This is a genomic window from Ramlibacter monticola, assembly GCF_016722785.1.
Lineage (GTDB): Bacteria > Pseudomonadota > Gammaproteobacteria > Burkholderiales > Burkholderiaceae_C > Ramlibacter > Ramlibacter monticola.
Map to the genome: position 1 here is coordinate 56493 of NZ_JAEQNE010000009.1, position 115343 is coordinate 171835.

Annotated in this window: 97 protein-coding genes (2 of these 97 cut by a window edge); 52 read left to right on the top strand and 45 right to left on the bottom strand. The window is 69.5% G+C overall.

Annotated elements, in window-relative coordinates; translation table 11 throughout:
* From JJ685_RS26175 to JJ685_RS26195, 5 genes are all read right to left on the bottom strand, one after another.
* Positions 1-358, bottom strand: partial view of an RtcB family protein gene (locus JJ685_RS26175; protein ID WP_201677323.1) — the start only. It extends 866 nt beyond the left edge of the window; the window shows 358 of its 1224 coding nt (coding positions 1-358); it begins with the start codon at positions 356-358; its stop codon lies off the left edge, out of view.
* A 132-nt stretch (positions 359-490) separates the two neighbouring features.
* Positions 491-739, bottom strand: coding sequence for a DUF2061 domain-containing protein (locus JJ685_RS26180; RefSeq protein ID WP_201677324.1), 249 nt, complete (start codon positions 737-739; stop codon positions 491-493).
* A gap of 88 nt (positions 740-827) precedes the next feature.
* Positions 828-2225, bottom strand: a complete 1398-nt coding sequence (locus tag JJ685_RS26185; protein ID WP_201677325.1) for an aminopeptidase P N-terminal domain-containing protein — start codon at positions 2223-2225, stop codon at positions 828-830.
* Entirely contained in the window at positions 2222-2917 is a 696-nt protein-coding gene (murU, locus tag JJ685_RS26190) for an N-acetylmuramate alpha-1-phosphate uridylyltransferase MurU (protein WP_201677461.1), read from the bottom strand. The genes JJ685_RS26185 and murU overlap by 4 nt, the downstream gene beginning before the upstream one ends.
* A 112-nt stretch (positions 2918-3029) precedes the next feature.
* Entirely contained in the window at positions 3030-3407 is a 378-nt protein-coding gene (locus JJ685_RS26195; RefSeq protein ID WP_201677326.1) for an S-adenosylmethionine decarboxylase family protein, read from the bottom strand.
* Positions 3408-3514: 107 nt separating this feature from the next.
* Here JJ685_RS26195 and tkt point away from each other — a divergent pair, with 107 nt between their 5' ends.
* The 6 genes from tkt to JJ685_RS26225 all read left to right on the top strand — a co-directional run bounded on the left by tkt (position 3515) and on the right by JJ685_RS26225 (position 15912).
* A complete protein-coding gene (gene tkt / locus JJ685_RS26200) occupies positions 3515-5554 on the top strand; it encodes a transketolase (protein WP_201677327.1) in 2040 nt (679 codons plus the stop codon).
* A gap of 64 nt (positions 5555-5618) precedes the next feature.
* The gene (gene gap, locus JJ685_RS26205) at positions 5619-6617 is read left to right on the top strand and encodes a type I glyceraldehyde-3-phosphate dehydrogenase (RefSeq protein WP_201677328.1); all 999 of its coding nucleotides are present in this window, start codon (positions 5619-5621) and stop codon (positions 6615-6617) included.
* A 226-nt stretch (positions 6618-6843) separates the two neighbouring features.
* Positions 6844-10458, top strand: coding sequence for an ATP-binding protein (locus JJ685_RS26210; RefSeq protein ID WP_201677329.1), 3615 nt, complete (start codon positions 6844-6846; stop codon positions 10456-10458).
* Positions 10459-10460: 2 nt separating this feature from the next.
* Positions 10461-12356 carry a cytochrome P450 family protein gene (locus tag JJ685_RS26215; RefSeq protein ID WP_201677330.1) on the top strand — a complete coding sequence of 632 codons (1896 nt, stop codon included), beginning with the start codon at positions 10461-10463 and terminating at the stop codon, positions 12354-12356.
* Between the two features lie 5 nt (positions 12357-12361).
* Positions 12362-13774 carry a hypothetical protein gene (locus JJ685_RS26220; RefSeq protein ID WP_201677331.1) on the top strand — a complete coding sequence of 471 codons (1413 nt, stop codon included), beginning with the start codon at positions 12362-12364 and terminating at the stop codon, positions 13772-13774.
* On the top strand, positions 13765-15912 hold the full coding sequence (locus JJ685_RS26225) for a patatin-like phospholipase domain-containing protein (protein WP_201677332.1): 2148 nt from the start codon (positions 13765-13767) through the stop codon (positions 15910-15912). Before JJ685_RS26220 ends, JJ685_RS26225 begins: the two co-directional genes overlap by 10 nt.
* 114 nt (positions 15913-16026) lie before the next feature.
* Here JJ685_RS26225 and JJ685_RS26230 read toward each other — a convergent pair whose 3' ends face one another.
* From JJ685_RS26230 to hydA, 12 genes are all read right to left on the bottom strand, one after another.
* A complete protein-coding gene (locus JJ685_RS26230; protein ID WP_201677333.1) occupies positions 16027-17439 on the bottom strand; it encodes a multicopper oxidase family protein in 1413 nt (470 codons plus the stop codon).
* A gap of 141 nt (positions 17440-17580) precedes the next feature.
* Positions 17581-18609, bottom strand: a complete 1029-nt coding sequence (locus JJ685_RS26235) for a Bug family tripartite tricarboxylate transporter substrate binding protein (RefSeq protein WP_201677334.1) — start codon at positions 18607-18609, stop codon at positions 17581-17583.
* 115 nt (positions 18610-18724) lie between these two features.
* A complete protein-coding gene (locus JJ685_RS26240; RefSeq protein ID WP_201677335.1) occupies positions 18725-19759 on the bottom strand; it encodes a pirin family protein in 1035 nt (344 codons plus the stop codon).
* Positions 19760-19806: 47 nt separating this feature from the next.
* Positions 19807-20283, bottom strand: a complete 477-nt coding sequence (locus tag JJ685_RS26245) for an FKBP-type peptidyl-prolyl cis-trans isomerase (RefSeq protein ID WP_201677336.1) — start codon at positions 20281-20283, stop codon at positions 19807-19809.
* Positions 20280-21518, bottom strand: a complete 1239-nt coding sequence (locus tag JJ685_RS26250; RefSeq protein WP_330901854.1) for an MFS transporter — start codon at positions 21516-21518, stop codon at positions 20280-20282. Before JJ685_RS26250 ends, JJ685_RS26245 begins: the two co-directional genes overlap by 4 nt.
* A gap of 108 nt (positions 21519-21626) precedes the next feature.
* A complete protein-coding gene (locus JJ685_RS26255) occupies positions 21627-22406 on the bottom strand; it encodes a fumarylacetoacetate hydrolase family protein (protein ID WP_201677337.1) in 780 nt (259 codons plus the stop codon).
* Between the two features lie 56 nt (positions 22407-22462).
* A complete protein-coding gene (locus JJ685_RS26260; protein ID WP_201677338.1) occupies positions 22463-23539 on the bottom strand; it encodes a Rossmann-fold NAD(P)-binding domain-containing protein in 1077 nt (358 codons plus the stop codon).
* A gap of 156 nt (positions 23540-23695) precedes the next feature.
* Complete coding sequence (locus JJ685_RS26265; protein ID WP_201677339.1) at positions 23696-25096, bottom strand: amidase; 1401 nt, start codon at positions 25094-25096, stop codon at positions 23696-23698.
* 10 nt (positions 25097-25106) lie between these two features.
* Positions 25107-26399, bottom strand: coding sequence for a TRAP transporter large permease (locus JJ685_RS26270; RefSeq protein ID WP_201677340.1), 1293 nt, complete (start codon positions 26397-26399; stop codon positions 25107-25109).
* Entirely contained in the window at positions 26396-27055 is a 660-nt protein-coding gene (locus tag JJ685_RS26275) for a TRAP transporter small permease subunit (protein ID WP_330901855.1), read from the bottom strand. The genes JJ685_RS26270 and JJ685_RS26275 overlap by 4 nt, the downstream gene beginning before the upstream one ends.
* Positions 27052-28104, bottom strand: coding sequence for a TRAP transporter substrate-binding protein (locus tag JJ685_RS26280; RefSeq protein WP_201677341.1), 1053 nt, complete (start codon positions 28102-28104; stop codon positions 27052-27054). Before JJ685_RS26280 ends, JJ685_RS26275 begins: the two co-directional genes overlap by 4 nt.
* A gap of 33 nt (positions 28105-28137) precedes the next feature.
* Positions 28138-29571 carry a dihydropyrimidinase gene (hydA, locus tag JJ685_RS26285; RefSeq protein ID WP_201677342.1) on the bottom strand — a complete coding sequence of 478 codons (1434 nt, stop codon included), beginning with the start codon at positions 29569-29571 and terminating at the stop codon, positions 28138-28140.
* 306 nt (positions 29572-29877) lie between these two features.
* Between hydA and JJ685_RS26290 the strand changes: the two genes are divergently transcribed.
* Entirely contained in the window at positions 29878-30666 is a 789-nt protein-coding gene (locus JJ685_RS26290; RefSeq protein ID WP_201677343.1) for a GntR family transcriptional regulator, read from the top strand.
* A 214-nt stretch (positions 30667-30880) separates the two neighbouring features.
* Positions 30881-32944 (top strand): DUF6600 domain-containing protein, encoded by a 2064-nt coding sequence (locus tag JJ685_RS26295; protein WP_201677344.1) that lies wholly within the window; start codon positions 30881-30883, stop codon positions 32942-32944.
* A gap of 99 nt (positions 32945-33043) precedes the next feature.
* On the opposite strand, the gene fusA is transcribed toward JJ685_RS26295, so the two are convergent.
* Positions 33044-35098, bottom strand: coding sequence for an elongation factor G (gene fusA / locus JJ685_RS26300; protein WP_201677345.1), 2055 nt, complete (start codon positions 35096-35098; stop codon positions 33044-33046).
* Positions 35099-35226: 128 nt separating this feature from the next.
* Positions 35227-36072, bottom strand: coding sequence for an EamA family transporter (locus JJ685_RS26305; protein ID WP_201677346.1), 846 nt, complete (start codon positions 36070-36072; stop codon positions 35227-35229).
* Between the two features lie 102 nt (positions 36073-36174).
* Between JJ685_RS26305 and JJ685_RS26310 the strand changes: the two genes are divergently transcribed.
* The 5 genes from JJ685_RS26310 to JJ685_RS26330 are packed head-to-tail and all read left to right on the top strand — an operon-like array spanning position 36175 to position 41314.
* Positions 36175-37533 carry a glutamine synthetase family protein gene (locus tag JJ685_RS26310; RefSeq protein ID WP_201677347.1) on the top strand — a complete coding sequence of 453 codons (1359 nt, stop codon included), beginning with the start codon at positions 36175-36177 and terminating at the stop codon, positions 37531-37533.
* A 2-nt stretch (positions 37534-37535) separates the two neighbouring features.
* Positions 37536-38033: a GNAT family N-acetyltransferase gene (locus tag JJ685_RS26315; protein ID WP_201677348.1), complete on the top strand. Its 498-nt coding sequence runs from the start codon at positions 37536-37538 to the stop codon at positions 38031-38033.
* On the top strand, positions 38030-39163 hold the full coding sequence (locus JJ685_RS26320) for an iron-containing alcohol dehydrogenase (RefSeq protein WP_201677349.1): 1134 nt from the start codon (positions 38030-38032) through the stop codon (positions 39161-39163). The genes JJ685_RS26315 and JJ685_RS26320 overlap by 4 nt, the downstream gene beginning before the upstream one ends.
* Before the next feature lie 7 nt (positions 39164-39170).
* Complete coding sequence (locus JJ685_RS26325) at positions 39171-39941, top strand: gamma-glutamyl-gamma-aminobutyrate hydrolase family protein (RefSeq protein ID WP_201677350.1); 771 nt, start codon at positions 39171-39173, stop codon at positions 39939-39941.
* A complete protein-coding gene (locus JJ685_RS26330; protein ID WP_201677351.1) occupies positions 39938-41314 on the top strand; it encodes an aldehyde dehydrogenase family protein in 1377 nt (458 codons plus the stop codon). The genes JJ685_RS26325 and JJ685_RS26330 overlap by 4 nt, the downstream gene beginning before the upstream one ends.
* Here JJ685_RS26330 and JJ685_RS26335 read toward each other — a convergent pair.
* The 3 genes from JJ685_RS26335 to JJ685_RS26345 all read right to left on the bottom strand — a co-directional run bounded on the left by JJ685_RS26335 (position 41311) and on the right by JJ685_RS26345 (position 46028).
* Positions 41311-42351 carry an AI-2E family transporter gene (locus JJ685_RS26335; RefSeq protein WP_201677352.1) on the bottom strand — a complete coding sequence of 347 codons (1041 nt, stop codon included), beginning with the start codon at positions 42349-42351 and terminating at the stop codon, positions 41311-41313. The two genes, JJ685_RS26330 and JJ685_RS26335, sit on opposite strands and share 4 nt — an antisense overlap.
* Positions 42352-42386: 35 nt before the next feature.
* A complete protein-coding gene (locus tag JJ685_RS26340) occupies positions 42387-42950 on the bottom strand; it encodes a YbhB/YbcL family Raf kinase inhibitor-like protein (RefSeq protein ID WP_201677353.1) in 564 nt (187 codons plus the stop codon).
* Between the two features lie 117 nt (positions 42951-43067).
* Positions 43068-46028 carry a DNA topoisomerase III gene (locus JJ685_RS26345; protein ID WP_201677354.1) on the bottom strand — a complete coding sequence of 987 codons (2961 nt, stop codon included), beginning with the start codon at positions 46026-46028 and terminating at the stop codon, positions 43068-43070.
* A 109-nt stretch (positions 46029-46137) separates the two neighbouring features.
* On the opposite strand from JJ685_RS26345, the gene JJ685_RS26350 reads away from it, so the two are divergent.
* The 4 genes from JJ685_RS26350 to JJ685_RS26365 are packed head-to-tail and all read left to right on the top strand — an operon-like array spanning position 46138 to position 48750.
* On the top strand, positions 46138-46623 hold the full coding sequence (locus JJ685_RS26350) for an SET domain-containing protein (protein ID WP_201677355.1): 486 nt from the start codon (positions 46138-46140) through the stop codon (positions 46621-46623).
* Between the two features lie 5 nt (positions 46624-46628).
* Entirely contained in the window at positions 46629-47393 is a 765-nt protein-coding gene (locus JJ685_RS26355; RefSeq protein ID WP_201677356.1) for a biotin--[acetyl-CoA-carboxylase] ligase, read from the top strand.
* A 9-nt stretch (positions 47394-47402) separates the two neighbouring features.
* A complete protein-coding gene (locus tag JJ685_RS26360; RefSeq protein ID WP_201677357.1) occupies positions 47403-48068 on the top strand; it encodes an SPOR domain-containing protein in 666 nt (221 codons plus the stop codon).
* Between the two features lie 22 nt (positions 48069-48090).
* Positions 48091-48750 carry a glutathione S-transferase family protein gene (locus tag JJ685_RS26365; protein WP_201677358.1) on the top strand — a complete coding sequence of 220 codons (660 nt, stop codon included), beginning with the start codon at positions 48091-48093 and terminating at the stop codon, positions 48748-48750.
* A 7-nt stretch (positions 48751-48757) separates the two neighbouring features.
* On the opposite strand, the gene JJ685_RS26370 is transcribed toward JJ685_RS26365, so the two are convergent.
* From JJ685_RS26370 to JJ685_RS26380, 3 genes are all read right to left on the bottom strand, one after another.
* Positions 48758-50233: a sensor histidine kinase gene (locus JJ685_RS26370; RefSeq protein WP_201677359.1), complete on the bottom strand. Its 1476-nt coding sequence runs from the start codon at positions 50231-50233 to the stop codon at positions 48758-48760.
* Positions 50234-50351: 118 nt separating this feature from the next.
* Positions 50352-51023 carry a response regulator gene (locus JJ685_RS26375; RefSeq protein ID WP_201677360.1) on the bottom strand — a complete coding sequence of 224 codons (672 nt, stop codon included), beginning with the start codon at positions 51021-51023 and terminating at the stop codon, positions 50352-50354.
* A gap of 96 nt (positions 51024-51119) precedes the next feature.
* Entirely contained in the window at positions 51120-51596 is a 477-nt protein-coding gene (locus JJ685_RS26380; protein ID WP_201677361.1) for a MarR family winged helix-turn-helix transcriptional regulator, read from the bottom strand.
* A 145-nt stretch (positions 51597-51741) separates the two neighbouring features.
* On the opposite strand from JJ685_RS26380, the gene recA reads away from it, so the two are divergent.
* Positions 51742-52797, top strand: coding sequence for a recombinase RecA (recA, locus tag JJ685_RS26385; RefSeq protein WP_201677362.1), 1056 nt, complete (start codon positions 51742-51744; stop codon positions 52795-52797).
* A gap of 92 nt (positions 52798-52889) precedes the next feature.
* Entirely contained in the window at positions 52890-53339 is a 450-nt protein-coding gene (recX, locus tag JJ685_RS26390; RefSeq protein WP_201677363.1) for a recombination regulator RecX, read from the top strand.
* A gap of 184 nt (positions 53340-53523) precedes the next feature.
* Here recX and argC read toward each other — a convergent pair whose 3' ends face one another.
* Positions 53524-54444 carry an N-acetyl-gamma-glutamyl-phosphate reductase gene (gene argC, locus JJ685_RS26395; RefSeq protein ID WP_201677364.1) on the bottom strand — a complete coding sequence of 307 codons (921 nt, stop codon included), beginning with the start codon at positions 54442-54444 and terminating at the stop codon, positions 53524-53526.
* A 163-nt stretch (positions 54445-54607) separates the two neighbouring features.
* Here argC and sucC point away from each other — a divergent pair, with 163 nt between their 5' ends.
* From sucC to JJ685_RS26475, 16 genes are all read left to right on the top strand, one after another.
* The gene (gene sucC / locus JJ685_RS26400; RefSeq protein WP_201677365.1) at positions 54608-55768 is read left to right on the top strand and encodes an ADP-forming succinate--CoA ligase subunit beta; all 1161 of its coding nucleotides are present in this window, start codon (positions 54608-54610) and stop codon (positions 55766-55768) included.
* Between the two features lie 18 nt (positions 55769-55786).
* Positions 55787-56680: a succinate--CoA ligase subunit alpha gene (sucD, locus tag JJ685_RS26405; RefSeq protein ID WP_201677366.1), complete on the top strand. Its 894-nt coding sequence runs from the start codon at positions 55787-55789 to the stop codon at positions 56678-56680.
* Between the two features lie 261 nt (positions 56681-56941).
* Positions 56942-57184, top strand: coding sequence for a hypothetical protein (locus tag JJ685_RS26410; RefSeq protein ID WP_201677367.1), 243 nt, complete (start codon positions 56942-56944; stop codon positions 57182-57184).
* A 10-nt stretch (positions 57185-57194) separates the two neighbouring features.
* Positions 57195-57980, top strand: coding sequence for a Stp1/IreP family PP2C-type Ser/Thr phosphatase (locus JJ685_RS26415; protein WP_201677368.1), 786 nt, complete (start codon positions 57195-57197; stop codon positions 57978-57980).
* Positions 57981-58020: 40 nt separating this feature from the next.
* The gene (locus tag JJ685_RS26420) at positions 58021-58752 is read left to right on the top strand and encodes an FHA domain-containing protein (RefSeq protein ID WP_201677369.1); all 732 of its coding nucleotides are present in this window, start codon (positions 58021-58023) and stop codon (positions 58750-58752) included.
* A 28-nt stretch (positions 58753-58780) separates the two neighbouring features.
* Positions 58781-61024 carry a CHASE2 domain-containing protein gene (locus JJ685_RS26425; RefSeq protein WP_201677370.1) on the top strand — a complete coding sequence of 748 codons (2244 nt, stop codon included), beginning with the start codon at positions 58781-58783 and terminating at the stop codon, positions 61022-61024.
* 14 nt (positions 61025-61038) lie between these two features.
* Positions 61039-61830, top strand: a complete 792-nt coding sequence (locus tag JJ685_RS26430; protein WP_201677371.1) for a 3',5'-cyclic-nucleotide phosphodiesterase — start codon at positions 61039-61041, stop codon at positions 61828-61830.
* A 438-nt stretch (positions 61831-62268) separates the two neighbouring features.
* Complete coding sequence (locus tag JJ685_RS26435; RefSeq protein ID WP_201677372.1) at positions 62269-62469, top strand: ATPase, T2SS/T4P/T4SS family; 201 nt, start codon at positions 62269-62271, stop codon at positions 62467-62469.
* A 565-nt stretch (positions 62470-63034) separates the two neighbouring features.
* Positions 63035-63517 (top strand): pilin, encoded by a 483-nt coding sequence (locus JJ685_RS26440; protein WP_201677373.1) that lies wholly within the window; start codon positions 63035-63037, stop codon positions 63515-63517.
* A 139-nt stretch (positions 63518-63656) separates the two neighbouring features.
* Positions 63657-64841: a glycosyltransferase family 2 protein gene (locus tag JJ685_RS26445; RefSeq protein ID WP_330901856.1), complete on the top strand. Its 1185-nt coding sequence runs from the start codon at positions 63657-63659 to the stop codon at positions 64839-64841.
* Positions 64842-64873: 32 nt separating this feature from the next.
* Complete coding sequence (locus tag JJ685_RS26450) at positions 64874-65668, top strand: hypothetical protein (RefSeq protein WP_201677375.1); 795 nt, start codon at positions 64874-64876, stop codon at positions 65666-65668.
* Between the two features lie 3 nt (positions 65669-65671).
* A complete protein-coding gene (locus tag JJ685_RS26455) occupies positions 65672-66880 on the top strand; it encodes a hypothetical protein (protein WP_201677376.1) in 1209 nt (402 codons plus the stop codon).
* Between the two features lie 4 nt (positions 66881-66884).
* Positions 66885-67856, top strand: a complete 972-nt coding sequence (locus tag JJ685_RS26460) for a glycosyltransferase family 2 protein (protein WP_201677377.1) — start codon at positions 66885-66887, stop codon at positions 67854-67856.
* Between the two features lie 13 nt (positions 67857-67869).
* Positions 67870-68691, top strand: a complete 822-nt coding sequence (locus tag JJ685_RS26465; protein ID WP_201677378.1) for an ABC transporter permease — start codon at positions 67870-67872, stop codon at positions 68689-68691.
* Positions 68681-70009: an ABC transporter ATP-binding protein gene (locus JJ685_RS26470; RefSeq protein ID WP_201677379.1), complete on the top strand. Its 1329-nt coding sequence runs from the start codon at positions 68681-68683 to the stop codon at positions 70007-70009. The genes JJ685_RS26465 and JJ685_RS26470 overlap by 11 nt, the downstream gene beginning before the upstream one ends.
* A 5-nt stretch (positions 70010-70014) precedes the next feature.
* A complete protein-coding gene (locus JJ685_RS26475; RefSeq protein WP_201677380.1) occupies positions 70015-71388 on the top strand; it encodes a GT99 family glycosyltransferase N-terminal domain-containing protein in 1374 nt (457 codons plus the stop codon).
* On the opposite strand, the gene JJ685_RS26480 is transcribed toward JJ685_RS26475, so the two are convergent.
* The 3 genes from JJ685_RS26480 to JJ685_RS26485 are packed head-to-tail and all read right to left on the bottom strand — an operon-like array spanning position 71366 to position 75383.
* The gene (locus JJ685_RS26480; protein WP_330901857.1) at positions 71366-73660 is read right to left on the bottom strand and encodes a glycosyltransferase; all 2295 of its coding nucleotides are present in this window, start codon (positions 73658-73660) and stop codon (positions 71366-71368) included. The genes JJ685_RS26475 and JJ685_RS26480 overlap by 23 nt on opposite strands.
* Complete coding sequence (locus JJ685_RS29960) at positions 73660-74382, bottom strand: class I SAM-dependent methyltransferase (protein ID WP_236599301.1); 723 nt, start codon at positions 74380-74382, stop codon at positions 73660-73662. The genes JJ685_RS26480 and JJ685_RS29960 overlap by 1 nt, the downstream gene beginning before the upstream one ends.
* A gap of 2 nt (positions 74383-74384) precedes the next feature.
* Positions 74385-75383, bottom strand: a complete 999-nt coding sequence (locus JJ685_RS26485) for a glycosyltransferase family 9 protein (RefSeq protein ID WP_201677382.1) — start codon at positions 75381-75383, stop codon at positions 74385-74387.
* Between the two features lie 109 nt (positions 75384-75492).
* On the opposite strand from JJ685_RS26485, the gene JJ685_RS26490 reads away from it, so the two are divergent.
* Positions 75493-76638, top strand: coding sequence for a glycosyltransferase family 9 protein (locus JJ685_RS26490; protein ID WP_201677383.1), 1146 nt, complete (start codon positions 75493-75495; stop codon positions 76636-76638).
* A gap of 7 nt (positions 76639-76645) precedes the next feature.
* The gene (locus JJ685_RS26495; RefSeq protein ID WP_201677384.1) at positions 76646-78259 is read left to right on the top strand and encodes a PglL family O-oligosaccharyltransferase; all 1614 of its coding nucleotides are present in this window, start codon (positions 76646-76648) and stop codon (positions 78257-78259) included.
* Here JJ685_RS26495 and JJ685_RS26500 read toward each other — a convergent pair.
* The 3 genes from JJ685_RS26500 to moaC form a co-directional block, all read right to left on the bottom strand.
* Positions 78256-78591: a hypothetical protein gene (locus JJ685_RS26500; RefSeq protein WP_201677385.1), complete on the bottom strand. Its 336-nt coding sequence runs from the start codon at positions 78589-78591 to the stop codon at positions 78256-78258. The genes JJ685_RS26495 and JJ685_RS26500 overlap by 4 nt on opposite strands.
* 392 nt (positions 78592-78983) lie before the next feature.
* The gene (locus JJ685_RS26505; RefSeq protein ID WP_201677386.1) at positions 78984-80120 is read right to left on the bottom strand and encodes an acyltransferase family protein; all 1137 of its coding nucleotides are present in this window, start codon (positions 80118-80120) and stop codon (positions 78984-78986) included.
* Positions 80121-80468: 348 nt separating this feature from the next.
* Positions 80469-80975, bottom strand: coding sequence for a cyclic pyranopterin monophosphate synthase MoaC (gene moaC / locus JJ685_RS26510; protein WP_201677387.1), 507 nt, complete (start codon positions 80973-80975; stop codon positions 80469-80471).
* Between moaC and tfpZ the strand changes: the two genes are divergently transcribed.
* Both tfpZ and JJ685_RS26520 read left to right on the top strand, forming a co-directional pair.
* On the top strand, positions 80974-81774 hold the full coding sequence (tfpZ, locus tag JJ685_RS26515; RefSeq protein ID WP_201677388.1) for a TfpX/TfpZ family type IV pilin accessory protein: 801 nt from the start codon (positions 80974-80976) through the stop codon (positions 81772-81774). The two genes, moaC and tfpZ, sit on opposite strands and share 2 nt — an antisense overlap.
* Complete coding sequence (locus JJ685_RS26520) at positions 81771-83276, top strand: M48 family metalloprotease (RefSeq protein WP_408015501.1); 1506 nt, start codon at positions 81771-81773, stop codon at positions 83274-83276. Before tfpZ ends, JJ685_RS26520 begins: the two co-directional genes overlap by 4 nt.
* On the opposite strand, the gene JJ685_RS26525 is transcribed toward JJ685_RS26520, so the two are convergent.
* Genes JJ685_RS26525 through JJ685_RS26535 form a run of 3 tightly spaced genes read right to left on the bottom strand, consistent with a single transcriptional unit; the run spans position 83244 to position 84796 of the window.
* A complete protein-coding gene (locus JJ685_RS26525) occupies positions 83244-83600 on the bottom strand; it encodes a phage holin family protein (protein WP_201677389.1) in 357 nt (118 codons plus the stop codon). The two genes, JJ685_RS26520 and JJ685_RS26525, sit on opposite strands and share 33 nt — an antisense overlap.
* A 54-nt stretch (positions 83601-83654) precedes the next feature.
* Positions 83655-84074, bottom strand: a complete 420-nt coding sequence (locus JJ685_RS26530) for a hypothetical protein (protein WP_201677390.1) — start codon at positions 84072-84074, stop codon at positions 83655-83657.
* A gap of 23 nt (positions 84075-84097) precedes the next feature.
* Entirely contained in the window at positions 84098-84796 is a 699-nt protein-coding gene (locus JJ685_RS26535) for a TerC family protein (RefSeq protein WP_201677391.1), read from the bottom strand.
* A gap of 317 nt (positions 84797-85113) precedes the next feature.
* Between JJ685_RS26535 and JJ685_RS26540 the strand changes: the two genes are divergently transcribed.
* Positions 85114-85551 carry a DUF3717 domain-containing protein gene (locus tag JJ685_RS26540; RefSeq protein WP_201677392.1) on the top strand — a complete coding sequence of 146 codons (438 nt, stop codon included), beginning with the start codon at positions 85114-85116 and terminating at the stop codon, positions 85549-85551.
* A 2-nt stretch (positions 85552-85553) separates the two neighbouring features.
* Positions 85554-85853: a putative signal transducing protein gene (locus tag JJ685_RS26545; protein ID WP_201677393.1), complete on the top strand. Its 300-nt coding sequence runs from the start codon at positions 85554-85556 to the stop codon at positions 85851-85853.
* A 6-nt stretch (positions 85854-85859) separates the two neighbouring features.
* On the opposite strand, the gene JJ685_RS26550 is transcribed toward JJ685_RS26545, so the two are convergent.
* The gene (locus tag JJ685_RS26550; protein ID WP_201677394.1) at positions 85860-86420 is read right to left on the bottom strand and encodes a YaeQ family protein; all 561 of its coding nucleotides are present in this window, start codon (positions 86418-86420) and stop codon (positions 85860-85862) included.
* 4 nt (positions 86421-86424) lie between these two features.
* The gene (purB, locus tag JJ685_RS26555; RefSeq protein ID WP_201677395.1) at positions 86425-87804 is read right to left on the bottom strand and encodes an adenylosuccinate lyase; all 1380 of its coding nucleotides are present in this window, start codon (positions 87802-87804) and stop codon (positions 86425-86427) included.
* 135 nt (positions 87805-87939) lie between these two features.
* Here purB and JJ685_RS26560 point away from each other — a divergent pair, with 135 nt between their 5' ends.
* The gene (locus tag JJ685_RS26560) at positions 87940-88554 is read left to right on the top strand and encodes a glutathione S-transferase N-terminal domain-containing protein (protein WP_201677396.1); all 615 of its coding nucleotides are present in this window, start codon (positions 87940-87942) and stop codon (positions 88552-88554) included.
* A gap of 274 nt (positions 88555-88828) precedes the next feature.
* Here JJ685_RS26560 and JJ685_RS26565 read toward each other — a convergent pair whose 3' ends face one another.
* Complete coding sequence (locus JJ685_RS26565; RefSeq protein ID WP_201677397.1) at positions 88829-89407, bottom strand: glutathione peroxidase; 579 nt, start codon at positions 89405-89407, stop codon at positions 88829-88831.
* A 147-nt stretch (positions 89408-89554) separates the two neighbouring features.
* On the opposite strand from JJ685_RS26565, the gene JJ685_RS26570 reads away from it, so the two are divergent.
* Positions 89555-90415: a ferritin family protein gene (locus JJ685_RS26570; RefSeq protein ID WP_201677398.1), complete on the top strand. Its 861-nt coding sequence runs from the start codon at positions 89555-89557 to the stop codon at positions 90413-90415.
* Positions 90416-90557: 142 nt separating this feature from the next.
* A complete protein-coding gene (rfaE2, locus tag JJ685_RS26575; RefSeq protein WP_201677399.1) occupies positions 90558-91043 on the top strand; it encodes a D-glycero-beta-D-manno-heptose 1-phosphate adenylyltransferase in 486 nt (161 codons plus the stop codon).
* 19 nt (positions 91044-91062) lie between these two features.
* Here rfaE2 and JJ685_RS26580 read toward each other — a convergent pair whose 3' ends face one another.
* From JJ685_RS26580 to glnE, 5 genes are all read right to left on the bottom strand, one after another.
* Positions 91063-92532 carry a sulfatase-like hydrolase/transferase gene (locus tag JJ685_RS26580; RefSeq protein WP_201677400.1) on the bottom strand — a complete coding sequence of 490 codons (1470 nt, stop codon included), beginning with the start codon at positions 92530-92532 and terminating at the stop codon, positions 91063-91065.
* 47 nt (positions 92533-92579) lie between these two features.
* A complete protein-coding gene (locus JJ685_RS26585; RefSeq protein ID WP_201677401.1) occupies positions 92580-95672 on the bottom strand; it encodes an efflux RND transporter permease subunit in 3093 nt (1030 codons plus the stop codon).
* A 17-nt stretch (positions 95673-95689) separates the two neighbouring features.
* The gene (locus JJ685_RS26590; protein ID WP_201677402.1) at positions 95690-96868 is read right to left on the bottom strand and encodes an efflux RND transporter periplasmic adaptor subunit; all 1179 of its coding nucleotides are present in this window, start codon (positions 96866-96868) and stop codon (positions 95690-95692) included.
* Positions 96865-98310, bottom strand: a complete 1446-nt coding sequence (locus JJ685_RS26595) for an efflux transporter outer membrane subunit (RefSeq protein ID WP_201677403.1) — start codon at positions 98308-98310, stop codon at positions 96865-96867. Before JJ685_RS26595 ends, JJ685_RS26590 begins: the two co-directional genes overlap by 4 nt.
* Before the next feature lie 72 nt (positions 98311-98382).
* Complete coding sequence (gene glnE / locus JJ685_RS26600) at positions 98383-101121, bottom strand: bifunctional [glutamate--ammonia ligase]-adenylyl-L-tyrosine phosphorylase/[glutamate--ammonia-ligase] adenylyltransferase (RefSeq protein WP_236599318.1); 2739 nt, start codon at positions 101119-101121, stop codon at positions 98383-98385.
* A gap of 123 nt (positions 101122-101244) precedes the next feature.
* Between glnE and JJ685_RS26605 the strand changes: the two genes are divergently transcribed.
* From JJ685_RS26605 to JJ685_RS26620, 4 genes are all read left to right on the top strand, one after another.
* Positions 101245-105354 carry a YhdP family protein gene (locus JJ685_RS26605; protein WP_236599302.1) on the top strand — a complete coding sequence of 1370 codons (4110 nt, stop codon included), beginning with the start codon at positions 101245-101247 and terminating at the stop codon, positions 105352-105354.
* Positions 105355-105368: 14 nt separating this feature from the next.
* On the top strand, positions 105369-106181 hold the full coding sequence (locus JJ685_RS26610) for a carbon-nitrogen hydrolase family protein (RefSeq protein WP_201677406.1): 813 nt from the start codon (positions 105369-105371) through the stop codon (positions 106179-106181).
* Positions 106182-106371: 190 nt separating this feature from the next.
* Positions 106372-108300, top strand: coding sequence for an ATP-binding protein (locus tag JJ685_RS26615; protein ID WP_201677465.1), 1929 nt, complete (start codon positions 106372-106374; stop codon positions 108298-108300).
* Positions 108301-108302: 2 nt separating this feature from the next.
* Entirely contained in the window at positions 108303-108929 is a 627-nt protein-coding gene (locus JJ685_RS26620; protein ID WP_201677407.1) for a response regulator transcription factor, read from the top strand.
* A 136-nt stretch (positions 108930-109065) separates the two neighbouring features.
* Here JJ685_RS26620 and JJ685_RS30160 read toward each other — a convergent pair whose 3' ends face one another.
* Positions 109066-109191, bottom strand: coding sequence for a hypothetical protein (locus JJ685_RS30160; RefSeq protein WP_269117447.1), 126 nt, complete (start codon positions 109189-109191; stop codon positions 109066-109068).
* On the opposite strand from JJ685_RS30160, the gene mltA reads away from it, so the two are divergent.
* Positions 109139-110335, top strand: a complete 1197-nt coding sequence (gene mltA / locus JJ685_RS26625; protein WP_236599303.1) for a murein transglycosylase A — start codon at positions 109139-109141, stop codon at positions 110333-110335. The genes JJ685_RS30160 and mltA overlap by 53 nt on opposite strands.
* Positions 110336-110455: 120 nt before the next feature.
* Here the strand turns inward: mltA and JJ685_RS26630 are convergent, their stop codons facing one another.
* Complete coding sequence (locus JJ685_RS26630; protein ID WP_201677408.1) at positions 110456-110947, bottom strand: Lrp/AsnC family transcriptional regulator; 492 nt, start codon at positions 110945-110947, stop codon at positions 110456-110458.
* A gap of 142 nt (positions 110948-111089) precedes the next feature.
* On the opposite strand from JJ685_RS26630, the gene JJ685_RS26635 reads away from it, so the two are divergent.
* The 3 genes from JJ685_RS26635 to secD all read left to right on the top strand — a co-directional run.
* Complete coding sequence (locus JJ685_RS26635) at positions 111090-114656, top strand: indolepyruvate ferredoxin oxidoreductase family protein (RefSeq protein WP_201677409.1); 3567 nt, start codon at positions 111090-111092, stop codon at positions 114654-114656.
* Between the two features lie 132 nt (positions 114657-114788).
* Positions 114789-115118 carry a preprotein translocase subunit YajC gene (yajC, locus tag JJ685_RS26640; RefSeq protein ID WP_201677410.1) on the top strand — a complete coding sequence of 110 codons (330 nt, stop codon included), beginning with the start codon at positions 114789-114791 and terminating at the stop codon, positions 115116-115118.
* Positions 115119-115193: 75 nt separating this feature from the next.
* A protein-coding gene (gene secD / locus JJ685_RS26645; protein WP_201677411.1) for a protein translocase subunit SecD crosses the window boundary here: on the top strand, positions 115194-115343 show its start. The gene runs 1734 nt beyond the window's last position; 150 of the gene's 1884 nt are visible here — the first part of the coding sequence; the start codon lies at positions 115194-115196; its stop codon lies beyond the right edge, outside the window.

The window sequence follows — 115343 nt, forward strand, 5'->3', positions numbered from 1 at the left end:
CGCCCGGCGTGCGGCCGTGCGGCACCGCGCGCTCGATCACGGCGCGCAGGGGGCCAAGGTTGTCCGGCAGGTCTTCCGCCGTCAGCGTGGTCTTGCAGGCGATCATCCCGCAGCCGATGTCCACGCCGACGGCGGCGGGGATGATGGCGCGGAAGGTCGGGATCACCGAGCCGACGGTGGCGCCGATGCCGAAGTGCACGTCGGGCATGGCGGCGATATGCCGGAACACGATCGGCAGCCGCGCCGCGTTCTGCAACTGGCGCTTCGCCTCGTCCTCCACCGGCACGCCGCGCGTCCACATCTTCACCGGCACGCCGCCGGGGGTGTCTTCCTGGAGATAGTTCGGTTCTTGTCGCATGCGGGCCGGGTACGACTCTCCCGAAACGCCTAAGTTCCGGGCATATGCCGTGCAGCACAGCCGTGATGAAGCGCACGCATGGGCCGGATGGACTTCATCAGGCAGCAGTTCATCGGTGTCACGAGGAGGCGTTCACGCCGGGACGCCGCTCGGGCCGGCCTGCGTGAGCAGGGTGCGCCGCTTCCCGACCCGCTCCCACGCCTTCTCGTGGAAGAAGAACGCCACCGCCTGCACCGTGGGCTCGACCAGGCTGAGCGTCAGCGCCATCCAGAGATTGCCGGTCACGACGTAGCCCACCACCGCGGCGACCGTGATGTGCATCACGTAGTAGCTCGCGGTCTTCTTCAGCGTTTCGAGGTTGGCTCTGGCGAAGTTGGCCATGGGGTGTTCTCCTTGCACTCCATGGTAGGGAGGCCGGGGCGAAGCGGCCAATTGATCGTCCCTAGCGCCGCGATAGGCGCCCGCCCCCTCAGTCCCGCATCAACGCCTCGATCTCGTCGGCCTTCACCGGCACACCGCGCGTGATCAGGTCGCAGCCCTGGTGCGTGACGATGGCGTCATCCTCGATGCGGATGCCGATGTGGTGGAACTGCTCCGGCACGCCTTCGCCCGGCCGCACGTACAGGCCCGGCTCGATGGTGAGCACCATGCCGGGCTGCAGGATGCGGCTGGGGCGGTTCTTGATGATCTCGCCGGACAGGGGATCCTTCCGCTCGCTCACCTGGCCCACCTCGCCCGGCTCCACGTAGCCGCCGGCGTCGTGCACGTCCATGCCCAGCCAGTGGCCCGTGCGGTGCATGTAGAAGGGGAAGTAGGCGCGCTTCTCGATCACGTCGTCGAGCGTGCCGACCTTGTCCTTCGCCAGCAGGCCGACGTCCAGCATGCCCTGCGCGAGCACCTTTACCGCGGCATCGTGCGGATCGGTGAAGCGCGCGCCCGGCTTCGTGACGGCCGCTGCGGCCTCCTGCGAAGCCAGCACGATGTCGTACAGCGCGCGCTGCGGGCCGGTGAACCTGCCGTCGGCGGGGAAGGTGCGCGTGATGTCGCTGGCATAGCCATCGAGCTCGCAGCCGGCGTCGATCAGCACCAGCTCGCCGGCGCGCACCGGGGCGACGTCGGCGCGGTAGTGCAGGACGCAGGCGTTGGCGCCGGCCGCGACGATGGAGCCGTAGGCGGGGTACTGCGAGCCGCCCATGCGGAACTCGTGCAGCAGTTCGGCGTCGAGGTGGTACTCGCGCAGGTCCCTGCCTTCCCGCAGCATGCGGGCGCTGGTCTTCATGGCACGCACGTGGGCCCGGGCGCTGATCGCGGCGGCGCGGCGCATGATGTCCTGCTCGTGGGCGTCCTTCACCAGGCGCATCTCGTCGAGGACGGCGCACAGGTCGCGCTGCTGCTCGGGGCACAGCGCGCCGTAGCGGACGCGGGCCCGCACCTGGTTCAGCCAGCCGGCCACCCGCTGCTCCAGGCCCTGGTGGGTGGCGAAGGGGAACCAGACGACCTCGCGGTTTTCCAGCAGCTTCGGCACCTGCTGGTCGAGGTCGCCGACGGGGAAGGCGGCGTCGACGCCCAGCGCGCCCACGGCGGCGTCGGGACCGAGGCGGTAACCGTCCCAGATCTCGCGTTCCAGGTCCTTGGGCTGGCAGAACAGCGTGCTGTGGCCGTCGCCGGTCACCACCAGCCAGGCATTGGGTTCGGTGAAGCCGGTGAGGTAGTAGAAGTAGCTGTCGTGCCGGAACAGGAAGTCGGAGTCGCGGTTGCGCTGGCGCTCCGGCGCGGTGGGGAGGATCGCGATGCCGTTGTCCCCCAGCTGCTGGGCCATGCGGGCGCGGCGCTGGGCGTAGACGGAGGTGGGAACGCTGGTGTTCATGGCGTCATTCTGTCGTCATTCAGCGCGGCGAGGCGTTCGGGGGTGCCGACGTCGGTCCAGGCGCCGTGGTAAAGCTCCGCGCTGACCTCGCCCCGGTCCATGGCGGCCCGCAGCAGCGGCGCCAGCGCGAGCTTCTGCCCCTGCGGATTGCCCGCCGGCAGCGACCGGAAGAACGCCTGGCGGAACAGCGCGGTCGTGGAGTACGTGTAGCGGACGTCCGCCTGGTTGAGCGCAAGGCCGTCCGCCGAGAGCCCGAAGTCGCCCTTCACGTTGTGCGGCGGGTTCGGCACCAGGAACAGGTGCGCCAGCTTGCCGCCGGCCACGAAGCGGTCGTACGCCGCCCGCGTGAACAGGAAGTCCGGCATGTAGACGTCGCCCGCCACGATCCAGAACGCGTCGGCCAGCAGCGGCAGCGCGCGCGCGATCCCGCCCGCGGTTTCCAGGGCGCCGCCGAAGTCCCTGCCCTCGTGCGAATACCGGATCCGCACGTCGTCGGCGGTCGCGTGCCCGAAGTGGTCCTCGATCTGCTCGCCCAGCCAGGCCGTGTTGACGACCACGTCGCGGAAGCCGCCGCGGCCGAAGGCTTCCAGGTGGTACTGCATCAGCGGCTTGCCCTTCAGGCGCAGCAGCGGCTTGGGGCAACTGTCGGTCAGCGGCCGCATGCGCTCGCCGCGCCCGGCCGCCAGGATCATGGCCTGCGAAATCAAGAAGCCTCCCCCAGGCTCGTCTGCTGCGCAGCCTTCGCCTCCCCCCTCCGCAAGCGGAGGGGGCGAGCGCCTTCGGGCGGCCGTGCGGCGCTCCGACTCACGCATCCTCCCCGCGATCCAACGAACGCTGCTCGGTCCACTCCGGCTGGAAGCGCTGGACCAGCGCGGCCATCAGCTCGCGCGCCCGGGCGGAGTGGTCGCCGCTGGAGTTGCACACGTAGACGTCGCAGGTCACCGACCTGTCCTGCGGCCAGGTGTGCAGGCACACGTGCGATTCGGCCAGCAGCACGGTGGCGGTCACGCCGCCGGGCCCCTCGGGCGGCGCCGGAAAGGTGTGGAACAGATGCTGCACGGCCTCGAGGCCGACGGATTCGACCGCCGCGAGGCACCAGGCGCCGAGCCGCACCGCATCGGTCAGCCACGCGGGGTCGCAACGGCAGCGGTACAGGTCGGCGGTGAGGTGCAGGCCCTTCATGCCGCCGACTGTACACAGTCGCCGCGGACGCCTGCGCGGGGGTGCCCGGACCCGGTCCATTAAAATGCCGGGTTTCCCCCAATCCCCCCTTCCCGGAGCTGCCCCCGATGGCCAACGATTCCCTGATGGCGAACGCGATCCGCGCGTTGGCCATGGACGCCGTGCAACAAGCGAACTCGGGCCACCCGGGCGCGCCCATGGGCATGGCGGACATCGCCGTCGCCCTCTGGCACCGCCACCTGCGGCATAACCCCAGGAACCCGCACTGGGCCGACCGCGACCGCTTCGTGTTGTCCAACGGCCATGCGTCGATGCTGATCTACGCGCTGCTGCACCTCACCGGCTACGAGCTGCCGGTCGGCGAGCTGAAGGGCTTCCGCCAGCTGCACAGCAAGACCCCCGGCCACCCCGAAGTGGACGTGACCCCGGGCGTCGAGACCACCACCGGCCCGCTGGGCCAGGGCCTGACCAACGCGGTCGGCATGGCGCTGGCGGAGAAGCTGCTGGCCACCGAATTCAACCGCCCCGGCCACGCCATCGTCGACCACCACACCTACGTGTTCCTGGGCGACGGCTGCCTGATGGAAGGCATCAGCCACGAGGCCTTCGCGCTGGCCGGCGCCTGGAAGCTGAACAAGCTGGTCGCGCTGTACGACGACAACGGCATCTCCATCGACGGCCAGGTCACGCCCTGGTACGTCGACGACGTGCCGGGCCGCTTCAAGTCCTACGGCTGGAACGTGGTCGGCCCGGTCGACGGCCACGACATCGAAGCGGTGGACCGCGCCATCGCCGACGCGAAGAACAGCGCCGACAAGCCGACGATCGTCGTCTGCAAGACGCACATCGGCAAGGGTTCGCCCAACCGCGCCAACACCGCCAAGGCCCACGGCGAGCCGCTCGGCGCCGACGAGATCGCGCTGACCCGCACGGCCCTCGGCTGGGAGCACGAGCCCTTCGTCCTGCCGCAGGCCGTGTACGAGGAGTGGGACGCGCGCGCCAAGGGCGACGAGCTCGAAAGCGGCTGGCAGCAGCGCTTCCAGGCCTACGCCGCGGAGCACCCGGAACTGGCGGCCGAATTCACCCGCCGCATGAAGGGCGAGCTGCCGGCGAATTTCGCCCAGGTGGCGGTCGACGCCGTCGTGGCTGCGCACACCAAGGCCGAGACGGTGGCCTCGCGCAAGGCCTCGCAGATCGCGCTGGAAGCCTTCACCGCCGCCCTGCCCGAACTGCTGGGTGGCTCGGCCGACCTGACCGGCTCCAACCTCACCAACACGAAGAGCACTCCGCCCCTGCGCTTCGACCAGGCCGGCGAGGTGGTGCTGGCGGACGGCAAGATCGGCCGCCACATCAACTACGGCGTGCGCGAGTTCGGCATGGCCGCGATCATGAACGGCGTGGCGCTGCATGGCGGCTACATCCCCTACGGCGGCACCTTCCTCACCTTCAGCGACTACAGCCGCAACGCCATCCGCATGGCCGCGCTGATGAAGCGCCGCGTGGTGCACGTGTTCACGCACGATTCCATCGGCCTCGGCGAGGACGGCCCGACCCACCAGTCGATCGAGCACGCCGCCAGCCTGCGCCTGATCCCCAACCTGGACGTCTGGCGTCCCGGCGATACCGCCGAGACGGCGGTGGCCTGGGCGGTCGCGCTGCAGAACAAGCGCCGGCCGACCGCGCTGCTGCTGTCCCGCCAGAACCTCCCCTACGCGCCCAAGGCCGGGCTGGACGAGATCAGCCGCGGCGCCTACGTGCTGGCCGAGCCGAGCGAAGTGGGTGGCGACGAGGCCGAGGCGGTGATCATCGCGACCGGCTCCGAAGTCCAGCTGGCGCTGCGGGCGCAGGAACTGCTGCAGCAGGGCGGCGTCGCCGTGCGCGTGGTTTCCATGCCCAGCACGACCACCTTCGACCGCCAGGACGCGCAGTACAAGCGCAGCGTGCTGCCGGAAGGCATCCCGCGCATCGCCGTCGAGGCCGGCGTGACCGACTTCTGGTGGAAGTACGGCTGCGCTGCCGTGGTCGGCATCGACACCTTCGGCGAGTCCGCGCCCGCCGGGGCGCTGTTCAAGCATTTCGGCTTTACGCCTGACAACGTCGCGGACACCGTCCGGGCGGTGCTCCAGCGCGCGCTGGTCGAGGCATAGTCACGGTCAAGCCCGGCCCGCGGGCCGGGGGCGAGCAGGTTTTGGTTCATCAGGAGTGAATGGAATGGCTATCAAGGTTGGCATCAATGGCTTCGGCCGCATCGGCCGCAACGTGCTGCGCTCGGCCGTGCAGAACTTCTCCGACATCGAGATCGTCGGCATCAACGACCTGCTCGAGCCGGACTACCTCGCGTACATGCTCCAGTACGACTCCGTGCACGGCCGCTTCAAGGGCACCGTCGCCGTCGACGGCAACACGCTGATCGTCAATGGCAAGAAGATCCGCCTGACCGCCGAGAAGGATCCCGCCAACCTGAAGTGGGGCGAGATCGGCGCCGAGGTGGTGATCGAGTCCACCGGCATCTTCCTGACCAAGGACGGCGCGCAGAAGCACATCCAGGCCGGCGCGAAGAAGGTCATCATGTCGGCCCCGTCCAAGGACGACACGCCCATGTTCGTCTTCGGCGTCAACCACCAGAAGTACAACGGCGAGGCGATCATCTCCAACGCCTCCTGCACGACGAACTGCCTGGCGCCCGTCGCCAAGGTGCTGAACGACAAGTGGGGCATCAAGCGCGGCCTGATGACCACCGTGCACGCCGCCACCGCCACGCAGAAGACCGTCGACGGCCCGTCCAACAAGGACTGGCGCGGCGGCCGCGGCATCCTCGAGAACATCATCCCCTCCTCGACCGGCGCGGCCAAGGCGGTGGGCGTGGTGATCCCCGAGCTGAACAAGAAGCTGACCGGCATGTCCTTCCGCGTGCCGACCTCCGACGTCTCGGTGGTCGACCTGACGGTGGAGCTGAACAAGCCCGCCACGTACGAGGAGATCTGCGCCGAGATGAAGGCGCAGAGCGAAGGCGCACTCAAGGGCATCCTGGGCTACACGGAAGACAAGGTGGTGGCGACCGATTTCCGCACCGACCCGCGCACCTCGATCTTCGACGCCGACGCCGGCATCGCGCTGGACTCGACCTTCGTCAAGGTCGTGGCCTGGTACGACAACGAGTGGGGCTATTCGAACAAGTGCCTGGACATGGTGCGCGTGGTGGCGAAGTAAGCCCGCCCCGCTCCGCGAAGGCGCCCTCGGGCGCCTTTTTTTATTTGCATCCGCGGCCATGACACCCTCCAATGGAGGGTTTCCGGTCGGCGGCTTTTGCGTATCCTCGCAAGCCGTCGTGATCGATCGGTTGCAAGGAGCAAGCGATGCGAATGGTCGTTCCAGCCCGGCGGGAGATCGCGGAGGCCGCGGTCTTCCGGAACGCGTGAGCACCATGGAAACGAGCTTGCAGGATCCCACCCCGGCCGCAGGCTGGATCCTGGCCCTGTCGCGCTCTCCCTCCGGCCTGACCTGCTTCCTCACGGACGGCCTCGGTCGCTTCGAACACGCGGACTGCCCCTGGCCGCCCCCGTCCAGCCACGCGGGGCTTCCCGCTTCGGTGCTCCAGGCCGTTGCCCAGAGCAGCGCCGGGGCGCTGCGGCTGCAGCTCGACGAAGCCGTCGACGACTGGCCCTGGGAAGCGGAACTGGAAGGCGCCCGTGCGGGGCTGCAGGTGGCGCGCTACGTGCGCTCGACGGACAACGCAGCGCCCGGTGCGGCGGAGAAGGGGCTCGGGAGCCTTGGCGCGAGCAGCCGGACCGATCCGCTCTGGTGCCACGGCGCGCCGCCCGGCCCGGCCGGGCGCGTCGCGATGGCGGGTGCCCAGGGCGTCGCCGTCATGGTGGTGTCGGATGCGGTGTCCGCGGAGCAGGCCGCGGGCTTCCGCGCCGCGCTGCTGCGCCGGTGGGGCCCGGAGCCCAGGTTCTCCGCGGCCGCGGTGCTCGCCGCGCAGGACTGCGGCCTGTCCCGCGACCAATGGCGCCTCTACGGTGACGCCTGGTTCGCGCCAGCGCAGCCCGAGGACGAGAAGCGCCCGGTCACCAGCATGAACATCGACCTGGTGGACTCGACCCGGCTGCTGCAGGCCTGGGGCGACGAGAACTACGCCCAGGCGCACGGCGCCTTCTACCAGCTGTGCCGACGCATCGTCGTGGAGGAGCACCACGGCCGGCTGGACCAGGACCAGGGCGACGACGGGCTGATGGCCTACTTCGGCCTGGAGCACGCGCGCGAGGATTCGGCGGCCACGGCGGTGCGCGCCGGCTGGGCGCTGGCGGCGGAGGTCACCCGCATCGGGCTCGAAGTCCGCATCGGCATCGCCACCGGCCAGGTAGCCGTGCAGCGGGGGCTGGCCTTCAGCGAGTACATCCACCTCGCCGCGCGCCTGCAGCACCTGGCGAGTCCCAACGGCATCATCGTGTCGGCGGCGACGCACGCCCTGCTCGGCCCCGGCGTGGTCTGCGAGCTCCTGCCCGGGAAGCTGGTGGTCAAGGGCTTCGCCGAACCGCAGGTGGCCTACCGCGTCGTCAGCCTGCCGTCGCCGCACGCCGCGCGCTGGCTCCCCGCCGGCCAGGCGCGCTTCGTCGGGCGCCAGCGTGAGCTGTCGGCCCTGCGTGAGGCCTGGTTCGTGGCGCGTGCCAACCGGCGCGGCCAGTACCACTGCCTGCTGGGCGAGCCCGGCATCGGCAAGACGCGCCTGCTGCACGAGTTCGAGCGCGAGCTGCGCCGCGGCGCCGAGCAGGTCACCGTCCTGCACATCGCCGGCTACGAGGAGATGCAGTCGAGTGCCTTCGCCACGCTGGCCCTGGCCGCGGAACACGCAGGGCTGCAGGAGATCGCCGCCCTGCTGCAGCCGCCGAGGGCGAGCGAGGGAGGTGCCGCGCCGGACGAACCCTTCGACCGCAACGAGCTGCTGGAGCGCCTGGCCGCCGCCTGCCTGCAGGTGGCGCGGCGCGCGCCGATCTGCGTCCTGGTCGATGACGCGCAGTGGCTGGACCCGTCCACCATCGAGTTCGTCGAGCGCCTGCGCTCCCGCGCCGCGACGACGCCGCTGCTGCTGGTCGTGAGCCTGCGCGAGGACGCGCGTGGCATGGTGCGCGGCTTCGACACCGAAGGAGCGCTGACGCTGCAGGCGCTGGACCTGCACGAGTCGCTGGACCTGATCGGCGCGCTGTCCGCCGCCGCGCCGCTGGCGCCCGGCGTCCGCAGCTTCATCGCGGAGCGGGCCGCCGGCATCCCCCTGTTCCTGGAGGAAACGGTCCGCATGGTGGCCCAGCTGGAGAGCGATTCCTCGGAGGCGGTGCATGGCATCCCCGCCACCTTGCAGGGCCTTCTCGCCGCGCGCCTCGACCGGCTCGGGCCGGCGCGCCGGATGGCCCAGCTTGCCGCGGTGCTGGGCGCGGAGTTCCCGGTCAGCCTGTGGGAGGAGGTGCTGGCGGACGCCGACAGCTGGATCCAGAGCGCCCGCACGCCGGGCGCCCGGCAGCGGCTGATGGATGCCGGCGTGCTGGTGGGCGTCGCGGGGGATGGGGGCCGCTGCCGCTTCCGTCACGCGCTGATCCGCGATGCCGCCTACCGCTCGCTGTGGGAGCGCGACCAGAAGCACCTGCACGGCGTGGTGGCGCGCATCCTGGAGCATCACCCGCTGAACGATGGCGGCGCCCTGCGCGCCCACCACCTTTCCGCGGCGGGCGAGTTCGAGTCCGCCGTCGCCGCCTGGGCCGAGGCCGCGCGCGGCGCCGCCGCGGCGGGGGCCGACCGCGAGGCGTTGGTGTTGTCGCAGCACGCACTTGCGCTGCTGCAGAAGCTGCCGGCGACGCCCGCCCTGCAGCAGCAGGCCCTGCAGCTGCACCTGCTGCAGGCCGCCCGCTGCATCGCGCTCGATGGCTATGGCGCGGCCAGCGTCGAATCGGCCTACCTGCGCGCCGCCGCCCTGTGCAATGAAGCCGAGGCCGGCACGATGCGCATCCGCGTGGACCTCGGCCTGGAAGCGTGCTACGCGATGCGGGGCGACCTCCCCCGCGCCCGGGCGCTGGCGGAGAGCGCCGTCAACAACACGCCCTGGGAGGGCAACCTGCGGCTGGCGCTGCAGGCGCGCTGGGCCTGGGCCAACGTGGTGTTCCACCAGGGCGACCTCGTCTCCTCGCTCGACATGGCGGAGCAGTGCCTGGCGCGCTACGAGACCACCCTGCACTATCCGAGCGCCGTGCAGGATCCGGCGATCCTGCTCCTGTGCTACAGCGCCTGGGGCCTGTTCCAGCAAGGCAGCGCGGACGAGGCGCGGCGCCGGATCCAGCGCGCGCTCGCCCTCGCCGACACGCTGGAGCATCCCTTCAGCCTCGCCATCGCGCACGGCTTCGCCGCCAGCGTCGCCATGTTCTGCGGCGAGCACGCGGAGGGGCTCAGGCACGCCGAGGAGGCGATCCGCCGCTGCCGTGCCAAGGCCTTCCAGGCGTGGCTGGCGCACGCGCAGGTGATGCGCGGGCGGCTGCGCGCGGCGCTCGGCGAAACCCGCGCCGGGCTGCAGGACATGGAGGAAGGCTTCCGCCTCTGGACCGAGACCGGCGCGCGGATCACCGCGGCCACCTACCTGGCGCTGCAGGCGGAAGTCCGGCTGGATCTCGGCCAGCCCGAACTCGCGCTCGACAAGCTGACGCTGGCGCAGGAAATCGCGACCCGCCACGGCGAACGCTACTACGAAGCGGAACTCCTGCGCCTGCGCGGTTGCGCCCAGTGGCGCCTGCGCAGGAACGCGGCGCGCGCGGCGGCAGCGCAGGACCTGCTGCAGCAGGCGCTGGCGCTCGCGCGCGAGCAGGGCAACCTGGGCTTCGCCCTGCGCAGCGCGGTGGCGCTCGGGCGCACCTGGGCGGAACGGGGGGAGGCGGCGCGCGCCGCCGCACTCGTCCGGGACGCGATGCAGGCCGTGCCGGGCCACCGCAGCACGCTCGACCTGCGCACCGCGCGGGCCCTGCACCAGGAATGGGTCGGCAGCGGTGCCGAGCAAGAACACGAAAGGGACTGACGATGCGCCGGTTCGACCGCCCGGAAGTCAAGCTCGCCCAGCTGGACGCGCTGCGCAACGAGCAGAGAACCCGCTTGCAGTTCGACTGGTGGTGCGACGACGAGGACCGGGCCCGGTACCTGGAGGCCCTGGGCGGCAAGCTGGAGTGGATCTACAGCCGCGCGCCGGTCGAGGACGATCCGGCGCCGCCGCGCTCGGTCCCCGCCAGGCAGGGGCTGGCGAAGGTGGCCCTGGTCTCCGACCCGCAGCAGGTCGTCGATGCGTTGTCCAATCCGCACGACTACCTCAATATCCCGTACGCGGAGCTGGGAGGGGCGAGCTTCATGCTCGCGCTCGATCCTCCCCGGGATGGCGGCACGGACTGGCACGCGGTGCAGCGCAAGGTCGTCGAGGACCTGTTCGCCCGGTTCGCACCGGGCCAGCTCCGGCGCGCGGCGACATGGGCGGTCGAACAGGCCGCCATCCTGAGCCTGCGCTCCGAGGTGTTCGACCTGGCCGAATTCGCGGAGCAGGCCGCGCTGCGCTACTTCGGTCTGGTGTTCGGTTACGCGAGCGCCGACCACGTGCCGCTGGAGAACGCCGCCCGCCACGGCTACCGTGCGCTGCAGTACGTCATCGTGGGCCGGCACTTCGTCAGCGAGCCGGGCACGCTGCCCGCCGCACAGCAGGCGCTGGGGCAGCTGGCCGCGCGCACCGCCTCCCTCATCGACGAATACGCCACGCTGAAGCGCGTGCCCCGGCAGCCCTCCCGGCTGGGGGTGCCCAGGCCGGACGCGGATTGGCCGACGGGGGTGCAGCCCTGGTCCGAGATCGGCCTGAGCTCCCTCGGCCAGCCCGCGCTGAGGCAGCTGCCTGAACTGGCGCAGGACCTGAGCGGGCAGGACCTCTGCAACGTCGTCGGCGGGCTGCTGGTGGGCATGGTCGGCAACGTGCAGACCAGCATCTGCCAGGTCGTGCAGGACCTGATGCGCGCCCCGACCGAGCTGCAACGGCTGAAGGACTACCTCGCCGTCCACCCGCTCAGGCAGGATGCCGCGGAGGTGCCCCTGGCAGCCTGTGGGGGGGAGGCGAAGAAGCCGGCCTCGGGGCCGGCCGCGCAAGGACAGCGCGACGAGGTCGCCGAGTACCTGGGGCGGAGGCTGAGGGCCAGGCCGCCCGTGCCCTTCCTGCCCCGGCGGACCCGCGAGGGGCTGAAGGGGATCGGCGAGGTCCCGATCGAAGCCCCCACGGACTGCATCCTCGTCCTGCCGGGAAGCGGCCACCCCGACTGCCCCTGGGGAGGCAGCAAGGAGAAGTTCCGTCATTCCTGCCTGGGCCGCGACTTCGTCCAGCCCTTGCTCGAGGTGCTGACCCGGCGCGTCGTGGCGCTGCCCGATCTCGAAGAGCTCCTGGACAGCGTCACCGGCGAGGTGCTCGATCCCGTGCGGCTCTGGGGCTTCGGCTGCCTGCGCTACGGGCTGCGCCACCGGCGCGAGAAGCTGCGCGTGCAGCAGCCCCTGATCGTCGTCATGCCCGTCAAGTCGCCGGTCGCCGTGCACGCGGAGTACCTGCGCGCGGTGATCCGTACCGGCGCGCCCCGCATCCAGTGGGCGCTGGACGACTCGAGGATGGTGCACGTGGCCTGGTTCGAGTTCATGCAGGAGGACTCGCTGCTGGCGCTGCGCACCGTGTACGACGGCGACTTCGACACCTACATCCAGCACTTCGCGCTGCGCGCGGGCGACCTGTTCGACCAGCTGTTCGCCCACATCGAGGGCGGCCCCCCGATGCCGGTGGCGGAGCATCCGCACGAGTTCGTGGAGACGATCCGCCGCTACAACCGTGGGCCGCTGGGAGGCTACTTCTATTCCGCCTACCCGGACCAGAAGGTGCCGCGGATCACGGGCGGGAGGGGGTAGGCCCGATGGAGCCGAAAGACGTCCAGGCCCTGCTGCTGCGGCCGGTGTACGAGAAGGCGGTCCTGCACCTCGTGTACCGGGTCACGCCGGGCGAAGGAGGCGCCGCGCGCGAGGACCTGAAGCGGCTGCTGCTGGCTTTGCCGGTCACGTACGGCAACGAGACCGGCGACCAGGGCCTGCACTGCACGATCGGCTTCACCTACCGGGGGCTGGAGGCGCTCGACATGCCGGACGCCTACCTGCGCGTCTACTCCCGCCTGGCCCCCGGGTTCAAGCAGGGCGCGCCCCTGCGGGCCGGGCGCCTGGGCGATACCGGGGCCAGCGCACCCGCGAACTGGGTCCAGGGCTTCGGCCTGGACGATGCGCATGTGCTGTTGACCGTACACGGAAGCGTCGACGCCGTGGAAGAAGTGAACGATGTCCTGGCGCCCTGCCGCGGAAACAGGGCTCCGCTCCAGCTCGTCGAGACGTTCACCGGCAAGCGCCTGGGCGCGCCCTCCGGCGGCGCGGGCCAATGGGTCCATTTCCGCTTCCGCGACGGTCTCGTCAACCACTGCATCCAGGGCATCGACCCGGCCCGGCGGCCTGCGGAGAAGAACTCCAGGATGGAGCACATTCCGCATGCCGCCGGCGAGTTCCTGCTCGGGCACCCCGACGACGACAACGGCAACCTGTTCGCCTTGGGCATGGCGCCCGCGAAGGTGCGCGAGTTCTTCCGCAGCAGCAGCTTCGGCGTGCTGCGCCCCATCCGCCAGGATGTGGCGGGCTTCCAGGAGGCGGTGACCCGATGGGCGGCCGAGGCCCGCGCGCAACTGGACGAGGAGGTCGGAGAGGACTGGATCCGGGCGAAGCTCGGTGGGCGGTGGCCGAGTGGCGAGAAGGTGCTGCCGGGCCGCCTGAAGCCCGAGCCGGACGACTTCGAATTGGACTTCGCTCGCGACAGGGAAGGCTTCGGCTGCCCCTGGTCTTCCCACGTGCGGCGCATGGACGCACGGGGCCATCCCGGCTCCGGAAGGCGGCAGCGGCCCGTGCTGCGGCGGGGCATGCCTTACGGCACTCCCAACTGGGAGGGCGCCCAGGACCAGCAGGAACGCGGCCTCCTGGGCCTGTTCTTCTGCGCCAGCCTCGAGGACCAGTTCGAGTTGCTGGTGGGCGAATGGGCGCAGGGGGCCCCGCCCGGGGAGGCCGGCGCCGAGGGCGCGGAGATGGCGAGCGATGTCTTTGCCGGCCGCAATGGCGACGCCGAGGCCGCAGCCCTCGTGCCCGTGCCGGGCCGACCCTCATTGCAGCTCAGGGGGTTCCGGGCGTGGACCCGGACCCTCGGAACCGCCTACATGTGGTGCCCGTCGGGCCCGGCGCTCGACTGCATCCTGCGGGACGACTATCCGGACAAGGACAAGGGCGGACCGTGGCTGTGAGGCCAAGCAGCCCGCAACCGGGGCCACCCACGCCCGACCCCGTGCGCGAGATTCCACCCGACGACCGCTTCTGCGACCTGATCCTCAACGGCGGGGTGGCGAGCGGCGTGGTCTATCCCTGGGCGGTGGTGGAGCTCGCGCGGCGCTACCGCTTCCGCCGCATCGGTGGCAATTCGGTGGGCGCCATGGCGGCGGCGCTCGCGGCGGCCGCGGAGTACGGCCGTTGCTGCTCGAACCCCGATGCCTTCGAGGTCCTGCGCCGCACGCCGGGCGACCTCGCCGAGGAGGACGCGCAAGGACGCACGCAGATGCTGCGGCTGTTCCAGCCACCGCCCGCGCTGCGCCGCCTGTTCGAGTGCTTCCTGATCGGCGTGCGCCACCTGAACTCCGAGAGGAACCCGCCGTCGGCCTGGTTGCTGACGCTGCGCGACATCGCCGGCGAGTACGGGCTGGGCGGCTGGTGGCTGGCCGGGGTGCTGGTGCTGCTGCTGCCGGCCCTGGCGCTCACGAGTTCCCCCTTCACCTGGGCCCTGGTGCTGCTGGTGCCCACGGTCTACCTGGTCGCCTCGGAACGGGTGGCGCACCGATGGGGCCATTCCGATCGCGGCGACCTCCTGCGCCACCTCTTCATCCTGCTGGCGGCGGCGCATGGGCTCGCTGCCGTGTTCCTGTGCGTGCATCTCTGGTTCCACGTCGGGCCTGCGTGGTCTCCCGCCGGCGTTCTTCCGCTGCTGGGCGCACTGGGCTGGGTGCTGGTGGTGGCGGTGCTGGGACTGTGCCGGCTCTGGCCGGAACTGCGGGCGTTGAAGGAGAACGGCTACGGCCTCTGCTCCGGCAAGGCGCAGCCCGAGTGGCCGGGTGCGCCCCTGCGCGAGCTCGCCATCGTCGAATGGCTGCACAAGGGCATCCAGCTGTCGGCCGGCCGCGAGCACGACGACCCGCCCCTGACCTTCCGCGATCTCTGGTCTGCGCCGCGTGCCGGCCTGCCGACCACCGGGTGCCCGGAATCCATCAGCCTGGAGATGTTCAGCACCAACATCACGCTCGGGCGGCCGGTGCTCTGGCCGTTGCGCGACCAGAATGCGAGGCTGTTCTTCCGCCGCGAGGAATGGGAGCCCTGCCTGCCGGCCCGCTTGCTCGATGCCGTCTGCGCGGTCGCCCGGCCCTACGCCCCGGCGAGCGACAGCGATCCTCCGGCCGGCGACCTCACCCGGGGCTTCCTCGAAGTGCCGTGCGCGGACCTGCCGATCGCCATCGCCGCGCGACTGAGCCTCTCCTTTCCCTTCCTTTTCAGCTTCATCCCGGTCTATGCCATCGATTACTCGAGAAAGCCCCGCGAGCTGCGCCAGTGCCAGCTGACCGATGGCGGCCTGTGCACCAACTTCCCCATCCACCTGTTCGATTCGGCCCATCCCCGCTGGCCGACCTTCGGGCTGATGCTGAGCCGCAGGATCTCGATCAAGGAGAAGTCCGTCTGGCTGCCGAAGTTCCACATGGACGGGCTTGCGGACAACTGGCTGCGCGCCGTCCCGGGCGCGGATGGACCGCGATCCCCGCTCTTCGGGCTGCTGGGCCTGCTGACCGGCCTGGTGAGCAGCGCGCTGGAGTGGAACGACAACCTGATCGCCCGCCTGCCCCATGTGCGCAACCGCGTGCTTCGCATGGGGCTGCGCAAGGGCGAGGGACAGCTGAACATCGCCATGCCGGGGACCAGCATCCTGCGGATGGCGCACGAATACGGCACCCAGGGCGGACGCCTGCTGGTGCGGCGCTTCGTCTCCGACACGGGCGTGCCGCGGCCCGCCTGGCGGGAGCACCTCTACATCCGCGCGATGAACGAACTGGGTGCCCTCACCGAACACCTGCGCGCCTACGCGGAGGCCGTGGAGGCGGCGGGCTTCACGGAGCCGCTCGCCAGCATCCTCGCGGATGCGAGCAAGGTCAGGCCCCTGCGGGCCAAGCCGCACCGACCGGAAGACCCCTGGGGCGGGGCGCTCGCCCCCGACCAGGTGGCCGCCCTGCAGGAGGTCGTGGAACGGCTCGCGGAGCTTTCGCAGCTGCTCGTGGCCGCCGCGCCCTCGTTCGGGCCCTACGATCCCATGCCTTCCACCCGCAGCCACCTGCGCTCGCGCATCTGAGCGCGGCGCGGGCGCCGGTTCACCGGGTAACCTCCCCCAGGCTCCGCACTGCGTGCTCCGCCTCCCCCCTCCGCCAGCGGAGGGGGCGAGCGCCTTCGGGCGGCCGTGCGGCGCTCACTCGACCAGCACCGTCCCCATCATGCCGCCGGCGGCGTGGTCCAGGATGTGGCAGTGGAACATCCACTCGCCCACGTTGTCGGCCACCAGCGCGATGTCCATGTCCTGCCGCGGCGCCATCACCACGGTGTCGCGCCACACGCGCTCCTTGACCGGCTTGTTGTTGATCGCCACCACCTGGAAGAAGTGGCCGTGCATGTGCATCGGATGCTCGAAGTCCGTGCGGTTGATCATGCGGATCACGACGTGCTCGCCCTTGCGGAAGCGGAACAGCGGCTCGTGCATCAGCGCGTGTTCGTGCTGCGCCGTGTAGTTCATGGTCCACGACAGCCCGTGCTGTTCCATGATGCTCTTCACGTCCTGCGGCTTGCCGTCCACCATGCCGATCGCCGGCATGCCCAGCACGCCGCCTTCGAAGGCGAGGTAGTGGCGCGAGGCGCGCTGCAGGTTGGGCGTGGTGAGGCGGTTCGGCGGGATCGCCGGCGGCGCGCCCAGGACCTTGGCGCGCACCGGACTGCCGGCATACGCGATGGTGGCGATGCGCGCGCCCTTGTCGCGCCGATCCCACACTTCGAACTGGCCACTGCCCGCGCTGCCATCCAGGATGAGGTCGGTGCGCTGGCCGCCGCCGAGGATCAACTGTCCCTTCAGGGGCCGCGGCGGCACGCCCTGGCCATCGAGCGAGAGGACCCAGGGCTGGTGGCCGGTGAAATCGAGCGCCAGGATGCGCGCCGAGGACGCGTTGATCAGGCGCAGCCGCACCCGCTCGTTCGGGCGCAGCTCCAGGCGCTGCTGGGCGCCGGCGGCCTTGCCGTTGATGGCGATGACGTTGCCCAGGCGGCCGCCGCTGCCGAAGTCCGTCACCCGGCCGAAGTCCTCGACCTGCTGGTTCTCCGGACCGAGCTTGAAGTCGCTCAGCACCCAGAGCACCTCGCGGTCCACCGGCACCGGCCGGGCCTCCTCCACGATCAGCGCGCCGTAGAGGCCGCGCGGCACCTGCTCGAAGCTGGACTGGTGGGGGTGGTACCAATAGGTGCCGCTGTCCGGCAGGCGGTACTTGTAGGTGAAGTCGGTGTCGGGCGCGATCGCGACCTGCGTCACGTTCGGCACGCCGTCCATTTCATTGGGGACCCGGATGCCGTGCCAGTGGATGGTGGTGGCCTGGGGCAGCCGGTTGCGCAGCAGGAAGGTGGCTTCCTCGCCCTGCTTGAAGCGCAGCACCGGACCCGGGACCTGCAGGTTGTAGCCCCACACGCCGCTGGCCGCCCCGGTCTCGCGCACCTGCTGCTTGAACACGCCGGCGATCAGCTCGAAGGGCGCGGTCGCGGCCAGCGCGTCGGGGGAAGGCAGCCCCGGAACGGCGGCGACCGCGGCGGCGGATTGCAGGAATCGGCGACGGTTCAGGCTCACGAGTCACTCCCGGGGGCACGGCCCCATGCTGGCAGGCAGTCTACGGAGCAACGTAGCATTCCGTTTGCGCCAGCTCAAGTCGCAATGACCCTCGGGGGCCGCCGGCGGAATCCGCCGGCCGGAAGGTTGCCCGCGCAGGCCCTAGAGATCGGCCCGGATGTTGCGCATCATGATGATGCCGCCGAAGGTCTTGGTGTCGTTCTTCATGCGCACACGCAGGCCCTCGCCCGTGGAAGGCGCGGCCTGCCAGCCCGCCGTCAGCAGGCGCTGGCGGGTTTCGTCCGCCTTCACCACCTCGATCACCGTGCTGGCCAGCTTGTCGCGGACGTGGGGCGGCAGCGAGGCCGGGCCGGCGAGCGCCGTCCACAGTTCCACGTCGGCGCCCATCACGCCGACTTCGCGCATGGTGGGCAGGTCCGGCGCCAGCACGCTGCGCCGCTCCGAGGTCACCGCGACCGCCTTGAGTTTGCCGGCCGCGACCTGCTGCATCGCGAGCCCCGGGGGCAGCAGCGCCGCCTGCAGGTGGCCGCCGAGCAGGGCCGTGATGATCTGCGGGTTGCCCTGGAAGGGCACGTGCATCGTGTCGAGGCCGCTGCGGCTCTTGATCAGTTCCATGCCCAGGTGGCCCGGCGTGCCGTTGCCCGGCGAGCCGTAGCTGGCCTTGTCACCCTGGCCGCGCAGCCACCCGAGCCAGTCGAGCGGGGTCTTGCCGGGCGCGGCGGCGCCGACGACCAGCACCATGGGGGTGGTGCCGATCAGGGCCACCGGCGTCAGGTCGCGGGCCGGGTCGTACTGGATCGCCGGATTGAGCAATTTGGCGATGGTCAGCTGGCTGTTGTTCATCACGCCGAAGGTGTGCAGGTCCGTGGCCTTGGCCACGAACGCGCCGGCGATGGTGCCGGAGGCGCCCGCCTTGTTCTCGACGATCACCGGCTGGCCGAGCGCCTTGGCCAGGGGCTCGGAGAGCGCGCGGGCCGAAAGGTCCTGCACCGACCCGGGCGGGAAGCCGATCACGAGCTTCACGGGTTTGGTCGGCCACGCGGCGACGGCCGGCGGCGCGGCCTCCTTGCGCACGGGGGCGGGGGTACCCTGCTGGGCGAAGGCGCTGGTGCCTGCCGCCACCAGCACGAGGGCGCGCGCCAGGCGCGCCAGACCGAACACTGCTTCCATTTTGCTGACTCCCTCTCGCTCCTGAAGAGCGAGACAAAAGCTAACAGTCGCGATGGAAGTAACCCAATAGGTCAAGGGCCTAGCGCCGCCTCGGGTCAACGGCTTAGGAGTGCTCCTAGTACCCCCCCGGACGCTCCTCGCGGCCGTCCGGATAACGTGCGAAGCGCTCCGGCTCGGCGCCGTGCACGGGCCCGCTGGCGCCGAACTTCCAGCCGCCGAACTGGGTGCGGCGGTAGTCCTGCATCGCCTGCATGATCTCCTGCTGCGTGTTCATCACGAAGGGGCCGTACTGGGCCACCGGCTCGCCGATCGGGCGGCCTTGCAGCAGCAGGAATTCGGCGCCGGTGTCGCCGGTCGTGATCGGCACTTCGGCATCGGCCTGTAGCGAGATCGCAACGGGGCCTTCCACCAGCTGGCCGGCGACCATCGCCTCGTCGCCCTTGAAGAAGTAGAGCGTGCGGCGGGTGCCGCCGTCCTCGGCGGCCGGCAGCGTCCAGGCCGCGCCCGGTTCCATGGCGATGGTCCAGATCGCCACGTTCGAACGCGGGTCGGCCGCCCACGAATCCGGCGGCGGGGCCAGCGGCGCCATGTCGCCGAAGCGGCCCGCGATCACCGCGACCTCCGTGCGGCGACCCTCGCCATCGCGCAGCACGCGGCGCGGCACCTGCTCGTTCCACAGCATGGTGAAGTGCGGCTCCGCCATCTTGCTTCGCTGGGGCAGGTTCAGCCAGACCTGGAACAGCTCCAGCGGGTTGTCCTCCCCGGTCTTGAGCAGCGGGAACATCTCCGAGTGCACGATGCCGCGGCCGGCGGTCACCCACTGCACGTCGCCGCCGCCGAAGCGCGCGACGGCGCCCAGCGAGTCGCTGTGGTCGATCAGGCCGCGGCGCACGATGGTCACCGCCTCGAAGCCGCGGTGCGGGTGCGCCGGGAAGCCCGGCACGGTGTCGCCGTGGTACATGCTCCAGCCGTCCTTGCGGCTGAAGTCCTGGCCGATGTCGCGACCCGCCAGCGAGCCGGCGGGCCCCATCTTCCCGTTGCCGCGCGGATAGGCGTCGTCGTGATAGGCGCAGAACAGGAAGGGATCGGCGGTTTCCCAGGGGAAGCCGAGGGGGCGGACAGCGAGGATGGGGGAGGCAGGTGTGCTCATGTCTCGAGATGGGGTTGACTGCCCGGACATCAATGCAACGGCGGTTTTCAGTGATGGTGCCCGTGCTCTCCATGCACGTGCCCGTGCGCGATCTCTTCGGCGTTGGCGGCGCGCACGCCGGTGACCTTCAGCACGAAGCGCAGCGCCCTGCCCGCCAGCGGATGGTTGCCGTCGAGATGGACTTCCGGGCCCTTGATCTTCATGACGTGGAAGACGTGCGGCTGGCCGTCGTCGGTGCGGCCTTCGAGCTGCCCGCCCACCTTCACGCCGGGGGGGAATTCGCTCTTGGGGATCACGCGCACCAGCGATTCGTCGCGCTGGCCGAAGGCGTCCGAGGGCTGCAGGTCGAGAGTGCACTCGTATCCGGCTTCGCGACCTTCGAGCGCCGCCTCGATCCTGGGCAGCGTGTTGTCGTAGCCCCCGTGCAGGTAGACCATGGGCTCCCTGCTTTCCTCGATGAGCTTTCCGCTGGGTTCGGAGACCTTGTACTTGAGCGTGACGACCGTGTCTTTGGCGATTTTCATGGCGCCGATTGTGACGGCTCGCCCGTTTCCGCGCTGGCGCCGCCAGGGGCGGGCAGCCAGCGGAACAGCAGCGCCCCCCCGACCAGGAAGGCGCCGATGGCGGCCATGACGGCGGCGTAGCGCTCCAAGTGCAGGGCCGCCGCGGCGGAGGCGACGCCGCCCGTGAGCCACTGCATGATCGCCACGCCGAGGAACATCGCCATGGTGAACACGGCCATCGCGCGGCCCGTCATGCGCGAGGGATACGCGGAGCGCACGTCGGCGTACTGGAGGGTGCCGAAGCCCGACAGCATGCTGATCACGAGCGCCAGCGCCACTTCGGCCGGCGCGCCGGGGCGCAGCGCAATGCCGAAGAACAGCAGCGCGGTCAGCAGGGCGCAGGCCAGGATCCAGCGCCGGCGGCGCCGCTCGCCCGGGTCGAGCCGGCCGAACAGGGGCGCCCCGATCATGCCCAGCACGGAGATGCCGATCGCCACGTTGCCGGTCTCGACCAGCGTGAAGCCGTGGCGCTCGATCAGCAGGGGCGTGAGCCAGAGCCCGCGCAGCGACATGAAGGCGGCATAGCTGAAAAGCGCCAGCCCGATGATGCCGAGCGTGTGCGGCAGCCGGAACAGTTCGCCGTAGCCGCGCAGCGCCGGCAGCACCTGCAGCGGCTGGTGGTGCGCGGGCCGGTCCTCGCGCACCAGCAGCACGATGGCGAGCCAGGCGCAGGCGGACAGGACCGCCATCGCGACGTAGCCGGCGCGCCAGGAGACGTGCTCGATCACCCAGGCGAGCGGCGTGCCCGTCATGAGGAGGCCGACCGAGCCGATGCCGAGCGCCGCGCCGTTCACGGCCGCGAAGCGCCGAACTTCGAAGTTGCGGGCGATGAACACGGTGCAGACCAGGAAGGCGGGCGCGCAGCCGACGCCGGTGAGGACCTGGCCCAGGATCAGCGCCGGGTAGCTGTGGGCGGAGGCCGTGATCAGCGCGCCGGCCACGGTGAGCGGCAGCACGCTGGCGACCGTGCGCTTGGGGCCGTAGACGTCGATGCCCATGCCCATGAACAGCTGCAGGGAGGCGAAGGAGAAGTGAAAGGCGGCGGCGAACAACCCGAGCTGCTGCGGCGTGATGCTGAACTCGTGCTGCAGGGGCGGCGCCATGATGCCCGCGGCGGTGCGGAAGGCCTGGCTCATGGCGAAGCCGGAGATCAGCACCAGGAGCATGAGCCAGGGGGAGCGGGAGGAGGAAGTCACCCGTGGACTCTATCCGTCATTCCCGGGGCTCGCCGCCATCCCCGCCTGCGCGGGGATGCCCTCAGGCAGGCGCGGGGATGACGGCGGGAGAGAGCGGAGCGACGCCGTTCAGAGCTGCACTTCCGCGGCGCCGATGCCCTCGAACTCGGCGCGGACCTTGTCGCCGCGCTGCGCCTCCAGCATGCCGCACCACGTGCCCGTGGTCACGACCGTGCCCTTGGGAACCGTCGCGCCCTGGCGTGTCACGTGCCGCAACCACGTCGGCAGCAGCCAGGCCGGATCCCCGAGCGAATGCGTGCCCTGGAAGCTGCGCGGCTCCGCGCCGCCGATGCGCACCACGCAGCCCTGCCGGCTCCAGTCGCGCGCCGCATACGGCTTCCACTCGCCCAGCACCAGCGCGCCGTGCGACTGCAGGTCCGCGAGCTTCAGCAGCGCCGGCGCGGTGCGCGCCTCCCGCCAGCGCGAGTCCACGATCTCGATCGACACGCACATGGCATCGACCAGCGAGCCGGCCTCCTCGTGCGAGAGCGCCGCGGCCTGCGCCGGCGCCACGTCGCGCGCCAGGCGCAACGCGACTTCGGCTTCGATCAGCCGCATGTTGAAGTGGCTGCCGCTGCCATCGGCGGGGCTCGTCCAGACGCGCCGGGGCGGCAGCGCCGCATGCGTGAGCACGGCCTCGCGCGTGGGCCCGCCGGACTTCCAGTGCTGCGGCACCGCGCGGTCGAACCAGTTGCTCGCGCGCGCCACGCTCTCCTGCACGGCGTAGCCGTCCTCGGCGTTCTTCAGCTGGTCTGCGAGCCGCGCGGCATCGACCGGGCGCTCCTCGCGCCAGGCCTCCAGCAGGGCACGGGCGACGGTCTCCACGCCGCCGGCAGCGGGTTCGGTCATTCGGGCATCTCCACGGAAAAAGGACCGCGCGAGTGTCGCACGCGCGGCCCTGCCGCTCACTTCTTCGCCAGGGCTTCGCGGTTGGCGTGCAGGCGCGTGTCGACCAGGTCGACGATGCGGTCGATCACGGGATGGCGCAGGCCGAGCTGGCGCGCGACCAGCTGCACCAGCTTGTCGGCGCGCTCGATGTTGGGCGCGCCGTTCTGCAGCGCGCGGGCGGCCGAGGCCGGGCGCGCCAGGCTCTGCGCGGCGGCCGCGTATTTCTCGAAGGGCACCAGGTCATCGTCCCGGGCGCCCAGGCGCAGGCAGAGGTCGTACACGAAGTTGTAGACCGAGCGCGACTCCTCGATGTCGGTGTGCACCGCCTCCTGCGCCGTGCGCATGCCGTCGCGGGTGATGCAGCGGTAGTTGCCGGCCAGCAGCATGGACCACTTGGCCAGCGGCACGAAGATCGATTCGGACACGCGCAGCTTCACCGGCAGCTCGATCGGACCTTCCGGCGCCGGGAAACGCACCGCGTCGATGTCGCGTTCCAGGTCGCGCAGGATCTGCGTGTGCGCCGGCTCGTCGAAGCGCGCCGCCTTGAAGTTGGTGGGCAGCGTGACCTGCAGCACGTTGACCTTCTCTTCCGGCGGGCGGATCGCCTGCGGGTCGGGGCTGCACAGGGTGAGCGTGCGGGGATCGAATTCGTCCCAGACGCTTGCGTCCGTGTAGGCCGATTTCAGCGCATTCGCATCCAGGCCGGGGATGCGCTTCAGGTAGGGCAGCGGCGGCATGTTCATGATCGACATGCAGGGCACGCGCGAGCGTGCCACGGCGGCCAGCAACTCCCGCACGCCGGGCGAGCGGTACTGCGGTTCCTGCATCGCGAGGCCCACCAGGTCGTAGTCGGAGGGGTTCACCTCGGACGTGCCGGCGGCCGACACCTTGCCGGGCAGCTGGCGCGAATCGATCACGACCGGCTCGCTGCGCCCGCGCACCGGCATGCGCACGCGGAAGCCCTCGGTGTTGATCAGGTCGGCTTCGGCCGGCAGGCACACCAGCTTGACCTCGTGCCCGGCGAACAGCAGTTTCGAGGCCAGCAGCGAGCCATAGGACGCGCCCAGGACCAGGATCTTGCGGGGAGTGGTCATCGTTTGTCTCCTTCTCTTTCGTTTCACGATGCGGGACGTGAGCCCGACATATGGAAGCGTACGCCCCTGATCAGTGCATGCCAAGTCGAAAGGCTTTTGCCTGAAAGGGATGGACTCGCTGCGGCGCAGCAATCGATGCCGGCCGCAGCGGTGCGATCACAGGGAGGGCCAGCGCTCCGCCCAGGGCCACGTCGCTTCGTACGCCTCGCCCAGATCGAGCAGCAGGTCATCGGCGCCGTAGGGGCCGATCAGCTGCAGGCCGATCGGCAGGCCCTCGCTCGAGGGCTCGCAGGGCAGCGCCAGCCCCGGAAGGCCTGCGGCATTGACCCATCCCGTGTAGACGGCGTGGCCGCGTGGACCGACCTCCTGGCCGTCGATCCGGGTCGGGAAGGCCTCCTCCGCCTGCCACGGCAGGGCCGCGGCGGCGGGCAGCACGATCACGTCGGTGGCCTCGAACAGAGCCACGCTGTCGCGGCGCAGGCGCTTCACTTCCTCCAGGATCTGCCACAGGCGCGCGGCCGGAATGCCGCGCCCCTGGTCCGCCATCGCGAGATATTTGGGCGAGGCGTAGCGCGCCCAGTCCGGGTGGCGGTCGAACAGCTGGGCGAGGCCCGCCTGGCCGATCTGCGGCCAGGCCTGCGCGTAGAAGTCCAGGTCCAGCGGCAGCGGCCCTTCGCGGACTTCATGGCCGAGGGCGGCCAGGCGCTGCACCGCCTGCCGCACGCTCGTCGCGATCTGCGGGTCGAGCGGAGCGGCACCGAAGCGCTCCACGTAGAGGATGCGCAGCGCCCGCCCGGGCCGCTGGCGCGCCGCGGCGTGCGCAGCCGCCAGCGAGGACCGGTCCACCGCGGCCGGCCCGCGCATCACCTCGAACAGCAGGCGCGCATCGGCGACCGTGCGCGCGAGCGGACCGATCACCTCGAAATCGAGCAGCAGGCTGGGCAGCACGTGCTCGCGGGGCACCGCCGACAGCGTCGGCTTGAGTCCCACCAGTCCGGTGTGCGAGGCCGGCCGGCGGATCGAGCCGCCGCCGTCCTGCCCGATGGCCAGCGGCGTGATGCCGGCGGCGACCGAGGCCACCGCGCCGCCGCTCGAACCGCCGGGCGTGAGCGCGGGATTCCAGGGGTTGCGCGTGACGCCGAAGATGGGGTTGCCGGTATAGCCCTCCAGCGCGAACTCGGGGACGTTGGTCTTGCCGATGACCAGCGCGCCGGCCGCCCGCGCCCGCGCCACCGCGAATTCGTCCTGGCCCGTCGCGTGGTCGCGCAGCGCGGGGCAGCCCCAGGTAGTGGGCAGGTCGCGGGTGTAGAGGCTGTCCTTCACGGACAGCGGAATGCCATCCAGCGGCGACAGCGGCGTGCCGCGCGCGAAGCGCTCGGTCGCCGCCTCGGCCTCCTCCATGAAGGGGCCGTCGCGGCGCGCCACCACCGCGTTGATCTTCGGGTTGACCACCTCGAGCCGCGCGAGGCAGGCCCGCGCCGCCTCCAGCGGCGTCAGGCTGCCCTCGCGGTAGCCGCGCTGCAGTTCGGTGGCGGACAGCCGCCACGGTTCCTTCACGCTCGCCATGTCACATGTGGGCCGGCAGCCAGGTCACCAGCTGCGGCACGACCATCAGCAGCAGGGTGAACAGGATCATGATCACGGCGTAGGGCAGCGCGCCCCAGATCGCGTCCTCGATGCCGCCCTTGTCCGGCCGGATGCCGTGCACCACGAACAGGTTCATGCCCACCGGCGGCGTGATCAGGCCCAGTTCGCACATCAGCACGATGAAGATGCCGAACCAGATCGGGTCCACGCCGAGGGCGGTCGCGATCGGGTAGGTGATCGGGATGGTCGCGACCTGCATCGACAGCACGTCCATGAACATGCCGAGGATCAGGTAGAAGACGATCAGCGCCAGGATCAGGCCGGTCGCCGACAGGCCGAGGCCCGCCACCCACTTGGTCATCGCCTCGGCCACCCCGGTGAGGCTGATCGCCAGGTTCAGGATGAAGGCCGCCGTGATGATCAGCAGGATCATGCCGCTGATGCGCGCCGTGGAGATGAAGCAGTTGCGCAGCAGTTCCAGCGACAGCTTGCCCGACTGCCAGGCGAAGAACAGCGCCGCCATCACGCCCAGCGCGGCGCTCTCGGCGGCGGTGGCGATGCCGAAGTAGAGGCTGCCCATCACGATCCCGAACACCACCGTCGGCGGGATCAGGTGCTGCAGGGTGCGGATGCGCTCGGCCAGCGGCACCTTCTCCTCGCGCTTCACTTCGCCGCTCATGATGCTCTGCAGGTAGATCCACAGCATGAAGCAGCCGGTGAGCAGCAGCCCGGGGATGATGCCGGCGATGAACAGCTTGCCGATCGAGTTGTTGGTGAGCGAGCCGTACACGATCATGTTGACCGAGGGCGGGATCAGGATGCCCAGCGTCCCGCCGGCGGCCAGCGAGCCGAGCGACTGCCGCATCGAGTAGCCGCGCTTCTGCAGCGAAGGCAGGGCCACCGTGCCCACGGTGGCCGCGGTGGCCACCGAGGAGCCCGAAGTGGCGGCGAACAGCGCGCAGCTGCCGATGTTGGTGTGCAGCAGGCCGCCCGGCATTCGCCCGAGCCACGCCGACAGCGCGACGTACATGCGGTCGGCGATGCCGGAGCGCAGCAGGAGCTCGCCGAGCAGCACGAACAGCGGGATGGAGGTGAGCAGGTTTTCGTTCTGCACGCCCCAGATCACCGGCGCGATCGAATCCATGAAGGGCGTGCCGTAGGCGGCGATGCCGCCCACGATGCCCACCACCGCCATGGACACGGCGATCGGCATGCCGACCAGCATCATGCCCAGCATCGCGAAGAATGCGAGCGAGATGAGCCCGACGTTCATGGCTTGTCTCCTTCCGCCGCCTGGCGCTGCGCCAGGTCGTCGAGTTCTTCCTTCAGTTCTTCCTTCGCGCTCTTGGGATGGAAGTCCGTGTTGAGCCTGTCGATGCGGCCGGTGAACAGCAGGGTGGTGGCCCGCAGCGCATAGCCGCCCGCCACCAGCGCGAAGATCACCAGCCCCGCGTACCAGACGCCTTGCGGGATGATCAGCGGCGTGGCCCAGGGCGTCTGCGCGGTGCTGCGGTACTGCAGCGTGTCGCCGATCACCTTGAACGCGACCCAGGCGATGAAGAGGCCGAAGGCGGCCAGCGACACCACCGAGAACCAGTTCATGAAGGCCTGCAGGCGCGGCGGCATCCGCTCGTGGAACACGTCCACGCGGATGTGGGCCCGGCCCATGAGCGCCAGGCTGAAGGCCAGCGTGGAGCCGACCGCCAGCGCATAGCCGCCCAGTTCGTCGGCGCCCTGCAGCGAGATGTTGAAGACCTTGCGGGAGATCGTCTCGATGGTCACGACCACCGCGAGGCCCAGGAAGATCACGCCGAAGAGGGTGGCGAGCACCGTCTCGACGTGGTTCTTCGAGGACGCCGCCTGTGCGGTGCCCGCCTTGCCCGCGCCCGGGGGCGCGAGCATTTCTTCGCGTTCGAGCGCGGTGTTCACTTCAGCCCCAGCACGGGAGCGACCGTCGCCTTCCACTTCTGCGAGCAGCCGGGGTTGGACTTGTCGCAGACCTCGGCCCAAGCCGGCAGCGACACCTTGGTCACGGCGCCGCGCACGAGCTCGAGGTCGGCGGGCGTCACGGCCACGCTGGTCAGCTTGAATTTCTTGCCGGTGGTGCAGGGGTCCTTGCCCTGGTTGCAGTTCAGCGCATCCTGGAACAGTTCCTCGGAGTACTTCCAGATCTCCTCGGTCAGGCCTTCGAAGGCGGTCTTCAGCCTGGCCTGCTGGTCGGGCTTGAGGCTGTTCCAGGACTTCATGGAGATCGCGTAGCCGTTCAGGGCCATCTGGAAGCCCAGGGGCAGCTGGTGCGTCGTCACTTCCGGCCAGCCGGCCGAGTTGGCGGAGCTGGGGCCGGTGATCGCGCAGTCGACCACGCCGAGCGACAGCGACTGGTGCGTGTCGGCGAAGGACACGGGCACCGGCGTGCCGCCCACCAGCTCGATGAACTTGGCCAGGTTCTGGTCGTAGACGCGGACCTTCATGCCCTTCACGTCGGCGAGCTTGGTGATCGGCTTCTTGCAGAACAGGATCTGCGGGCCGAAGGGCCACACGCCCAGCAGCTTCACGTTGAACTGCTGCTGCAGGCGCGCGTCGATGGTGTCGAAGTAGGCCTTGGACACCTTGCGGCCCGTGGCGAAGTCGGGTGCGGCGCCGACCAGGTCCAGGCCCAGGATGGTGGGCTCGTCGCGGGAGTTCTGCGAGACGCGCAGCGACACGATGTCGAACAGGCCGGCTTTCATCACGCGCAGCTGCTCGGTGTCCTTCAGGCCCAGCGTGTCGATCGGCTTGTAGTCGACGTCGATCGGCAGGCCCGTCCTGGCGGCGAAGTTCTCGAAGAAGGGCTGCTCCTTGTTCTTCTGGATCAGGCCGGTGGCCAGCGGCTGGCCGATGGCCTTGAACTTGATGCGTTCCTGCGCCGCGGCGGGCAGTGCCAGCGCCGCGGCCAGGGCGGCCACGGCGAGGGAGGTGAAGGGAAGGCGGAAGGACATGGCGAGCTCCTGAGGGAAGGGTTGCGTGATGGATCAGCGGGGAGAGTCGGGGCAGGCGCGCGGCAGCAGAGAGGGGGTGCCGCAAGGCAGGAAGCGGCCGCGGCCGGCCGCGCCGGTGAAATGCTGGCCGTCCCAGACCACCTCGCCGCGCAGGAGGGTCAGGCCCGGCCAGGCCTTCAATGGGGTGCCTTCGTAGGGCGTGTAGTCCACCGCGTGGTGCAGCCGCTCGTTGCGCACGGTCAGCTCGCGCTCGTCCCACACCACCAGGTCGGCGTCGCTGCCCACGGCGATCGTGCCCTTGCGCGGATGCAGCCCGTAGGCCTTGGCCGGATTGGTGGCGGTCAGCTCCACGAACTTCTGCAGCGTGATGCGCCCGCCCAGCACGCCCTCGGAGTACAGCAGCGCCAGGCGCGTCTCCAGCCCGGGGATGCCGTTGGGGATGTGGCGAAAGGGCACCTCCTCGCCGCCGGGCTTCTTGCCCTGCGGGTCTTCGAATCGGAACGGGGCGTGGTCGGAGGAGAACACGGTGAACAACCCGTCGGCCAGGCCTTCCCAGATGCGCTGCTGGTTGGCCTTGTCGCGCGGCGGCGGGCTGCACACGCAGCGCGCGCCCTGGTAGCTGTCGTCGATGCCCAGGTCCTCGGCGGTGAGGAACAGGTACTGCGGGCAGGTCTCGGCGAACACCGGCAGGCCCTGGCCGCGCGCCCAGCGGATCTGCTCGATGGCTTCGCGGCCGGACACGTGCACGATCAGGATCGGCACGTCCACCAGTTCCGACAGCGCGATGGCGCGGTGGGTGGCCTCGCGCTCCACCAGCATCGGGCGCGCATGCGCGTGCCAGCGCGGCGCGGTGCGCCCGGCCGCTTCCAGCCGCTTGGTCAGCCACTCGATGCAGTCGGCGTTCTCCGCGTGGATCATGGCCAGCGCGCCGTGGGTGCGCGCGACGTCCAGCACGTCCAGCACCTGGCCGTCGTCCAGCTTCAGGTCGTCGTAGGTCATGTAGACCTTGAAGGAGGTGTAGCCCCGGGCGATCAGCGCGGGCAGTTCCTTGGCCAGCACCGTGGGCGTGGGATCGCTCACGATCAGGTGGAAGGCGTAGTCGACGCTGGCCTTGCCTTCGGCGCGGCCGTGGTAGTCGAGCACCGCCGCCTCCAGCGACTGGCCCTTCATCTGCGCGGCGAAGGGAATCACGGTGGTGGTGCCGCCGCAGGCCGCCGAGCGGGTGCCGGTGAGGAAGCCGTCGGCCATCTTGGCCGGACCTTCCATGGGCTGGTCGAGGTGGCAGTGGGCGTCGACGCCGCCCGGCGTGACGGTGCGCCCGGCGACGTCGATCTCGCGGGTGCCGGCAGGCAGCGATTCGCCCAGGAGGGCGATGCGGCCGCCGCGGACTCCGATATCGCAGACAAAGGTGTCGGCGGCGGTCGCCACGCGGGCGTTGCGCAGCACCAGGTCGAGGGCGTCAGCCATGGAGGGAACCTCGCGGCACCACCGCGGTGCAGCATCTGATCCAGACAAGTGCAGACAAACATGTTGACAAGCTGCTGGAGGCGCTCATCGGGTCATGCGACAGGTTCTTCATGGCTTTTGTCGAGGAGATCAGCAACATCCGGACCACCGGACGGCGGCGAAGTCGGATTCCGAAGTGAAGGGACTATCCACGACTGCTTTGGTGCGCCGTCTTGGTGTTTACACCAGTGTCGACAAAATAGACCAAAACATGTGGAATCGAAGCTCCGCAGGTGTCCTGCAGGCCAACCAACCCAGACCTGTCCGATGAGCAACACCTTCCGAACGGGCCGGCAGCAGGCCGCCGCGAGGGTCGCCGAAAGAGTCGCCGGCCCCTCCCGTCCGCATCGCGCTCCCGGGCCTGCCCCCGCTTCCAAGCCGCCCGCCGAGCGCGAAAAGAGCGTCGAGGAAATCCACGAGAAGATCTACGTCGCGATCCTGGAACACCGCCTGCACCCCGGCACCAAGCTGGGCGAGGAGAAGATGGCCGACATCTTCGGCGTCAGCCGCGCGCGCATCCGCGAGGTGCTGGGGCGGCTCGCGCACGAACGGATCGTGGAACTGTTCCCGCAGCGCGGCGCCTTCGTGGCCAGGCCCACCATCGAGCAGGCGCGCGACGTGTTCGAAGCGCGCCGCCTGATCGAGCCGGCGGTGCTGCGCCGGCTGGCGGACACCCTCACGCCGGAAAAGACCCAGCGCCTGCGCCGGCACGTGGGGCGCGAGCACGACGCGCACCGCCGCGGCGACAGGCGCATGGTGATCCGTCTTTCGGGCGAGTTCCATACGCTGCTGGCGGAACTCGCAGGCAATTCCGCGCTGGCACGCACCACGCGCGAGTTGTGCATGCTCACCTGCCTGACCATCTTCCTGTACGACGCGCCCACGGCGCATAGCTGCCGCGAGGACGAGCACCAGGCCATCGTCGACGCGGTGGCGCGGCGCGATCGGGGCCGGGCCGAGGCGCTCATGCTGGACCACCTCGATCACATCGAGGGGAGCCTGCAGCTCGACAACGCGCCGGGGGAAGCAGACCTGGAAGCGATCTTCCGGGTCTAAGGTCCTAGGCACTTCTCCCACTCACCTGCGAAGTCCGAACCGGCGTACGCTGGCGGGGCGCGAAAAGCGAATTCCGGTCGATGCGCCAGTTTCCGTCTGCCGCCAGGCCGTGCCGTGAAGAAGTCACGTGCGGCCCTTTCGCTCGTGCGGCAGGTTGCGAAATTTACAGGCGCTTCACGGCAGGGGCTCACGCTCGCGCGTTGAAGAGGTGAACATGAAGTCACGCCTGCAGCCCGCCATGAGCACCCTGTACCAGCGCCGCCTCTGGCGCCTCTTCTGGTTCGCCGCCATCGTCCTGGTCGGGATGGCCGGCGCCGCCTTCGCGCAGGACGCGGAGGACCCCCCGGGCCGCGTCGGCTACGTGAGCTACCAGAAGGGCGGGGTGGTGTTCGCGCCCGAGGGCGAGGAAGACTGGGTGGACCTGCCCACCAACCGCCCCATCACCGCCGGCGACCGCCTCTGGACGGACCAGGGCGCGCGCGCCGAGTTCCAGGTCGGCACCACCACCCTGCACCTCGATGGCGAGAGCCACATGGGCGTGAGCGAGCTCGAGGAGCGCGCGCTCAAGGTGATCCTGCTGCAAGGCAGCCTCAACCTGCGCGTGCGCGAGGTGGCGCAGGGCGAGAACGTCGAAGTCGACACGCCCAACCTGGCGTTCCGCGCGCTGCAGCCCGGGGACTACCGCATCGACGTCGACGTGCGCAACGGCGAGACGCGCGTGGTCGTGCAGAGCGGGCTGGGCTCCGTGTTCGGCGAGGCGGGCGAGTCCATCCACCTGGGCGGCGGCCAGGTCGCCGCCTTTACCGGGCGCGTCCTGGCGCAGGTGCAGGGGCCGGAGTTCCGGCCGGACGACTTCGGGCTCTGGGCGGCCGAACGCAATCGCGCCGAGGACCAGTCGGTCGCCGCGCGCTACGTGCCGCGCGGCGTGGTCGGCTACTCGCAGCTCGATCAGTACGGCACCTGGAACCAGGACCCCACCTACGGCGCCGTCTGGTACCCCGCCGTGCAGGTCGCGAACTGGGCGCCCTACCGCTACGGCCACTGGAGCTGGATCGGGCCCTGGGGCTGGACCTGGGTCGACGATGCGCCCTGGGGTTTCGCACCCTTCCACTACGGGCGCTGGACGATGATCTCCAATCGCTGGGCCTGGGTGCCGGGGCGCCTGGCGCATCGCCCGGTGTACTCGCCGGCGCTGGTCGTGTTCCTCGGTGGCGGCGGCACGCGCCTGGCCGCCGGCTCGGGGCCGGCCGTCGGCTGGTATCCGCTCGCGCCCGGCGAAGCCTGGTGGCCCACCTTCCGCCATTCGCCGCGCTACGTCGGGTTCGCCAACTTCAACATCAACCTGAACGCGTATCCGCGCACGTTCACCAACCACGTGTGGCGGCAGCGGCCCTTCGCCGTGACGGCGGTGGGCGAGGACGATTTCCGCCGCGGCCGCCCGGTCTATCGCCACTGGCAGCCGCTGGCGCCGCAGACGATCGGCAACGCGCAGATCAACGTGGTGCCGGTGCGGCCGGAACTGCGGCCGCGGGGCGAGTTCCAGCGCTCGTGGCGCGGGCAGCCCGCGGCGCCGCAGGCGGGCGTGCAGCCCGGGTCGCAGCCGGTGGCGCCCCAGCGCTTCTTCGGCGGCCGCGAGCCGCCGGCCGCGGTGCGCGAGCAGTTCCGCGCCGCCCGCGAGCAGGAGCGCCTGCAGCGCGAGGCCGATCGCACCGCGCGCGACCAGCAGCGGCAGGCCGAGGCGGCGCGCCCGCAGCAGGCGGACACCCGCTTCCAGCGCGAACAGGCGATCCGCCAGCAGCAGGAGCAGGGCGCCCGCTTCCAGGCGCAGCGCATGCAGCAGGAGCAGGCCCAGCGGATGCAGCAGGACCAGGCACAGCGGATGCAGCAGGCGCAGCGGCCGCAGCCGGAGCAGGTTCAGCGGACGCCGCAGGAGCAGGCGCAGCGCGAGGCGCAGCGGGAAGCCTGGCGCCACCAGCGGGAGCAGAACGCCAGCCAGCCGCAACGCCCGACCGCGCATCCCCAGCGTCCCCCCGTGCAGCCGACGCAGCAACAGCAGCAGGCGGTGGTGCCGGTGCCGCAGCAGCAGGTGCAGGCGGTCCAGCAGATGCAGCCGCCGCAGCAGCATCAGCAGCCTCCGCAGCATCAGCAGCCTCCGCATGCCGCCCCCATGAACCGCGGCGAACGCGGGGGGCAAGGCCAGCAGGGCAACGGGGGTGGACCCGAGCAGGGGCAGGGCCAGCAAGGCGGCGGTCGCGGCGGCCGCGGCGGGTGGCGCTGACGCCCGCTTCGCAATCTGGAAGACCAAGACAAAGCGGCCCGCGGGCCGCTTTGTCTTGAAAGCCCCGGATTCCCGCCTGCGCGGGAATGACGGGGAGGGTCAGCCCTCGTCCTTCAGTTTGTACGACGAAGCCAGCTGCGCCTGCACGTTCGGCGGCACCTGCTCGTAGTGGCTGAAGGCGATGGTGTAGCGGCCCTGCCCGCCGGTGAGCGAGTTCAGCCGCGACTGGTAGCTCGCCAGCTCGGACAGGGGCGCCATCGCCAGCACCGTGAGCGAGCCCGTGCTATCGCTTCGCGTGCCGCTGACCTGGCCGCGGCGCGACGCGAGGTCGCCCGTGATGTCGCCCATGTTGGCTTCGGGCGCGGTGATCTCCACGTTGACGATCGGCTCCAGCACGCAGGGCCGCGCCGCCTGCACCGCGGCCTGCAGCGCCTTCTTGCCGGCGGTGACGAAGGCGATTTCCTTGCTGTCCACCGTGTGGTGCTTGCCGTCGTAGACGACGCACTTCAGGTCCACCACGGGATAGCCGGCCACGACGCCTTCCTCCATCGCCGCCCGCACGCCCTTCTCGACGGCCGGCATGAAGTTGGTCGGGATCGTCCCGCCCTTGACCTCGTCGACGAACTGGAAGCCGCTGCCGCGCGGCAGGGGCTCGATGCGCAGGAACACCTCGCCGAACTGGCCGGCGCCGCCGGTCTGCTTCTTGTGGCGGTGGTGGCCCTCGGCGGGCGCGGTCACCGTCTCGCGGTAGGCAATGCGCGGCGGCCGCGTGTCGACCTGGCAGTTGTGCACCTCCTGCAGCCGATCGAGCAGGGTGCGCAGGTGCAACTCGCCCAGGCCGTAGATCACCGTCTCGTTGGTGGTGGACACGTGCTCCAGCTTGAGGCAGGGATCCTCGCTGATCAGCTTCTGCAGGATGTCGTGCAGGCGCTGCTCGTCCCCGCGCCGCTTGGGCGCGATCGCCAGCCCGTGCACGGGCACCGGAAACTCCAGCGGCTTCAGGTGGATGTGCGAATCCTCGGCCGCGTCGTGCAGCACCGCGTCGAAATGCAGTTCCTCCACCTTCGCGATGGCGCAGAGGTCGCCGGGCACCGCCTTGGCCACCTCCTTCAGCTCCTTGCCCTGCAGCATGAACAGGTGGCCGACCTTGAAGGGACGGCGACCGTCGCCGACATACAGCTGGCTGTCCTTGGTGAGCGTGCCCTGGTGAACGCGCACCAGGCCGACCTTGCCCACGTAGGGATCCTGCGTGATCTTGAAGACGTGGGCCAGCACGTGCTTGTCCGGGTCCACCGCGGCCTGGACCGGCCTGGCCTTCTCGCCCTCGCCTTCCAGGAAGGCCGGCGGATTGCTCTCGGTGGGGTCGGGCAGCAGGCGCTCGATCACGTCCAGCAGTTCGGGCACGCCGGCGCCGGTGCGCGAGGAGACGAAGCAGATCGGCACCAGGTGCCCTTCGCGCAGCGCCTGCTCCAGCGGCGCGTGCAGCTCGGACGGATCGACGTCGCCTTCGTTGAGGTAGCGCTCGACGAAGGCGGCATCCACCTCCACCACCTGCTCCACCAGCGCGCGGTGGGCCTGTTCCACCGAGGAGAAGTCGGCCGGCGGCCCCTCGTCCTTGAGCTTCCAGAAGCAGTCCAGCACGGACTCGCCCTTCTGCGAGGGCAGGTTCACCGGCAGGCACTCGCGGCCGAACGCGGCCTGGATCTCCTGCACCAGCGCCTGCAGGTTCACGCCCTGCGCGTCGATCTTGTTGACGACGATGATGCGGTCGCGTTCGCGCTGCCGGGCCCACTCCATCATGCGCAGGGCCATGGGCTCGACGCCGGTCGACGCGTTGATGACGATGGCGGCGGTCTCGACCGCCTCCAGCGCCGGCAGCGACTGGCCGAGGAAGTCCGGCGCTCCGGGGGTGTCGATCAGGTGGGTGGTGATTTCGCGGTGTTCGAAGTGCAGCAGCGTCGTGTTGAGCGAACGCAGGGCCCGCCTCTCCAGCGGGTCGTGGTCCGAGACGGTGCTGCCCCGTTCGACGCTGCCGGGCGCGCCCACCGCCCCGGCCTTCCACAGCAAGGCTTCGGCCAGGCTGGTCTTGCCTGCGGCGCTCGGGCCCACGAGGGCCACAGTGCGGCGCGAGGCGATGTCGCGATTGGTTGACACGAAGGAAGCTCCCTTGGATGAGAGTGAGGATGAGGAATCCTACGCACGCCGTGCGGGCGCCGCAACGTCCTTAACTCAACATTCGTGCAGGTCGTTTGCAGCGCGAATGCGAGTGAGCGCCGGCACTCCTAACCCAGCCGCAGAGCCATCACGCCTGCGACGATCACCGCCGTGCCGAGGGCCCGCCGCGGCGTGAATGCCTCCTTCAGCAGCCAGGTCCCCAGCAGCGCGGCGAACAGCACCGAAGTCTCGCGCAGGGCCGCGATCGTGGCCACCGGCGCGCGCGTCATCGCCCACAAGGCGATCCCGTACGACACGAGCGAGGCACCGGCGCCCAGCAGCGCCACCGGCGCACGCTGCCGGGCATAGGGGAGGGCGTGCCGCCAGCCGCGCCGCGCGATCACCAGTAAGCCGAAGGGCCACCCCTCGAGCGCGAACAGCGCCGCCACGTATTGCAGGGCATTGCCGGATGTCCGCGTGCCCAGCGCGTCGACCACCGTGTAAAGGGCGATCACGACCGCGTTGGCGAGCGCGAAGCCGACCGCCCGCGGCGAATCCAGCGCGTGCCGCGACAGGCCCAGCGCCAGCACGCCGCAGCTCACCCCGAGCACCCCGACCCAGGCGATCGGGGACGGCGCCTCGCCCACGGTGGCCGCCGCCGACAGGGCGACCAGCAGCGGTGCCGTGCCGCGCATCAGGGGATAGGTCAGCCCCAGGTCGCCGTGCTTGTAGGCGCCGACGAGGGCGACGTAGTAGCCGATGTGGATCGCGACCGAAGCCAGGATGTAGGGCCAGGCGGCGGGAGGGGGCAAGCCGGCCACGGCCACCAGCGGCAGGGCCAGCAGGGAGGCGGTCAGGTGGATCACGGCGGTGTCCAGCGCCTTGTCGCTGCTGGCCTTGACCACGGCGTTCCACCCCGCGTGAAGCAGGGCGCCGAACAGCACCGCGGCGACCACGGGCCAGGTCAGGCCCATCGTGCGCTGCAAATCAAAACAGGTCCTCCCGGGAGGGCGCCACACAGCCGCGGCGAAGGCTGTCAAGATAGCAGACGCGACGTGAACGAAGGGAGAGCACCCTTGGCCAGCCTGCATCACCCCGCCCTGGAGAAGCTGCGCAAGAGCAACGCCAGCAAGGTGAAGGTTGCCGTCAGCGACATCGACGGCATCCTGCGCGGCAAGTTCCTGCACATCGACAAGTTCGAGGGCGCGGCCGAGGGCGGCTTCGGCTTCTGCGACGTGGTGCTGGGATGGGACATGCACGACGTCACCTACGACAACACGCAGGTCACGGGCTGGCAGCACGGCTTCCCCGACGCGCTGGCGCGCATCGACCTGGGCACGGCGCGCAACGTGCCATGGGACGGCGGCGTGCCCTTCTTCCTCGGCGAGTTCGTCAATGCGGACGGTTCGCCCCATCCGCTGTGCCCGCGCCAGACGCTCAAGCGCGTGCTGGCCCGCGCCGCGAAGCTCGGCTACCAGGCCATGTGCGGCATGGAGTTCGAGTGGTTCAACTTCCGGGAGACGCCGCACAGCTGGGCCGGCAAGAACGGCCAGCCGCCGGAGCCGATCACGCCCGGCATGTTCGGCTATTCGATCCTGCGCATGGCCGACAACCCCGGCTTCTTCAACGCGCTGATGGACGACATGCTGGCCTTCGGCGTGCCGATCGAGGGCCTGCACACCGAGACCGGTCCCGGCGTCTACGAGGCGGCGATCGCCTTCTCCGGCGCGCTGGAGCAGGCGGACCGCGCCATCCTGTTCAAGACCGGCGCGCGGGAGATCGGCAAGCGCTTCGGCGTCATGCCCAGCTTCATCGCCAAGTGGAGCCCGAAGTACCCCGGCTGCAGCGGCCACATCCACCAGAGCCTGTCGGACGGCAAGTCCAACCTCTTTTACGACGGCGACGCGCCGCGCAGGATGAGCGCGCTGTTCGAGAGCTACCTGGCCGGCCAGGTCGCCTGCATGATGGAGTTCGGGCCGATGCTGTGGCCCACCATCAACAGCTACAAGCGGCTGGTGGACGGCTTCTGGGCGCCGGTGAAGCCGACCTGGGGCATGGACAACCGCACCGCGAGTTTCCGCGTGCTGGCCGGTTCGCCCAAGGCCACCCGCCTGGAAACCCGCTGCCCCGGCTCGGACGTGAATCCCTACCTCGCCATGGCCGCCGTGATCGCCGCCGGCATGCACGGGGTGGAGAAGGGCCTGAAGCTCACGACGCCGCCGATCACGGGCACCAACGTCGGCGGCGAGAACGTGCCGCGCGCGCCGCGCTCGCTGATCGAGACCACCCGCGTGTTCCAGCAGTCGCAGATCGCGCGCGACTGGCTGGGCGACGCCTTCGTGGACCACTTCGCGGCCACCCGCGACTGGGAATGGCGTCAGTGGCAGGACGCGGTGACCGACTGGGAACTCCGCCGCTACTTCGAGATCGTCTGAAGATGCAGATCCGCCGCCTCGAGGCCGCCGACGTGTCCGCCTATCGCGCCCTGCGGCTGCGCGCCTTGCGCGCGCATCCGGAGGCCTTCACCTCCAGCTACGAGGAGGATGCGGTGCAGCCGGCTGCCTTCACGGCGCAGCGCCTGGCTTCGCCGGACTTCGCGGCCTGGGGCGCCTTCGAGGGCGAGGAGCTCTACGGCATGCTCGGACTGGAGCGCGAGCGCCGCGCCAAGAACCGGCACAAGGCGACCGTCGTGGGCATGTACGTCGCGCCGGAGGTGGCGCGGCAGGGCGTGGGCCGCGCGCTGCTGGACGCGCTGGTGGCGCATGCCCGCGCCGTCGGCATCGAGTCGCTCGTGCTCACGGTCACCGACGGCAACGCCGAAGCGCAGCAGCTGTACGCCGGCGCGGGCTTCCGCTCGATCGGCGTCGAGCCGGACGCGATCCGCGTGGCGGGTCGCTCGTACGGGAAGATCCACATGCACCTGGACCTGAGATGAGCCTCTCCAGCTTCTCCTTTCCCACCGACATCCGCTTCGGCCCGGGCGCGCGCAAGGAGGTCGCGGCGCACCTGCAGGCCCTGGGGCTGAAACGGCCGCTGATCGTCACGGACCGCGGACTCGGCGCGCTGCCCGCGATGGCGGAGTTCCAGTCGCACCTGGGCGGGCTGGACGTGCTGGTCTTCGCCGGCGTGGCCGGCAACCCCACCGCCAGCCAGGTCCTGGCCGGCGCGGCGGCCTTGAAGACGCACCAGGCCGACTGCGTGGTCGGCATCGGCGGAGGTGCGGCGCTCGACGTGGCCAAGGTGGTCGGCCTGGCCGCCACCCACGACGGCGACATCCTCGAATACGCGTGGGACCATCCGCGGGTGCGGCCCATCACCAACCCGCTGCCCTATTTCGTCGCGCTGCCCACCACGGCCGGCACCGGCTCCGAGGTGGGCCGCTCCTCCGTGATCAGCGAGGACGAGACGCACCTCAAGCGCGTGATCTTCAGCCCGAAGCTGCTGGCGAGGAAGGTGTTCGCCGACCCCGAGCTCACGCTGGGGCTGCCGGCCCACGTCACCGCCGCCACGGGCATGGACGCGCTCACGCACAACATCGAGAGCTATCTTTCGCCGGCCTACCACCCCCTGTGCGACGGCATCGCGCTGGAAGGCACGCGCATCGCCGCGCGTTCGCTGGTGCGGGCCGTGCGCGAGCCCGCCAACCTCGCCGCGCGCAGCGACATGATGATGGCGTCCATGATGGGGGCCATCGCCTTCCAGAAGGACCTGGGCGCGGTGCATTCCTGCGCCCACGCGCTGGGCGCCGTCTGCGACCTGCACCACGGACTCGCCAACGCGCTGATGATCGAGGCCGTGCTGGCCTGGAACGTGGAAGCCGCGCCCGACAAGTTCGAGGAGCTGGCGCACGTGTGCCGCGTGGCCGGCGGCGGCCCCGGGCTGGTGCGCTGGCTGGGGCACCTGAAGCAGCAGGTCGGGATCACGGGCACGCTGTCCTCGCACGGGGTGAAGCAGCAGCAGGTCCCGCGGCTCGTGGAAGTGGCGGTGAAGGACGTCTGCCACCAGACCAACCCGCGGCCGGTGGCGGCGGCGGATTTCCAGCGCCTGTTCGAGGCAGCGATGTAGGGACACGATGGACAGACTGAAGATCGGCATCAGCGCCTGCTTCTTCCACCCCGACGGCGAGCGCCAGGCGGCGCCGTCCAAGACCCTCCTGTGGATCGAGCAGTCCACCGCGCACTGGGTGATGTCCGAGGGCGCCTTGCCGGTGATGGTGCCTTCGCTCAACGGCGCCACCTTCCGCGGCGACATCACGGTGCGGGAGTACGCGCAGTGGCTCGACGGCCTGGTGATGCACGGCGGCGCCGACGTCTGGCCCGGCACCTACGGTGAGCAGCCGCTGCGCCCCGAGTGGCGCGGCGACCGCATCCGCGACGAGAACGACATCGCGCTGGTGCAGGCCTTCCGCGCCGCGGGCAAGCCGGTGTTCGGCATCTGCCGCGGGCTGCAGCTGATCAACGTGGCGCACGGCGGCACGCTGTACCAGGACATCAGCACGCAGAAGCCGGGCGCGCGCAGGCACCGCGACGCCGAGGCCTACGACCTGAACTTCCACGAAGTCGACCTCCTGCCGCGGACCCGGCTGGCGCAACTGCTGCCCCCCGGCCGCCACAAGGTCAACAGCGTGCACCACCAGGGCGTGAAGGACCTCGCCCCCGCCTTCGTGGTGGAGGCCGTGTCGCCCGACGACGGGGTGATCGAAGCGATCCGCCACACCGGCGACGCGTGGGTCGCGGCGGTCCAGTGGCATCCCGAATTCCACCGTCCCGAACTGGGGGTGATCGACGATACCCCGCTGCTGCGGGACTTCCTGGAGGCCGCCCGCGCGGCGCGCTGCGCATGAACACCCTGAAGATCCGCAACCCGGCCAGCGGCGAACTGGTCATCGCCCTGCCGGCCGACGACGCCCGCAGCGTCGCCGTGAAGGCGATGGCCGCCCGGGCGGCGCAGCCCGCCTGGGCCGCGTGGCCCCTGGCCGACCGGCTGGCCTGCCTGCGGGCGTTCCGTGCCGGCGTGGTCGCGGAGCTCGACACGCTGGCCACGATCATGACGCGCGAGACCGGCAAGCCGATCCGCATGGCGCGCAACGAGCTGAACGGCCTGCTGCCGCGCATCGACTTCTTCCTCGCCGAATGCGAGCGCGCGATCGCGCCGGAGACGGTGTACGAGGAGAGCGGGCTGCGCGAGCAGATCGAGCACGTGCCGCTGGGCGTGATCGCCAACATCTCGGCGTGGAACTATCCGTGGTTCGTCGGCTGCAACGTGATCCTGCCCGCGCTCGCGACCGGCAACGCGGTGCTGTACAAGCCTTCGGAGTACGCCACGCTCTCCGGACTGGAGATCGCGCGGCTGCTGCACGAGGCCGGCGTGCCGCGCCAGGCGATGTGCTGCCTCGTCGGCACAGGCGAGGTCGGCACGGCGCTGCTGGCGCAGGACGTGGACGGCGTGTTCTTCACCGGCTCGCACGCCACCGGGCAGCGCATCGCCGAGTCCGTGGGCAAGCGCTTCCTCAAGCTGCAGCTGGAGCTGGGCGGCAAGGACCCCACCTACGTGTGCGAGGACGCCGACCCGCAGACCGCGGCGGAATCGCTCGCCGACGGCGCCATGTACAACACCGGCCAGAGCTGCTGCTCGGTGGAACGCATCTACGTGCACGAGGCGATCCACGACGCCTTCGTCGAGGCCTTCGTGCGCGCGGTCGGGGCCTTCCGCATGGGCGACCCGATGAGCGAGGACACCTACATCGGCCCGCTCACGCGCACGCCGCAGCTGGACGTGCTGGCGGCGCAGGTGGCGGACGCGCGCCAGCGCGGCGCGAAGGTGTTGACCGGCGGCCGCGTCGGTGACGGGCCGGGCAACTGGTTCGAACCCACCGTGCTGGTGGGCGTCGACCACACGATGGAGATCATGCGGGAGGAGAGCTTCGGCCCCGTGATCGGCATCCAGAAGGTCCGCGACGACGCCGAGGCGGTCCGCCTGATGAACGACACCCGCTACGGGCTCACGGCCGGCGTCTACACGCGCGACGAGACGCGGGCTCGCCGCATCCTGTCGCAGGTGCACGCGGGCAGCGTGTACTGGAACTGCTGCGACCGCGTGAGCCCGCGGCTGCCCTGGAGCGGCGTGGGGGATTCCGGCGTGGGGCTGACGCTGTCGAAGTACGGCATCCAGACCTTCACGCGGCCCAAGGCGTGGCACTTGCGCAGCGCCGGCTAGACCCACTCCCCCTCGCGCAGCTCCCGCGTGAGCCAGGCGCAATAGAACGGCGCTGCCACCAGCCCCGGGACCCCGAACGCCGACTCCAGCAGCAGCATCGACGCGAGCATCGCGTAGGTCGGCACGTTGGTGCGTCCGCCCACGATCTTCGCGTTGAGGAAGTACTCGAGCTTGTGGATGACCACCAGGAACACCAGCGAGGCGACGCCCACCCAGACGGACACCGTCAGCGCCGCGATCGTGATCGCCGTGTTCGACAGCAGGTTGCCCACGATCGGGAGCAGGCCGCCGAAGAAGGTGAAGCCGACCAGCGTCGGCGCGAGGGGGACGCGGTAGCCCAGCGCGGGCAGCACGACCAGCAGGTAGATCCCGGTCAGGGCCGAGTTGATCAGCGAGATGCGCAGCTGCGCCGAGAACACGTCGCCGAAGGCATTGGCCAGCTGCAGCATACGCGCCTGGGCCAGCACGATCAGGGGCCGGCGCGGCTGCGCGGGTTCGACGGTGCGCGCCGCCGTGGCGGCCATCAGGCCGATCGCGAGGCCGAGCAGGATGTGCACCAGGATCTTCAGCGCCTCCGCGCCCCAGCGCTGCATCTCGCCGGAGTGCTCGCGCAGCCAGCGGCTCATCGCGTGCTGCACGGTGTCGGCCGACTCGGGCAGGCGCGAGACGATCCAGCCCGGCGCGGTGGCGCGCAGCTGGTCCAGGGTGTCGGCGATCAGCTGCATCAGCCGGGAGAGCCCGCCCGACTTGAACAGCAGCTCGGCCCCTGCCGCGAACACCAGCCCCAGGCCGGCCACGGCGACCGTCACCAGCAGCCAGCGCAGCGCGCGGTTCCACAGGGAGCCCTTCGCCGGGCCGGTGAAGTCACGCACGCGCCGGTACAGCACGAAGCCGGCAAGGCCGGCGAACAGTGCCGACAGCAGGTGCAGGTAGAGCACGCCGAGCAGGACCAGGGACGCCAGCAGGATGCTGCGCAGCCGCAGCTTCTCCGTGGCCAGCTCGGGCGTGGTCTCGGACGGGCTGAGGGGCCGTTTCACCAGCCCATTGTGCCCCCCTCCCCGGGCACGCTGGGTTACTTGGCCTTCGGCCGCCCGTACCTGGCGGTGAAGCTGGCCTTGCCGAGGGAGTTGGCGTTGATCATGAAGCCGGCCAGCGCCGCCGTGGCATCCGCCGGGATGTCCAGCTTGTCGGTCTTCAGCGCGTGCACGGTGAAGACGTAGCGGTGCGGCTTGTCGCCGGGCGGCGGGCAGGCGCCGCCCCAGGCCGCGACGCCGTAGTCGATGCGCACCTGGCGCGCGCCCTGCGGCAGGTTGGCGTTGCTGGCGTTGCCGGCGTCGGGCTTCAGCTCGGTGACGCTGGCGGGGATGTTGATGACGGACCAGTGCCACCAGCCCGACCCGGTCGGCGCGTCGGGGTCGTACACCGTGACGGCGTAGCTCTTCGTGTCCTTCGGGGCGCCGCTCCACTTGAGCGCCGGCGACTTGTTCTCCCCGCCGCAGCCGAACACGTTGGCCTCGAACTTCTTGTCCATCGTCGCGCCCGGCTTGATGTCGGGGCTTTCCAGCTTGAAGGCCGCGGCGGAGGTCGCGGCGGTGGCAAGGGCGAGCGCGGCGGCGGCCGCGAGGGTGCGCGTCATGGATCCTCTCCTTGTTCGTTGGAGCTTGGGGATCGGGATGATGCTACGAAAGCGGCGGATTTGTCTTGCGGGGCGCCCCACCCCATCCCTCCCCCGGAGGGGAGGGATGAAGACGCGTCACTCGGAGGAAAGGTGCTTGCCGACGATGCCGGCCAGCTCGAACATCGAGACCTGCGGCTTGCCGAACAGGGGCTTGAGCTTCGCGTCCGCGTTGATCGCGCGCTTGTCCTTCTGGTCCTGCAGGCCGTGGGCCTTGATGTAGTCCCAGATCTTCTTGATCACCTCGGTGCGCGCGATCGGCGCGTCGCCGACCACGGCGGCCAGCTCGGGGCTCGGCTTGAGTCCGGGACCGGTCTTCTTCGCCGGGGACTTCTTGGCGGCGACCTTCTTCGCCGCCTTCGCGGTGGCCTTTTCCTCGCTCGGCGGCTTCTTGGCGGCGGCCTTGGCGGTGGCCGTCTTCGCGCTCGCGGCGCCCGCCGTCTTGCGCGGCGGGAACTTGGAGGCGCGCGGTTCGAATTCGAAGTTCACCTTGCCGGCTTCCGCGTCCCAGGCCAGGTAGGCCTTGAACGGGCGCCGCGTGCGCATCGAGATGAACTTGTCCAGCAGGTCGGTCTTGCCGGTGGCGAGCAGCTTGGCCATCTGCTCGCGCTCGACCGGCTGCTGCAGGATCACCTTGCCGCTGCGGAAGTCGCAGGTGGGCGCGGGATGCTTCTCGGTGGGCACGGAACGCTCGCAGACGTAGTTGCTGCCCCATTCGAAGACCTGGTGGCCGCACCTGGGGCAGGGGCCCAGGGGCTCCTGCGCCGACAGGTCGACGATCTCGCCCGTCTCGGCCGGGTTCTTGTCCTCGCCGAAGTCGAACTCCAGCTTCCAGTTCTTCTCGTCCTCGTCGTAGGCCAGCGCCAGTTCGGCGGTGAAGGGCCAGCCCGCCTTGGAGCGGAAGCCCTGCAGCGGGCCGATGCGCTTGTCGCGCAGGAAGGTCTCGACCTCCTCCAGCTCGAACGGCCGGCCGGCCGGGATCTTGGTGAAGGAGAAGCCGCAGGGCTCCTTGCCCCTGCCGCCCACGCAGTTGTAGCGGCGGTAGGTTTCCTGCACCACGCCGCCGCAGTTGGGGCAGGGCGTCTTCAGCGTGGCGTAGTCGCCCGGGACGGTGTCGCGGTCGTACTCCTTGGCCTTCATGACGATGCGCTTCGTCATGTCGGCGATCTCGCGCATGAACTGGTCGCGCGAGAGGCGGCCGTGCTCCATCTGCGCCAGCTTGTACTCCCATTCGCCGGTGAGCTCCGGCTTGGAGAGCTCCTCCACGCCCAGCCCGCGCAGCAGCGTCATGAGCTGGAAGGCCTTGGCCGTGGGGATCATCTCGCGGCCTTCGCGCAGGATGTACTTCTCGTTGATGAGGCCTTCGATGATGGCCGCGCGGGTGGCCGGCGTGCCCAGGCCCTTTTCGGCCATGGCCTCGCGCAATTCGTCGTCCTCCACGAACTTGCCGGCGCCTTCCATCGCGCCCAGCAGCGTCGCCTCGCTGTAGCGCGCCGGCGGCCGGGTCTTCAGGCCCTTGGCCTCGACCGAGGCGGTGTCCACCTTCTCGCCCGGCTTCACCGACACCAGGTTCTGGCCCTTGTCGCCTTCCTTGGCGTCCGGGTCCTGGTCGGCGGCTTCCTTGCCGTAGATCGCCAGCCAGCCCGGCTTCACCAGCACCTTGCCCTCGGTGCGGAACTGGTGGCCCGCCGCCTCGCTGATGCGGGTGGTGACCAGGTATTCGGCGCTGGGGAAGAACACCGCCAGGAAGCGCCGCACCACCAGGTCGTACAGCTTCTGCTCCGCCTCCGACAGGCCGCTGGGCGCCTGCAGGGTCGGGATGATGGCGAAGTGGTCCGACACCTTGCTGTCGTCGAACACGCGCTTGACCGGCTTGACGTAGCCCTCCGTGACCGCCTGCCGCGCGAACGGCGCCAGGTGCGGCATGCCGCTGTCGGCCAGCACGCCCATGGTCTCCTGGACCACCTTCACGTAGTCGGCGGGCAGGTGGCGCGAGTCCGTCCGGGGATAGGTCAGCGCCTTGTGGCGCTCGTACAGCGACTGCGCCAGCGACAGCGTGGTCTTGGCGGAATAGCCGAAGCGGCCGTTGGCCTCGCGCTGTAGGGAGGTCAGGTCGAACAGGCCGGGCGAGGCTTGGGTGCTGGGCTTGGATTCCTCGGTGACGCTCGCCTTCTTGCCGCGCACCGCCTGGGCGATGGCCTGCGCGTCCTGCTCGTTCCAGAGGCGGTCGGCGCGTTTCTCGGGATCGTCGGGGTCCTTCTTCCAGTTCGGGTCGAACCACTTGCCGGGGTACTCGCCGGCCTCGGCGGCGAAACTGGCGTGGATCTCCCAGTAGTCGCGGCTGACGAACTTGCGGATCTGCTCCTCCCGCTCCACCACGATCGCCAGCGTCGGGGTCTGCACGCGGCCCACGGTGGTCAGGAAGAAGCCGCCGTCGCGGGAATTGAAGGCGGTCATGGCGCGGGTGCCATTGATGCCCACCAGCCAGTCGGCCTCCGAACGCGAGCGGGCGGCGTGCGCCAGGCCTTCCATCTGCTTGTCGGTACGCAGCTTGTCGAAGCCGTCGCGGATGGCCTGCGGCGTCATCGACTGCAGCCAGAGGCGCCGCACCGGCTTGTGCGCGGCGCCCTTCTTGCCCGCGCCCTGGCCGTCGGTGCCGAAGGCGAACTGCTCGATCAGCCGGAAGATCAACTCGCCCTCGCGCCCGGCGTCGCAGGCGTTCACCAGGTCGGTGACGTCCTTGCGCTTGGCCAGCTTCACCACCGCGTTGAGGCGCGACTTGGTCTTGTCCACCGGCTTGAGGTCGAAGTACGGCGGAATCACGGGCAGGTGGGCGAAGCTCCACTTGCCGCGCTTGACGTCGAACTCCTCCGGCGCCTGGATCTCCACCAGGTGACCCACGGCGCTGGTGACGATGTACTTGCCGTTCTCGAAGTACTCGTCGTGCTTGTCGAACTTGCCGGCCACGGGGGTCAGGGCCCGGACAATGTCCTGGGCCACCGACGGCTTCTCGGCGATCACCAATGTTTTCACGACCATCCCGGATGCCTTTCGGCACCTCGTCCCTTGACGTTCTTACAATCGCGCTTTCCTCGCGCGCGCACGCACGCGCGTACGCGTACGAATCCAAGTTAACAGAATTTTCTACATGCCCGCCAAAGCCGCCGCCGCCCCCAAGACGAATCGCCGCATCCAGGTCCGCAAGTCGGGCGTGCACGGCAAGGGCGTGTTCGCCCTGCAGGACATCCCCGAGGGCGAGACCCTGATCGAATACCTGGGCGAGATCATCTCGTGGAAGGAGGCCCAGCGCCGCCACCCGTGGAACCCGGAAGAGCCCAACCATACCTTCTACTTCCATGTCGACGACAAGCGCGTGATCGACGCCGCCGTGGGGGGCAACGCGGCCCGCTGGATCAACCACTCCTGCGAGCCGAACTGCGAGGCCGACGAAGTCGAAGGCCGCATCTTCATCAAGAGCCTGCGCGACATCAAGGCCGGCGAAGAGCTGAGCTACGACTACGGCCTGATCATCGACGAGCCGTACACGAAGAAGCTGAAGGCGGAATACCCCTGCTGGTGCGGCAGCCGGAACTGCCGCGGCACGCTGCTGGCGCCCAAGCGCGGCAAGCGCTGACCGCCATGAGGTGGCCGGCGGAGGCGATCTGGGAGGCGGTGGCGCCGCTGCTGCCCGGGTTCACCGTGGAGATCCTGCCGGAGCTGGATTCGACCAACAGCGAGCTGATGCGGCGCTCCCGCGACGGCCGGTCCGAGCCCGTGCTGCTGGTCGCCGAGCGGCAGACCGCAGGGCGCGGCCGGCTCGGCCGGGGCTGGCAGAGCGCCGCCGGTGACTCGCTGACCTTTTCGCTGGGCGTGCCCCTGGCGCCGGCGGACTGGTCCGGCCTGTCGCTGGCGGTCGGGGCCAGCGTGGCCGAGGCCCTGCATCCCGCCATCCGGCTGAAGTGGCCCAACGACCTGTGGCTGGACGACCGCAAGCTGGGCGGGATCCTGATCGAGACCGCCAGCTTCGGCACGGGCAGCGCCGGCGGGCGCTACGCGGTGGTCGGCATCGGCCTGAACCTCGCGCCGCGGCCTGCGGAGGGGCTGTCCACCCCGCCGGCGGCCTTGCGCGAGCTGCTGCCCTACGCCCAGGCGCCCGACGTGCTGCAGCTCGTCGCCGCGCCGCTGGTGGCCGACGTGCTGCGCTTCGCGCAGGCCGGCTTCGAGGCCTTCCACTCCCACTTCGATGCGCGCGACGCGCTGCGCGGGCGCGCCGTGACGCTCAGCGACGGCAGCGCCGGCGTGGCCCAGGGGGTGAGCGAATCCGGCAGCCTGCTGGTGCATACTGCGGCCGGCCTGCAGGCGGTGAGCAGCTCGGAGGTGAGCGTGCGGCCCGCCGCCCCCTGAACACCGTCCATGCTGCGCCTGATCGTCCTGTTCCTGCTGCTCGCCAACGGGGCCTACTACGCCTGGTCCCAGGGGCTGCTGATGCCCTGGGGCGTCGGGCCGGTGCAGCAATCGGAACCGCAGCGGATGCAGCAGCAGCTCCAGCCCGAGGGCGTGCGCCTGCTGCCCGCCGAAGAACTGCGCGCCCTCGAGGCCCAGGTGGCGCAGGTGGCCCCGGCCGCGCGCGCATCCGAATGCCTGGCTTCGGCCACCCTGGCGGAGCCGCAGGCGGCCACGGTGCGCACGGCGCTGCAGTCCTGGCCGGCCGGCTCCTGGACGCTCGAACCGGTGGTCGAACCGCCGCGGTGGATCCTCTACATGGGCAAGTACGCGGACCCGGAGCAGCTGGCCCGCAAGCGGGCGGAACTGCGCCAGCTGGGCATCGCCTTCGATGCGCCGCTCGATCCCCAGCTGGAGCCAGGGCTCGCGCTCGGCAGCTTCAGCAGCGAGCCCTCCGCGCAGCAGCAGCTGCAGGCGCTCGTTACGCGCGGGGTGCGCAGCGCGCGGGTGGTGCAGGACCGCCCCGAGCAGCGTGGCTTCCGCCTGCAGCTGGCGGCGATGACCGACGCCTTGCGGCCGCGGCTGAACGAGCTCCGCCCCGCGCTGGACACGACAACCCTGCGGCCCTGCCGCTGAACAACACCAGGAGATTCCCGCCATGTCGCTCAAGCTCTATTTCGCCCCCGGGGCCTGTTCCTTCGTCCCGCACAGCCTGCTGGAGACCACCGGCGCGCCGTTCGAGCCCGTGATGGTCAAGCTGCACAAGGGCGAGCAGAACGAGGCGGCATTCAAGGCGATCAACCCGCGCGGCCAGGTGCCGGTGCTGGTCGACGGCGACGAGGTGATCACGCAGATCCCGGCGATCCTCCAGTACCTGGACGCGAAGTTCCCGGAGCAGCAGTTCCTGCCGCGCGAGACGCTGGCGCGCACCCGCGTGCTGGAGACGCTGGCGTGGATGAACAACACCGTGCATCCGACCTTCACGCACGTGTTCATGCCGCAGAAATACGCGGGCAGCCCGGAAGCGCAGGCGGAACTCAAGTCCTTCAACGCGAGGGTGTACGCCGGCTACCTGGGGGAGATCGAGGCGCTGGCGCAGCGGGCGGCCGCCCGCGGCCAGTCCTGGCTGGGTGGCGAGCGCCTCGGCCCGCTGGACGTCTATGCGCTGACCCTGCTGCGCTGGGGCGGCTTCGCCGGGATCGACCCCACGGGCTTCCAGGCGCTGTGGGCGCACGTGCAGAAGGTGGCGCAGCAGCCCGGAGTGGCGCGGGCGATCGAGCGGGAGCGGCTGCAGCTGAACCTGTACAAGGCGGCCTGAGCCGCCTTCAGGCGCGCACCGCGGCCTCCTCGGCCGGCTGGGCCTGCGACTCGGTCGCCACGAAGCGCACCGTGACCCGCGTCCCCGGCGGCACCTGCCCGGGGCGTGCGTCTTCCAGCTCGATCGTCGCGTCGTGCTGGCGCGCGATCTCCTGCACGATCGGCAGGCCCAGGCCGGAGCCGTCCACGTTGGTGCCCAGCGTCCGGTAGAAGGGCTGGAACACCAGCTCGCGCTCGGCCTCCGGAATGCCCGGGCCGGTGTCCTCCACCTGCAGCACCAGCGCCTGCCCGAACGGGTCGGCCAGCACCCGCGCGGTCACGATCCCGGGCTGCTGCTCCGTCGAAGGCGTGTAGTTCACCGCGTTGTCCAGGAGGTTGCGCACCAGCTCCTTCAGCAGCGTGGGGTTGCCTCGCAGGAGCACGCCGTGCGCGCCCGGCTCGGGGCCGTCGTAGCCGATGTCCAGGTGCTTTTCCATCGCCCGCGGCACCGTGTCGCGCACCGCCTCGATCGCGATCTCCGCCAGGTCGCAGGCCTGGCGCACCAGCACCTTGGCGCTGTTCTCCGCGCGCGCCAGCGCCAGCAGCTGGTTCACCGTGTGGGTGGCGCGCATGCTGGAGCGGCCGATCTGCTTGAGCGACTGCTTCAGTTCCTCGGGATGGAACTGCTCGCGCTGGGCGAGGTCGGCCTGCATGCGCAGGCCGGCCAGCGGCGTCTTGAGCTGGTGCGCCGCGTCGGCGAGGAAGCGCTTCTGCGTCGCGATGGAGCTTGTCAGCCGCGTGAGCAGGTCGTTCACCGAGGACACCAGCGGAGCGACCTCCAGCGGAACCACCTTCTCGTCGAGCGGGCTCAGGTCGTCGGGCTTGCGCGCGCGGATGCGCTCCTCCAGCTCGGACAGCGGCTTGATGCCCCGCACCAGCGCCATCCACACCAGCAGCACGGCCAGCGGCAGGATCGCCAGCTGCGGCAGCATCACGCCCTTGATGATCTCGGTGGCGAGCACGGAACGCTTCTCGCGCGTCTCGGCCACCTGCACCAGCGCCGGCGGCGAGCCGGGGGCGTCGATGCGCACCCAGGTGTAAGCCACGCGCACGCCCAGTCCGCGCATCTCGTCGTCGCGCAGGCGCGTTTCGCCAGGGGCGGGGCGCTCGTCGTCGGGCGGCGGCGGGAAGTCGCGTTCGCCGGACAGCAGCTCGCCGCGCGAGCCCAGCACCTGGTAGTAGACCTGGTCGGCATCGTCGGCGCGCAGGATCTCGCGCGCCGGCTGCGGCAGGTTGAAGGAGGCGCGCTGGTTCTGCACCGTCACCAGCTGCGCCAGCGCCTGCACGTTGTATTCGAGCGCGCGGTCGAAGGGCTTGCCGGCGATGCTCTGCGCCACCAGCCAGGTGAGCGCCAGGCTCACCGGCCACAGCAGCAGCAGCGGCGTGAGCATCCAGTCGAGGATCTCGCCGAAGAGCGAGCGCTGCTCGCGCTGGAAGATTTTCATGGACGTACTGCGTGGCTCCGCGAGGCGTCATTCCCGGGACCGGACCGGCCCCGGCCGCGCAGCCGCCCTCTGCGCTCCAGGCGGATGCTGGGCTTGCCGCCTGACGCGGGGATGACGTTCAGGGGATCTTCTCGAGACAGTAGCCCAGCCCCCGCACCGTCGCAATGCGGATCGGCCCCTTCTCGATCTTCTTGCGCAGGCGGTGGATGTACACCTCGATGGCGTTGTTGCTCACCTCCTCGCCCCATTCGCACAGGCGTTCCACGAGCTGGTCCTTGCTGACCAGCCGGCCGGCGCGCTGCAGCAGCACTTCGAGCAGGCCCAGTTCGCGCGCGGACAGTTCGACCATCTTGCCGTCGATGGTCGCCACGCGGCCGGCCTGGTCGTACACCAGCGGGCCGTGCTTGATCGTGCTGCTGGTGGCGCCCATGCCGCGGCGGGTGAGCGCCCGCACGCGCGCCTCCAGCTCCGACAGCGCGAAGGGCTTGGCCATGTAGTCGTCGGCGCCCAGGTCGAGGCCCTTCACCCGCTCCTCGATGGCATCGGCGGCGGTCAGGATCAGCACCGGCATGGTGGAGCCCCGCGCGCGCAGCTTGCGCAGCACTTCCAGTCCGTGCATCCGGGGCAGGCCCAGGTCGAGGATCAGGAGGTCGAACTCGTTGTTCGTCATCAGCGCCGCGTCCGCTTCGGAGCCGCTCGCGACGTGGTCGACGGCGGCGCCGGAGGCGCGCAGGCTGCGCAGCAGGCCGTCGGCGAGCACCTGGTCGTCTTCCGCGATGAGGATCCGCATGCATGTCTCCTGTGCCGCCAGCGGGGGCGTAATGTCGGGCGAATTCTAGGTTCGCGACCCGCCCCCCATATGACGTGGATCAGTTCGGCCCCACCGTCATGCGGGGCTGCCGGCATAGGCCTCGAGCCCGATCGAGACCACGGTGGCGACTTCCGCGCCCACTTCGGCGCGGAACTCACGCTCCGCCTGCGCCACCGCGTCCTTGAAGGCCTGCAGCCAGGCCAGCCCGGTGGGCGTGAACTTGACCAGCCGCGCCCGGGCGTCGCGCGCGTCCGCCTCGCGCGTGACCAGGCCCCAGGCTTCGCACTGGTCCACCAGGTCGCCCATGGCCTGCTTGCTCATCCCGGCGCGCTGCGCCAGCTCGGTCAGGCGCGTCCCCTGCAGTTCCAGGTGGCGCGTGACGTGGATGTGCGCCGCGCTCACCTGCGCCCGCGCGGCGAGGTTGGACAGCGCCAGCGGCACGTCCACGTTGTGCGCCATCAGGTGCAGCACGCGCTCGTCGAAGCGGCGCATCGCCTCCCCGAGCAGGCGGCCCAGGTGGGTGAGTCGCCAGCCGTCGTCCAGTGCATTCATGCCCAAATCGTAAGGCAAACTGACCAAAAAACCCGTTGTCCGCCCGAGACCTGGGCCGTTACATTACTGGCCATGCATCCAGCCTGTGCTTGAATCCAGCTGGAAAACCCGTACCAACCCATTGATTCCCAAGGAGAAAACGAAGATGGACGCCCAAGTCAAAGGCTCGAAGGTCGCCGCCGCCGACAACGAAAAGGCCAAGGCCCTGGCCGCCGCGCTGGCCCAGATCGAGAAGCAGTTCGGCAAGGGCACGATCATGCGCCTGGGCGAGGGCGAGGCCATCGAGGACATCCAGGTCGTCTCCACCGGCTCGCTCGGCCTGGACATCGCGCTGGGCGTCGGCGGCCTGCCGCGCGGCCGCGTGATCGAGATCTACGGCCCGGAATCGTCCGGCAAGACCACGCTGACGCTGCAGGTCGTGGCCGAGATGCAGGCCCAGGGCGGCCAGTGCGCGTTCGTCGACGCCGAACACGCGCTCGACATCCAGTACGCGCAGAAGCTGGGCGTCAACGTGTCCGACCTGCTGATCTCCCAGCCCGATACCGGCGAGCAGGCCCTCGAGATCGTCGACAGCCTGGTGCGCTCCGGCGCCGTCGACCTGATCATCATCGACTCGGTGGCGGCCCTGGTGCCCAAGGCGGAAATCGAAGGCGAGATGGGCGATGCCCTGCCCGGCCTGCAGGCCCGCCTCATGAGCCAGGCGCTGCGCAAGCTCACCGCCACGATCAAGAAGACCAACTGCATGGTCATCTTCATCAACCAGATCCGCATGAAGATCGGCGTGATGTTCGGCAGCCCCGAAACCACCACCGGCGGCAACGCGCTGAAGTTCTACGCCTCCGTGCGCCTGGACATCCGCCGCACCGGCACGATCAAGAAGGGCGAGGAGGCGATCGGCAACGAGACCAAGGTGAAGGTCGTGAAGAACAAGGTCGCGCCCCCGTTCAAGACGGCGGAATTCGACATCCTGTTCGGCGAGGGCATCAGCCGCGAGGGCGAGATCATCGACATGGGCGTCGCCAACCAGGTGCTGGACAAGTCGGGCGCCTGGTACGCCTACAACGGCGAGAAGATCGGCCAGGGGCGCGACAACGCCCGCGAGTTCCTGCGCGAGAACCCGGAGCTGGCCCGCGAGATCGAGAACAAGGTCCGCGAGCACCTGGGCATCCCGCTGCTGCCGGCCGACGTCGCGGAGGAATAAGCAAATGGTGCCCCCACGCTCCCCCACTGCGTGTGGGTCGCTGCCCCCCGAGGGGGCTTCAGCCTCCTTGAGGCGGCTCGGCGGAGGCTGACATGGCCTTCGGCCAGCTTTCGGTGAAGGGCCGGGCCCTCAAGCTGCTGGCCGCCCGCGAGCACTCGCGCCAGGAGCTGGAACGCAAGCTCGCGGCGAAGGAGCCCGACCCCGCCGAGGTCAAGCAGGCGCTCGACGAACTGCAGGCGCGGGGATTCCTCGACGAGCAGCGCGTGGTGGATTCGATCGTCCACCGCCGCGCCGGGCGCGTGGGGGTGGGGCGGATCCGGCAGGAGCTGCAGGCGAAAGGGATCGATGCGGAGCGGGTGGCCATCGCCGTGGCGAGCCTCAACGCGAGCGAGTTCGAACGAGCCCGCGAAGTCTGGCGAAAGAAGTTCGGCGCGCAGCCGGAGGATGCGTCCCAGCGGGCGAAGCAGGCGCGGTTCCTGGCTGCGCGCGGGTTCAGCGGAGAAGTCGTGCGACGCGTCCTGAATACGCCGGACGACGAGTAGCGGGGGGATTCACAGGCGCCATGCGGGCGCGGGCAAGTAGAACGCAAAAGCCGCAAAGGCTACGCAAAAGCCGCGAAAGAGACATCCTCATGAGGATGTTCTTTGGCGGCTTTTGCGTTTCTTTAGCGGCCTTTGCGTTAAAAAAATCCTGGACCTTCCCCTGCGCTGCGAAGGCCCGCGAACTTCAGATCCCGAGCATCAACTTCAGGTTCTGCACCGCCGCCCCGCTGGCGCCCTTGCCCAGGTTGTCCAGCCGTGCGATCAGCACCGCGTGCGCGTAGTCCATGTTGTGGAACACGCGCAGTTCCATCTTGTTGGTGTCGTTCAGCGCTTCCGGCTCCAGCTTGCCGTCCTCGGTGGGCGCCTGCACGGTCACCCATTCGCTGCCCTGGTAGTGGCGCTTCAGCACGCTCTCCAGGTCCCCCGGCGTGGGCTTGCCGGGCAGCGTGTTCAGATGCAGCGGCAGCTGCACCAGCATGCCCTGGCGGAAGTTGCCAACCGCGGGCAGGAAGATCGGCCGGCGCAGCAGCCCGGTGTACTTCATGATCTCCGGCAGGTGCTTGTGCTTCAGCCCCAGCGCATACAGCTCGTACGCGGGCGCCTGGCCCGATTCGTAGGCCTCGATCATCGTGCGGCCGCCGCCCGAATAGCCGCTCACCGAGGGCAGCACCACGGGGTAGTCGTTCGGCAGCACGCCGGCCTCCACCAACGGACGCAGCAGCGCGATCGCGCCGGTGGCGTAGCAGCCGGGGTTGCTCACGCGCTCTGCCTTCGCCACCGCCTCGCGCTGGCCGGCGGAAAGCTCGGGGAAGCCGAACACCCAGCCATCGGCCGTGCGGTGCGCGGTGGACGCGTCGATGATGCGCGGCTTCCGGCCGCCGGAGCGGCCGATCTCTTCGATCATCGCCGCCGACTCGCGCGCCGCGTCGTCGTGCAGGCAGAAGATCACGAGGTCCACTCCCGCCATCAGTTCGCGCTTGGCAGCCGGGTCCTTGCGCTTGTCGGGGGAGATGCTCACCAACTGGATCTGCGGCATCGTCTCGAGCCGCTCGCGGATCTGCAGGCCGGTCGTTCCGGCCTCGCCGTCAATGAAGACCTTGGGCATCGGGCGTCCTATAGGAAAGCGTTATGGTGACTGTAAGTCCCAAGTCGGAATTGGTGCATTGCAGCATGATACAGTTCGCGCGATCTTGCCACGCTGACCGTCCACGCCTCGAAATTCCGCGCCCGCCGGTCGTCCGATTTCCCACTTCCCCGAGAGACAGCTCATGAAGATCCACGAGTACCAAGGCAAGGAAATCTTGCGCAACTTCGGCGTGCCGGTCCCGCGCGGCATTCCGGCCTTCACGGTCCAAGAGGCGGTCGAAGCCGCCCAGAAGCTGGGCGGCCCGGTCTGGGTGGTCAAGGCCCAGATCCACGCCGGCGGCCGGGGCAAGGGCGGCGGCGTCAAGGTTGCCAAGAGCGTCGACGACGTGAAGCGCCTGGCCGGGGAGATCCTCGGCATGCAGCTCAAGACGCACCAGACCGGTCCCGAGGGCCAGAAGGTCCGTCGCCTGTACATCGAGGACGGCGCGGACATCCAGAAGGAGTACTACCTCTCCGTCGTGACCGACCGCGCCACCCAGAACGTGGCGTTCATCGCCTCCAGCGAAGGCGGCATGGACATCGAGGAAGTGGCGCACTCCACCCCCGAGAAGATCGTGAAGGTTTTCGTGAACCCGCTGATCGGCCTGACGCAGGCCCAGGGCGAGGAACTGGCCCGCGGCATCGGCATGCCGGCCGACTCGCAGGCGCAGTTCATCGACATCTGCCAGAAGCTCTACAAGTGCTACATGGACACCGATGCGTCGCTGGTGGAAATCAACCCGCTGAACCGCGACAGCAAGGGCAAGGTGATCGCGCTCGACGCCAAGTTCAACTTCGACAGCAACGCGCTGTTCCGCCACCCCGAGATCGTGGCGCTGCGTGACCTGGACGAGGAAGACGCCGCCGAAATCGAGGCCTCCAAATTCGACCTGGCGTACATCTCCCTGGACGGCAACATCGGCTGCCTGGTGAACGGCGCCGGCCTGGCCATGGCCACCATGGACACCATCAAGCTGTTCGGCGCCTCGCCGGCCAACTTCCTCGACGTGGGCGGCGGTGCCACCCCCGAGAAGGTCACCGAGGCCTTCAAGATCATGCTGAAGAACCCGAAGGTCAAGGCGATCCTGGTGAACATCTTCGGCGGCATCATGCGCTGCGACACCATCGCCACCGGCGTGATCACCGCCTGCAAGGCCGTGAACCTGAACGTTCCGCTGGTCGTGCGCATGAAGGGCACCAACGAGGAACTGGGCAAGCGCCTGCTGGCCGAGAGCGGCCTGCCCATCATCAGCGCGGACACCATGGCGGAAGCGGCCCAGAAGGTCGTGGCGGCGGTCAAGTAAAGGTAAGGAACTCAAGTCATGTCGATCTTCATCAACAAGGACACCAAGGTCATCACCCAGGGCATCACGGGCAAGACCGGCCAGTTCCACACCGAGAAGTGCCAGGAATACGCGAACGGCAAGAACTGCTTCGTGGCCGGCGTGAACCCCAAGAAGGCGGGCGAGAAGGTCTTCGACATCCCGATCTTTGCTTCCGTCAAGGAAGCGAAGCAGCAGACCGGCGCGACCGTTTCCGTGATCTACGTGCCGCCGGCGGGCGCCGCTGCGGCGATCTGGGAAGCGGCGGAAGCCGACCTGGACCTGGCAATCTGCATCACCGAGGGCATCCCGGTGCGCGACATGCTGGAAGTGCGCAACAAGATGAAGCAGAAGGAAGCCAAGGGCGGCAAGAAGACGCTGCTGCTGGGCCCCAACTGCCCCGGCCTGATCACGCCCGACGAGATCAAGATCGGCATCATGCCCGGCCACATCCACAAGAAGGGCCGCATCGGCGTGGTGTCGCGCTCCGGTACCCTGACCTATGAAGCCGTGGCGCAGCTCTCCGAGCTGGGCATCGGCCAGTCCAGCGCCGTGGGCATCGGCGGCGACCCGATCAACGGCCTGAAGCACATCGACGTGATGCAGGCCTTCAACGACGATCCGGACACCGACGCCGTGATCATGATCGGCGAGATCGGCGGCCCCGACGAGGCCGACGCCGCCCGCTGGTGCAAGGTCAACATGAAGAAGCCGGTCGTCGGCTTCATCGCCGGCGTCACGGCGCCCCCCGGCAAGCGCATGGGCCACGCCGGCGCGCTGATCTCCGGCGGCGCCGACACGGCGGAAGCCAAGCTGGCCATCATGGAAGAGTGCGGGTTCAAGATCACCCGCAACCCGTCCGAGATGGGCAAGCTGCTGAAGTCGCTGCTCTGACACATCCGCGCGCGGCGCGAGGCCGGCTGCCCCAGGCGCCGGCCTTTCTTGCATCCGGCGCGGCATTTCCGGTTCGACCACGGAAGTTGCAACAATTTGTATGATGGTCGTGAGAAAGTCGCTTGTCCGTCAGGGGGCCCTCTGCTAACTTCATCGGCAGAGTCCTGCCCCGGTGGGGAGGTCGGGAAACACAGCCCTGCGGAGAGCCCGCAGGTTCGCCGGTGACGTTGCCGGCAAGGGGCAGGAGTGAGCAAGCCTTCGATGGACAAGCGCGTGGCGGCCGTGGCGGCCAGCGGTCGCCCCGGGAAGCCAGGCGGCGCGCCGGTGCGGGCAGGCAACGCTTTTGAGAACCCGCTGTCGGGCGCAGGCCTGCCCAGCTATGATGCGGTTGAGAACGACCGGCACACGCGCAAGGCGCGGTCCGGCCCCAAGTCCGCGATGAACCTGTCCGGGGCCGCTGAAAAGCCCCTGGCCGGCGGCGGCAAGGCCGGCCGGACGCCTTGACCCGCCTACTATGAACTACGAGTTTTGCTTCCGCACGGACCCAGGTCTTGCGCGCGAAAACAACGAGGATTCGGTCACTGTCGACGAAGCGACGCGTCTCGGAATCCTGGCCGACGGCATGGGCGGCTACAACGCGGGCGAAGTCGCCAGCGGCATGGCCACCACCTTCATCAAGTCCGAACTCGGTCGCTGGCTGGCCCAGGCGGGCCGCCACGCCAACGCACGCGAAGTGCGCCGGGCGATGGAAATCTGCGTCGACAACGCCAATCGCTCGATCTTCAACGCCGCCAATTCCAATCCGCAGTACAGCGGCATGGGCACCACGCTGGTGGTGGGCGTGTTCCAGGACGGCCGGCTGATGCTCGGCCACATCGGCGATTCGCGCTGCTACCGGCTGCGCAATGGCACGCTGGAACAGATCACGAAGGACCACTCCCTGCTGCAGGAGCAGATGGATGCCGGCCTGATCACCCCCGAACAGGCGGCCACCTCCACCAACAAGAACCTCGTCACGCGCGCCCTCGGCGTGGAGGACGCGGTGTTGCTGGAAGTCAACGAACACAAGGTCGAACCCGGTGATCTTTACCTGATGTGCTCGGACGGTTTGTCGGACATGCTCGACGACGACTCGATCGCCCGCATCATGGTGACGGAGGCCACCCTCGAGCAGAAGTCGATCCAGCTGGTGGACGCGGCGAATGCCAACGGCGGGCGCGACAACATTTCGGTGCTGCTGGCGCAGGCCAACAGCGGCTCCAGAAAAAAGGGCTTGATCTCGCGCTGGCTGGGACAATGACGCGGGACAACGGACAGCAGGACATGAACAGGAGTCGACCATGCCGAAAATGATCGTTTCGATCGACGGTGTCGTCATCAAGGAAGTGCAGTTGACCAAGGACCGGACGACCCTGGGTCGCCGGCCTTACAACGACATCGTGATCGACAACCTCGCCGTTTCCGGCGAGCACGCGGTCCTGCAGCTGACGGGCAACGAGGTCTTCCTGGAAGACCTGAACAGCACCAACGGCACCTACGTCAACGGCAAGGCCGTCAAGAAGCAGCAGCTGCAGAACAACGACACGGTCGAAATCGGCAAGTACAAGATCAAGTTCATCAACGAGGTGCCCGGGGCGACCTTCGAGAAGACGATGATCATCAAGCCGGGCATGGTGCCGCCGGTGCCGAAGCCGGCCAGCGCGCCCGCGGTGACCCCGGTCGCCGCCGCGCCGACCCAGTCCGCCGCGCAAACCGCAGCGCAGGCCGCGGCCGCCGCCGTGATCAACAAGCCCTTCGACCCGAGCTCGATGAACGCCAGCATCAAGGTGCTGTCGGGCGCCGCCGCCGGTCGCGAGGTGCCGCTGGTGAAGGTGGTCACCACCATCGGCAAGCCGGGCGTGGCCGTCGCGGCCATCACCAAGCGCTCCAACGGTTTCGTCGTCGCCCACGTGGAAGGCTCCAGCAAGCCGCTGCTCAATGGCGCGCAGATCGGCGGCGAGCCGGTCGTGCTGAAGAACGGCGACATGCTGGAGTTGGCCGGCACCCAGATGCAATTCGTGCTCGCAAGCTGAGCGGCCGGGGCCGGATCCTGGCAGATCCATGGGACTGCTCGCCCGGCACTGGTCCCGCATCGCGATCACCCTGCTGCCGCTGGTGTTCGCGCTGCTGCACGCGGTGGGCGTGCTGCCCATTCCCTTCGTCGAGCGGCTCGACGCGAACCTGTACGACGCCCGGCTGCGCGCCAGCATGCCGGGAACGCTCGACCCGCGGGTGGTCATCATCGACATCGATGAAAAGAGCCTGGCCGAGGCCGGACGCTGGCCCTGGAGCCGCAACCGCCTGGCCGAGATGGTCGACGAGCTGTTCGAGCGCCAGAAGATCGCGCTCCTCGGCTTCGACGTGGTCTTCGCGGAGCCGGACGACAGCTCCGGCCTGAAGCGCCTGCGCCAGATGGCGGAGGACGAACTGCGCGATGCCGCGGGTTTCCGCCAGCGCCTGCAGCAGCTGCAGGCCGACCTTGACTACGATGCGGTGTTCGCGCGGGCGCTGGAGAAGCGCCCCGTGGTCCTGGGTTACTACTTCACCGGCGAGGGGCGCAAGAGCGGCGTGCTGCCCGCGCCCGTAATGACGCGCGAGAGCCTGCGGGGACGACCCATCCGCTTCACTCGCTTCAGCGGCTACGGGGCCAACATCGAGGCCCTCGCGCGGGCTGCACCGATGGCCGGCCACTTCACCCCGCTCACCGACGGCGACGGCGTGGTCCGCTCGATTCCGCTCGTGGCGGAGCACGACGGCGCCTACTACGAAGCGCTCTCGCTCGCGATGTTCCGCCTGCTGGTCGGCAAGCCGGCGGTCGAGCCGGGGTTTCCGACCGAGCACCTGGCGGGGCACGACTATCCCGGCCTGGCCAGCCTCGTCCTGCGCCAGGGCCGACGCGCGCTGCCCATCCCGGTGGACGACCGGGTCGCGACTCTGGTGCCCTTTCGCGGGCCCGGCGGTCCGGCCGGCGGCTCCTTCCGCTACGTGTCCGCCTCCGACGTGCTGCTGCACCGGCTGCCGCCCGACGACCTGAAGGACAAGATCGTGCTGGTGGGCACCACGGCGCCCGGCCTGCTGGACCTGCGGGTCACGCCGGTCGGCGAGACCTACCCCGGGGTGGAGACGCACGCCAACGTGATCGCCGGCCTGCTCGATGGCCGGCTGCACGTGATGCCCGACTACGCCGTCGGCTACGAGGTGGTGATGCTGCTGGTGGCGGGCCTCTTGCTCGCCCTGCTGCTGCCGCTCCTGTCGGCAAGCGTCGCCGTGCTGGCCAGCTTCGGCGTGGTGGCGGCGCTGGTGGGCCTGAACTACTGGCTGTTCGCGGCCCACGGACTGGTGCTGCCGCTCGCGTCCGGCCTGCTGATGGCGGGCACCGCCTTCGCGCTCAACATGAGTTACGGCTACTTCGTGGAAAGCCGCAGCAAGCGCGAGCTCGCCAACCTGTTCGGCACCTACGTCCCCCCGGAGCTGGTCGACGAGATGGTGAAGGATCCCGACAGCTACAGCATGAAGGCCACCAGCAAGGAACTGACGGTGATGTTCTGCGACATGCGCGGCTTCACCAAGATGTCCGAGAAGATGGAGCCGACGCAGTTGCAGGAGCTCCTGAACGAGGTCTTCAGCCGCCTCACCGACATCATCCGCGCGAACCGCGGCACCATCGACAAGTACATGGGCGACTGCGTCATGGCCTTCTGGGGCGCGCCGGTCGACACGCCCAGGCACGCGCAGCTCGCGGTCCGCTCGGCGCTGGCCATGGAGCAGTCGGTGGTGCAGATCAACGAGGACCACCGCGCCAGGGGCATCCCCGAGATCGGTGTCGGCATCGGCATCAACACGGGCACCATGTGCGTGGGCGACATGGGTTCCGACATCCGCCGCAGCTACACCGTGATCGGCGACGCCGTGAACCTCGGCTCGCGGCTGGAGGGCCTGTCCAAGGTCTATGGCGTGGCGATCGTGGTGAGCGACGCCGCGCGCAGGCAGGCGCCCGAGTTCGCCTGGCAGGAGCTCGACCGGGTGCGCGTGAAGGGAAAGGAACAGGCGGTGGGCATCTTCACCCCCGTCGGGGTGCTCGCCACGCTGGACGCGGGGACTGCGGAGGAGCTGGAAGCCTGGGGTACTTTCCTGGCGGCGTACCGGGCCCAGGAGTGGGAGCGAAGCGAGCTGGAACTGCGCAATCTGCGCCGAATCCACGCCAAAAAATACCTTTACGAGCTCTATAGCGAACGTGTAGCCTCCATGAAGCTGCTGCCCTTCGACCCGTCGTGGGACGGCGCGACCACTTTCGAGACGAAATGACCGAGGGGCGCTGAATGCGGGTGCGGGTCCTGGGCTGTTCCGGCGCCATCGCCAGGGACTGCAGAACCACCTCTTTCCTCGTCGACAGCGACGTGCTGGTCGATGCGGGCACGGGGGTGGGCGACCTGACCCTCGAGGAAATGCGCGGCATCCGCCACGTGCTGCTGACGCACTCGCACCTGGACCACATCGCCGCCCTGCCGCTCATGGTCGATGCGGTGGCCTCGCAGATGCGGCAGCCGATCCGCATCTGCGCGCTGCCGGGCACCATCTCGGCGCTGAAGACCCATGTGTTCAACAACGTGATCTGGCCGGACTTCGGCCGCATTCCCTCGCCGCAGTCGCCCTTCGTCGTCTTCCACGAAGTGCAGGTCGGGCAATTGCTGGAACTGGGCGGCAAGTCCGTCGAAGTTCTGCCTGCCGTGCACACGGTGCCGGCCTGCGGCTACGCGCTCGGCACGGGCCGCGGCTGCTGGGTGTTCACGGGCGACACCGAGCGCAACCCGGCCTTCTGGAATCGCCTGAACCAGCTGGACGTGGCGGCGCTGGTGATCGAGACGGCCTTCAGCAACCGCGAGCGCGAGCTCGCGCGCCGCAGCCTCCACCTGTCGCCCAGCGCGCTGGCCGAGGAACTGGACTGCATCGACAAGAGCAAGCGCTTCCCCATCTACATCACGCACACCAAGCCCGCGGAGACCGAACTGATCATGACCGAGATCCAGAAGTTCGACCAGACGCAGCCTTTCGGGCCCGATGTGAGCCACGACATCCGCTGGTTGCGGGCGGGGCAGGAATTCGAGCTGTGAGCGCCGGGCCGTTCCCAAGGCGAAAGCCGCAGCACCCGGTACGGAGGCTCCCAAATGGGCGCGCTCCTGAGAGACCGGGGCGGCGAGTTCTCCCGTTTCCAACAGTGGCCCACTGAGAAGGGGGGGACCTCTTCGAGGCGCTGTTCCTCGGGCAGCTGCAGGCCGTCGACGCGCATCCACGCGACAGAGCACGTCGACGAGATCATGCTGGAACCGAGCGCGGACACCGGTTCTTTGGCGTGGCCTACGGAGCCGCCCGTTCCGCAGTGCATCCGGGTGGAAGCGCTGCAGGGCATACTGAAGCCCGAGTTTGTTTACCGAGCAGGGCTGGATCCCGCTGCTAAAAAGTCCTGAGGGCTTGGTCGCCAAGCCTGCCGCAGATCTTCCCGCGCCTCGGCCGCTTCGCGTGGCGAGTAACCACGCAGGCCGAAAATAGTGATGCAGGCCTTCCTGCGCGCCGAGCCGGACGTCATCGTGGTGGGCGTCGCGCGACAAGGAAACGGTGGCCATGAGGCCTCGCTGGCGGGCCACCTGCTGTTCTCGACGCAGCACACCAACTCCGCGCGGAGTCCATCATCCGCCTGCTGGACATGGGCATGGACCCGCTCAACTTCGCGGATGCCCTGCTTGGAATCCTGATGCAGCGCCCGTTCGATTGCAAGGAAGGGTAGCGCTCCTCGCTCCAGGAACTGCTCACCTTCATCAGCGAGCACGCGCACTCGACTTGAAGAAAACACCGAAGCGTGGCAGCCGAATCCGGGGAGCGAGGCGCAGAAGCTGCTCGAAAGCTTCGTCGAAAGCTCCGGCACGAACGGCGAAATGCGCCTGTATCAGGCGGTGGGCTGCCCCAAAGTGCAACGACACCGGCTACAAATGCCGCATGGGTCTGCAAGAACTCCTGATCGCCCACGACGGGATCAAGCGCCTGGTCCAGGAGCGCGCCCGCGTGGCCGAATCTTCACCGCCGTCGCCGCCGGCACGCGCACGGTGAAGACGGACGGCAGGGGAAAGATACTGAGGGGCTGACGAACCTGAAGCAGGTTCGGTCGGTTTGCATCCGCTAACCGACAGAATTTGTCACGCCGAGTGACGGGGCTCGTCAGTCGCATCCCTGAAATACCGGCGAAAGGCCCAATTCCTCACGTTCCGGCTCTGGCACACCGATTGCACATGTCTCGGTGCTTCTCAAACAACCGGAGGATTCATGAAGCGTCAACTCCAAAAGGGCTTTACCCTGATCGAACTGATGATCGTGGTCGCGATCATCGGTATCCTGGCTGCCGTCGCGCTGCCCGCCTACCAGGACTACACCAAGCGTGCGAAGATGTCCGAGGTGATCCTGGCCGCCTCCAGCTGCCGCACGTCGATTACGGAAGTGATCCAGTCGGCCACCACGCTGCCAACTGTCGGCAACTGGGGCTGCGAGCAGACGGCTGCGACCGGGTCCTCCCAGTACGTGCTGAAAGTCGAGACCGTCGCCGCGCCGCACAACGGCACGATCAAGGTCACGAGCCGGAACATCCCGAACAAGGTCGACGGCAGCGCGGGCGGTGTCGTGACGCTGATTCCCTACCAGGCCGATGGCACGTCGGCTCCGTTGGCCGGCACGACGGTGGGCAAGTGGGTCTGCGGTGGCTCCGGCACCGACGTGAATCCGAAGTACCTGCCGGGTTCCTGCCGCGGCTGATGACATGAAATGGTTCGCCCGCCCGCCCTCGCCCGAGGTCCGGCGCGCGACCTGAATCGAGCGGCCCTGGGGCCGCTCTTTTGCTTTCCCCTTCATCGTCCCCCGCGCCATGGACGTTCTTGCTGCCGATGCCTCCTTCGTGGACGCCCTGCTGGCCCACCAAACCCCGGTCGAACTAACGATCCTCATGCCATGCCTGAACGAGGCGCGGACGGTGGCGACTTGCATCCACGCCGCCCGCCGCTTCCTCGAGGAATCCGGGCTGGCCGGTGAAGTCCTGGTCGCCGACAACGGGTCGACCGACGGGTCGCAGGAACAGGCGCGCCGAGCCGGGGCCCGCGTCATCCACGTCCCGCGCCGCGGCTACGGCGCGGCCCTGCTGGCCGGCATTGCGTCGGCCAGCGGCCGCTACGTAATCATGGGAGACGCGGACGAAAGCTACGACTTTTCCGCCTTGCAGGCGTTCGTCGACGCGCTGCGCGGTGGGGCGGAGCTCGTCATGGGCAACCGTTTCCGCGGCGGCATCGCGCCAGGAGCCATGCCGGCGCTGCATCGTTACCTGGGCAACCCGGTGCTCAGCTTCGTGGGGCGCCTGTTCTTCCGCTCCGCGATCCGCGATTTCCATTGCGGCCTGCGCGGCTTCTCGCGTGCGGCGATCAATCGCCTCGGCCTCGTCTCTCCCGGGATGGAGTTCGCCAGCGAGATGGTCGCCAAGGCCGCGCTGGCGGGTATGCGGATCGAGGAAGTGCCCACCACGCTGCGGCCCGACGGCCGCGACCGGCCGCCGCACCTGCGCACCTGGCGCGACGGCTGGCGGCACCTGCGCTTCCTGCTGCTGTTCTGCCCCCGTTGGCTGTTCCTCTATCCGGGGCTGACCCTTTTCGCACTCGGACTGGGCGGATTCGCGCTGAGCGCGTTGCCGGGAATTTCGGCTTCCGTCGGCATCCACTCGCTCCTTTACATGGCGGCGGCCACGGTGCTCGGTGCCCAACTGGTCCAACTGGCGCTGCTCACCAAGTGGGTCGGCATCATATCGAGGGTCGTGCCGCCGCAGCCGTGGGTGACACGCTGGACACCCTACATGAAGCTGGAACACGGGCTCGTCGCCGGCTTCCTGCTCATGGCGGTCGGTTTGGGCTGGTCGGCCTGGCTGACATGGGGCTGGGGAGCGACGGGCTTCGGCGCCCTGGACCCGACCGAGACGATGCGCGTCGCCATCCCCGCCGTGACGCTGATGATCCTGGGCGCCCAGGCCGCGGCGGGCTCGCTGTTCGCCGGAGCCCTGAATTTCAGCTGGGCGTCCACCCGGGAAGGGAGTACGTGAAGGCAATGGATTCGCGCTGGCTGGAGCGACCGGTGCCTGACCGATGGCTGCGACGGGAATGCGTGCTCGTGTGCCTCGCGGCGTGGGCCGGCCTGCTCGCGATTCCTCTCTCGCTCGGTCAACTGGGTCTCGGTTGGGACGCCCTCAACCACCACATCTACCTGGGCTGGACGGCGGAGCAGCACCGCTTCGACCGCGACTTCTTGGGCGCCGGCTACCAGTCCTTCCAGTCGCCCTACCTTTACTGGCCGGTCTACAAGATGGCCACCGGCGGCTGGGGTGGCGTGATGGCCGCGGCGGTTCTCGCCTCTCTCCACCTGGTTGCCGTCGCTCCGGTGTGGATGCTCGCGCGCACTTGCCTGCCAGGCCCCACGGTCTTCGATGTGACGATGCGTTCGATGGCGGTCGCATTGGCGCTGATGTCGGGCGTGGCACTGTCCGTGTTCGGCTCCACCTCGACCGACCTGCTGGGATCCGCCCCCCTGCTGTGGTCGATCGCGCTGGCCCTCCACCCTGCCGCCACGAAGCCCGATGGCGCACGCGCCCTGGTCCTCCTCTCGGGCTTGTGCGCTGGCCTCTCCGTGGCGCTGAAACTGAGCAACGGTCCGCTGGCCGTGTGCATGCCCGGCCTGTGGTTGCTGGGCAGGCGCAAGCTGCGCGGGCGGGTGGAAGCCTTGTTCGTGGGATGCCTGGGCGCGATCACCGGATTTCTGCTCGGATACGGCCAGTGGGGCTGGCTCCTGTGGCGCCACTTCGGCAACCCGGTGTTCCCCTTCCTCGACAACTGGTTCGTGCCGTTGCGTGCCTGGATGGGCTGGGCGGGCTGAGACGTGCGCTTCCAGCCCGACACCTGGCTCGAGGCCATGCTGCGCCCGGTCGCCATGGCTGCGCCCGACGCGAACGTCTACGTAGAGATCATGGCGCCCGACCTGCGCTTCGTGTTCGTACTCGCCTTGCTGGCAGTACTGGCGGCGTTCGCCGTCCTGCGCCGCCGCCGCGACGCGCACGCCGCTGATACGGGCCCGGCGCGCAACGTCTATCTGATGCTTGGCGTGCTGGCGATCGCCTTCGTGCCGTGGCTTGCCACGACGGGCAACGGTCGCTATTTCCTCGCCGGCCTCTTGCTGGTCGGCCCGGTATGCGTCGGCCTGGCGCGCTTGCTGCCGGCGACCCGCGCGATGCGAATCACCGCAGTGGCGGGAATGCTGGCGCTGCAGGCGTTCGTCGTGCAGCAAAGCGCTCCGTGGCGTGCCTGGACGATGATCGGCTGGAGCGCGCCCCCCTACGTCCGCGTGGACCTTCCGGCGGATGCGCGCTCGCAACCGGCGACGTACGTGACGATGTCCGCGATCACGTATTCGCTCCTCGCGCCCCTGTTCCACCCGGGCTCGCGATGGATGAGCCTGCATAGCTCGCCGGCGCCGGAGGTTGGCGGTGATGATGCCCGCCGGGCCGAGACGTTTCTGGCCAAGGGCGGCGCGCAGCCCTTGAGGCTGCTTGTGCCAGTCGTTCCCGGGATGCTCACGCCCGAGCGGTTGCCCGACGCGCAGGTCTCCAGGGTCATCGGCGAGCAGCTTGCAGTCTGGCGGCTCGGCTTCCGCCAGCCGCAATCGTGCCGATTCCTGGCGGCGCCGGCGCTGGGTGAAATGTGGCTCGGAGAGCAGTCGCCGCAGCAGCTCGCGCAGGCTGGCTTCTGGCTGTGCGAGCTGCAGCGCATCCCGGCGAGCGCCGCGCCGCCAAAGGGGGGAGGCCATCGCCACGACGCCGTGTTCAAGGTCCTGGAGACGCAGTGCCCGCGGTTTTTCCCGCCCGGCGGCGACGGGCCCAGCCTGCCTTTGTCCGACGGCGAAGTCCGCAGCTACGTGCAGGCGGAGATGAAGGCCTACGTGTACGACAGCGGCGCGGTCTACTACAAGTACTATCGCGCTCTCAACCGGGTGCTGGTCGGCAGCGTGCCGGATCTGCTCGCGGGCAAGGCACGCGTCGACTGCGATCACATCCGCGGCCGCTCGGGGACGCCGTGGAAGCGCGAGATCTAGCGACATGCACTGCGTGAACGCAACTTCGACCTGCGTCGTGATCGTCAACTGGAATGGCTGGCGCGACACGGTCGTCTGCTTGGAGAGCCTTCTTGCGCTGGAGGGCGGGCCCATGCACGTCATCGTGTGCGACAACGCGTCCACCGATGGTTCCGTGGCCGAACTCCATGGGTGGCTTCGCGAGCGCCTGCCGTCGCGGCCGATGTCGGGACAAGGAACGGACATCAGGTCGGCCGCCGGCGAGGGCGCTGTCCTGTCGGTGCACGTGCTGCCCCTGCCGTCCAACCTCGGCTACGCGGGCGGCCTCAATGCGGGGATCCGGTGGGCGCGGGAGAGATGGTCCCCGGGGGGGTTCTGGCTGTTGAACAACGACGTGCAGGCGCAGCCGAGGGCGCTGGATGCCTTGCTCGCCGCCCATGCCGCAACCCCGGACGCCGGCATCTGCGGCTCCATCTTGCTGGACTGGGAAGAGCCGCGGCGCATCCAGGCCGTGGCCGGCATCTACAGCCGCTGGCTCGGCGTGGGCTGGCATGAAAGGAAGGTTCCTGCGGGCAGCGACGCGGTGAGCATGGCTCTGGACTACCCCGTGGGCGCATCCCTGTACGTCAGTTCGGAGTACCTGGACCGGGTCGGCCTGATGGACGCCAGCTACTTCCTGTATTACGAGGAGATGGACTGGGTCGAGCGCGGGCGCCGCCACGGCTATCGTCCCCTCGTGGCCCTCGGCAGCCGCCTGCGCCACAAGGAGGGCGCCAGCACCGGATCGCACGGAGGCGTCCGGAACAAGTCCCTGCTGTCCGAGCACTATGGGGTGATTAACCGGCTGCGGATCACACGCAAGTTCTGGCCCCACTACTTGCCGATCGTATGGCTCAGCCTGTTCGCGGTTGCTTTGGACCGCTTCGTGAACCGCGAGTGGGATCGGGCCGGCCTGGTCTTGCGACTGATGGCGTCGCCCTTGCGTTGGTTGCGTTGATCCCGGATTCGAGATGAGAAAGTTCCCTGCCACGCCTTTCGAAATGTTGGCCAGCCTCGGACGCCACTGGCACCTGGTCGTGCAGCTCACGCAGCGCGAAGTCCTGGGCCGTTACCGCGGGTCCATGCTGGGTTGGGCCTGGTCCCTGTTCAACCCTTTGTTCATGCTGGCGATCTACACGCTGGTGTTTTCGGGCGTGTTCAACACCCGCTGGCCAGGCGGCGGGGACAGCGGCAAGGCGGACTTCGCGCTGATCCTGTTCGTCGGCCTGATCGTGCACGGCGTGTTCGCGGAATGCATCAATCGTGCGCCGGCCCTGATCGTCAATAACACCAACTACGTCAAGAAGGTGGTTTTCCCGCTGGAGATTATTCCGTGGGTGGCACTGGGATCGGCCCTCTTTCACGCGGTGATCAGCCTGGTCGTGCTGATGGGGGCGCAAGTGGTGCTCGCGCGTCCCATCCCGGCCACCGCGTTGCTGTTGCCCCTCGTGCTGCTGCCGCTGGTCTTCGGCGTGATGGGACTCGCTTGGCTGCTCGCGAGCCTGGGCGTGTACTTGCGTGACATCAGCCAGCTCACGGCCATGTTCGCGACGGTGATGCAATTCATCTCCGCCGTGTTCTTCCCGCTGAGTGCACTGCCGGAACCGTACCGATCCTGGCTGCGCCTCAATCCGCTCGCCGTCGTCATCGAGCAGAGCCGCGACGTGCTGCTGTTCGGCCGGGCGCCCGACCTGCAGGTGTGGTCCTTGACCCTGGCGGTGGGAATGGGCCTGGCCTGGGCGGGATTCGCGGGCTTCCAGAAGGCGCGCAGGGGGTTCGCGAATGTCCTCTGACGTCGTGATCAAGGTGGAGGGGCTGTCCAAGTCCTATTCCATTTACAACAGGCCGACCGACCGGGTGAAGCAACTCGTGCTCCCCACCTTGCATCGCCTCGCCGGCCGGGTCCCCTGCCAGTACTTCCGCGACTTCTGGGCCTTGCGCAAAATCTCGTTTGAAATTCGCAAGGGCGAGACCGTCGGCATCATGGGTGCAAATGGCAGCGGCAAGTCCACGCTCCTCCAGTTGATCTGCGAGACGCTCGATCCCACCGAAGGCGAGATCAAAACGCGCGGGCGGATCGCTGCCTTGCTGGAACTGGGCTCGGGATTCAACCCGGAATTCACCGGGCGCGAGAATGTCTACCTCAATGGCCAGGTCCTCGGGCTGAAGAAGAAGGAGATCGATGCGCGCTTCGACGAGATCGCTGCGTTCGCCGACATCGGAGAGCACCTGGACCAACCGGTCAAGACCTATTCCAGCGGCATGTTCGTACGGCTCGCGTTCGCCGTCCAGGCGTGCATCGAACCCGACATCCTGATCGTCGACGAGGCGCTGGCCGTGGGGGACATCGGCTTCCAGTACAAATGCTTCAGGCGCATGGAGGCGCTGCGCGCCAGGGGCACGACGATTCTCATGGTGACTCACTCCTCCAGCAGCATCCTGGAGTATGCCGACCGCTGCCTGGTTCTGCAGGCCGGTCGCCTGATCGGCGATACCAGCGACGTCCTGGCCGCAGTCATGGCCTACGAGAAGGGCATGATCCTCACGCGGGAGCGCAAGGAGCCGGCGAGCGCGGACGCAGTGGATGGTGCGCCGGAGGGTGGCGCGGTGCCGACGCACGCAATGCTGGTGGCGCGCCAGCGTGCCGAGGCGAGCGCGGCCGTGCAGGAGAAGCGCTTCGGTTCGGCGCGCGCGATCATCGCGAAGGTGGAGATCAGCAAGGCCAACGGCACCCCGTTGCACGACGAACCCGTCGTGAAGACGGGCGAGACCTTGAATCTGCGCTTCACGCTGGTGGCGTGCGAGTGCATTGAGGCCGTCATCCTGGGCCTCTCGCTCAGCCGCTCGCAGGGAGGTGATGTCTGGGGTGACAACAACCTCGCCGCCGGGCACCCCCTCACGCTGGAGCCGGGCTGGACCGAAGTGGTGTACCAGGTGAGCTTGCCGCTCAACAGTGGCGAGTACCTGCTGCACTGCGGGCTGGCGACGCTCAGCGGCGGTCGGCGCGAGGAGCTGGACCAGCGCCGGCCGGTCTGCGCGTTGCAGTTCTGGTCGTCCCGCGAACTGGGCGGCATCGTGCATGCGCCCATCAGCGTCCTGGCTCCGACCTAGCGGCCATGCTCGCGGCCTTCCTTCCTCCCTATCCCTTCAGGGGGACGGCCGCGCCGTACCTCTGGTGGTATTACCGTCTGCTCACACTCTGGTCCGACGAGTCAGCCTATTTCATCACCGGTCGGGAGTACACCCAGCCCGTGGCCCACTGGCAGGACCGCTGGGAGTGCCTCCCTGGGTGGGCAACCCGCCTGGACTATCGCCTGCCGGACGAGCCGCATCCCGCACAACACCGGTTCGGCTGGCTGGACGATCGCTTCGGGCACTGGCTGGCGTCGGCAGGGGGCAACCCGCTTGCCGTGTTCCGGCGCTTCCTGACGGAGCGGGATGCTGTCTACGAAGACGAACTGCGTTCGCTGCTGAAGGCGGCCCCGGCTGCGCTCGAGGCGGTTATTACGCCCTGCAATGTGCCCTCCCTAGAGGCGGTCTGCGCCGAATTGGCGATCCCTGTCATCCACGTGGAACTCGGGCCGATGCGCGCCCCGGTGTACCGGGACACAGGCTACGTGGACTTCCGGGGCGTGAACGGCAATACCGAGTGCGCGTCGAGATATGCGGCCTGGCACGGCCGCCGTCCACCGTTCGAATGGAACGACCTGCTGCATTTCTTCGGAAATGGAATGGCGGCCCGGCTGCGGAAGGCGAAGGACCCGGAATGGGATATCGGCATCGTGCTGCAGGTGGAGGATGACTCCAACCTGGTGGCCTTCGGCAACGGGATGGACAACCTCGGGCTCCTGCTCGCCGCCAGGCTTCAGGCCCAGGGAGGCCGGCTCGACGTCTGCGTCCGGCCCCACCCCGGCAGTGTTTTCGCGCTGCGCGACCCGACGTTCAGGCTGGATGACTCGCCGGATAGCTTCACCTTCGTCCAGCGCTCCGCGCGCGTGCTGACGACCAATTCGAGTGTCGGGCTGGAAGCGGTGCTTGTCGGGCGACCGGCCGAGGCATTCGGTGACTGCTCATTCGACTTCCTGCTGTCCAGGATGGAGAGGAGCGAGCAGTTGGATCGCCTGGCGTTCTACCTGCTCGGGTACCTCGTGCCGTTCGCGCTGCAGCTCGAGCCGCAGTACCTGCGTTTCCGGTTGGGTGCTCCCAGCGAGGAATCAATCATCATCCGGCACCTGGAGGAATACATGCGACAGCAGGACCTAGACCACAAGATCTTTTCCGAGCTGTCCCCGGAAACCAGGGCCGCAGTGCTGGTATTCGTCGCCAACCACGCCAAGCTCGCCGACGAGCGCGTTGCCTCGCTGGAAAAGACGCTGAAGGAGCGCGACGAGCGGATCGACGGTTTCATCAATTCGATGTCCTGGAAGGTCACCGCGCCGCTACGCTGGGTCCACCGGCGCATTCTCCTCAGGCACTCAGCCAGTCGCTGACGCGTTGGCGCCAAGCGGCCGGAATACTGGCGGCGAGTCCTTGCAAGAGCCGATGCGTCCGCAGATAGTCGAGAACGGCGAAGACCCTCAGGCGCGCCGTCATGAAGTGGGTCGAAAGGTACGGCACCAGTTCTGTCGCCGTGAAGGGTGCGGTCACCTGCGGATTCGCCTGCAGACCAGCGAGATACTCATGGCCGTATTGCCAGTCAGCATAGGGCGTCGGGAATCCGGCGGAACCGAGGACCCGGCTCTCGGAAAGCGGCGGCGGCTTGCCGGGGCGGAAGTACTTTTCCCGGAGCGCGACGAACTCATCAGTCCACTGCGCCGGGCGCGTGTCCCAGGGACGTATCCAGCTCCAGGCGCGCCCTTGCACCCGTTCGGGAAAGGCGCCGAGATCCGGCACGACCACGGGCAGCCCCGCCTCCAGTGCGGAACTCAGGGTGTAGCTGTAGGTCTCGGGACATTGCGCCGGAAACCACGCGAGATGCGGCCGTAGCGAGGCAAGCAGGCCGGGAAGGTCCCGTTCCTCGTATTTCCCGTGGACGACGAGGCTGGCGGCGCAGCCATGGAACGCACGGTAACCGTAGCCCAGAAGATGGAATTCGAGCGGGGCGCCGCGCCGCGCCGCTTCGCGCGCCGTCGCCTCCAGGACATCCGCACCCTTCATGCGGCTGAGTGCGCCCAGCACGACGATCTTCAGGGGGGCATCGCCGCGTAGCGGCGCAGGGCCTGCTGGCGGCAGGGTGCCGGCGCCAGCGAGGTCCGGGTGCGGAACGACCACCATGCGGGCGTCGGGCGCGAAGCCAGCGATGCGAAGGGCGGCGTCGTGGCTGGGAGCAAGTACGTAGCGCGCGCCCGCGAGCAGCCGGGCGTTTGCGGCACGCCACTGCCCCACCGTGCCGAATCCCTTGGGGCCGGAGATCTCCGGCGCGCAGCAACCGCATTGCCCGGGCCCTCTCTCGCCCGCGTAGCGCTCGTCCCTCCCGGTCAGCGAGATGTGCGTGCAATAGCTGTAGAAGTCGTGCACCGTGAAGTCGTAATCGACGCCCAGCAGGTCCGGCAGGTCGCGCAGCGCCTGGGGGTGCCCGAGCAGATGGTGGAAGTGCACGTGACGCACGCCGACGCGCCGCAGGACGTCGAGCAGTCCTTCCCATTGCTCCGGAAGCCGGAACGCGAGCTCCAGCCCCTCGGCGTCCTCGGCCAGGCGCAGCAGAACTCGGCGACTGCTCGCGGGCGTCAGCGTGAGCATGACGGCGCGCCCGGCAAGCAGCCTGGCGACGTCTTTGACATGGCGCATGGTGCCGCCGGAGCGGTTGTGGAGGAGCGCCAGGATTACCGGCAGGCCAGACTCCGCGATGCGGGCGAGGTCCAGTGCCAGCCGGGCACCGAGGGCGGGATCGTCACGGATGAAGCTCATGACGTCCGCTTCGTACTGCGGGTGCATCCGGCGCATGACCTGCATCGCGGCATGTTCGCGCGATGCCTTGCCCGCCCCGAAGCTCACGCCGCCCGTGTGCAGCACGAAGGTGTCTAGCAAGTGCAGGTTGCGCCAGCCCGCCGCGTCGGCGCGCAGGCAGAAGTCGTTCTCCTCGCCATAGCCCTTCCCGAAGTGTTCGACATCGAACAGTCCGACCTCGAGCAGGGCATCGCGGCGGATGTACATGCAGAAGCCCACGCCGGTGGGCACGTCCACGGCCACGCCACGATTGACGCGCGCGCAGAGCGCGTCCAGGCGAGCGGTGGTGTAGCCCTGCGGCAGTGGGTTGTCCTGGCAGAAGCGCGGGTAGCTGCAGATGGTGGCGTTGGTGGACAGCGGCGTCACCGAGGCCACCCGTGCATCGCTGTAGGCAGCGTCGCGCAAGCGGTCCAGCCAGTCGTTCGCGACCTCGGTGTCGCTGTTGAGGAGCACGACGTCGTTCTGCGCATCGAGCCCCATTCCCCGGTTCACGGTGGCCACGAAGCCGAGGTTCTCCGCGTTCTCGAGCAGCAGGATGCGGCCGTCCTGCTCCGCACGCCGGCGTAGCCAGGAGGTGACTTCGGGATCCGGACTGGCGTCGTTGATGACGACCAGGCGGTAAGGCGTGCGAACCGGGCTGGCAAGCACCGAGTCCACGCACAGGCGGGTGTCCGCCAGCCCCCGGTACACGGGCACGATGACGTCCACTGGCGCAGACGGCGGCGCGATGGGACGAGGCTCACGCTGGCGCGAGCGCGCGCGCGATCGCAGGAAAGAGGCCCAGCCTCGGCGGCCGCGCCGCGACACGGGGATCATCACTGCATCGCTGGATCTGTCTGGGTGGAATCCGGGGCGAACGATTGCTGCCTTCCGGCCCAGATGATTGTCTCGAAACCGTACAGTGCCCAAGTCGACCCTGCTGGCATGTTGCGTCGGAGCATCGCCCCCAGGGGTTCCAGCACGAGTCCTATGCTGGCGAGCAGCCATGGGCGGTAGCGCCTGCAGGCGTAGAGGACCGACATCCCTTGCCCGCGCAGCGTCGCGACCACGCCATCCCACGACGGGACCGTCTTGTGGGTCGGATCATCGAAGAAGTTGAGGCATCCCCGCCGGTGGGGGAAGCGCACGCTCTGCTCGCACGGGAAGGCGAGGAACATCCGCCCGCCAGGGCGGAGCGCGGCCGCCATCGCGCCCAGGACTGCAGCCGGATCATCGCAGTGCTCCAGGTTGTGCGAGCACACGACAGCGTCCATCTGCCCGGCCTGCGCCCTGACCGTCTCCGCGAATCGGTCCGCTGGCACGACGACGTAAGCGTCGGCGAAGCGGATCGAGTCCTGCTGGTTGTAGTCGGCGACGTCCAGGCCGGTGTAGTGCAGATCGGGGCGCAGCATCTTGGCGTCGCGCGGCGAATTGTTGCCGCAGCCGACGTCCAGCAGCCGCGCCCCCGGCGGCAGCGAGCGCAGGAAAGCCTGCTTTCCACGGGGACGCAGCCACGTCACGAGGGCGTGCCGCAGGCGCGTCGCCAGTGTCCGCTGCATGGTCATAGCGGTGCCGGCTCGCGCCGGCCGTCGAGGGGCGAGGTATGCATGTCCGCAAGGATATCGGCGGTCGTCAGCGACATGAAGAAATCACCCTTCGGAACCGTTCCGAACAACTCGTACCGGGAATCGTACCGCTGCGCGTCGTGCCAGACCCACCGCGCGCCCGGCGGGCATTTCCGCAGCGGATGCGTGGGTCCGAAGACGGCGGTCACCTCGCGGTTCACGGCGCCTGCAAGGTGCATCAGGCCGGTGTCCGTGGTGATCACGCGGCTGGCGTCGCGCAACACCGCGGTGACTTCGGCGAGGTTCGTGCGGCCGCACATGTTCGTGCGGCCGGCGCCTGCGAAGCGCTTGTAGTAGGCCGCCTCGCCTGCCGAGCCGACGAAGGCCACGGCCGCCCGCGCTGCGCACGTCTCGACCAGTGCACCGAACAGCGAGTCGGGCATGCGTCGCACTTGCGACTGCTCGTTGGGGTTGTCGCCGCCGCTGTTCACCAGCACCACCGCGCCGGGCTGCCAGGGGACCTGCACTGCGGCCGGCGCCTCCAGCGCCACATCGTCGCGCCTCACCGGCCAGCCGGCCGCCTGCGCGAGGTCGAGGTAGTAGTCGACCTCGTGCCGCAGCGCGCCATATCGCACCGTGCGCGTGAGCAAGGCACCTTCATGCGCGCGCCGGCGGAATCCGATGCGCATCGGGGCGCCGGCCATGCGCGCGAGCAGCGGGAAGATCCAGTGCTTGTCCAGGGTGAAGATGCAGTCGTAGCCGCGCAGCTGAGGCAGCAACTCCCGCAACCGGCCCACTTGGCCCCTATACAGGATGGAGGCGTCGAAGCCCAGAACCCGGTCGATGTGAGGGCTGCCCTGGAGGATGGACGCGCAGCCGCGGCCCGTGAGAAAGTCGATGGTGGCTCCCGGCAGTGCGCGCCGCAGTTGCCGCACCAGGGGAGTCGTCATGATGATGTCGCCCAGCGCACCGATCTTCCACAACAGGATCTTCATCGCCTTTGCCGTCGCACTATACGGCACCGGCCGGCCCGGGTCTCGTTCCGGCACTTGCCGTGCGCGGCCGGGGTTGGGGGCCGGCCGCTGGCACAATTCCCGCCACCGAATGGCTTTCAACCTGTCCACGATCCGGAGAAGTGCGTTGCCGCGGCTGGTGGATCAGGCCGCGGGCGCGCCGCTGCTGTGGCTCTGGGGCGCGTTGCGGCGCCGGCGCTCTCCGCCTGCGGCGCCGCGTCGCTTCGGGATCATGGCCTTCGAGACGATCGGCGACACTCTGCTGGCCGGGACGCTCGTTGCGAGTCTGCGGGCGAGCGTGCCAGGCGCGAAGATCACGGTGTTTGCATCGGCAGGCAACTGCGGCATCCTGACGCTGCTCGATGGCATCGACACCGTGGTGGAGGTGCCTCTCACTAAACCGCGCGCCGCGCTGGCCGGGATCCGACGCGTCGCGGTGGACGTCATGATCGACATCGGCCAGTGGCCGCGCTGGTACGCCGTGCTGTGCGCCGCCTCGCGTAGCCAATTCACGATCGGCTTCGCGACCCCGGGGCAGGCGCGCCACTATGCCTACGACGCGGCGGTGCCCCACGGCGCAGACGTGCACGAAGTGGAAAACTTCCAGCGGCTGCTTCGGCCCCTGGCAGGCGTCCGGCCGCTGCCGCCGGAGCGTGCCCTGAAGCCCGTGTGCGAGCCGCCGCCCCATATCTCGGCCCGTGCGCCGTATCTCGTCGTGCATCCCTGGGCGAGCGGCTTCCGTTATTCCTCGCGCGAGTGGCCGCTGGCGCGCTGGACCGAGCTGATCGAGCGGGCGTGCGGACTGGGCCTGTCGGTGCTCGTCTCCGGCAGCCCCGGTGACCGGGACAAGGCCGCTGCGCTCGTCCGCGCCTGCCCTGCCGGCATGCCAGTCACGTCGATGGCGGGCGAAGTATCGCTGTCCGAACTCGCCGCAGTGTTGCGGGCGGCCTCTGCGGTGGTTGCGGTCAACACGGGTGTGATGCATCTTGCGGCGCTGCTGGACGTACCGATGGTGGCACTGCACGGGCCGACCAGCCGCCTTCGCTGGGGGCCTGTGGGTGCGCGCAGCATCGCGCTCGCGCCGTCAAACAGAGCGGCCGCAGAGTTCCTGAGCCTGGGCTTCGAATATCCGAGGGGCCCGGTCGACTGCATGAACACCATTTCCGTGGACGAAGTGTTCGCCGCGGTTCGCGCCCTGCTGCCGCGTCCCTCCCAGATGCCGGAAAGGGTCGGCTGACCGGGCCATGGCTTTCGCTTGTTCCTGGCGTGTGGCAGGCGCCGCCCTGCTCGCCGCGCTTCCCTGGCTCGACCCCTTCGCCGGCGGCCCCTCGCCCAGCGTGCAGCCCTGGCTTGTGAGCGCCGCCTGCGGCATCCTGCTGTGGGTCTTGGCCGCGGGCGGCGGGGCGCGCGCGGATCTGCGCGTGGCCTGGCCGGTGCTTGCCGCCGTGGCGTGGGCCGTGCTGACTGGCGGTGGCCTGCGGCCGGAGGTGCTGTTCCTTGCCGGTGGACTGGCATTGATCGCCATCTCCGCGCAGGTGGCGACGGATGATGTGGTCACGTACGGCTTTCAGGCCGGCCTGCTGCTCGCCGCCGTCGCGAGCGCGGTGCTGGGACTGCTCCAGTACTTCGGGCTGTCCGATGCGCTCGCACCGTGGGTGGCCCGCACCGCGCCCGGCGAGGCCTTCGCCAACCTGCGCCAGCCGAACCAGTTCGCCACGCTCACGTGGATCGGCGCGGCGGTGCTGCTGTGGGGCACGCTGGGCTTGCGCAGCGGGATCTCCGCCGCGTTGATCGTGTTGCTGGCGGTGGGCAGCGCCGCCTCGGTCTCCCGGACCGGCGTGCTCGAAGGCCTGGCGCTGACGCTGCTGGCGGCCCTCTGGAACGGACCGCAGCGGCGCCAGCGGATGCTGCAGTGCGCGCTGGCCGGCGTCGCCTACTTCGCCGCGGCCTGGCTGCTGCCGGCCCTGCTGGAAGCGTTCGCGGGCGCCTTGCCCGGTCGCACGCTGCTGGGGCGCGTGGGCGCGGCCGAAGGTTGCGGCAGCCGCATCGTGCTGTGGTCCAACGTGCTGCACCTGATCGCGCAGAAGCCGCTGGCGGGCTGGGGCTGGGGCAACCTGGACTACGCCCACTTCGCCACCGTGTACGACGGCCCGCGCTTCTGCGACATCCTCGACAACGCCCACAGCCTGCCGCTGCACCTGGCGGTGGAACTGGGGGTGCCGGCGGCCCTGGCCGTCTGCGGCGGCGCGGCCTGGTGGATCTGGCGCCAGCGGCCCTGGCAGGAGGCAGCGCCGCTGCGCCGGCTCGCCTGGGCGGTGGTGGCGGTGATCCTCCTGCACAGCCTGCTCGAGTACCCGCTGTGGTACGGGCCATTCCAGCTGGCGTTCGGCGCGGCGCTCGGCTGGCTGCTGACCCGGCGTGGCGAGGCGTCCTCGCAGGCTCCCCGCGAAGTTCCTCTCCTGCTGGGCGCGTCACTGCTGGCGCTGACCGGCTACGCGGCCTGGGATTACCTGCGGGTGAGCCAGATCTACCTGCCGCCCGAGGAGCGGCGCGTCGCCTGGCGCGAAGACACCCTGGGAAAGGCGCGGCGCTCGTGGCTGTTCGCCGGCCAGGCCCGCTTCGCCGAGCTCACGCTGTCCAGCGTCTCGGCGGCCAATGCGGCGCGCATGCATCCGCTGGCGCTGGAGATGCTCCACTATTCCCCCGAGCCGCGCGTCATCGAGCGGGCGATCGAAAGCGCGACCCTGCTGGGCCGCGAGGACGAGGCGGTGCAGCTGCTGGCGCGCTACCGTGCGGCCTTTCCGGCCGAAGCGAGGGTATGGGGCGAGCGCGGACGGACGTCGCGCCCGGGGGGCTAGACGTCGCGCTTGCCGCGCACGCTGGCGAAGGCGTCGACCGGGTCGAGCTGGCTGTGACCGGTGTCCCGCACGTACACGCGGTTGCTCGGCACCATGTCCTGCATCTGGCTGTCCAGGGCCATCACCGAGTCTTCCCAGACGCTCCAGTCGGCCTGGGTATTGCCCTCCGCGACCACTTCGGGCAGCGGGGCCGTATCGACGAAGCGGGGCGCATGGCGCGACGCGTCCGCGCGTGTCGGAACCGCCTTGGCGGTCGTGCGGACCGGCTTGGCGACGGACTTGCGGACCGGCTGAGCCGGACCGGTGACGTGTCGCTTGAGCCAAGTGAACATGATGCTGACCCCTTGAGTGTTACAGGACCGGCCTACTTTGATACCAGTCAGTTACCTCTGATGAATTTCCTAACATTCATTCTGCGGATTTAGGGGATCGGCGCAAGGGGGGGTTAGCACTTGGCCTAGTAACGAGCGCTGTTGTCGTGGTTTTTCGCACGGTCAGCCGATGGACGGCAGCATCCCTGCGTATTTCCGTACGCCGAAGCGCGCCCCGGCCGAACATCGGGCGAGGGGGTCTATGTATCCGTGCCTAAGTGCAAGCGGAGACGTTAGCTGAGCAGTACAGCAATCCCGGCGACAAACCGGATCAGAGATTGTTGTCGCGCCCATGCGCGGTAGTCGGTAAGCATGGGTTTGGTTCACTCGAGATGACGATGCCTGGGTGCTCTTTATTCTGCGGAGCGGAGATCGTCAGCCCGGGTTGGAGCGCTCCTGGACCGGTGAACCGGACCCGAGCTGAATGGGGTATCCCTGAACCTTCTGTCGCGGTACGCCATGAACTTGGATTCCCAGAACCGATGTGCAACATAGGAAACGCCGATCACGGTGGGGAAGAATAAGGTCCATTTGATGATCGGCGCGAGATCAATAAACCTGTCGAGAACGACGACCAGCGACAGGTTGCACAGGTAAGCGCTGTATGAGATCTTGGCGAAAAACCTGGGAATCTGCATTGATACTTTGCCGATCTCAAGTGAGTACCCGAGCAAGATGAATCCCAGGCAGCCCAAGGATGAAACGTTGAAAAGTATCGTCTTGGCAAAAAGCGAGCTGTTAAGATCAGCCGTTGGCGTGTTGGCCGAATAAACAATCGAAAACAGGAACAGCAAGGAGAGCGTCGCCGCGACGACGCGTGATCTGATGATGCGATTCCCGCTGGCAAGCAGGAATGCCGAGAGCACGCCAATCATGATCGCATCCAGCCGTAGCATCACGACCTTCCGAACGTCAGAATCCCAGGCGATCGTCGGCGTTAGGGCTGTGCGAAAGCGGTAGGCAGTGCAAACGAGGATCGTCAGGATTCCGAGGACGATCATTGATCTTTTCGCTGTCATCCTGAACAAGATCATGAAAACCGTCGCAGCTAGCGGAAAGGAAAGATAGAACACCTCTTCGACACTCAGGCTCCACGCCTCACCAAAGAAACCAGGATGCGCATCCGTGAGGCTCTGGACAAAGAACAAGTACTTCCAAGCAGTCGACAAATCGTCGGGTCTGACGTCGGTTAGTGACAATGCAGTTGCGATTAAAAGGAAGAGGTAGTAGTTTGGCAGGGTCCGTAGCCATCGGCGAATGAAGAAAGTTCTGACTCTGTCGCAAGTGAAATTCGTTGACAGAGAATGCAGTATTCCGCCGATTAGCAGGCCACTGAGCACAAAAAACAATTCAACGCCTATGAATCCGCCAAATCTCATAAACTCGGCGCTTGGGTAGGCCCTAACCAAGAAGATCCTGCTGTGACTCAGCAGAACGAACCAAATCGCTGTCGATCGGACGACGTCTAGCCAAGCGTTGGTTTGCTTCATATTGGAGTCGTGCGATTGCGTCCTGCGGGGTTGGCGCTCACTAACATATCGGTTGCTTCCTGCGCCGTTGAGTTGTGTGAAGCTCAAGTGTTGCGCTTGAGCATCGCCGCGGCAAGCAGGGGACCTATTCTTGCGAGACATTCGCGCCACAGGGAGGTAACTAGTCGCCTCCAACAATTCGCCAGCGAGAGACGGTCGCTGGTGGGCACAGATTGTCCGGAAGGGCTATCCCGGAAGTTGGCTTCACACGCTTTTCCGTTGGACAAGCGTTGGACAGAACCTCAAGCCGGGGCCGTGCGATACGACGGTCGGTCCCGATCGGCGGTCAGGCGGAAGCCCTGATGGCCGTCAACATGGCCCTGCTCCCTCTGGCACTACATAGCTGCCCGACTTCCCTCCGTGCTTTTCAACCAGGTGCACGCCTGTGATCGTCATCCCCCGATCCACCGCCTTGCACATGTCGTAGATCGTCAGAAGGGCGACATTCACCGCCGTCAGCGCTTCCATTTCGACGCCGGTGGGGCCCGTTGTCTCGACCGTCGCGGTGCACGCGACGGCGTCCGCGCGGCCGGCCTGGGCCGGGGCGAGCTCGAAGTCGACGGCGACGCGTGTCAGCGCCAGCGGATGGCACAGCGGGATCAGCTCGCTGGTCTTCTTGGCGGCCATGATGCCCGCGACCCGGGCGATGCCGAGGACGTCGCCTTTCTTTACGGTCCCGCTCTGGATGATGGCCAGCGTAGCGGGTAGCATCTCGATCCGGCCGGCCGCCACGGCGACCCGATGCGTCGCCGCCTTGGACCCGACGTCCACCATGTGGGCCTGCCCCTGCGCATCGAAATGGGTGAGTCCGCTCATGCAACAACCTTCCTTTTCCCTGAACCATCATACGGCCAGCTTCGACTGGCGCAGCCGGCTGCGCGCCGCCACCATCCACCTGGGGCTGAGCGCGCTCGTCGCGGTGCTGGCCGGCCTGCTGGTCTTCGCGCTCTGGTACCCGTGGCCCTACCGCGAAATCTCCGGCGGCCGCGAGCTGTTCGCCCTGGTGGTCTCGGTCGACGTGGTGCTGGGCCCGCTGATCACCTTCGCGATCTTCAATCGGGCCAAGCCGCGCAAGGAACTGCGGCGCGACCTGGCCGTGGTCGGCCTGCTTCAGCTCGCCGGCCTGGCCTACGGCCTCTGGACCGTCCATCTCGCGCGCCCGGTGCACATGGTCTTCGAGCTGGACCGGTTCCGAGTTGTGCACCAAGTGGAGATTCCCGTCCAACTCGCCGACCGCGCTCCCGCCGGGATCCCGCTCGCTCCGCTCGGAGGTCCGACTGTGATCGCACTGCGACCCTTCCGGAACGACGCGGAGCAGCTCGAGTACACCATGGCGGCCTTGCAGGGCCTGCCGCTGTCGGCGCGGCCGGAGCTGTGGCAGCCCTACGAGGCGGCGCGCGAGCGCGTGCTGGCAGCCGCGAAGCCGGTGCCCGAGCTGAAGCGCCGATTCCCGCAGAGGGCGGCCGCGATCGACGCGGCGGTGCGGCAGGCGGGCCGGGAGCCCTCGCAAGCGGCATACTTGCCCCTGATCGCCCGCAAGGCGGAGGGCTGGACCGTCCTGCTCGACGCCCGCACGGCGGAAACGATCGGATTCCTGCCGCTGGATTCGTTTTGAGCCTGTCCCGCCCGCCCATCGCCCGCCGCGGAGTGGCCGCCACTCTGGCGGCCCTGCTGCTCGCGACCGCTCCCGCGGGCGCGCAGCTGCCCACGCTCGGCGATGCGGGCGCCATCAGCAGCAGCGCGGAGCGCAAGCTGGGCGAGCGCATCGCCCGCGAGCTGTACCGCGACCCCGACTACATCGACGATCCCGAACTCGTGGAGTACGTGCAGAGTCTGTGGCAGCCCCTGCTGGCGGCGGCCCGCGCGCGCGGCGAGCTCACGGCCGAACTCGACGAACGCTTCGCCTGGCAGGTGCTGCTGGGCAAGGACCGCACCATCAACGCCTTCGCGCTGCCGGGCGGCTGGCTCGGGTTGCACCTCGGGCTGGTCAGCGTCACCAGCTCGCGCGACGAAGTCGCCTCGGTGCTGGCGCACGAACTGAGCCACGTGACGCAGCGGCACATCTCGCGCATGGTGGCCAAGGAGAGCCAGCAGACGCCCTGGGTGCTGGCGGCGATGATCCTCGGCGCGATGGCGGCCTCGCGCAATCCGCAGGCCGGTGGCGCCGTGATGGCGGGCAGCCAGGCGCTGGCCGCGCAGCAGTCGCTCAATTTCTCGCGCGACATGGAGCGCGAGGCCGATCGCATCGGCTTCGGCGTGGCCACGCAGGCCGGCTTCGAGCCGCAGGGCTTCGTCACCATGTTCGAGAAGCTGCAGCAGGCCGCGCGCCTGAACGACACCGGCAACTATCCCTACCTGCGCACGCACCCGATGACCAGCGAGCGCATCGCCGACATGCAGTCGCGCCAGCAGCTGTCGGACCACGGGCCGGTGCAGCCCACGCTGGAACACGCCCTGATGGCCGCCCGCGCGCGGGTGATCTCCAACCCCGGCGTCGACGCGCTGCGCGCCACGGTCGTCGAAGCGGATGCGAGCGGCTTCGCCGCGCTGCCGCGGGTGCGGCAGGCCAACGTGCTGTACGCGGCGACGCTCGCCGCTTGGCGCCTGCGCGACCCGGCGGCCGTCAGCCGCCTGATGGGGCGGCTCGATGCCGTCGTGGCGGGCGACCCCACCGGCCAGCGGCTCGCGCGCCTGCTGGCGGCGGAGATCGCGCTCGCGCTCGGGGACAACACGCGCGTGCTGCGCACCCTGGACGCGGACAGCAAGCGCCGCCCCGAGCTGCTGCTCACGGCGCAGGCGCAGGTGCAGTCCGGCAAGGCGGCGGAAGCGGCGCAGCGGCTGCAGACCTGGGTGGCGACGCAGCCGCGCGATGCGGCCGCGTGGCAGCTGCTGTCTTCCGCCTATGCGGCCCAGGGGCAGTCACTGCGGGCCGTGCGGGCGGAGGCCGAAGCGCGCGTGGCGCAGCTCGATTACACCGCGGCACTGGACCGCTTCAAGGCGGCGCAGGACCTCGTGCGCAGGGGCGCGGGCGGCGGCGACCACATCGAGGCGTCGATCATCGACACCCGGGCGCGCCAGGTCGAATCAGCGCTTCGCGAACAGGCTCTCGAGCGCTGACTCGATCACCACGCCCACCGCGGTGTAGATCAGGGAACCCACGAGGGCGGCGACGAAGTCGCGCACCAGGAAGCCCTGCAGCACCGCTGCCGCGGCCCAGAACACCAGCGCGTTGATGACGAACAGGAACAGGCCCAGCGTGAGCACGGTCACCGGCAGCGTGAGCACCACCAGCACCGGCCGCACCACCGTGTTGAGCAGCCCGATGACGAGGGCGGCGGCCATGGCCGAAGCGAAGGACTTCACTTCGACCCCGCTGTACACGTAGGCGACGAACAGGAGCGCCGAGGCGCTGAGCAGCCACTTCGTGATGAGCTTGAGCATGGGCGGCAAGGATAGCACCCGGGTCACGGGGCGCCCGGGGCCGCCGCCCTGGCTTCAGTAGTCGAAGGACGCGAAGGTGCAGACCATCCAGGCGCCGAACCCCAGCAGGGCGCCGGGCGAAAAGCGCATGCTGTCACCGCCGTTGTCGGCCGACTTGGGACGGCGCGCGTCGATGACGCGGGCGTTGCCGTGTTCCGTCATGAGGCTGCGGGTGAGCTCGGGCAGCGGGCCCCTGGCGAGGATCGGGGTGACCGTGTCGCCGCGCTCGCGCAGGGTCGGCACCACTTGGTCGAACAGCTTGTCGGCCCACTTCGCCCGCCAGTTCTCGCGCGCGGAGTGGCTGACCCACTTGCTGATGCGGTGGGTCATGCGCGGGGCGCAGGCCACCAGCAGCCAGTGGGTGGGCTCCGCGGCCGCGAGCAGTTGCTGCCGCGCATAGGCCGCGTCGTCCAGATACACGATCACCTTCTCCATGGAGCCTCCTGGTGCGCCCCGGCTCAGGGGGCATCGGCGGAACGACGCGCCGCGCGGGTGGCCAGCCACCCAGCGCCGAGCACGCCGGCGATGCACAGAGCATACGTGCTCCAGCGCGCAATTGCATGCAGGGTTCCTGCCGGGTCGAACACCGCGTCGAGCAGCGGCTCGTCGATGATCATCTTGGCCGCCGTGAACGCCAGCACCGCCGCGCCCAGCTGGATGATGACGGGGAAGCGCTCCACCAGCTTGAGCACCATGCTGCTGCCGAACACGACGATCGGCACGCTGACGAGCAGGCCGATCACCACCAGGTCGAAGGAGCCGTGGGCCGCGCCCGCCACGCCGAGCACGTTGTCCACCCCCATCAGCGCGTCGGCGATCACGATGGTGCGCATGGCGCCCCAGAAGGTGGTGGCGGCCGGGCCGTGACCCTCGCCGCCTCCGTCGTCGGCGATCAGGCGATAGGCGATCCACGTCAGGCCCAGGCCGCCGACCAGCATGAGGCCGGGGATCTGCAGCAGCCAGACCACGCCGACGGTCATCAGCGAGCGCACCACGATGGCGCCCACCGTCCCCCAGATGATGGCCTTCTTCTGCAAGCGCGCGGGCAGGCTGCGGGCGGCCAGCGCGATGACGATCGCGTTGTCGCCCGCGAGGACCAGGTCGATCAGGATGATGGCCAACAGGGCCGAGAACCAGGCGGGAGAGAAAAATTCCATGCGACGCTCCGAAACAAGACCCTTGATCGCCGGGGCGGAACGGATCGAAGCCTTCGCAGGGCGAACGGGCTTCGATCCAGGCCGCACGGGCCCGATCGAAGGTCTTGCTCGGCATGCAGTTGCTGACTGCAGCCCGGCCAGCCGGAAGCATGCGCTTCGTATTGACGGCGTGCCGATGGCGCCGCACCCCGGGTGGGAGGCGGGCCGGGAGCTACTCCCCTTCGCGGCCGCAATTAGACCATAGCTGCGCGCCGCGTGCAGCAGGTATTTCAATGCCCCGCTATCATGGCCGTCCAGCAGTACCCGATGGCCCAGCCATGGCCGGCATCCACATTACAGACATAGAAGCCGCCATCAACTTCTGGCGCGAGCGCAAGCCGTCGCCCGACGGGGTGACGCTGGCGCCCGAGCTGCGCGCGCTCGCCGAGGTCTACGCGCTGATGGTCTTCCATCACGAGGACGAGGCCGAGGAGCGCGGCTTCCCCGCCGGCGCCTATGCGGCGTGGAAGGCCTGGTACGACACCCAGCCGGATACCCCCTGCATCGCGATCTGCTCCACCAGCCAGGGCGACGCGCTTTGCAAGGGCTGCGGCCGCAGCTTCGACGAGGTGCAGCACTGGCCCGCGATGACGCCGGCGCAGAAGCGGCAGGTCTGGCGCCGCATCACGCGGCAGCAGAGCGCGTGGCGCTTCAACCGGTATGCGGAGCGGGCGCCCACCGAGGGCCCGGCATCGGCACCGACCCCGCGGCCCTGATCGTGCGGCGGCTCACCCAGGCCCCCAACATCGCCATCGCGTCGCTGTGGGCCGACACGCTGCGGCAGGCGGGCATCGAGGCCTCGGTGCAGCGGCAGTTCCTTTCCAGCGTGGCCGGGGAGGTGCCGCCGGACCAGTGCCTGCCGGAGATCTGGATCATGCACGACGAGCAGCTGGAGCCCGCGCGGGCCTTCCTGCGCCAGCTGCAGGCGTTGCCGCAGCACCGGTGGCGCTGCGCCTGCGGGGAACTGGTGGAGGGGGGCTTCGAGTCGTGCTGGAACTGCGGGCGGCCGATGCCCTGACGCCGGCTACTTCCAGCGGACCGGATCGATGTCCACGTGGCGCGCCGCGTCGCCGAGCATCAGCACGCCTTCCTGGATGGTTGCCTGCAGCTGCATCGAGCGCTGCGCGAGCCGCTCCAGCTCCTGCGAGGCTTCCGCGGGGATGCGCCACACGGCCAGGTTCGACAGCCGCGTGAGCTTGTTCTCGATCCCGCGCCACCACACTTCCGCGGCGTGGTGGAAGGCATAGACCGCGACCTGATCCGACTGCCGGCAGGCCTTGGCGAGCGCCACCTCGTCGGGCTGGCCCACCTCGACCCACAGGCGGGTCTGGCCGGTGAAGTCACGCAGCCAGGCGTCCGGCTCGTCCGGGTCCGACAGGCCCTTGCCGAAGGCGAGCGTGCCGTCGCCGCCGCACACGGACTGCAACTCGTGCGCATGCAGGGCCAGCGCGGCCAGCCGGACCATCATCCGTTCGTCGGTTTCGCTGGGGTGACGCGCCAGGGTCAGCGCATGGTCGGCGTAGTAGCCGTGGTCGATGTCGGCCACGGCGATCTGCGCCTTGAAGACGGTGGACTTGAGCGCCAAGGATCTACACCCTGCGCGCGAGTTCGGCGGCCTTGCCGATGTACGAGGCCGGGGTCATGGCCAGCAGCCGCTCCTTCTCCGCCGCCGGGATGTCCAGCGAGCGGATCAGCCCGTGGAGGTCCTCGGCCGAGACGGTCTTGCCGCGCGTGACTTCCTTGAGCTTCTCGTAGGCGCCGTGCACGCCGTAGCGGCGCATCACGGTCTGGATCGGCTCGGCCAGCACTTCCCACGAACCCTCGAGGTCGGCGCGCAGCGCTTCCTCGTTCAGTTCCAGCTTGGCGAGCCCCACTCCCAGCGCGTTGTAGGCGAGCGCCGCGTAGCCGAGCGCCACGCCCATGTTGCGCAGCACCGTGGAGTCGGTCAGGTCGCGCTGCCAGCGCGACACCGGCAGCTTCTCCGAAAGGTGCTTCAGCAGCGCATTGGCCAGCCCCAGGTTGCCCTCGGCGTTCTCGAAGTCGATCGGGTTGACCTTGTGCGGCATCGTGGAGGAGCCGATCTCGCCCTCGCGCAGCCTCTGCTTGAAATAAGCGAGGCTGATGTAGCCCCAGGCGTCGCGGCACCAGTCGATCAGGATCGTGTTGGCGCGCGCGATCGCGTCGAACAGCTCCGCCATGTAGTCGTGCGGCTCGATCTGGATGCTGTACGGCTGGAAGCTCAGGCCCAACCCCAGGGGCTCGGGCGCCTCCACCACCTTGCGGGCGAAGGCTTCCCAGTCGAAGTCGGGCCAGGCGGCCAGGTGGGCGTTGTAGTTGCCCACGGCACCGTTCATCTTGGCGAGCATCTTCACCGAGGCGATCTTTTCGCGCGCGGCGGCGAGACGCACGACCACGTTGGCGATTTCCTTGCCCACGGTGGTCGGGCTGGCGGTCTGGCCGTGGGTGCGGCTCAACATCGGGACGGCGGCGTACTGGTGCGCCATCTCGCGCATCCGGCCGATCACGGTGTCCAGCGCCGGCAGCAGCACCAGTTCGCGCGCGCCCTTCAGCTGCAGGGCGTGGCTGGTGTTGTTGATGTCCTCGCTGGTGCAGGCGAAGTGGACGAACTCGCTGGCCGCGCGCAGCTCCGGCCGGGCGTCGAACTTCGACTTGATCCAGTACTCCACGGCCTTCACGTCGTGGTTGGTGGTCTTCTCGATCTCCTTGATGGCGAGGGCGTCGGCCTCGGAGAAGTTCTTCACCAGCCCCAGGAGGTAAGTGCGCGCTCCCGGCGTGAGAGGCTTGAATTCGGCAAATCCGGCATCGGACAGGGCGATGAACCAGCAGATCTCCACTTGCACGCGCTTGTGCATGTAGCCCTGCTCGCTCATCAGCGGGCGCAGCGGCGCGAGCCGCGCGGCGTAGCGGCCGTCCAGCGGGGACAGCGCGGAAATCGTGGAGAGAGGCATTCCCGAATTTTAGGTGCCTGCGCCATCGGACTTTGGACCTAGATCCTGTCGCGGGTCGGCGACAGCGGTCAAAATCCATTCCCCTAGAATGAATCCGAACCTCCCTCCACAACGAGAACACGCCAGGCAGCGCCCATGAAGTTGATCGGATCCACCACCAGCCCGTACGTGCGCAAGGTTCGCGTCGTGATGGCCGAGAAAAAGCTGGACTACCAGTTCGTGGAAGAGGACGTATGGGCCGCGGACACGACCATCATGCATTCCAACCCGCTGGGCAAGGTGCCCTGCCTGGTGATGGAAGGCGGCGAGGCGCTGTTCGACTCGCGCGTGATCGTGGAGTACCTGGACACCCTGTCGCCGGTGGGCAAGCTGATCCCGGCGGTGGGCCGCGAACGCGCCGAAGTCAAGACCTGGGAAGCGCTGGCCGACGGGGTGCTGGATGCCCTGATCCTGGCGCGGCTGGAGTCGCACTGGTCCGGGCGGCCCAAGGCGCAGCGCTGCCAGGCCTGGATCGACCGCCAGGTGGCCAAGACGCAGGCCAGCCTGAAGGCCATGAGCCAGGGCCTGGGAGACAAGCCCTTTTGCGCGGGGATCTATCTGAGCCTGGCCGACATCGCGGTCGGCTGCGCCCTGGGCTACCTGGATTTCCGCTTCCCCGAGATCGACTGGCGCACGGCCTATCCGAACCTCGCCAAGCTGAAGGAGAAGCTGTCCCAGCGGGCCAGCTTCTCCGACACCCTGCCGGCCTGAGCTGCCGCAGCCGGACGTGAAAAGGCCGCCCATCGGGCGGCCTTTTCACTTCAAGAAAATTGCTGCGAAGCGCCCCGAAACGAAGAGGGAGGGAGGGAGGAGGAGAAGAGTCGCCTCGGGATTGCATCCGCGACCAGCGGTCCGGACGACTTCGCAGCAGCAAACGGCGGTATCCCTGCCTCTCGCCGATGGAGTCCGGGACGTACCCGACGGTTCCGGTGCGAATGCAATTCGTTCGTAAATATTTGTTAGTCGAGCTGCATCCGCGCCACACTCACCGCGCCGCGAGCTGCTGCTCCAAGGCGCGCAGGAGCGTCGGATCGTCGGGCGTGGTGGAGCTGCCGTAGTGGGCGATGACCTTGCCGTCGCGGCCGATCAGGTACTTGTGGAAGTTCCAGGTCGGCGCCTTGCCGGTCTGGGCGGCCAGCTGGCGGAACAGCGGATTGGCTTCCGGCCCCTTCACCGAGCTCTTGCCGAACATCGGGAACTTGACCCCGAAGGTGTTCTCGCAGAAGTCGGCGATCTCCTTGTTGCTGGCCTTTTCCTGGTTGAAGTCGTTGGACGGAAAGCCGAGCACGACCAGCCCCTTGTCGCGGTAGCGGCCGTACAGCGCCTCCAGGCCCTCGTACTGCGGGGTGTAGCCGCAGAAGCTCGCCGTGTTCACCACCAGCACCACCCGGCCGGCGTACTGGCACAGCGGCTGGGGTTTTTCGTCCTGCAGGCGGGGGAAGGTGTACTGCAGCACCGCAGGGCAGGCGGCGGCCGGCGCCGGGGCTTCGGGCGTCGCGGCCGCGGCGGGCAGCGGGGCAGCCAGGGAGGCGGCGAGGGCGATCAGGGCGGCCAGGCTTTTCATTGGGGACTCCGGGGGAAAGGTCGCGAAAAGCCATTGTGGCGAGGCCGGCCGGCCCTTTGTCGCGACATGGACTTCCGGGAGTCCCGGTCCCTTCAGGGGAAAACCCCCATCCTCCTAGAATGTCCGGTTACTCTCGAAGTCCAGGCCATGCTCTATCCCGAACTGTTCAAGCAACTCGAGTCCGTCCGCTGGGACATGGACAAGGACATCCCCTGGGACAAGTTCGACGCCGCCCTGCTGACCGAGGAGCAGGCCCAGACCGTCAAGATGAACGCCATCACTGAGTGGGCCGCCCTGCCCGCCACCGAGATGTTCCTGCGGGACAACCGCAACGACAGCGACTTCTCCGCCTTCATGTCGATCTGGTTCTTCGAGGAGCAGAAGCACTCCCTGGTGCTGATGGAGTACCTGCGGCGCTTCCGCCCGGACCTCGTGCCCACCGAGGAGGAACTGCACCAGATCCGCTTCGAGTTCGACCCGGCCCCGGCGCTGGAAACGCTGATGCTGCACTTCTGCGGCGAGATCCGCCTGAACCACTGGTACCGCCGTGCCGCCGAATGGCACACCGAGCCGGTGATCCGCGAGATCTACCAGACCCTGAGCCAGGACGAAGCGCGCCACGGCGGCGCCTACCTGCGCTACATGAAGCGCGCCATCCAGAATTTCGGCAACGAGGCGAAGGCCGCATTCGCCAAGGTCGGCGTCCTGATGGCGAGCGCGCGCCGCACCGCGCAGGCGCTGCATCCCACCAACCTGCACGTCAACAAGGCCCTGTTCCCGCGCGACACGATCCAGTCCCGCCTGCCCGACCCCGAGTGGCTGGAGCACTGGCTGGACAAGCAGATCGAATTCGACGCCTCCTGGGAAGGCAAGGTGGTCGAGCGCATCCTGCACAACATGAGCCTGCTGATGGACCGCAGCTTCAAGACCGTGCAGGAGCTCAACCGCTACCGCAAGGAGCTGCAGGCGAGCCTGGGCCAGGCCGGCGGCGAGCCGCAGCCGGCGTGAGCGCCGCACGGCCGCCCGAAGGCGCTCGCCCCCTTCGCTTGCGGAGGGGGGCCTCTGGGGTCCCCACAAAAATGCTTCAGCATTTTTGTGGGGTGAGAGGTGTGGCGCAGCACGCAGTGCGGAGCCTGGGGGAGGTTGCCCAGTGAGCGAGGCAGGCTTCCTGTCGAAGATCGTCGCGCGCCGGGACGCGCCGGCGCGACTCGCGGCCCTGCCCGGGCCGGTCGTCTTCACCAACGGTGTGTTCGACGTGCTGCACCGCGGGCACGTCACCTACCTCGCGCAGGCGCGCGCGCTGGGCGGCAGCCTGGTGGTGGGGCTGAACACCGACGCCTCCGCGCGCCGGCTCGGCAAGGGCCCGGACCGGCCCCTCAACGCCGAACATGACCGCGCGATCGTGATCGCCGCGCTGGAGTCCGTCAGCCTGGTCACCTGGTTCGACGAGGACACGCCGGTGCAGCTGCTGTCCGAGCTGCGGCCGCAGGTGTACGTGAAGGGCGGCGACTACGACATGCGCACGCTGGCCGAAACTGCCCTGGTGGAAGGCTACGGCGGCCGCTCGCTGGCGATCCCCTTCGTCGACGGCTATTCGACCACGACGCTGGTGCAGCGCATCCGCGCGAGCCGCTGACGGGCGGCACGCGCAAACCTCATCCCGGATTGCCGCTCCACAGCTTCCTGTAGGCCGCCGAGCCGGCGAGCGCCGGCATGTTCGGCCGCAGCACCCAGGCGGACGCAGCCGTGTCCGGCGTCCAGGCGGAACGGCCCAGTCCCAGGCGGCCCTCCGTGGCGCGCATCCCGGTGGCTTCCAGCAAGGTCGGGAACATGTCGAAGGACGTCAGGGGCTGCACGCGCTCCGGGAAGGGCGCGGCGCCGACGAAGAGATTGAACACGCGGCGGTCCGCCCCGCTGCGCAGTTTCGCGTCGACCGGGTTGCCCACGGCCGGGTGGTCTCCGATGATGACCAGGGTGGTGTCCTCGAGATAGCCCTGCTCGCGGACGAATCGCACGAACTGCGCCAGTTGCGTGCTGGTGCAGCCGACGATGGCGCGGAAGGCGTCCGCTTCGTCGTTCACCGCATCGCGGCGGCAACGCGGCGAGAGATAGCCGTTCGGATTGTGGGTGTCGAGGGTGAGCAGGGTGAGGTTGAACGGCTGCCCCGCGGCCCGGAGGGCGGCAAGCCGCTCTCGCGCGCGTGCCAGGAGGGCGTCGTCGTACATGCCCCAGCCGCCCATTTCGGGATCGGGGGTTCCGGGCTGGCGCGCGCCGGCCGCGAGCCATTCTTCCTTGCCCCAGCGTTCCTGGTAACCGTGATCGTTGAGAAACCGGCCCTTGCCGGAGAACGACAGCGGGGCACCGCCCATGAACACGTTGCGATAGCCGCGTGCCTGCAGGAGGTCGCCCAGGCAGGTCGCGCCCGGCAGGAAGGTGCGTCCCTCGCCTTCCTTCCGCTCGGCATCGTCGTAGATCGTGAGGGGGATGCCGCATTGCGTGGCGACCATGGCGGCGATCGTCCATGTCGCGCCCGGCGCCGCGTGGTAGGCAGGCAGGCTCTGGCCGCCGACCGTCCGCAGGGGGGCCAGCAGGTCCGCGCCGAACAGCGCCGGGTCCGAATAGGACTCCTCCAGGCTTTCGACGTAGATGAGGATGAGGTTGCGCCGCCGCTCTTCCTTCAGGGCCGATGCGGCCGGGGCGCGGTAGGACTGCGCGAAGCGGTCTTCCTCGAAGTGCGCCGCCGCCCAGGAGAACGCGGAGAACTGCAGCAGCAACATGCTCAGCCCGCCGCCCACCACCAGGAGCGGCACTGCGCGCGCGCTGCGCGTCCGCCAGAGGCCGCGACCCTGCGCCGCCAGGCCGTGCAGCGCCGAGGCGATGCCGGCCAGGGCCAGTGCCGCTGCGAGCACCTCCACCAGGAAGGTGGAGACGAAGACCTCGCTCATCTCGACGGCCGCACCTTCGGCGAAGTGCAGGTGGTACAGGATCTGCTCGATCGTGGGCGAACCGAACTCGCGGTTCACCCAGAGCGCGAGGGCGGCGGCGAAGAAGCCCGCGAAATAGGCGAGGAAGCGGACGGCAGGGGCGCGCCAGCGGACCGCTTCCCTGTCGTTGATGGGTCCCATGGTGCCTGATTCTGGGGCACGGACGCGCGGTGGCGCCCCGCAGCCGCTCAGGCGGTCCGGCGCCGCAGACGAGCGGCCCGGTGCCGCAGGCCGGTGAACCGGCGCCGCAGCCAGTGTTCCGAGTCGTCCACCACCTCGTACACCACCGGCACCACCAGCAGGCTCAGGATCGTCGACGTGAACAGCCCGCCGATCACCGCGATCGCCATCGGCGAACGGAAGCTGGGGTCGGCGGTGCCGATGCCCACCGCGATCGGCAGCATGCCGGCGCCCATGGCGATGGTGGTCATGATGATCGGCCGCGCCCGCTTGTGGCAGGCGTCGAGCAGCGCCTCGAAGCGTCCGAGGCCGCGGTCTCGCCGCGCCACGATCGCGTACTCCACCAGCAGGATCGAGTTCTTGGTCGCGATCCCCATCAGCATGATCAGCCCGATCAGCGAAGGCATCGAGAAGCTCTTCTGCGCCACCAGCAGGCCCACGAAGGCGCCGCCCAGCGACAGCGGCAGCGCGCTGAGGATCGTCACCGGATGCAGGAAGTCCTTGAACAGCAGCACCAGCACGATGTAGATGCACAGCACGCCGGTGAGCATCGCCAGCCCGAAGCTGGCGAACAGTTCGCCCATCATCTCGGCGTCGCCGACCTGCACCACGCGCACGCCGGGCGGCAGGTTGCGGATCGCCGGCAGCTCCTTCACTGCCTCGGCCACCTCGCCCAGCGGCAGGCCGGACAGCTCGATCTCGAAGTTGATGTTGCGCGAGCGGTCGTAGCGGTCGATCACCGCCGGCCCGCCGGACAGCTCCAGGGTGGCCACCTGTCCCAGCATCACGGTGCCGCCGCGCGCGCTGGGCACCGACAGCCGCTCCAGCACCCCCAGGTCCTGCCGCGCGTCCTCGCGCAGCTTCACCACGATCGGCACCTGGCGCTGCGCCAGGTTCAGTTTCGGCAGCGCCACGTCGAAGTCGCCGGCGGTCGCGATGCGCAGGGTGTCGCCGATCGCCTGGCTGGTGACGCCGAGGTCGGCGGCCCGCGCGAAGTCCGGCCGCACCACGATCTCCGGCCGGATCAGGCTCGCGGTGGAGGCGATCTGCCCCAGCCCGGGGATGGTGCGCAGGTCCTTCTGCACCGCCACCGCCGCGTCGCCCAGCGCCCGCGGGTCCTCGCCGGTGAGCACCAGGATGTACTTCTCGCCCGAGCCGCCCAGGCCCACCTTGCTCCGCGTGCCGGGCAGCGCCTCCAGCGCGGTGCGGATCTGGTTCTCGATGCCCTGCTTGCGCGGACGGTCGCCGCGTTCGTCCAGCAGGATGGTGAGCGTGGCCTTGCGCGCCTCGGCTGCGCCGACGTTGGCCATGGGGTCGCCACCGGCGCTGCCGCCGCCAATGGTGGTGTAGACGCTGCGCACGTGCTTCACCCGCAGCACGGCGCGGCGTGCTTCCTCCGCTGCCGCGCGGGTCTGCTGCAGCGTGGACCCGGGCGGCAGCTCCAGGTAGACCTGGGTCTGCGAGTTGTCGTCGGGCGGGATGAAGCCGGTGGGCAGCAGCGGAATCAGGGCCACCGAGGCGAAGAAGAACAGCGTGGCGAGGATCATCGTCTTCACGCGGTTCGTCATGCTCCAGCGCACGGCGCGCATGTAGAGACGCATCCACGCCGGATCGCCGTGGTCGTGGTGGTGCGGCTTGAGCAGGTAGGCGGCCATCATCGGCGTCAGCAGGCGCGCGACCACCAGCGAGGCGAACACCGCGAGCGCGGCGGTCCAGCCGAACTGCTTGAAGAACTTGCCCGCGATGCCGCTCATGAAGGCGGTGGGCAGGAACACCGCGATCAGCGTGAAGGTGGTGGCGATCACCGCCAGCCCGATTTCGTCCGCCGCCTCCATCGCCGCCTGGTAGGGCGTCTTGCCCATGCGCAGGTGGCGCACGATGTTCTCGACCTCCACGATGGCGTCGTCGACCAGGATGCCGATCACCAGCGACAGCGCCAGCAGCGTCACCACGTTGATGCTGAAGCCCAGCAGGTGCATGCCGATGAAGGCCGGGATCACCGACATCGGCAGCGCCACGGCCGACACGAAGGTGGCGCGGAAGTCGCGCAGGAACAGCCACACGACCAGCACCGCCAGGATGGCGCCCTCGTACAGCAGGTGCAGCGAGCCCTCGTATTCCTCCTGCACCGGCGTGACGAAGTCGAAGGCCTGGGTGAGCTGGAGGTCCGGGTGCTGCGCCTTCAGTTCGTCCAGCGCCTTGCGCACGGCCGCGCCGACCTGCACTTCGCTCTCGCCGCGGCTGCGCGACACCTCGAAGCCCACCACCGGCTTGCCATCGAGCAAGGCCGCCGCGCGCGGCTCGGCGATCGTGTCGGAGACTTCGGCGATGTCCTGCAGCTGGATCTTGCGGCCGCCGGGGATCGCGATCTGCATCGAGCCGATCTCGCGCGCCGTCTGCACGGTGGCCAGCGTGCGCACCGGCTGCTCGCCGCCGCCCACGTCGGCGCGGCCGCCGGCGCTTTCCACCTGCACCTGGCGCAGCTGGCGCGAGAGGTCGGCCGTTGTGATGCCCAGCCCTTCCAGCTTCACCGGATCGAGCGCCACGCGGATCTCGCGCGTGACGCCGCCCACGCGGTTCACCGCGCCGACGCCCGGGACCGCGAGCAGCTTGCGCGAAAGGTCGTTGTCCACGAACCAGGAGAGCGCTTCGTCGTCCATGCCGCGCGAGGCGATGGTGAAGGCGAGCATCGGCTGGCTCGCCAGCTCCAGCTTGTTGACGATGGGATCGCGCAGGTCGGAAGGCAGGTCCGAGCGCACGCGCGCGACCGCCGAGCGCACGTCGTCCACGGCCTCCTGCACCGGCTTCTCCAGCCGGAATTCGACGGTGAGGGTGACCACGCCGTCCTGCACCTTCGTCATGATGTGCTTGAGGCCCTGGATCGTCGCGATCGCGTTCTCGATCTTGCGGGCGACGTCGGTCTCCAGCTGCTGGGGCGAGCCGCCGGGCAGCGAGGCCGTGACCATCACCGTCGGCAGGTCGATGTCGGGGAAGTTCTGGACCTTCATCGCCTTGAAGGACAGCAGCCCCGCGAACGTGAGCAGCACGAACAGCATCACCGACGGGATCGGGTTGCGGATGGACCAGGCGGAGAAATTCATGGCGCGCCTTTCGCGTCTCAGCGCTGCGCGCTTGCGGGTGCGGAGGCCGGCGCCGAGGCCGCGCCGGCGGCCGCGGCGGGCGTGGCGCTGGCCGGGCCGTCCGCCACCCGGACGAGGTCGCCGTCGTTGAGGAAGCCGCCGCCGCTGGCCACCAGCTTCATGTCGGCGGTGACGCCCGCCAGCACCTGCACGCGGTCGCCCGCGATGCGGCCGGTCTGCACCTTCACCTGCGACACGCGGTTGTCCGGATTGACGCGCAGCACGTAGCTGAAGCCTTCGCGCACGACGATGGCCGGCTGCGGCACGGTCAGTGCCGGCGCCGCGCCGAGGTCGAATTCCCCGCGCGCGTACATGCCGGCGCGGGCGCTGTCGGCGGCGGGACCGGGCAGCGGGTGCACGTCCACGTAGACGATGGCGATGCGGGTCTGCGGATCGACCGTGGGGCCGATCATGCGCACCCGGCCCTCGAGCCGGGCGCCGCTGGGGGAGGTGACCAGCGCGCGGGTACCCGCCGTCAGCCGGCCCAGTTCCGCCGACGTGACCTCGGCCCTCCATTCGAGCCGGCCCTTGCGGATCAGGCGGAACAGCTCCGTGCCGTTGTTGATCACCGCGCCGACCGTCGCCGCGCGCGCCGAGATCACGCCGTCGTCGGGCGCATGCACGGCCGCCTGCGCCAGCCGCACCCTCTGCTGCTGCAGCTGCGCCGCCGCGGCCGCCACCCGCGCCTTGGCCGTGGCCTCGCCGGTGACGTACTGGTTGATCTGCGAGGCGCTCATCGCCCCGGTCTGCGACAGCGTGCGGGCGCGCGCCGCGTTGTTGGCCGCCTCGGCGGCGCTCGCCTCGGCTTCGGCCAGCGCGGCCTGCGCCTGCGCCGCTTCGGCCTGCACCGTGCCGGCATCGAAGCGGGCCAGCACCTGGCCGCGCCGCACGCGGTCGCCCACGTTGACCAGCACTTCGGAGATCCGCAGGCCGTTGCCCTCGGCGCCGACGCTGGCTTCCTGCCAGGCGGCCAGGTTGCCGTTGGCGGCGAGGGTCAGGGGCAGCATGACCTGCTGCGGCGTCACGGTGGTCACGGTCAGGGCGGGCTTGGTCGTGGCCGCGGGCTTCTTCGCGGCCTCTTCCTTGTTGCCGCAGGCCGCCAGCAGGGTCGCGAGCGCCAGCAGGCCCGCCGTGGTACGGAGCGAAAGGGAAATCACTGGGCCACTTCCTCGTTCTGGGATTCGGTACGGGCGCTGTTCTCCGGGCGCTGCCAGCCGCCGCCGAGGGCGCGGTACAGCGCGATCCAGGCGGCCACGCGGTCGCGCTGGACACCCACCAGGGTCAGCTCGGCGACCAGCAGGGTGCGGCGCTGGTCCTCCAACTCGATCAGCGTGCCGAGCCCGGCGCGGTAGCGGGCGTCGTTCGCCGCCAGCGAGATCCGGTAGCCTTCCACCGCGGTGCGGGCGTCCTCGGCGCGCGCGCGGGCGCTTTCCAGGTTCACCAGCGCCTCCTCGACTTCGCGCACGGCCTGCCGCACCCGCGCGCGGTACTGGACCACGGCTTCGTCGTAGCGGACCCGGGCCGCGTCCGTGGCGGCGGCGCGGCGACCGGCGTCGAACAGCGGCATGCTCAACGCGAGCGGGCCGATCGCCCAGGTCTGCAAGTGGAGGGTCTGGCCGCCCGCGCGGATCGTGCCGCTGCCGACCTGGCCGGTGAGCGTCAGGCGCGGGAACTGGTCGGCGAGGAAGGCGCCGACGTCGGCGCTGGCCGCCTCCACGTTGCGCTCGGCCGCGTAGACGTCCGGCCGCTGCGCGAGCAGGGCCGCCGGCAGCGGCGGGATCGCATCGTCGGCGATGCCGGCCGGTTCCGTCCAGCCTTCGGCCAGCCGACGCCGGAGTTCGGGTTCGCCGACGCCGGTGAGCGCGACCAGGCCCTTCACCAGCAGTTCGCATTGCGCGTTCTGCTGCAACGCGCGTACGGCGCCTTCGGCCGCGCTGGCGCGCGCCTGGGCGGCGACCGCCGGCGCGGTGAAGCCGGCCTCGGCGCTGAGTCCCGTCAGCCGTGCAGTTTCGGCGCGGGACTGCGCGTCGTTGCGCGTGACCTCGAGCTGGCGCTCGCAGATGCGCAGGTCGAAATACGTGGTGGCGGTCTCCGCCGCGATGGCGACGCGGGCGTCGTGCCAGCCGGCCTCGGCGCCGCGCAGGCGCGCGCCGGCGGCGTCCGCCTGCGACTGGCGGGCGCCGAACAGGTCGATCTCCCAGCTGGCCTGCACCGTGGACTGCAGGACCGTGGAGACCGGTCCTCCGCCCACCACCTGCCCGGCCTGGGAATTGCCGCGGGTCGCGGAGGCGTTCAGGTCGACCGCGGGCAGCTGGGCAGCCTGGGCGGCGACGCGGTTCGCGCGCGCTTCGGCGATGCGGGTGCCGGCGGTGGCGACGTCGGGGCTCACCGCCTGCGCGGCCGCGATCAGGTCGACCAGGACCGGCTCGCGGAACTGCTGCCACCATTGCGACAGGTCGACCAACCGGCCGCCGTGCGGCAAGGGGGCATACCAGCGCGGCGCCGCTTCGGACTCGACGGCGGCGGGCGGACGGGGCAGCGCGCAGCCGGCCAGCAACAGCAACAGGCCGGCCGCCGCGAGGGGGCGCAAGTGGGTCATTCCAGGATCTTCGGAGAGCCCGCCAGCCTACCACCGGCCCCACCGCCGCGGTGGGGAGGGCGGTCTATCGGGTTACGCCCCGAAGACGTGCCGCCACAGCGCCAGGATCGCCTCCCGTTCGGCGGCCAGCAGTTCCTGCGGCACCTGCGTGGTCTCCTCGTTCAGGCGCGCGTGGTGCTGGTGCCGGCGCAGTTCGCGGTAGGCCGCGGCGGCGCCCTGGCCGACGCCGGCCGGCAACAGGCCCGCCGCCTCGGCGCGCTGCAGCAGCGCGATGTTGCCCACGTTGGGGATCAGCTCCGGATGCCGCGCCGATTCGGACAGCACCAGGAACTGCACCGCGAACTCGGCGTCCACCATGCCTCCCGCGCTGTGCTTCAGGTCGAAGCGGCCGGCGCGCACCGGGTGGGCGCTGCGCACGCGCTCGCGCATGGCCACGATCTCGCGCTGCAGCGCGGCCACGTCGCGCGGCGCGGTGATCACCGACTGCCGGACCGCGTCGAACTTGTCCTGCAGTGCTTCCGGGCCGTTCACGAAACGGGCCCGCGTCATGGCCTGGTGCTCCCAGGTCCACGCGGTGTTGCTGCCCCGGCGCAGCTGGTAGTCCTCGTAGGCGCGGAAGGTCGTGATCAGGAGGCCGGAGCTGCCGTTGGGCCGCAGGGCCGTGTCGATCTCGAACAGGTCGCCCTCGCCCGTCTTGGTCGACAGCCAGATGATGATCTTGCGCACGAAGGCCGCGTAGGCTTCCGGCGCGCGCTCGTCCTCGTCCTCGTAGACGAACACGATGTCGAGGTCGCTGCCGTAGCCCAGCTCCTTGCCCCCGAGCTTGCCGTAGCCGATGACGGCGAAATTGGGCGTCTCGCGATGCCGCTGCTTCAGGCGCTGCCAGCACCAGCGGGCGGTGATGTTCAGCGTGGCGTCGGCCAGCGCGCTCAGTTCGTCGGCGACCTGTTCGACGGTGAGCACGCCTTCCACGTCGCGCGCCAGCGTGCGGAACAGTTCCGCATGGTGGGCCCGGCGCAGCAGGTTGAGCAGCATCTCGTCGTCGTCTTCGCCGGTGATCTGCACCGAGCGCTTGCGGTGTTCCAGCTCGCGTTCGAACTCCTGCGCGTTGAAGCGCTCGGTCAGCAGCCCCTCGCTGGCGAGTTCGTCGATGACGCCGGGATGCTGGATCAGGTAGCGGGCCGGCCAGCGCGCCGCGCCCAGCAGGCGCAGCAGGCGCTCGTGCACGCCGGGGCGTTCCCACAGCAGCGCGAGGTAGCTCTCGCGCCGCAGCAGCGGCTCGATCCAGTCCACCATGCGCAGCGCGGCCTCCTCGCTCACGCGGCCTTCCTGCAGCCACTGGGCGGTGCGCGCCACCAGGCGGGACAGGCGCTGGCGCGCGTCCTCGCGCAGCGCCATCACCCGCGGATGGGCGGCCCAGCGGTGGATGCGCTGCTGCAGCTGCGCCGGCAGTTGCTCCAGCAGGTCGTTCAGGTCCGGCGGCGGCTTGGGGCCGCCGTTGGGGCCCTTGCAGCTGCGGCACTCCTGGGAGCCGCCCAGCAGCTTGTCGAATTCCTCCGCCACCAGCTCACGGTGCCCGTCCAGCTCGTGCAGGAAGGGGCAGCAGTCCGCATAGCCCATGGTCTGGGCGATCCAGGTCAGGTCCCCATCGTCGTCGTTGCGGCAACCCATGGGCAGCACGTGGGTCTGCTGGTCGTCCAGGTACTGGATGCGGTGCTCGACACGGCGCAGGAAGATATAGGCCCGGGCCAGCGCGCCGGCCGTCGCCTCCGACATCAGGCCGGCGACCGACAGCCGCTGCAGCGCCTGCAGCGTCGGCCGCGTGCGCAGCTCGGGAAAGGTGCCGCCGCGCACCACCTGCAGCAGCTGCACGGTGAACTCGATCTCGCGGATGCCGCCGCGCGACAGCTTGACGTCGTTGGCGCGCTCCGGCCGGCCGGCCGCGCGCCGCGCCGCATGCTCGCGGATCTGGCGGTGCAGCGTGCGCAGGGAGTCGAACACCGCGTAGTCGAGGTAGCGGCGGAACACGAAGGGCAGCACCGCGCCGCGCAGCGCCTGCGCGCCGCCGTCCTCGATGCAGCTGCGCGGCGCCACCACCCGGCTCTTCATCCAGGCGAAGCGCTCCCACTCGCGGCCCTGCACCTGGAAGTAGTCCTCCAGCGCGCCGAGCGACACCGCCGGCGGCCCCGAGTTGCCGTTGGGACGCAGGGCGAGGTCGACGCGGAACACGAAGCCGTGCTCCGTCACGTCGCCGATCAGGCCGAAGATCGCCTTGACCGCCTTGGCGAAATACTCATGGTTGCTGATGCGGTTGCGGCCCTCGCCGTAGCCCGCCGTCTCGCCGTCCTCGTCGTAGATATAGACCAGGTCGATGTCGCTGGAGACATTGAGCTCGCGCGCGCCCAGCTTGCCCATGCCGACGATCCACAGCTGCGAGCGCCGGCCGTCCGCGCGCAGCGGCGCGCCGTAGGCCTCGTCCAGGTCGGCGCAGGCGTGGCGGCAGGCGACGTCGAGCGCGAACTCGGCCAGCTCGGTGACGGCGCCGGTGACCACCTCCAGCGGAGCCTCCCGGTCGCAATCGAGCACCACCAGCCGCTCCATGACCAGCTGGCGCAGCACGCGTAGCGCCGATGGCACATCGTGGCCGCGTGAACGTAACGCTTCGTAGGCCAGGCCGAGGGTGGCATGCGAAGGCGGCCCGGGCGGCAGCAGCGCCAGTTCGCCGGCATAGCGGCGCCGCAGCCGCTGAACGAAGCGGGATTGGCCCGAGAGCGGCTCGGATCCGGAAACGGCGTCCGCCGCGCCCGGCATGGCCCCGTTGACGGCCGCGAAGCCGAATCCGCCAGAGCCCGGCGCGTCGCCGAGGGTCATAATTCCCGCCACTCCCAAGTCTTCATGATTGCGACGCCACCGAATCCCTCACGGTCGCTGAGGTTGTTTTCCACAGCGGTCAAGTGGTCCCTGTGGCTGCTGCTCGCTGCATTGCTGCTGCTCACGGTCGCCTGGGGTGCGCTGCATGGATTCATTGTGCCGCGAATCGGCGAGCTGCGCCCCGCGCTGGAAACCCGGGCCAGCCAGGTGCTGGGGATTCCGGTGCGCATCGGCGCGATCAGCGCCCGCACCGAAGGCCTCGTGCCCTCCTTCACCCTCGAGGACGTGGTGCTGCTGGATCCCCAGGGCCGCGAGGCGCTGCGGCTGCCCCTGGTGGTGGGCGCCTTGTCCCCGCACTCGCTGTGGAATCTCGGTTTCGAGCAGCTCTATATCGACCGCCCCACGGTGGCGATCCGGCGCGCCGCCGACGGCCGCTTCTACATCGCCGGCATCGATGTCTCGCGCGGCAGCCACAACGAGGGCCGCGCCGCCGACTGGTTCTTCAGCCAGCGGGAATTCATCATCCAGGGCGGCACCATCGAATGGATCGACGAACAGCGCGGCGCACCGACGCTGGCGCTGGGCCAGGTCGATTTCGTCGCCCGCAACCAGGCGCGGCGCCACCTGCTGCGGCTGGACGCCACGCCGCGGGCGGAATGGGGCCAGCGCTTCATGCTCACCGGCATGTTCCGCCAGCCCCTGCTGACCACCAACGCCGGGCGCTGGCAGGAGTGGACCGGCGAGTTGCACGCGGACTTCGGCGCGGTCGACCTCTCGCTGCTGCGGCAGTACGCCGACCTCGGCATCGACATCGCGCAGGGCCGCGGCCGGCTGCGCGCCTGGGCCGACCTCGAACGCGGCCAGCTCGTCGGCGGCACCGCCGACGTCGTGCTGACCCAGGTGCGGGCCACCCTGGGCGAGGCGCTGGAGCCGCTGGTGCTGCAATCGGTGTCCGGCCGGCTGGGCGGCCAGCGCACCGCCACCGGCTTCGCCTTCCAGACACAGGACCTGCAGTTCCTGACCGAGGACGGCCAGGCCTGGCCGGGCGGCAACGTCGCCGTGACGTGGAGCGACGCCGAGGGCCTCGCGCCGGCGCAGGGCGAACTGCGCGCGGACCGGCTGGACCTGAAGGCGCTGAGCCAGATCGCCACCCGCCTGCCGCTGGGCGCGCCGACGCACGAGGCGCTGCAGGCCTATGCGCCGCAGGGGCTGGTCGAAACGCTGCACGCCCGCTGGCAGGGCCCGCTGGAGGCGCTGGAGAAGTACGAGGCGCGCGGGCGGGCCGTGCGGCTGGAGACGGTGCCGCAGGCGGACCCGCAGGGCCACGCCGGCATCCCGGGCGTGCGCGGGGCGGCGCTCGATTTCGATTTCAACCAGGGCGGCGGGCGCGCGCGGCTGGCCATCGCGCAGGGGGCGCTGGACTTCCCCGGCGTGTTCGAGGAGCCGACCATTCCCGTCACCAGCCTGGCCGCCGACGTGCAGTGGCAGGTGCGCGGGGAGCAGCTGTCGCTGAACGTCACGAGCCTGAAGTTCGCCAATGCCGATGCCGAGGGGGAGGCGCGCGCGAGCTGGCGCACGGCGGACGCGAAGTCCGGCGCGGCGCGCTTCCCGGGCGTGCTGGACCTGCAGGGCAGCCTCAGCCGCGCCGACGGCGCGCGCGTGTGGCGCTACCTGCCGCTGGCGGTGCCGAAGCAGGCGCGCGACTACGTGCAGGAATCGGTGGTGAGCGGCGCCGCCACGGGCACGAAGTTCCGCGTGAAGGGCGACCTGCGCCGGTTCCCCTTCCCGGAGGGCGCGGGCGGCGAGTTCCTGGTCGCGACGCAGGTGCGCGACGTGACCTATGCCTACGTGCCGCCCAGCCTCACCCAGGGCAACGGCGTGTGGCCGGCGTTCACCAACCTGGCCGGCGAGCTGGTGTTCGAGGGCAACGGCATGCAGGTGAAGGGCGCGGCCGGCCGCGTGCATGGCCGGCCGGGCCTGCAGATGCGCGCCGATGCGCGCATCCCCGATTTCCACCAGCCGCGGGTGAACGTGGCGGGGCGCATCCAGGGGCCGGTGAGCGAATCGCTGGCGATCGTCAACACCTCCCCGGTGGCGGCGATGACCAGCCAGGCGCTGGCCCGGACCACCGGAACCGGCAACGCCGACGTGGACCTGCGGCTCGCGCTGCCGCTGCACGACCTGACGCGCTCGCAGGTGCAGGGCACCGTCACGCTGGCCAACAACGATGTGCAGATGTCGCCCGACAGCCCGCCGCTGGCGCGCGCCCGCGGCACGGTGCTGTTTTCCGAGAAGGGCTTCCAGCTCGCCGGCGTGCAGGCCCGCGCGCTCGGCGGCGAGGTGCGGCTGGAGGGCGGCACCCGCCCCGGCGCGCCGGGCGAGCCCGCGACCGTGCAGCTGCGCGGGCAGGGCACGGTCACGGCCGAAGGGCTGCGGCAGGCGCGCGAACTCGGTTTTCTCGCCCGGCTGGCCCGCGATTTCAGCGGCGCCACCGGCTACACCCTGGCCCTGAACTTCCGCCGCGGGCCGCCCGAAGTGCAGGTCCTCTCCAACCTGCAGGGGCTCGCGGTGGGCCTGCCGCCGCCGCTGAACAAGCCCGCCGACGCCATGCTGCCGCTGCGCTACGAGACGGCGCTCACGCGCGAGTCGCTGGCTCCGCAGGCGAAGCTGCAGGAGCTGCTCTCGGTGGACCTCGGCCGGGTCGGCTCGGTCAGCTTCCTGCGCGACCTGTCCGGCGCCGAGCCGCAGGTGGTGCGCGGCGCGATCGGGGTCGGCCTCGCGTCCAACGAGGGCGTGGTGATGCCGCCGGAAGGCGTGATGGCCAACGTGCAGCTGGCGAACTTCAACATCGACGCCTGGGAGGATGCGCTGGCCCGCGTGGGCGGCGGCGATGCGGCGCCTGCGCCCGCCCCCCCCACCCCGGCGGCCGGCACGGCGACGGCCGCCCCGGTGGCGCGCGACATGGGCGCCAGCCTGTCCTACCTGCCGACGATGATCGCGGTGCGCGCCCGCGCGCTGAGCATGGACGGCCGCACCCTGCACAACGTGGTGGTGGGCGGCTCGCGCGACGGCCGGGTGTGGCGCGCCAACGTCGAGGCCGACGAGCTCAATGGCTACATCGAATACCGGCAGCCGCAGAACGCGGGCGCCGGCCGCCTGTACGCCCGGCTGGCGCGCCTCAGCATGGCCGCCTCCGCCGCCACCGAGGTGGAGGAATTGCTGGACCAGCAGAGCGCCATCCCGGCACTGGACGTGATCGTGGACGACTTCGAGCTCAAGGGCCGGCGGCTCGGGCGGCTGGAGATCGACGCGGTCAACCGGGGCGCGGGCACGGTGGCGCGCGAAGGCGGCATCCGCGAGTGGCGCCTCAACAAGCTGAGCCTCGCCATGCCGGAAGCGACCTTCACGGCGTCCGGCAACTGGGCGGCGCTGGGCGAGCAGCCGGCGGCGCCGGGCGGCCCGCGGCCCGATGCCAAGCCGGGGGAACGTCGCCGCACCTCGATGAAGTTCCGCTTCGACATCGCCGACGGCGGCGCTCTGCTCACCCGCATGGGCATGAAGGACGTGCTGCGGCGCGGCCGCGGCGCGATGGAGGGCACCGTGTCGTGGGTCGGCTCGCCGCTCGCGCTGGACTATCCGACCCTGGCAGGCAGCTTCAACGTCTCCGTGGAGAACGGTCAGTTCCTCAAGGCCGACCCCGGCATGGCCAAGCTGCTGGGCGTGCTGAGCCTGCAGTCGCTGCCGCGCCGGCTGGCGCTGGACTTCCGCGACGTCTTCAGCGAGGGCTTCACCTTCGACTTCGTGCGTGGCGACGTCAACATCGAGCACGGCATCGCCTTCACCAACAACCTGCAGATGAAGGGCGTGAATGCTGCGGTGCTGATGGAGGGCAAGGCCGACATCGCGCGCGAAACGCAGGACCTGAAGGTGCTGGTGGTGCCCGAGATCAACGCCGGCACCGCCTCGCTGGTCGCCACCGCGATCAACCCGGCGATCGGGCTCGGCACCTTCGTGGCGCAGCTGTTCCTGCGCCAGCCGCTGATGCGGGCCGCGACCCAGGAATTCCACATCGACGGCACCTGGGCCGAGCCGCGCATGAGGCGCGTGGGCCGCAACGGCCAGAACGAGACCACCGGCGCCTCCGGCACGACGCCCGAACCCACCACTCGCTGAACCGGGGAGACCGCATGAAGATCGCAGCCCTCCAGACCGTCTCCGGCTCCGACCTGCCCGCCAACCTCGAAAGCGCCTCCGGCCTGCTGGCCGAGGCCGCGCGCTCGGGTGCGGAACTGGCGGTGCTGCCCGAGTACTTCTGCCTCATGGGGCAGCGCGACACCGACAAGCTCGCGGTGCGCGAGCCCTTCGGCGACGGCAAGGTGCAGGCCTTCCTGGCGCAGCGCGCGCGCGAGCTAGGGATCTGGATCGTCGGCGGCACGCTGCCGCTGGTGGCCGGCTCCGAGAAGCACGTGCGCAATTCCAGCCTCGCCTTCTCGCCGCAGGGCGAGTGCGTGGCGCGCTACGACAAGATCCACCTGTTCCGCTTCGACAACGGGCGCGGCGAGCAGTACGACGAGGCGCGCGTGATCGAGGCCGGGCGCGCGCCGCAGGCCTTCACGCTGCGCTCGCGCGACGGGCACGACTGGCGCGTCGGCCTGTCGGTCTGTTACGACCTGCGCTTCCCCGAGCTGTACCGGGCGCTGAAGGCCGACCTGCTGCTGGTGCCCAGCGCCTTCACCTACGGCACCGGGCAGGCGCACTGGGAGCTCCTGCTGCGCGCCCGCGCGGTCGAGAACCTGGCCTACGTGGCGGCCCCGGCGCAGGGCGGCCGGCACGACAACGGGCGGCGCACCTGGGGCCATTCCATGGTGGTCGATCCCTGGGGCGAGGTGCTGGCGCAGCGCGGGCAGGAGGGCGCCGGCGTCGTGCTCGCCGAGCTCTCGCAGGAGCGCCTGCGGCAGGTGCGAACCCAGCTGCCGGCGCTGGATCACAGGGTGTTGTGAGCGCCGCACGGCCGCCCGAAGGCGCTCGACCCCTCCGCTTGCGGAGGGGGGATGCGAAGGCCGCGCAGCGGACAAGCCTGGGGGAGGTACTCAAATAACGTCGAATTTCGTTCCCGGTGTTTCGTCGATCCGGCTGTCCACGCTCAGGCGCTGGTCGCTGTGGGTGCTGCTGGGCGTGCTCGTGGTGGGCATGCTGGTCACCCTGGTGTACCTGGCCGCGCGCTACGAGGCGAGCGTCGCGCAGGCCAACGTCGAACGCGACGTCGCCGATGCGCTGAGCGACATCCGCTCCGGCCTCACCCGCAACGTCCAGGAACTGCAGGCGCTTCAAAGCGGACAGCCGACCCGCGAACAGTGGCGGGCCGAGGCCGACCGGCTCCTGCGCTCGCACCGCGAGTGGGTGCGCATCGAGTGGCGCGGCCCGCGCCTGGAACTGGTGCAGGGCGCCGACACGCTGTTCCGCACGCCGGTGTTCGCCCGTTTCGGCCGCGAGAACTCGCTGCCCGAGGTGCAGCAGGCCTGCGCCACCGCCACCCGCATCAGCAGCCACGCCTACGCGCGCAGCCACTTCGTGCCGCAGGCCGACGGCCTGGGGATGGAACTGATGGAACTGTGCCTGCCGCAGGTGGAGGCGGGTCGCCTCGTGGGTTTCGTGGTCGCGACCTATTCGCTGGCGGACCTGCTGGCCACGCACGCGGGTCCGCAGCTGGGCAAGAGCCAGGAGATCTCCTTCACCGAGGCCGACGGCACCCGGCTGGCCATGCACGGCCTGGCGCGGCGCGGGCGCCGCGTGTTCTCGGCCCAGCAGCTGCTGGACCTGCCCGGCAACACCATGGTGCTGCGCATGGACAGCTGGCGCCGCTCCGAGCCGGACCTGTTCCCCAACGTGCTCACGGCGCTGGTCACGGTGATGTCGATCGCGCTGGTGACGGTGCTGTTCATGCTGGGCCACGACACGCGGCGGCGCCTGCGCGTGGAGCAGGACCTCGCCGACGCCCTGGCCTTCCGCAAGGCGATGGAGGACTCGCTGGTCACCGGCCTGCGGGCGCGAGACCTGCAGGGGCGCACCACCTACGTCAACCCAGCCTTCTGCCAGATGGTGGGCTTCAGCCCCGACGAGCTGATGGGCAAGGGCGCGCCCGCGCCCTACTGGCCGCCCGAGCGCGCCGAGGAATACCGCAAGCGGCAGGAGGTGCGGCTGGCCGGCCGCAACGCGCCGCCGCGCGAAGGCTACGAGTCGGTCTTCATGCGCAAGAACGGCACCCGCTTCCCGGTGCTGGTGATCGAGGCGCCGCTGATCAACGCCCAGGGGCTGCAGACCGGCTGGATGAGCGCGGTGCTGGACATCAGCGAGCAGCGCCGCGTCGAGGAACTCTCGCGCGCCAGCCAGGAGCGGCTGCAGGCCACCGCCCGGCTCGCGACGGTCGGCGAGATGGCCTCGCTCCTGAGCCACGAGCTGAACCAGCCGCTGGCGGCAATCTCCAGCTACGCCAACGGCTCGATGAACCTGCTGCGCCATGAAGGCGTGTCCGCCGGCGAGCTGCAGGTGGCCATGGCGCGCATCGCCGAACAAGCCGACCGCGCCGGCCGCGTGATCAAGAGCGTGCACGACTTCGTGCGGCGGCGCGACCAGGCGCGCGAGGCGGTCGCGCCGCAGGCGCTGATCGACGCGATCCTGCCGCTGATGACCCTGCAGGCGCACAAGCTCGGCGTGCGGGTGGAGATCCGGACGCCGGAAGGCCTGCCGCGCGCGCTGTGCGACCGCACGATGGTCGAACAGGTGCTGCTCAACCTGGCGCGCAACGCCATGCAGGCCATGGACGAGGCGCGGGTGCCGAATCCCGAGCTCCTGATCCAGGTGCGCGCCACCTCGGCCAGCGAGTCCGGCAAGCGCTGGCTCGAGTTCTCGGTGGCGGACCGCGGGCCGGGCATTCCGGACGAGGTGAAGAAGCAGTTGTTCACGCCCTTCTTCACGACCAAGGAGGAGGGCATGGGCCTGGGCCTCAGCCTCTGCCGCACCGTGATCGAACAGCACGGCGGCGGCCTGCTGTTCGAACCCAACGCGCCGCAGGGTACGATCTTCCGATTCACCCTGCCCGCCGAAGCGTCCGCCCCCTGACCATGCAACCTGCCGCCGATGCCACCGTCTTCATCGTCGACGACGACGCCGGCGTGCGCGAGGCGCTGGCCTGGCTGCTGCGTTCGCGGCGGCTGCTGTCGTCCAGCTTCGGCAGCGCCGAGGAGTTCGAGACCATGCTGCAGGGCGGCTTCCAGCCCGGACAGCCCTGCTGCCTGCTGCTGGACGTGCGCATGCCCGGCATGAGCGGCCTGGCGCTGTTCGAGAAGCTGGTCGAGCGCCAGCTGCAGCAGGTGATGCCGGTGATCTTCCTGACCGGCCACGCGGATGTGCCGACGGCGGTCGACATGGTCAAGCGCGGCGCCTTCGATTTCTGCGAGAAGCCCTTTTCCGACAACGCGCTGGTGGACCGGATCGAGGAGGCCCTGCGCCGCTCCGCCGAGATCCAGGCCTCGCAGCGGGAGAAGGGCGCGCTGCAGCACCGGCTGGACGACCTGACCGACCGCGAGCGCGACGTGATGCGCCTGGTGGCCAAGGGCCTGCCCAACAAGCTGATCGCCGACCAGCTCGCCATCAGCGTGCGGACAGTGGAAGTGCACCGGGCGCGCGTGTTCGACAAGATGGAAGTGAAGTCCGCGGTGGAGCTGGCGAACCTGCTGCGGGATCTTTGAGGGGACTTCAAACCAAATACCGAACGCAGAGAGCGCGAAGGTACGCAAAGGACGCAGAAAACATCCTTTAAAGGTCTTTTCTGCGTCCTTTGCGTACCTTCGCGCCCTCTGCGTTCGGCTGTTGGGTTTTTCGAGCCTAGGATGCGTCCCGATCGGCGTCCCGCGGCGGTTCCCCGCCCTTGCGGCCGGAGAACATCGTCCACCAGACGATGGCCACGAGCAGCACCAGCGCGGCGAGCGCTTCCAGCAGAATCAACAACATGGTCCGGGTCCTGATATCTGCCGGCATTCTAGGAATGCTGGCCGCCTGCACTTCGGTGCCGCTGCCGCGCGTCCAGCCGCCAGCGTCGCCGCCGCAGGCTGCCCCCGCCGTGGCGCCCCCCGCCGCGGCGCCCGAGGACGGCGTGGCGCCACCGCCGGCGGTGCGCGGCAAGGCGCGCTGGGTGCCGGCGCGCTGGTCCGAGCTGCCCGGCGTCGCCGACGACGCCCTGCACGAGGCGTGGAACGCCTGGATCCGCAGCTGCGAACGGCCTCTGCCGCCGCACGCCGCCTTGTGCCCCGACGTGCGCCGGCTGTCGATCGCGAACGCCGACGAACAGCGCGCCTGGCTGCAGCAGCGGCTGCAGCCCTACCGGATCGAGCCGCTGCAGGCCGCCGAATCCCTGCTCACCGGCTACTACGAGCCGATGCTGGACGCGTCGCGCCTGCCCACGGCGGCGCAGCAGGTGCCGCTGTTCCGTCCGCCCGCGGACCTGGCCACCCGGCGCCCCTGGTACACGCGGCAGGAGATCGACACGCTGCCGCAGGCGCGCGCGGGCCTGCGCGGGCGCGAGATCGCCTACGTGGCCGATCCGCTCGACGCGCTGGCGCTGCAGATCCAGGGCTCGGGGCGGCTGCGGATCGCCGAGCCCGATGGGCGGGTGAGCGTGGTGCGGGTCGCGTTCGCCGGCACCAACGAGCAGCCCTATCGCAGCGTCGGTGGCTGGCTGCTGCAGCAGGGTGCGCTGCGCGACGCCTCCTGGCCCGGGATCAAGGCCTGGGCGCGCGCCAACCCCCAGCGGCTGCAGGAGATGCTGTGGAGCAATCCGCGCGTGGTGTTCTTCCGCGAGGGGCCGCTGACGGACCTCGACGCGGCGTTCGGTCCGCGGGGCGCGCAGGGCGTGCCGCTGACGCCCGGCCGATCGATCGCGATCGAGAAGGACAGCGTGCCGTACGGAACGCCGATGTGGCTGTCTTCGCCGGGGCCGGTGCTGTCGCTGAACCGGCTGGTCTTCGCGCAGGACACGGGCAGCGCCATCGTCGGCGCCGTGCGCGCCGACTACTTCACGGGCTGGGGCGCGGAAGCGGGCGAGGTGGCCGGCCGCCTGAAGCAGCCGCTCGCCTTGTGGGTGCTTTGGCCTCGCTGAGATTCCCAAACCAAACAGCCGAACGCAGAGGCCGCAGAGAAGCGCAAAGGACGCAGAAAATACCTTTGAAGGATGTTTTCTGCGTCCTTTGCGTACCTTTGCGCCCTCTGCGTTCGGCTGTCAGGTTTTCGTTCCCTGCCCCCTCAAATGCCCCAACGGCAAGCTGCTGCTCGCCTTCACCTCCCCCAGCGAGAAGCTGGTGTGCAGGTCCTTCACGTTGGGCAGGTTGATCAGCACCTCGCGGGCGAGCTGCGAGAAGGCGTCGAGGTCGCGCGCCACCACCTGCAGCTCGAAGGTCCCGGTGCCGCTGATGTAGTGGCAGGAGACGATCTCCGGGATCCGGCGGATCGCCTCTTCCATCTCCCGGGTCCGCTCGCCCGTGTTGCGCTCCGCGTCCAGCCGCACGAAGGCCAGCACGCCCAGGCCGATGCGGCGGCGGTCGATCTCGGCGTGGTAGCCCTTGATGAAGCCGGCTTCCTCCAGCGCCCGCACGCGGCGCCAGCAGGGCGCGGCGGACAGGCCCACGCGCTGCGCCAGTTCGGCGTTGGTCAGGCGCGCGTCGGCCTGCAGCTCGGCAAGAATATGGATGTCGTAGCGGTCAAGCGTTTCCATTTTCGCCCGGGTTGAGAAAGATTCTTTCCCATCCTAGCCGTTGGCGGGCATGAAAAGCAAAGACATATCCGGACTCGGGACATACACTGTGCAGCCGCAGTCAGGCCATGCGCACACTGGCCCCTCAGGAGACAAGCCGAAGATGAACGCACCGCTGCCCGAACACATTCGCAAGGCGCTGGAAACCGTCACCCTCGACGACAAGTATTCGCTGGACATGGGCCGCGCCTTCATGAGCGGCGTGCAGGCGCTGGTGAAGCTCCCCATGCTGCAGCGCCAGCGCGACGCGCTGGCGGGCAGGAACGCCGCCGGCTTCATCAGCGGCTACCGCGGCTCGCCGCTTGGCGGCTACGACCAGGCCCTGTGGAAGGCGCGCAAGTACCTGCAGGCGCAGAACATCGTGTTCCAGCCGGGCGTCAACGAGGAACTGGCCGCGACGGCGCTGTGGGGCACGCAGCAGCTCGGGTTCGCGCCGCCCGGCTCCAACAAGTTCGACGGCGTCTTCGGCATCTGGTACGGCAAGGGCCCGGGAGTGGACCGCTGCTCCGATGTCTTCAAGCACGCCAACATGGCCGGCACCACTCCCTGGGGCGGTGTCATCGCCGTGGCCGGCGACGACCACGTGGCCAAGAGCTCGACGGCGGCGCACCAGAGCGACCATATCTTCAAGGCCTGCGGCCTGCCGGTGTTCTTCCCGGCGACGGTGCAGGAAATCCTCGACATGGGCCTGCACGCCTTCGCCATGAGCCGCTACGCCGGCGTCTGGTCGGGCATGAAGACGATCCAGGAGATCGTCGAATCCAGTGCCACCGCGGTGATCGACCCCGAGCGGGTGCAGATCCAGTTGCCCACCGACTTCCGCATGCCGCCCGGCGGCCTGCACATCCGCTGGCCCGACGCGCCGCTGGAGCAGGAGGCGCGCCTGTTCGACTTCAAGTGGTACGCCGCGCTGGCCTACATCCGGGCCAACCGCCTGAACTACAACGCCGTCGCCACGCCGCACGACCGCTTCGGCATCATGGCCAGCGGAAAGGCCTGGAACGACACGCGCCAGGCGCTGCTGGACCTGGGCCTCGACGACGACACCTGCCGCCGCCTCGGCATCCGCCTGCACAAGGTGGGCGTGGTCTGGCCGCTGGAGGCGCAGGGCACGCGCGAATTCGCCGAAGGCCTGCGCGAGATCCTGGTGGTGGAGGAAAAGCGCCAGGTCATCGAGTACCAGGTGAAGGAGGAGCTGTACAACTGGCGCCCCGACGTGCGTCCCAACGTGGTCGGCAAGTTCGACCAGGACGACGGCTTCTCCGGCGGCGAGTGGTCGGTGGCGAACCCCAACGAGCACACCCTGCTGCGCGCCAACGCCGACCTGTCGCCGCACCTGATCGCACGCGCCATCGCCCGGCGGCTGAAGAAGCTGGGGCTGGACGGCGACGTCCAGGCCCGCATCGACGCCCAGCTCGCCCTGATCGAGGCGAAGGAACGCGCGATGCAGGTGGTGGAGGTGAAGGGCGAGCGCATGCCCTGGTTCTGCTCCGGCTGTCCGCACAACACGTCCACCGTGGTGCCCGAGGGCTCGCGCGCGATGGCCGGGATCGGCTGCCACTTCATGGCCGTCTGGATGGACCGCGCCACCGTGGGCTTCACCCAGATGGGCGGCGAGGGCGTGCCGTGGGTCGGCCAGCAGCCCTTCTCCAACGAGAAGCACGTGTTCGCCAACATCGGCGACGGCACCTACTTCCACAGCGGCCTGCTGGCGATCCGGCAGTCCATCGCGGCCGGCGTGAACATCACCTACAAGGTCCTGTACAACGACGCCGTCGCCATGACCGGCGGCCAGCCGGTGGGCGAGCGCCCCGAGGGCCACACGCCCCTGCAGATCGCGCAAAGCCTCGATGCGGAAGGCGTGAGCCGCCTGGTCGTGGTCACCGACCAGCCGGAGAAGTACCAGGGCGCGAAACTGCCGGCCGGCGCCACCGTGCACCACCGCGACGAGCTCGATCGCATCCAGCGCGAGCTGCGCGACACCGCCGGCGTCACGGCGATGATCTACGACCAGACCTGCGCCACCGAGAAGCGGCGCCGTCGCAAGCGCGGCACGATGGTCGATCCGGCCCTGCGCGTGATGATCAACGACCTGGTCTGCGAAGGCTGCGGCGACTGCAGCGCCAAGTCCAACTGCCTCTCGGTGGAGCCGCTGGAGACCGAGTTCGGCCGCAAGCGCACCATCAACCAGAGCACCTGCAACAAGGACACGAGCTGCCTCAAGGGCTTCTGCCCCAGCTTCGTGACCGTCGAAGGCGGCAGCCTGAAGCGCAAGGCGAAGAGCCAGTCCGCGCCCTCGCCCTACGAGGGCGGCGAGATCCCCGAGCCGCAGCTGCCCCGCACGCCGGAGGCCTACGGCATCATCGTCGCCGGCGTCGGCGGCACCGGCGTGATCACCATCGGCCAGCTGCTCGGGATGGCGGCCCACATGGAAGGCCGCGGCGTCGTCACCCAGGACTCCGCCGGGCTGGCGCAGAAGGGCGGCGCGACCTGGAGCCACGTCCTGATCGGCGACACGCAGGAGGCGATCCGCACCACCCGCGTGAGCATGGCCGCCGCCGACCTGGTGATCGGCTGCGACCCGATCGTGGCCGCCAGCAAGGAGACCGTGCTGCGCATGCGCCAGGGCCGCACGCGCGTCGCGCTCAATGGCCATGCCACGCCGACGGCCGCCTTCGTGAAGAACACGGAATGGGCCAATCCTTCGGACGCCTGCGCCGGCGAGATCGCCAAGGCGGTGGCCCCGCAGGACCTGGCGGCCTTCAACGCCGAGGAGCTGGCGGCCCGGACGATGGGCGACAGCATCTACACCAACCCCATGATGCTCGGCTACGCCTGGCAGAAGGGCTGGATCCCGCTGGCGCGCGAGTCGCTGCTGCGGGCCATCGAGCTCAACGAAGTGGCGGTGGAGAACAACAAGGCCGCCTTCGAATGGGGCCGCCGCGCCGCCCACGACCCGGCCCGCGTCGCCGCGGTGCTGGCCCCCGCCGCCCAGGTGGTCGCGTTCCGCAAGCGCGAGACGCTCGACGACCTGGTGGCGCGCCGCGTCGAATTCCTCACCGACTACCAGAACGCCGCCTATGCGGCGCAGTACCGCGAACTGGTGGAGCGGGTGCGCGCGGCCGAGGCGCCGCTGGGCAAGACGACCCTGGCCGAGACGGTCGCCCGGGGACTGTTCCGCCTGATGGCGTACAAGGACGAATACGAGGTCGCGCGCCTGCACGCCGACACCGGCTTCCGCGAGAAGGTGGCGTCGCAGTTCGAAGGCGACTTCAGGATCCACTACCACCTGGCGCCGCCGCTGGTCGCGAAGCGCAACGAGAAGGGCGAGCTGGTCAAGCGCAAGTTCGGGCCCGGCACCATCCATGTGTTCCGCCTGCTGGCCCGCCTGCGCGGCCTGCGCGGCACGGCACTGGACGTCTTCGGCCGGACGGAGGAGCGCCGCACCGAGCGGGCCCTGATCGAGGAATACCGCGCCACGGTGCTGGAACTGCTGCAGGGCCTGGAGCCGGGCAAGCATGCCCTGGCGGTGCAGATCGCCGGCCTGCCGGAGAAGATCCGCGGCTACGGCCACGTCAAGGCGCGCAACCTGGAGCAGGTGCGGCCGCAGTGGCGCGAGCTGCTGCAGCAGTGGCGGGGGGAGCCCGCCGCGCACAGGCAGGCCGCCTGACGCCGACTGACGGGGTGCGGCCACCAAGCCGCACCGGTGTTGTCGGAACTGGTCAGTGCCGGAGGGCGCCGCATACAATGGCCGATTGTGCGGCGGGGTCCCCCTGCCGCCGGCCTTCCAGCTGGAGTCACCGTGTTCATTTCTTCCGCCTTCGCCCAAGGGGCGCCGGCCGCCGCGGGCGGCGACATGTCGTCCTCGTTCATGAGCCTGCTGCCGCTCGTGCTCATGTTCGTCGTCCTCTATTTCGTGATGATCCGGCCGCAGATGAAGCGCCAGAAGGAACATCGCGCCATGATCGAGGCGCTGGCCAAGGGCGACGAGGTGGCAACCTCGGGCGGCTTGCTGGGCCGGGTCACCAAGCTGGGTGACAGCTACCTGGGCGTCGAAGTGGCCCCCGGCGTGGAAGTACAGGTTCAGCGCACGGCCGTCGTGCAGGTCCTGCCCAAGGGCTCCATCAAGTAAGTCGGAAGTCCCCCGCCGGGCGTTCAGCCAGGCTGACGCGCCCGCCACCCGACACCCGACGCCCAACGGCCGACCATGAACAGATATCCTCTCTGGAAATACGCGATCCTCCTGGTCGCGTTGCTGATCGGGGTGCTCTACACCCTGCCCAATTTCTTCGGCGAGGACCCGGCCGTCCAGGTCTCGTCCGGCCGCAGCAGCATCTCCATCGACCAGACCACCCGC

What these genes read in the sequence shown, in the direction of transcription:
- JJ685_RS26185 (WP_201677325.1), bottom strand. Translation starts at nt 2,225, where the DNA reads ATGAACACCAGCGTTCCCACCTCCGTCTACGCCCAGCGCCGCGCCCGC.
- JJ685_RS26325 (WP_201677350.1), top strand. Translation starts at nt 39,171, where the DNA reads ATGGACAGACTGAAGATCGGCATCAGCGCCTGCTTCTTCCACCCCGAC.
- JJ685_RS26315 (WP_201677348.1), top strand. Translation starts at nt 37,536, where the DNA reads ATGCAGATCCGCCGCCTCGAGGCCGCCGACGTGTCCGCCTATCGCGCC.
- JJ685_RS26580 (WP_201677400.1), bottom strand. Translation starts at nt 92,532, where the DNA reads ATGGGACCCATCAACGACAGGGAAGCGGTCCGCTGGCGCGCCCCTGCC.
- JJ685_RS26540 (WP_201677392.1), top strand. Translation starts at nt 85,114, where the DNA reads ATGGCCGGCATCCACATTACAGACATAGAAGCCGCCATCAACTTCTGG.
- JJ685_RS26365 (WP_201677358.1), top strand. Translation starts at nt 48,091, where the DNA reads ATGTCGCTCAAGCTCTATTTCGCCCCCGGGGCCTGTTCCTTCGTCCCG.
- JJ685_RS26330 (WP_201677351.1), top strand. Translation starts at nt 39,938, where the DNA reads ATGAACACCCTGAAGATCCGCAACCCGGCCAGCGGCGAACTGGTCATC.
- JJ685_RS26500 (WP_201677385.1), bottom strand. Translation starts at nt 78,591, where the DNA reads ATGTTCACTTGGCTCAAGCGACACGTCACCGGTCCGGCTCAGCCGGTC.
- JJ685_RS26280 (WP_201677341.1), bottom strand. Translation starts at nt 28,104, where the DNA reads ATGTCCTTCCGCCTTCCCTTCACCTCCCTCGCCGTGGCCGCCCTGGCC.
- JJ685_RS26345 (WP_201677354.1), bottom strand. Translation starts at nt 46,028, where the DNA reads ATGGTCGTGAAAACATTGGTGATCGCCGAGAAGCCGTCGGTGGCCCAG.
- JJ685_RS29960 (WP_236599301.1), bottom strand. Translation starts at nt 74,382, where the DNA reads ATGCAGCGGACACTGGCGACGCGCCTGCGGCACGCCCTCGTGACGTGG.
- JJ685_RS26195 (WP_201677326.1), bottom strand. Translation starts at nt 3,407, where the DNA reads ATGAAGGGCCTGCACCTCACCGCCGACCTGTACCGCTGCCGTTGCGAC.
- hydA (WP_201677342.1), bottom strand. Translation starts at nt 29,571, where the DNA reads ATGGCTGACGCCCTCGACCTGGTGCTGCGCAACGCCCGCGTGGCGACC.
- JJ685_RS26180 (WP_201677324.1), bottom strand. Translation starts at nt 739, where the DNA reads ATGGCCAACTTCGCCAGAGCCAACCTCGAAACGCTGAAGAAGACCGCG.
- JJ685_RS26585 (WP_201677401.1), bottom strand. Translation starts at nt 95,672, where the DNA reads ATGAATTTCTCCGCCTGGTCCATCCGCAACCCGATCCCGTCGGTGATG.
- JJ685_RS26255 (WP_201677337.1), bottom strand. Translation starts at nt 22,406, where the DNA reads ATGACCGAACCCGCTGCCGGCGGCGTGGAGACCGTCGCCCGTGCCCTG.
- JJ685_RS26220 (WP_201677331.1), top strand. Translation starts at nt 12,362, where the DNA reads ATGGAGCCGAAAGACGTCCAGGCCCTGCTGCTGCGGCCGGTGTACGAG.
- JJ685_RS26295 (WP_201677344.1), top strand. Translation starts at nt 30,881, where the DNA reads ATGAAGTCACGCCTGCAGCCCGCCATGAGCACCCTGTACCAGCGCCGC.
- JJ685_RS26340 (WP_201677353.1), bottom strand. Translation starts at nt 42,950, where the DNA reads ATGACGCGCACCCTCGCGGCCGCCGCCGCGCTCGCCCTTGCCACCGCC.
- JJ685_RS26240 (WP_201677335.1), bottom strand. Translation starts at nt 19,759, where the DNA reads ATGAGCACACCTGCCTCCCCCATCCTCGCTGTCCGCCCCCTCGGCTTC.
- JJ685_RS26570 (WP_201677398.1), top strand. Translation starts at nt 89,555, where the DNA reads ATGCTCTATCCCGAACTGTTCAAGCAACTCGAGTCCGTCCGCTGGGAC.
- sucD (WP_201677366.1), top strand. Translation starts at nt 55,787, where the DNA reads ATGTCGATCTTCATCAACAAGGACACCAAGGTCATCACCCAGGGCATC.
- glnE (WP_236599318.1), bottom strand. Translation starts at nt 101,121, where the DNA reads ATGCCGGGCGCGGCGGACGCCGTTTCCGGATCCGAGCCGCTCTCGGGC.
- JJ685_RS26305 (WP_201677346.1), bottom strand. Translation starts at nt 36,072, where the DNA reads ATGGGCCTGACCTGGCCCGTGGTCGCCGCGGTGCTGTTCGGCGCCCTG.
- JJ685_RS26350 (WP_201677355.1), top strand. Translation starts at nt 46,138, where the DNA reads ATGCCCGCCAAAGCCGCCGCCGCCCCCAAGACGAATCGCCGCATCCAG.
- JJ685_RS26595 (WP_201677403.1), bottom strand. Translation starts at nt 98,310, where the DNA reads ATGACCCACTTGCGCCCCCTCGCGGCGGCCGGCCTGTTGCTGTTGCTG.
- JJ685_RS30160 (WP_269117447.1), bottom strand. Translation starts at nt 109,191, where the DNA reads ATGTTGTTGATTCTGCTGGAAGCGCTCGCCGCGCTGGTGCTGCTCGTG.
- JJ685_RS26410 (WP_201677367.1), top strand. Translation starts at nt 56,942, where the DNA reads ATGGACAAGCGCGTGGCGGCCGTGGCGGCCAGCGGTCGCCCCGGGAAG.
- recX (WP_201677363.1), top strand. Translation starts at nt 52,890, where the DNA reads ATGGCCTTCGGCCAGCTTTCGGTGAAGGGCCGGGCCCTCAAGCTGCTG.
- JJ685_RS26535 (WP_201677391.1), bottom strand. Translation starts at nt 84,796, where the DNA reads ATGGAATTTTTCTCTCCCGCCTGGTTCTCGGCCCTGTTGGCCATCATC.
- JJ685_RS26565 (WP_201677397.1), bottom strand. Translation starts at nt 89,407, where the DNA reads ATGAAAAGCCTGGCCGCCCTGATCGCCCTCGCCGCCTCCCTGGCTGCC.
- JJ685_RS26440 (WP_201677373.1), top strand. Translation starts at nt 63,035, where the DNA reads ATGAAGCGTCAACTCCAAAAGGGCTTTACCCTGATCGAACTGATGATC.
- JJ685_RS26530 (WP_201677390.1), bottom strand. Translation starts at nt 84,074, where the DNA reads ATGGAGAAGGTGATCGTGTATCTGGACGACGCGGCCTATGCGCGGCAG.
- JJ685_RS26560 (WP_201677396.1), top strand. Translation starts at nt 87,940, where the DNA reads ATGAAGTTGATCGGATCCACCACCAGCCCGTACGTGCGCAAGGTTCGC.
- argC (WP_201677364.1), bottom strand. Translation starts at nt 54,444, where the DNA reads ATGCCCAAGGTCTTCATTGACGGCGAGGCCGGAACGACCGGCCTGCAG.
- JJ685_RS26320 (WP_201677349.1), top strand. Translation starts at nt 38,030, where the DNA reads ATGAGCCTCTCCAGCTTCTCCTTTCCCACCGACATCCGCTTCGGCCCG.
- JJ685_RS26495 (WP_201677384.1), top strand. Translation starts at nt 76,646, where the DNA reads ATGGCTTTCGCTTGTTCCTGGCGTGTGGCAGGCGCCGCCCTGCTCGCC.
- JJ685_RS26380 (WP_201677361.1), bottom strand. Translation starts at nt 51,596, where the DNA reads ATGAATGCACTGGACGACGGCTGGCGACTCACCCACCTGGGCCGCCTG.
- JJ685_RS26370 (WP_201677359.1), bottom strand. Translation starts at nt 50,233, where the DNA reads ATGAAAATCTTCCAGCGCGAGCAGCGCTCGCTCTTCGGCGAGATCCTC.
- JJ685_RS26245 (WP_201677336.1), bottom strand. Translation starts at nt 20,283, where the DNA reads ATGAAAATCGCCAAAGACACGGTCGTCACGCTCAAGTACAAGGTCTCC.
- JJ685_RS26460 (WP_201677377.1), top strand. Translation starts at nt 66,885, where the DNA reads ATGCACTGCGTGAACGCAACTTCGACCTGCGTCGTGATCGTCAACTGG.
- JJ685_RS26435 (WP_201677372.1), top strand. Translation starts at nt 62,269, where the DNA reads ATGCAGGCCTTCCTGCGCGCCGAGCCGGACGTCATCGTGGTGGGCGTC.
- murU (WP_201677461.1), bottom strand. Translation starts at nt 2,917, where the DNA reads ATGATCCTGGCGGCCGGGCGCGGCGAGCGCATGCGGCCGCTGACCGAC.
- JJ685_RS26415 (WP_201677368.1), top strand. Translation starts at nt 57,195, where the DNA reads ATGAACTACGAGTTTTGCTTCCGCACGGACCCAGGTCTTGCGCGCGAA.
- JJ685_RS26485 (WP_201677382.1), bottom strand. Translation starts at nt 75,383, where the DNA reads ATGAAGATCCTGTTGTGGAAGATCGGTGCGCTGGGCGACATCATCATG.
- purB (WP_201677395.1), bottom strand. Translation starts at nt 87,804, where the DNA reads ATGCCTCTCTCCACGATTTCCGCGCTGTCCCCGCTGGACGGCCGCTAC.
- moaC (WP_201677387.1), bottom strand. Translation starts at nt 80,975, where the DNA reads ATGAGCGGACTCACCCATTTCGATGCGCAGGGGCAGGCCCACATGGTG.
- recA (WP_201677362.1), top strand. Translation starts at nt 51,742, where the DNA reads ATGGACGCCCAAGTCAAAGGCTCGAAGGTCGCCGCCGCCGACAACGAA.
- JJ685_RS26480 (WP_330901857.1), bottom strand. Translation starts at nt 73,660, where the DNA reads ATGATCCCCGTGTCGCGGCGCGGCCGCCGAGGCTGGGCCTCTTTCCTG.
- JJ685_RS26360 (WP_201677357.1), top strand. Translation starts at nt 47,403, where the DNA reads ATGCTGCGCCTGATCGTCCTGTTCCTGCTGCTCGCCAACGGGGCCTAC.
- JJ685_RS26430 (WP_201677371.1), top strand. Translation starts at nt 61,039, where the DNA reads ATGCGGGTGCGGGTCCTGGGCTGTTCCGGCGCCATCGCCAGGGACTGC.
- JJ685_RS26235 (WP_201677334.1), bottom strand. Translation starts at nt 18,609, where the DNA reads ATGGAAGCAGTGTTCGGTCTGGCGCGCCTGGCGCGCGCCCTCGTGCTG.
- JJ685_RS26490 (WP_201677383.1), top strand. Translation starts at nt 75,493, where the DNA reads ATGGCTTTCAACCTGTCCACGATCCGGAGAAGTGCGTTGCCGCGGCTG.
- JJ685_RS26505 (WP_201677386.1), bottom strand. Translation starts at nt 80,120, where the DNA reads ATGAAGCAAACCAACGCTTGGCTAGACGTCGTCCGATCGACAGCGATT.
- JJ685_RS26620 (WP_201677407.1), top strand. Translation starts at nt 108,303, where the DNA reads ATGCAACCTGCCGCCGATGCCACCGTCTTCATCGTCGACGACGACGCC.
- JJ685_RS26465 (WP_201677378.1), top strand. Translation starts at nt 67,870, where the DNA reads ATGAGAAAGTTCCCTGCCACGCCTTTCGAAATGTTGGCCAGCCTCGGA.
- JJ685_RS26355 (WP_201677356.1), top strand. Translation starts at nt 46,629, where the DNA reads ATGAGGTGGCCGGCGGAGGCGATCTGGGAGGCGGTGGCGCCGCTGCTG.
- JJ685_RS26610 (WP_201677406.1), top strand. Translation starts at nt 105,369, where the DNA reads ATGAAGATCGCAGCCCTCCAGACCGTCTCCGGCTCCGACCTGCCCGCC.
- mltA (WP_236599303.1), top strand. Translation starts at nt 109,139, where the DNA reads ATGGCCACGAGCAGCACCAGCGCGGCGAGCGCTTCCAGCAGAATCAAC.
- JJ685_RS26260 (WP_201677338.1), bottom strand. Translation starts at nt 23,539, where the DNA reads ATGACCACTCCCCGCAAGATCCTGGTCCTGGGCGCGTCCTATGGCTCG.
- JJ685_RS26425 (WP_201677370.1), top strand. Translation starts at nt 58,781, where the DNA reads ATGGGACTGCTCGCCCGGCACTGGTCCCGCATCGCGATCACCCTGCTG.
- JJ685_RS26290 (WP_201677343.1), top strand. Translation starts at nt 29,878, where the DNA reads ATGAGCAACACCTTCCGAACGGGCCGGCAGCAGGCCGCCGCGAGGGTC.
- JJ685_RS26635 (WP_201677409.1), top strand. Translation starts at nt 111,090, where the DNA reads ATGAACGCACCGCTGCCCGAACACATTCGCAAGGCGCTGGAAACCGTC.
- JJ685_RS26470 (WP_201677379.1), top strand. Translation starts at nt 68,681, where the DNA reads ATGTCCTCTGACGTCGTGATCAAGGTGGAGGGGCTGTCCAAGTCCTAT.
- tkt (WP_201677327.1), top strand. Translation starts at nt 3,515, where the DNA reads ATGGCCAACGATTCCCTGATGGCGAACGCGATCCGCGCGTTGGCCATG.
- JJ685_RS26215 (WP_201677330.1), top strand. Translation starts at nt 10,461, where the DNA reads ATGCGCCGGTTCGACCGCCCGGAAGTCAAGCTCGCCCAGCTGGACGCG.
- sucC (WP_201677365.1), top strand. Translation starts at nt 54,608, where the DNA reads ATGAAGATCCACGAGTACCAAGGCAAGGAAATCTTGCGCAACTTCGGC.
- JJ685_RS26615 (WP_201677465.1), top strand. Translation starts at nt 106,372, where the DNA reads ATGCTGGTCACCCTGGTGTACCTGGCCGCGCGCTACGAGGCGAGCGTC.
- tfpZ (WP_201677388.1), top strand. Translation starts at nt 80,974, where the DNA reads ATGCAACAACCTTCCTTTTCCCTGAACCATCATACGGCCAGCTTCGAC.
- gap (WP_201677328.1), top strand. Translation starts at nt 5,619, where the DNA reads ATGGCTATCAAGGTTGGCATCAATGGCTTCGGCCGCATCGGCCGCAAC.
- JJ685_RS26630 (WP_201677408.1), bottom strand. Translation starts at nt 110,947, where the DNA reads ATGGAAACGCTTGACCGCTACGACATCCATATTCTTGCCGAGCTGCAG.
- JJ685_RS26375 (WP_201677360.1), bottom strand. Translation starts at nt 51,023, where the DNA reads ATGCGGATCCTCATCGCGGAAGACGACCAGGTGCTCGCCGACGGCCTG.
- JJ685_RS26525 (WP_201677389.1), bottom strand. Translation starts at nt 83,600, where the DNA reads ATGCTCAAGCTCATCACGAAGTGGCTGCTCAGCGCCTCGGCGCTCCTG.
- JJ685_RS26270 (WP_201677340.1), bottom strand. Translation starts at nt 26,399, where the DNA reads ATGAACGTCGGGCTCATCTCGCTCGCATTCTTCGCGATGCTGGGCATG.
- JJ685_RS26475 (WP_201677380.1), top strand. Translation starts at nt 70,015, where the DNA reads ATGCTCGCGGCCTTCCTTCCTCCCTATCCCTTCAGGGGGACGGCCGCG.
- JJ685_RS26420 (WP_201677369.1), top strand. Translation starts at nt 58,021, where the DNA reads ATGCCGAAAATGATCGTTTCGATCGACGGTGTCGTCATCAAGGAAGTG.